The 115,343-nt window shown below is 65.0% G+C and carries 91 protein-coding genes, 2 tRNA genes and 7 pseudogenes (2 of these 100 cut by a window edge); 46 read left to right on the top strand and 54 right to left on the bottom strand.

What is annotated here, in order from left to right; genetic code table 11:
* The 5 genes from M5C96_RS17315 to M5C96_RS17295 form a co-directional block, all read left to right on the top strand.
* Positions 1-930, top strand: the 3' portion of a protein-coding gene (locus tag M5C96_RS17315) for an efflux RND transporter periplasmic adaptor subunit (RefSeq protein WP_272564360.1). The gene continues 510 nt to the left of window position 1, outside the view; only the last 930 of its 1,440 coding nucleotides appear in the window; its start codon lies beyond the left edge, outside the window; it ends in the stop codon at positions 928-930.
* 19 nt (positions 931-949) lie between these two features.
* Positions 950-4,072 (top strand): efflux RND transporter permease subunit, encoded by a 3,123-nt coding sequence (locus tag M5C96_RS17310; protein WP_272564358.1) that lies wholly within the window; start codon positions 950-952, stop codon positions 4,070-4,072.
* Positions 4,069-7,272 (top strand): efflux RND transporter permease subunit, encoded by a 3,204-nt coding sequence (locus tag M5C96_RS17305; protein ID WP_272564356.1) that lies wholly within the window; start codon positions 4,069-4,071, stop codon positions 7,270-7,272. The genes M5C96_RS17310 and M5C96_RS17305 overlap by 4 nt, the downstream gene beginning before the upstream one ends.
* On the top strand, positions 7,269-8,711 hold the full coding sequence (locus M5C96_RS17300; RefSeq protein ID WP_272564355.1) for an efflux transporter outer membrane subunit: 1,443 nt from the start codon (positions 7,269-7,271) through the stop codon (positions 8,709-8,711). The genes M5C96_RS17305 and M5C96_RS17300 overlap by 4 nt, the downstream gene beginning before the upstream one ends.
* A 202-nt stretch (positions 8,712-8,913) precedes the next feature.
* Positions 8,914-9,915: a hydrogen peroxide-inducible genes activator gene (locus M5C96_RS17295; protein ID WP_272564353.1), complete on the top strand. Its 1,002-nt coding sequence runs from the start codon at positions 8,914-8,916 to the stop codon at positions 9,913-9,915.
* 18 nt (positions 9,916-9,933) lie between these two features.
* Here the strand turns inward: M5C96_RS17295 and map are convergent, their stop codons facing one another.
* Both map and M5C96_RS17285 read right to left on the bottom strand, forming a co-directional pair.
* Complete coding sequence (gene map / locus M5C96_RS17290) at positions 9,934-10,746, bottom strand: type I methionyl aminopeptidase (RefSeq protein ID WP_272564351.1); 813 nt, start codon at positions 10,744-10,746, stop codon at positions 9,934-9,936.
* Positions 10,746-11,000: a ParD-like family protein gene (locus M5C96_RS17285; RefSeq protein WP_272564350.1), complete on the bottom strand. Its 255-nt coding sequence runs from the start codon at positions 10,998-11,000 to the stop codon at positions 10,746-10,748. The genes map and M5C96_RS17285 overlap by 1 nt, the downstream gene beginning before the upstream one ends.
* Positions 11,001-11,528: 528 nt before the next feature.
* Here M5C96_RS17285 and M5C96_RS17280 point away from each other — a divergent pair.
* Positions 11,529-12,716 (top strand): GGDEF domain-containing protein, encoded by a 1,188-nt coding sequence (locus tag M5C96_RS17280; protein WP_272564349.1) that lies wholly within the window; start codon positions 11,529-11,531, stop codon positions 12,714-12,716.
* Between the two features lie 86 nt (positions 12,717-12,802).
* Positions 12,803-13,741 carry a LysR family transcriptional regulator gene (locus tag M5C96_RS17275; RefSeq protein WP_272564348.1) on the top strand — a complete coding sequence of 313 codons (939 nt, stop codon included), beginning with the start codon at positions 12,803-12,805 and terminating at the stop codon, positions 13,739-13,741.
* A 35-nt stretch (positions 13,742-13,776) separates the two neighbouring features.
* On the opposite strand, the gene M5C96_RS17270 is transcribed toward M5C96_RS17275, so the two are convergent.
* From M5C96_RS17270 to M5C96_RS17260, 3 genes and pseudogenes are all read right to left on the bottom strand, one after another.
* Positions 13,777-14,160: a nuclear transport factor 2 family protein gene (locus tag M5C96_RS17270; protein ID WP_272564347.1), complete on the bottom strand. Its 384-nt coding sequence runs from the start codon at positions 14,158-14,160 to the stop codon at positions 13,777-13,779.
* Between the two features lie 15 nt (positions 14,161-14,175).
* The gene (locus tag M5C96_RS17265; RefSeq protein WP_272564346.1) at positions 14,176-15,075 is read right to left on the bottom strand and encodes an amino acid ABC transporter substrate-binding protein; all 900 of its coding nucleotides are present in this window, start codon (positions 15,073-15,075) and stop codon (positions 14,176-14,178) included.
* A gap of 7 nt (positions 15,076-15,082) precedes the next feature.
* Positions 15,083-15,514: pseudogene (locus M5C96_RS17260) on the bottom strand (VOC family protein).
* Positions 15,515-15,718: 204 nt separating this feature from the next.
* Between M5C96_RS17260 and M5C96_RS17255 the strand changes: the two are divergent.
* A complete protein-coding gene (locus M5C96_RS17255) occupies positions 15,719-16,543 on the top strand; it encodes an undecaprenyl-diphosphate phosphatase (protein WP_272564344.1) in 825 nt (274 codons plus the stop codon).
* 187 nt (positions 16,544-16,730) lie between these two features.
* Positions 16,731-18,071, top strand: a complete 1,341-nt coding sequence (locus M5C96_RS17250; protein ID WP_272564342.1) for a diguanylate cyclase domain-containing protein — start codon at positions 16,731-16,733, stop codon at positions 18,069-18,071.
* A gap of 72 nt (positions 18,072-18,143) precedes the next feature.
* Here the strand turns inward: M5C96_RS17250 and M5C96_RS17245 are convergent, their stop codons facing one another.
* From M5C96_RS17245 to M5C96_RS17230, 4 genes are all read right to left on the bottom strand, one after another.
* Positions 18,144-19,628 carry an FAD-binding oxidoreductase gene (locus tag M5C96_RS17245; RefSeq protein WP_272564340.1) on the bottom strand — a complete coding sequence of 495 codons (1,485 nt, stop codon included), beginning with the start codon at positions 19,626-19,628 and terminating at the stop codon, positions 18,144-18,146.
* An 87-nt stretch (positions 19,629-19,715) separates the two neighbouring features.
* Complete coding sequence (locus tag M5C96_RS17240) at positions 19,716-21,512, bottom strand: diguanylate cyclase (RefSeq protein ID WP_272564339.1); 1,797 nt, start codon at positions 21,510-21,512, stop codon at positions 19,716-19,718.
* 449 nt (positions 21,513-21,961) lie between these two features.
* The gene (locus tag M5C96_RS17235; protein ID WP_272564338.1) at positions 21,962-22,777 is read right to left on the bottom strand and encodes an alpha/beta fold hydrolase; all 816 of its coding nucleotides are present in this window, start codon (positions 22,775-22,777) and stop codon (positions 21,962-21,964) included.
* 43 nt (positions 22,778-22,820) lie between these two features.
* A complete protein-coding gene (locus tag M5C96_RS17230; protein WP_272564337.1) occupies positions 22,821-23,648 on the bottom strand; it encodes a proteasome-type protease in 828 nt (275 codons plus the stop codon).
* A 592-nt stretch (positions 23,649-24,240) separates the two neighbouring features.
* On the opposite strand from M5C96_RS17230, the gene M5C96_RS17225 reads away from it, so the two are divergent.
* Positions 24,241-24,945: a cysteine dioxygenase gene (locus M5C96_RS17225; protein ID WP_336297864.1), complete on the top strand. Its 705-nt coding sequence runs from the start codon at positions 24,241-24,243 to the stop codon at positions 24,943-24,945.
* A 33-nt stretch (positions 24,946-24,978) separates the two neighbouring features.
* On the opposite strand, the gene mutS is transcribed toward M5C96_RS17225, so the two are convergent.
* Positions 24,979-27,561 (bottom strand): DNA mismatch repair protein MutS, encoded by a 2,583-nt coding sequence (gene mutS / locus M5C96_RS17220; RefSeq protein ID WP_272569762.1) that lies wholly within the window; start codon positions 27,559-27,561, stop codon positions 24,979-24,981.
* A gap of 450 nt (positions 27,562-28,011) precedes the next feature.
* On the opposite strand from mutS, the gene M5C96_RS17215 reads away from it, so the two are divergent.
* Complete coding sequence (locus tag M5C96_RS17215) at positions 28,012-30,261, top strand: aminotransferase class V-fold PLP-dependent enzyme (RefSeq protein ID WP_272564335.1); 2,250 nt, start codon at positions 28,012-28,014, stop codon at positions 30,259-30,261.
* A 151-nt stretch (positions 30,262-30,412) separates the two neighbouring features.
* Here the strand turns inward: M5C96_RS17215 and M5C96_RS17210 are convergent, their stop codons facing one another.
* From M5C96_RS17210 to M5C96_RS17190, 5 genes and pseudogenes are all read right to left on the bottom strand, one after another.
* Positions 30,413-30,880, bottom strand: a complete 468-nt coding sequence (locus M5C96_RS17210) for an Lrp/AsnC family transcriptional regulator (RefSeq protein ID WP_272564333.1) — start codon at positions 30,878-30,880, stop codon at positions 30,413-30,415.
* A 197-nt stretch (positions 30,881-31,077) separates the two neighbouring features.
* Positions 31,078-31,566, bottom strand: a complete 489-nt coding sequence (locus tag M5C96_RS17205; RefSeq protein WP_272564332.1) for a dihydrofolate reductase — start codon at positions 31,564-31,566, stop codon at positions 31,078-31,080.
* 41 nt (positions 31,567-31,607) lie between these two features.
* Positions 31,608-32,213 (bottom strand): DUF4337 domain-containing protein, encoded by a 606-nt coding sequence (locus M5C96_RS17200; protein WP_272564330.1) that lies wholly within the window; start codon positions 32,211-32,213, stop codon positions 31,608-31,610.
* A 176-nt stretch (positions 32,214-32,389) separates the two neighbouring features.
* Positions 32,390-32,911 (bottom strand): annotated as a pseudogene (locus M5C96_RS17195) (phosphonate degradation HD-domain oxygenase); the annotation flags it as partial.
* Positions 32,912-32,913: 2 nt separating this feature from the next.
* Positions 32,914-33,660 carry a phosphonate utilization associated transcriptional regulator gene (locus M5C96_RS17190; protein ID WP_272564328.1) on the bottom strand — a complete coding sequence of 249 codons (747 nt, stop codon included), beginning with the start codon at positions 33,658-33,660 and terminating at the stop codon, positions 32,914-32,916.
* 157 nt (positions 33,661-33,817) lie between these two features.
* On the opposite strand from M5C96_RS17190, the gene M5C96_RS17185 reads away from it, so the two are divergent.
* The 7 genes and pseudogenes from M5C96_RS17185 to M5C96_RS17155 all read left to right on the top strand — a co-directional run bounded on the left by M5C96_RS17185 (position 33,818) and on the right by M5C96_RS17155 (position 41,399).
* Positions 33,818-34,864 carry a putative 2-aminoethylphosphonate ABC transporter substrate-binding protein gene (locus M5C96_RS17185; protein ID WP_272564327.1) on the top strand — a complete coding sequence of 349 codons (1,047 nt, stop codon included), beginning with the start codon at positions 33,818-33,820 and terminating at the stop codon, positions 34,862-34,864.
* A gap of 4 nt (positions 34,865-34,868) precedes the next feature.
* Positions 34,869-35,957, top strand: a pseudogene (locus tag M5C96_RS17180) (putative 2-aminoethylphosphonate ABC transporter ATP-binding protein).
* The gene (locus tag M5C96_RS17175; protein WP_272564326.1) at positions 35,954-37,675 is read left to right on the top strand and encodes a putative 2-aminoethylphosphonate ABC transporter permease subunit; all 1,722 of its coding nucleotides are present in this window, start codon (positions 35,954-35,956) and stop codon (positions 37,673-37,675) included. Before M5C96_RS17180 ends, M5C96_RS17175 begins: the two are co-directional and overlap by 4 nt.
* Positions 37,676-37,742: 67 nt before the next feature.
* Positions 37,743-38,867, top strand: a complete 1,125-nt coding sequence (locus tag M5C96_RS17170; RefSeq protein ID WP_272564325.1) for a TIGR03364 family FAD-dependent oxidoreductase — start codon at positions 37,743-37,745, stop codon at positions 38,865-38,867.
* Positions 38,868-38,917: 50 nt separating this feature from the next.
* Positions 38,918-39,739 (top strand): phosphonoacetaldehyde hydrolase, encoded by an 822-nt coding sequence (gene phnX, locus M5C96_RS17165; RefSeq protein WP_272564324.1) that lies wholly within the window; start codon positions 38,918-38,920, stop codon positions 39,737-39,739.
* Positions 39,740-39,797: 58 nt separating this feature from the next.
* Positions 39,798-40,784, top strand: coding sequence for a thymidylate synthase (locus M5C96_RS17160; protein WP_272564322.1), 987 nt, complete (start codon positions 39,798-39,800; stop codon positions 40,782-40,784).
* 111 nt (positions 40,785-40,895) lie between these two features.
* Complete coding sequence (locus M5C96_RS17155) at positions 40,896-41,399, top strand: hypothetical protein (protein WP_272564321.1); 504 nt, start codon at positions 40,896-40,898, stop codon at positions 41,397-41,399.
* Between the two features lie 30 nt (positions 41,400-41,429).
* On the opposite strand, the gene M5C96_RS17150 is transcribed toward M5C96_RS17155, so the two are convergent.
* A complete protein-coding gene (locus M5C96_RS17150; protein WP_272564320.1) occupies positions 41,430-42,857 on the bottom strand; it encodes an FAD-binding oxidoreductase in 1,428 nt (475 codons plus the stop codon).
* 67 nt (positions 42,858-42,924) lie between these two features.
* Entirely contained in the window at positions 42,925-43,377 is a 453-nt protein-coding gene (locus M5C96_RS17145) for a DUF2069 domain-containing protein (RefSeq protein WP_272564319.1), read from the bottom strand.
* A gap of 21 nt (positions 43,378-43,398) precedes the next feature.
* On the opposite strand from M5C96_RS17145, the gene M5C96_RS17140 reads away from it, so the two are divergent.
* Positions 43,399-44,649: a YihY family inner membrane protein gene (locus M5C96_RS17140; RefSeq protein WP_272564318.1), complete on the top strand. Its 1,251-nt coding sequence runs from the start codon at positions 43,399-43,401 to the stop codon at positions 44,647-44,649.
* Between the two features lie 63 nt (positions 44,650-44,712).
* Here the strand turns inward: M5C96_RS17140 and hpnE are convergent, their stop codons facing one another.
* From hpnE to M5C96_RS17125, 3 genes are all read right to left on the bottom strand, one after another.
* Complete coding sequence (hpnE, locus tag M5C96_RS17135) at positions 44,713-46,056, bottom strand: hydroxysqualene dehydroxylase HpnE (RefSeq protein ID WP_272564317.1); 1,344 nt, start codon at positions 46,054-46,056, stop codon at positions 44,713-44,715.
* 14 nt (positions 46,057-46,070) lie between these two features.
* Entirely contained in the window at positions 46,071-46,910 is an 840-nt protein-coding gene (hpnD, locus tag M5C96_RS17130) for a presqualene diphosphate synthase HpnD (protein ID WP_272564316.1), read from the bottom strand.
* A 509-nt stretch (positions 46,911-47,419) separates the two neighbouring features.
* Entirely contained in the window at positions 47,420-47,752 is a 333-nt protein-coding gene (locus M5C96_RS17125; RefSeq protein WP_272564315.1) for a hypothetical protein, read from the bottom strand.
* A 94-nt stretch (positions 47,753-47,846) separates the two neighbouring features.
* On the opposite strand from M5C96_RS17125, the gene M5C96_RS17120 reads away from it, so the two are divergent.
* On the top strand, positions 47,847-48,593 hold the full coding sequence (locus tag M5C96_RS17120) for a hypothetical protein (RefSeq protein ID WP_272564314.1): 747 nt from the start codon (positions 47,847-47,849) through the stop codon (positions 48,591-48,593).
* A gap of 65 nt (positions 48,594-48,658) precedes the next feature.
* Here M5C96_RS17120 and M5C96_RS17115 read toward each other — a convergent pair whose 3' ends face one another.
* From M5C96_RS17115 to hpnC, 3 genes are all read right to left on the bottom strand, one after another.
* On the bottom strand, positions 48,659-49,582 hold the full coding sequence (locus M5C96_RS17115) for an amino acid ABC transporter substrate-binding protein (RefSeq protein WP_272564313.1): 924 nt from the start codon (positions 49,580-49,582) through the stop codon (positions 48,659-48,661).
* A 181-nt stretch (positions 49,583-49,763) separates the two neighbouring features.
* Positions 49,764-51,164, bottom strand: a complete 1,401-nt coding sequence (locus M5C96_RS17110) for an L-serine ammonia-lyase (protein WP_272564312.1) — start codon at positions 51,162-51,164, stop codon at positions 49,764-49,766.
* A 241-nt stretch (positions 51,165-51,405) separates the two neighbouring features.
* A complete protein-coding gene (gene hpnC / locus M5C96_RS17105; RefSeq protein ID WP_442867320.1) occupies positions 51,406-52,335 on the bottom strand; it encodes a squalene synthase HpnC in 930 nt (309 codons plus the stop codon).
* Positions 52,336-52,469: 134 nt separating this feature from the next.
* On the opposite strand from hpnC, the gene M5C96_RS17100 reads away from it, so the two are divergent.
* From M5C96_RS17100 to M5C96_RS17050, 11 genes and pseudogenes are all read left to right on the top strand, one after another.
* Positions 52,470-53,645, top strand: coding sequence for an efflux RND transporter periplasmic adaptor subunit (locus M5C96_RS17100; protein WP_272569761.1), 1,176 nt, complete (start codon positions 52,470-52,472; stop codon positions 53,643-53,645).
* A gap of 10 nt (positions 53,646-53,655) precedes the next feature.
* A complete protein-coding gene (locus tag M5C96_RS17095) occupies positions 53,656-56,823 on the top strand; it encodes an efflux RND transporter permease subunit (RefSeq protein ID WP_272564310.1) in 3,168 nt (1,055 codons plus the stop codon).
* Between the two features lie 93 nt (positions 56,824-56,916).
* Positions 56,917-57,003: transfer RNA gene (locus tag M5C96_RS17090), tRNA-Leu, on the top strand.
* A gap of 54 nt (positions 57,004-57,057) precedes the next feature.
* Positions 57,058-58,368 carry a trigger factor gene (tig, locus tag M5C96_RS17085; RefSeq protein WP_272564309.1) on the top strand — a complete coding sequence of 437 codons (1,311 nt, stop codon included), beginning with the start codon at positions 57,058-57,060 and terminating at the stop codon, positions 58,366-58,368.
* Positions 58,369-58,492: 124 nt separating this feature from the next.
* The gene (gene clpP, locus M5C96_RS17080) at positions 58,493-59,101 is read left to right on the top strand and encodes an ATP-dependent Clp endopeptidase proteolytic subunit ClpP (protein WP_092740460.1); all 609 of its coding nucleotides are present in this window, start codon (positions 58,493-58,495) and stop codon (positions 59,099-59,101) included.
* Between the two features lie 100 nt (positions 59,102-59,201).
* Entirely contained in the window at positions 59,202-60,467 is a 1,266-nt protein-coding gene (clpX, locus tag M5C96_RS17075; protein WP_092740458.1) for an ATP-dependent Clp protease ATP-binding subunit ClpX, read from the top strand.
* 139 nt (positions 60,468-60,606) lie between these two features.
* Entirely contained in the window at positions 60,607-63,030 is a 2,424-nt protein-coding gene (gene lon, locus M5C96_RS17070) for an endopeptidase La (protein WP_272564307.1), read from the top strand.
* 85 nt (positions 63,031-63,115) lie between these two features.
* Positions 63,116-63,191 (top strand) — tRNA-Gly (locus tag M5C96_RS17065).
* A gap of 224 nt (positions 63,192-63,415) precedes the next feature.
* Positions 63,416-65,256 (top strand): annotated as a pseudogene (locus M5C96_RS17060) (tyrosine-type recombinase/integrase).
* Positions 65,257-65,575: 319 nt separating this feature from the next.
* Complete coding sequence (locus M5C96_RS17055) at positions 65,576-66,289, top strand: DUF3944 domain-containing protein (RefSeq protein ID WP_272564306.1); 714 nt, start codon at positions 65,576-65,578, stop codon at positions 66,287-66,289.
* 148 nt (positions 66,290-66,437) lie between these two features.
* Positions 66,438-67,526 carry an IS630 family transposase gene (locus M5C96_RS17050; protein ID WP_272564207.1) on the top strand — a complete coding sequence of 363 codons (1,089 nt, stop codon included), beginning with the start codon at positions 66,438-66,440 and terminating at the stop codon, positions 67,524-67,526.
* Positions 67,527-67,532: 6 nt separating this feature from the next.
* On the opposite strand, the gene M5C96_RS17045 is transcribed toward M5C96_RS17050, so the two are convergent.
* From M5C96_RS17045 to M5C96_RS17025, 5 genes are all read right to left on the bottom strand, one after another.
* On the bottom strand, positions 67,533-68,345 hold the full coding sequence (locus tag M5C96_RS17045; protein WP_272563729.1) for an IS5 family transposase: 813 nt from the start codon (positions 68,343-68,345) through the stop codon (positions 67,533-67,535).
* Between the two features lie 162 nt (positions 68,346-68,507).
* A complete protein-coding gene (gene mobH, locus M5C96_RS17040; protein WP_272564305.1) occupies positions 68,508-70,391 on the bottom strand; it encodes a MobH family relaxase in 1,884 nt (627 codons plus the stop codon).
* Positions 70,392-70,668: 277 nt separating this feature from the next.
* Positions 70,669-71,040 (bottom strand): LysR substrate-binding domain-containing protein, encoded by a 372-nt coding sequence (locus M5C96_RS17035; protein ID WP_272564303.1) that lies wholly within the window; start codon positions 71,038-71,040, stop codon positions 70,669-70,671.
* 55 nt (positions 71,041-71,095) lie between these two features.
* Positions 71,096-72,046 (bottom strand): IS5 family transposase, encoded by a 951-nt coding sequence (locus M5C96_RS17030; RefSeq protein ID WP_272563652.1) that lies wholly within the window; start codon positions 72,044-72,046, stop codon positions 71,096-71,098.
* Positions 72,043-72,669, bottom strand: a complete 627-nt coding sequence (locus tag M5C96_RS17025) for a LysR substrate-binding domain-containing protein (protein ID WP_272564302.1) — start codon at positions 72,667-72,669, stop codon at positions 72,043-72,045. The genes M5C96_RS17030 and M5C96_RS17025 overlap by 4 nt, the downstream gene beginning before the upstream one ends.
* A 110-nt stretch (positions 72,670-72,779) precedes the next feature.
* On the opposite strand from M5C96_RS17025, the gene M5C96_RS17020 reads away from it, so the two are divergent.
* From M5C96_RS17020 to M5C96_RS16990, 7 genes are all read left to right on the top strand, one after another.
* The gene (locus M5C96_RS17020; protein ID WP_272564301.1) at positions 72,780-73,844 is read left to right on the top strand and encodes an ABC transporter substrate-binding protein; all 1,065 of its coding nucleotides are present in this window, start codon (positions 72,780-72,782) and stop codon (positions 73,842-73,844) included.
* 53 nt (positions 73,845-73,897) lie between these two features.
* Positions 73,898-74,965: an ABC transporter ATP-binding protein gene (locus tag M5C96_RS17015; RefSeq protein ID WP_272564300.1), complete on the top strand. Its 1,068-nt coding sequence runs from the start codon at positions 73,898-73,900 to the stop codon at positions 74,963-74,965.
* A gap of 83 nt (positions 74,966-75,048) precedes the next feature.
* Positions 75,049-75,903, top strand: a complete 855-nt coding sequence (locus M5C96_RS17010; protein WP_272569760.1) for an ABC transporter permease — start codon at positions 75,049-75,051, stop codon at positions 75,901-75,903.
* The gene (locus tag M5C96_RS17005; protein ID WP_272564298.1) at positions 75,900-76,694 is read left to right on the top strand and encodes an ABC transporter permease; all 795 of its coding nucleotides are present in this window, start codon (positions 75,900-75,902) and stop codon (positions 76,692-76,694) included. Before M5C96_RS17010 ends, M5C96_RS17005 begins: the two co-directional genes overlap by 4 nt.
* An 8-nt stretch (positions 76,695-76,702) precedes the next feature.
* Positions 76,703-76,981: a 2Fe-2S iron-sulfur cluster-binding protein gene (locus M5C96_RS17000; RefSeq protein ID WP_272564297.1), complete on the top strand. Its 279-nt coding sequence runs from the start codon at positions 76,703-76,705 to the stop codon at positions 76,979-76,981.
* Positions 76,978-78,375, top strand: a complete 1,398-nt coding sequence (locus M5C96_RS16995) for an NAD(P)/FAD-dependent oxidoreductase (protein ID WP_272564296.1) — start codon at positions 76,978-76,980, stop codon at positions 78,373-78,375. Before M5C96_RS17000 ends, M5C96_RS16995 begins: the two co-directional genes overlap by 4 nt.
* Entirely contained in the window at positions 78,335-79,507 is a 1,173-nt protein-coding gene (locus M5C96_RS16990) for an NAD(P)/FAD-dependent oxidoreductase (protein ID WP_272564295.1), read from the top strand. Before M5C96_RS16995 ends, M5C96_RS16990 begins: the two co-directional genes overlap by 41 nt.
* 29 nt (positions 79,508-79,536) lie before the next feature.
* On the opposite strand, the gene M5C96_RS16985 is transcribed toward M5C96_RS16990, so the two are convergent.
* Positions 79,537-80,661 (bottom strand): ornithine cyclodeaminase, encoded by a 1,125-nt coding sequence (locus M5C96_RS16985; RefSeq protein WP_272564294.1) that lies wholly within the window; start codon positions 80,659-80,661, stop codon positions 79,537-79,539.
* Between the two features lie 289 nt (positions 80,662-80,950).
* On the opposite strand from M5C96_RS16985, the gene M5C96_RS16980 reads away from it, so the two are divergent.
* From M5C96_RS16980 to M5C96_RS16965, 4 genes and pseudogenes are all read left to right on the top strand, one after another.
* Positions 80,951-81,193, top strand: a complete 243-nt coding sequence (locus M5C96_RS16980; RefSeq protein WP_272564293.1) for a DUF3742 family protein — start codon at positions 80,951-80,953, stop codon at positions 81,191-81,193.
* A 4-nt stretch (positions 81,194-81,197) separates the two neighbouring features.
* Positions 81,198-81,299: pseudogene (locus M5C96_RS16975) on the top strand (IS5/IS1182 family transposase); the annotation flags it as partial.
* Between the two features lie 67 nt (positions 81,300-81,366).
* Positions 81,367-82,461, top strand: coding sequence for an IS630 family transposase (locus M5C96_RS16970; RefSeq protein WP_272563777.1), 1,095 nt, complete (start codon positions 81,367-81,369; stop codon positions 82,459-82,461).
* Positions 82,458-83,309 (top strand): annotated as a pseudogene (locus tag M5C96_RS16965) (IS5 family transposase); the annotation flags it as partial. The gene M5C96_RS16970 and the pseudogene M5C96_RS16965, both read left to right, overlap by 4 nt.
* A gap of 238 nt (positions 83,310-83,547) precedes the next feature.
* On the opposite strand, the gene M5C96_RS16960 reads toward M5C96_RS16965, so the two are convergent.
* From M5C96_RS16960 to M5C96_RS16905, 12 genes and pseudogenes are all read right to left on the bottom strand, one after another.
* Positions 83,548-85,065 (bottom strand): conjugal transfer protein TraG N-terminal domain-containing protein, encoded by a 1,518-nt coding sequence (locus M5C96_RS16960; protein WP_272564292.1) that lies wholly within the window; start codon positions 85,063-85,065, stop codon positions 83,548-83,550.
* A gap of 18 nt (positions 85,066-85,083) precedes the next feature.
* Positions 85,084-85,434 carry a hypothetical protein gene (locus tag M5C96_RS16955; RefSeq protein WP_272564290.1) on the bottom strand — a complete coding sequence of 117 codons (351 nt, stop codon included), beginning with the start codon at positions 85,432-85,434 and terminating at the stop codon, positions 85,084-85,086.
* Positions 85,431-86,720, bottom strand: a pseudogene (locus M5C96_RS16950) (integrating conjugative element protein); the annotation flags it as partial. The gene M5C96_RS16955 and the pseudogene M5C96_RS16950, both read right to left, overlap by 4 nt.
* 128 nt (positions 86,721-86,848) lie before the next feature.
* Positions 86,849-87,751, bottom strand: coding sequence for a TIGR03756 family integrating conjugative element protein (locus M5C96_RS16945; protein WP_442867397.1), 903 nt, complete (start codon positions 87,749-87,751; stop codon positions 86,849-86,851).
* A 47-nt stretch (positions 87,752-87,798) separates the two neighbouring features.
* Positions 87,799-88,251 carry a TIGR03757 family integrating conjugative element protein gene (locus tag M5C96_RS16940; protein WP_272564286.1) on the bottom strand — a complete coding sequence of 151 codons (453 nt, stop codon included), beginning with the start codon at positions 88,249-88,251 and terminating at the stop codon, positions 87,799-87,801.
* Positions 88,252-88,295: 44 nt separating this feature from the next.
* Complete coding sequence (locus M5C96_RS16935) at positions 88,296-89,030, bottom strand: DsbA family protein (RefSeq protein WP_272564285.1); 735 nt, start codon at positions 89,028-89,030, stop codon at positions 88,296-88,298.
* 118 nt (positions 89,031-89,148) lie between these two features.
* Positions 89,149-89,916 (bottom strand): AP2/ERF family transcription factor, encoded by a 768-nt coding sequence (locus M5C96_RS16930; protein WP_272564284.1) that lies wholly within the window; start codon positions 89,914-89,916, stop codon positions 89,149-89,151.
* A 126-nt stretch (positions 89,917-90,042) separates the two neighbouring features.
* On the bottom strand, positions 90,043-90,852 hold the full coding sequence (locus M5C96_RS16925) for a Bug family tripartite tricarboxylate transporter substrate binding protein (protein WP_272564283.1): 810 nt from the start codon (positions 90,850-90,852) through the stop codon (positions 90,043-90,045).
* Between the two features lie 712 nt (positions 90,853-91,564).
* Positions 91,565-92,242, bottom strand: a complete 678-nt coding sequence (locus M5C96_RS16920; RefSeq protein WP_272564282.1) for a hypothetical protein — start codon at positions 92,240-92,242, stop codon at positions 91,565-91,567.
* Positions 92,243-97,105 carry a DUF6531 domain-containing protein gene (locus M5C96_RS16915; protein ID WP_272564281.1) on the bottom strand — a complete coding sequence of 1,621 codons (4,863 nt, stop codon included), beginning with the start codon at positions 97,103-97,105 and terminating at the stop codon, positions 92,243-92,245.
* A gap of 3 nt (positions 97,106-97,108) precedes the next feature.
* On the bottom strand, positions 97,109-98,224 hold the full coding sequence (locus tag M5C96_RS16910; RefSeq protein WP_272564280.1) for a 3-oxoacyl-ACP synthase: 1,116 nt from the start codon (positions 98,222-98,224) through the stop codon (positions 97,109-97,111).
* Positions 98,221-99,498 (bottom strand): hypothetical protein, encoded by a 1,278-nt coding sequence (locus M5C96_RS16905; RefSeq protein WP_272564279.1) that lies wholly within the window; start codon positions 99,496-99,498, stop codon positions 98,221-98,223. The genes M5C96_RS16910 and M5C96_RS16905 overlap by 4 nt, the downstream gene beginning before the upstream one ends.
* A 56-nt stretch (positions 99,499-99,554) precedes the next feature.
* On the opposite strand from M5C96_RS16905, the gene M5C96_RS16900 reads away from it, so the two are divergent.
* Entirely contained in the window at positions 99,555-100,544 is a 990-nt protein-coding gene (locus M5C96_RS16900; protein ID WP_272564278.1) for a DUF2169 family type VI secretion system accessory protein, read from the top strand.
* 12 nt (positions 100,545-100,556) lie between these two features.
* On the opposite strand, the gene M5C96_RS16895 is transcribed toward M5C96_RS16900, so the two are convergent.
* The 11 genes from M5C96_RS16895 to M5C96_RS16845 all read right to left on the bottom strand — a co-directional run bounded on the left by M5C96_RS16895 (position 100,557) and on the right by M5C96_RS16845 (position 111,296).
* A complete protein-coding gene (locus M5C96_RS16895; protein ID WP_272564276.1) occupies positions 100,557-101,000 on the bottom strand; it encodes a hypothetical protein in 444 nt (147 codons plus the stop codon).
* Between the two features lie 13 nt (positions 101,001-101,013).
* Positions 101,014-103,326, bottom strand: coding sequence for a type VI secretion system Vgr family protein (locus M5C96_RS16890; RefSeq protein WP_272564275.1), 2,313 nt, complete (start codon positions 103,324-103,326; stop codon positions 101,014-101,016).
* A 244-nt stretch (positions 103,327-103,570) separates the two neighbouring features.
* Positions 103,571-106,450, bottom strand: a complete 2,880-nt coding sequence (locus M5C96_RS16885; RefSeq protein ID WP_272564274.1) for a conjugative transfer ATPase — start codon at positions 106,448-106,450, stop codon at positions 103,571-103,573.
* Complete coding sequence (locus M5C96_RS16880) at positions 106,450-106,884, bottom strand: TIGR03751 family conjugal transfer lipoprotein (RefSeq protein ID WP_272564273.1); 435 nt, start codon at positions 106,882-106,884, stop codon at positions 106,450-106,452. Before M5C96_RS16880 ends, M5C96_RS16885 begins: the two co-directional genes overlap by 1 nt.
* Positions 106,865-108,322 carry a TIGR03752 family integrating conjugative element protein gene (locus tag M5C96_RS16875; RefSeq protein ID WP_272564271.1) on the bottom strand — a complete coding sequence of 486 codons (1,458 nt, stop codon included), beginning with the start codon at positions 108,320-108,322 and terminating at the stop codon, positions 106,865-106,867. Before M5C96_RS16875 ends, M5C96_RS16880 begins: the two co-directional genes overlap by 20 nt.
* A complete protein-coding gene (locus M5C96_RS16870) occupies positions 108,312-109,220 on the bottom strand; it encodes a TIGR03749 family integrating conjugative element protein (protein ID WP_272564270.1) in 909 nt (302 codons plus the stop codon). Before M5C96_RS16870 ends, M5C96_RS16875 begins: the two co-directional genes overlap by 11 nt.
* Complete coding sequence (locus M5C96_RS16865) at positions 109,217-109,909, bottom strand: PFL_4703 family integrating conjugative element protein (RefSeq protein WP_272564269.1); 693 nt, start codon at positions 109,907-109,909, stop codon at positions 109,217-109,219. The genes M5C96_RS16870 and M5C96_RS16865 overlap by 4 nt, the downstream gene beginning before the upstream one ends.
* The gene (locus M5C96_RS16860) at positions 109,906-110,301 is read right to left on the bottom strand and encodes a TIGR03750 family conjugal transfer protein (protein ID WP_272564268.1); all 396 of its coding nucleotides are present in this window, start codon (positions 110,299-110,301) and stop codon (positions 109,906-109,908) included. The genes M5C96_RS16865 and M5C96_RS16860 overlap by 4 nt, the downstream gene beginning before the upstream one ends.
* 10 nt (positions 110,302-110,311) lie before the next feature.
* The gene (locus M5C96_RS16855; RefSeq protein WP_272564267.1) at positions 110,312-110,686 is read right to left on the bottom strand and encodes a TIGR03745 family integrating conjugative element membrane protein; all 375 of its coding nucleotides are present in this window, start codon (positions 110,684-110,686) and stop codon (positions 110,312-110,314) included.
* A 17-nt stretch (positions 110,687-110,703) separates the two neighbouring features.
* Positions 110,704-110,937, bottom strand: a complete 234-nt coding sequence (locus tag M5C96_RS16850) for a TIGR03758 family integrating conjugative element protein (protein WP_272548406.1) — start codon at positions 110,935-110,937, stop codon at positions 110,704-110,706.
* The gene (locus M5C96_RS16845) at positions 110,934-111,296 is read right to left on the bottom strand and encodes an integrative conjugative element protein, RAQPRD family (protein WP_272564266.1); all 363 of its coding nucleotides are present in this window, start codon (positions 111,294-111,296) and stop codon (positions 110,934-110,936) included. Before M5C96_RS16845 ends, M5C96_RS16850 begins: the two co-directional genes overlap by 4 nt.
* 306 nt (positions 111,297-111,602) lie before the next feature.
* On the opposite strand from M5C96_RS16845, the gene M5C96_RS16840 reads away from it, so the two are divergent.
* From M5C96_RS16840 to M5C96_RS16830, 3 genes are read left to right on the top strand one after another with little or no spacing between them, the layout of a single operon-like run.
* Positions 111,603-112,112, top strand: coding sequence for a TIR domain-containing protein (locus M5C96_RS16840; protein ID WP_272564265.1), 510 nt, complete (start codon positions 111,603-111,605; stop codon positions 112,110-112,112).
* The gene (locus M5C96_RS16835; RefSeq protein WP_272564263.1) at positions 112,113-112,967 is read left to right on the top strand and encodes a macro domain-containing protein; all 855 of its coding nucleotides are present in this window, start codon (positions 112,113-112,115) and stop codon (positions 112,965-112,967) included.
* Positions 112,964-113,407 (top strand): HIT family protein, encoded by a 444-nt coding sequence (locus tag M5C96_RS16830; protein ID WP_272564262.1) that lies wholly within the window; start codon positions 112,964-112,966, stop codon positions 113,405-113,407. The genes M5C96_RS16835 and M5C96_RS16830 overlap by 4 nt, the downstream gene beginning before the upstream one ends.
* Positions 113,408-113,455: 48 nt before the next feature.
* Here M5C96_RS16830 and M5C96_RS16825 read toward each other — a convergent pair whose 3' ends face one another.
* Both M5C96_RS16825 and traD read right to left on the bottom strand, forming a co-directional pair.
* On the bottom strand, positions 113,456-114,205 hold the full coding sequence (locus tag M5C96_RS16825) for a TIGR03747 family integrating conjugative element membrane protein (protein WP_272564261.1): 750 nt from the start codon (positions 114,203-114,205) through the stop codon (positions 113,456-113,458).
* Positions 114,202-115,343, bottom strand: partial view of a type IV conjugative transfer system coupling protein TraD gene (traD, locus tag M5C96_RS16820; protein ID WP_272564260.1) — the 3' portion only. It continues 1,030 nt past the right edge of the window; the window shows 1,142 of its 2,172 coding nt (coding positions 1,031-2,172); its start codon lies off the right edge, out of view; it ends in the stop codon at positions 114,202-114,204. The genes M5C96_RS16825 and traD overlap by 4 nt, the downstream gene beginning before the upstream one ends.

Raw genomic sequence — 115,343 nt, 5'->3', positions numbered from 1 at the left:
CTGGAGCGCTACCGCACGCTGCTGTCGCAGGACTCGATCGCGCGCCAGGATGTGGACACGCAGGCCGCGCTGGTCAAGCAGCTGCAGGGCACGGTGATGACCGACCTCGCCCAGGAGAAGACCGCGCGCCTGAACCTCGACTACACCCGCGTCACCTCGCCCGCCACGGGCCGCATCGGCCTGCGCACGGTGGACGCCGGCAACTACGTGAGTGCCGGCGAGGCCACGGGCATCGCCACCATCACGCAGATGGCGCCGATCGATGTGCAGTTCTCGGTGCCCCAGGACCGCGTGACCGACGTGCAGGCGTCGCAGCAGGGCGCGCAGCCGCTGGCCGTGACGGCGTTCGACCGCACCCGCACCACCGAGGTGGGCAAGGGGCAGTTTTCCACGCTGGACAATCTGGTGGACACCACCACGGGCACGGTCAAGGCCAAGGCCCGGTTCGAGAACGCCAACGGTGCGCTGTTTCCCAACCAGTTCGTGAACGTGCAGCTCCTGCTGCGCGAGGTGCCGGCCGTGGTGGTGCCGGTGACGGCGGTGCGCACGGGCGCCAATGGCGACTTCGTCTATGTCATCAACGAAGACCGCACGGTGTCGCTGCGCAAGGTCAAGCGTGGCCAGGCGACGGTGGGGCTGATGGCCGTCACCGAGGGCCTGAAGGCCGGCGAGCGCGTGGTGACCGAAGGCGGCGACCGTTTGAAGGACGGTGCCACCGTGCAGCTGCAGGGCGCGCGCGGCCCGGCCTCCGCAGCCAGCGGCGCCGCCGGTGCCCAGCCGCGCCGCGCACGGGCCTCGGGCCCGCGCGGGGAGGGCGAGGCCCGGGGCTTCGGCCCCCGTGGCGAGGGCCGTGGACCGGAGGGCGAGCGCCGCCAGCGCCCGCCGCAGGAGGGCGCCCAGCCCGGGGCCTCCGCCCCGCAGACCCCTTGACGACCGTCCGGCCCCACCCATGAGTCCGTCGCGTCCGTTCATCGAAAGACCCGTCGCCACTGCGCTGCTGATGGTGGCCATCGTGCTGGCCGGCCTGGTCGGCTTCAAGCTGCTGCCCCTGTCGGCGCTGCCGGAGGTGGACTACCCCACCATCCAGGTGCAGACCCTCTACCCCGGGGCCAGCCCCGAGGTCATGAGCCGCACCGTGAGTGCGCCGCTGGAGCGCCAGTTCGGGCAGATGCCGGGGCTGGCGCGCATGTCGTCCACCAGCGCCTCGGGCGTGTCCATCGTCACGCTGCAGTTCGGCCTGGGGCTGGCGCTCGACGTGGCCGAGCAGGAGGTGCAGGCCGCCATCAACGCCGGATCGTCGCTGCTGCCCACCGACCTGCCCGCGCCGCCGGTGTATGCCAAGGTGAACCCGGCCGATGCGCCGGTGCTCACGCTGGCCGTCAGCTCCGACACACTGCCGCTCACCGAAGTGCAGAACCTCGTGAACACGCGCCTGGCGCAGAAGATGAGCCAGGTGCCCGGCGTGGGCCTGGTCAGCCTGGCCGGCGGGCAGCGGCCGGCCGTGCGCATCCAGGCCGACACCAAGGCGCTGGCCTCGTACGGCATCGGGCTCGACACCTTGCGCACGGCCATCACCTCGGCCAACGCCAACAGCGCCAAGGGCAGCTTCGACGGGCCGCAGCGCTCCTACAGCATCAACGCCAACGACCAACTGGTGACGGTGGCCGACTACAAGAACCTCATCGTCACCTGGAAGAACGGCGCGCCCGTGCGCATGACCGACGTGGCCCGCGTGGTGGACAGCGCCGAGAACAACCGCCTGGGCGCCTGGGCCAACGAGACCCCGGCCATCATCCTGAACGTGCAGCGCCAGCCGGGCGCCAACGTGATCGCCACGGTGGACAACATCAAGAAGCAGCTGCCCGAGCTGCAGGCCGGGCTGCCCGCCTCGCTGAAGGTGGAGGTGCTGTCGGACCGCACCACCGGCATCCGCGCATCGGTGCACCACGTGGAGATGGAACTGGTGCTGGCCGTGCTGATGGTGGTGCTGGTGATCTTCTTTTTCCTGCACAGCCTGCGCGCCACGGTGATCGCCAGCCTGGCGGTACCGATCTCGCTCATCGGCACCTGCGGTGTGATGTACCTGCTGGGCTACAGCCTGAACAACCTGAGCCTGATGGCGCTCACCATCGCCACCGGGTTCGTGGTGGACGACGCCATCGTGATGATCGAGAACATCGCCCGCTACATCGAGGAGGGCGAGCCGCCGTTCCAGGCCGCGCTCAAGGGCGCCACGCAGATCGGCTTCACCATCATCTCGCTCACGGTGTCCCTGATCGCGGTGCTGATTCCGCTGCTGTTCATGAGCGATGTGGTGGGGCGGCTGTTCCGCGAGTTCGCGGTGACCCTGGCGCTCACCATCCTGATCTCGGCCGTGGTGTCGCTCACTCTCGTGCCCATGATGTCGGCGCGCTGGCTGAAACCCGAGCCGCCGCACGGCGAGCGGCGCGGCTTTGGCGGCGCGGTGCAGCGCGGCTTCGACCGCGTGATCGCGCGCTATGACATCTGGCTGCAGTGGGTGCTGCGCCGCCAAGGCGCCACGCTGGTGGTGGCGCTGCTCACGATGGCGCTCACGGCGCTGCTGTACGTGGTGATTCCCAAGGGGCTCTTTCCCACGCAGGACACGGGCCAGTTGCAGGCGCGCGTGGAGGCCTCGCAGGACGTGTCGTACGCCCGCATGAGCGAGTTGCAGCAGGCCGCGGCCCGCGCCATCCTGGCCGACCCGGACGTGCAGTCGCTCAGCTCCTTCATCGGGGTGGACGCGGCCAACAACACCATGCTGAACGCCGGGCGCATGCTGATCAACCTGAAGGCCGACCGCGACGGGCAGGAGGCCGTCATGCAGCGCCTGCGCGACCGCGTGCGCGCCGTGGCCGGCGTGACGCTGTACCTGCAGCCCACGCAGGACCTGACCATCGACGCCGAGACCGGGCCCACCGAGTACCGCCTGTCGATCGGCGGGGTGGATTCGGCGCAGGTCAACGAATGGACGAACAAGCTGGTGGATCGCCTGCGCACGGTGCCCCAGGTGCGCAACGCCACGTCGGATGCGGGCGCGCAGGGCCTGTCGGCCTACGTGGACATCGACCGCAACACGGCCTCGCGCCTGTCGGTCACGGCCAGTTCGGTGGACGACACGCTCTACAGCGCGTTCGGCCAACGCATCGTCTCCACCATCTTCACCGAGACCAACCAGTACCGCGTGATCCTGGAGGCGCAGCAGGAGCATCTGGACAGTCCCGAGGCGCTGGGCACCCTGCAACTGCGCACGGGCGGCGGCACGCCCACGCCGCTGTCCGCCGTGGCCACCATCCGCGAGCAGCTCGCGCCGCTGCAGGTCACCCGCGTGGCGCAGTACCCGGCCGCCACGCTGGGCTTCGACCGGGCCGAGGGCGTGTCGCTGGGCAACGCGGTCGATGCCATCCGCGCGGCGGCGCAGGAGATCGGCGTGCCGGCGGGGCTGTCGATGCAGTTCCTCGGGGCAGCGGGCGCCTATGAAAAATCGCTGTCCAGCCAACTCTGGCTGATTCTCGCGGCCATGGTGTGCGTGTACATCGTGCTGGGCGTGCTGTATGAGAGCTACATCCACCCGCTGACCATCCTGTCCACGCTGCCCTCGGCCGGCGTGGGGGCCTTGCTGATGCTCATGGTGACGGGCAACGACCTGGGAGTGATCGGCATCATCGGCATCATCCTGCTGATCGGCATCGTCAAGAAGAACGCGATCATGATGATCGACTTCGCCATCGACGCCGAGCGCCAGCAGGGCATGGCCCCGCAAGAGGCCATCCACCAGGCGGCGCTGCTGCGCTTTCGCCCGATCCTGATGACCACGCTGGCCGCGCTGTTCGCCGCGTTGCCGCTCATGCTGGGCTGGGGCGATGGGGCCGAGCTGCGCCGGCCTCTGGGCCTGGCCATCTTCGGCGGCCTGGTGCTGAGCCAGATGCTCACGTTGTTCACCACGCCGGTGATCTACCTGGCTTTCGACCGGCTGGGCCGCCGCTGGACGGGCCGGGGCACGGCCGCCGCGCCCGCGCAGTCCGGCGCGGCACCCTCCGGGCCCACGCCATGAACCTGTCGCGCCCCTTCGTCGAGCGCCCGGTCGCCACCGTGCTGCTGACCATCGGCATGGCGCTGGCGGGCATCGCCGCGTTCTTCGTGCTGCCGGTGGCGCCACTGCCGCAGGTGGATTACCCGGCCATCTCGGTGTCGGCCAGCCTAGCGGGCGCCAGCCCCGAGACCATGGCCACCAGCGTGGCCACGCCGCTGGAGCGCCGGCTGGGCGTGATCGCGGGCGTGAACGAGATGACATCCAGCAGCTCGACCGGCTCGGCCCGCGTGAGCCTGCAGTTCGACCTGAGCCGCAACATCGACAGCGCCGCGCGCGAGGTGCAGGCGGCCATCAACGCATCGCGCGTGGACCTGCCGGCCACGCTGCGCAGCAACCCCACCTACCGCAAGCGCAATCCGGCGGATGCGCCCGTCATCATCCTCACGCTGACCTCCAAGACGCGCACGCCGGGCGAGATCTACGACGCGGTCTCCAACGTGGTGAGTCAGCGCATCTCGCAGGTGGCGGGCGTGGGCGAGGTCGAGATCGGCGGTGGCTCGCTGCCCGCGGTGCGCGTGGAACTGCTGCCGTTCGCGCTCAACCGCTACGGCATCAGCACCGAAGACGTGCGCGCAGCCATCCAGGCCTCCAACGCCAACCGACCCAAGGGCGCCATCGAAGGCGACGGCAAGCGCCTGCAGATCTACACGCCTTCGCCCTCGCGCAAGGCGTCCGACTACGCCTCGCTGGTGATCGCCTGGCGCAACAACGCCCCAGTGCGCCTGGGCGACGTGGCGCGCGTGGTCAATGGCGTGGAGAACACGCGCACGCTGGGCCTGTTCAACGGCGACCCGGCCATCATCGTACTCATCACGCGCCAGCCGGGCGCCAACATCATCGACACGGTGGACGGCGTGCGTGCGCTGCTGCCCGACCTGCAGGCGCAGCTGCCGCAGGACATCCAGGTATCGGTGGCGTCGGACAGCACCAATTCCATCCGCTCGTCGCTGCGCGAGATCGAGTTCACGCTCATGGTCTCCATCGCGCTGGTGGTGCTGGTGGTGGGCCTGTTCCTGCGCAAGGCGCGCGCCACGGTCATTCCGGCGGTGGCCACGGTGGTGTCGCTGCTGGGCACCTTCGGCATCATGTATTTTCTGGGCTTCAGCCTGAACAACCTCAGCCTGATGGCCCTCACGGTGGCCACCGGCTTCGTGGTGGACGATGCCATCGTGGTGCTGGAGAACACCAGCCGCCACATCGAGGCCGGCATGGACCGCATGGCCGCGGCGCTGCTGGGCGCGCGCGAGGTGGGCTTCACGGTGCTGTCGATCAGCCTGTCGCTGGTGGCGGTGTTCATCCCGCTGCTGTTCATGGACGGGCAGGTGGGGCGCCTCTTCCGCGAATTCGCGGTCACGCTGTCGGTGGCGGTGGCGATCTCGCTGGTGATCTCGCTCACCACCACGCCGATGATGTGCGCGTGGCTGCTGCGCTCGGAAGACCCCGCCCAGGCCAAGCCCTCCGGCCGCTTCGCGCGCTGGGCCGAGCGGGGCTACGACGGCATGCTGCGCGGCTACGCCCACAGCCTGGACTGGGCGCTGGCGAGCAAGGCGCTGGTCATGCTGGTGCTGCTGGCGGTGATCGGGCTCAACGTGTACCTGTTCACCAAGATTCCCAAGGGCTACTTTCCGCAGCAGGACAACGGCCAGCTCAACGGCGGGCTGCGGGCCGACCAGAGCATCTCCTCCGACGCCCTGGCGCGCAAGCTGCGCCAGGCGGTGGGCATCATCCGCAACGATCCGGCGGTGGACACGGTGGTGGGCTTTTCCGGTGGTGGGCGGGCGGGCGGGGGCTTTCTGTTCGTGAACCTGAAGCCCGTGGGCGAACGCGCCGACAGCAGCAACGCCGTGATCGGGCGCCTGCGGCCGCAGCTGGCGCAGATCACCGGCCTGCAGGTGTTCCTGAGCCCGGTGCAGGACCTGCGCATGGGCGGGCGCTCCAGCAATTCGACCTACCAGTACACCCTCAAGAGCGACAACCTGGCCGACATGCGGCTGTGGGCCACGCGCCTGGCCGAGCGCCTGAAGCAGGAAGAACTGCTGACCGACGTGGACACCGACCAGGCCGACAACGGCGTGGAGACCTATGTGGAGGTGGACCGCGCCAGCGCCTCGCGCCTGGGCGTGAGCGCCTCGGCCATCGACAGCGCGCTCTACAACGCCTTCGGCCAGCGCTCGGTGGCGACCATCTACGGCGAGCTGAACCAGTACTCGGTCATCATGGAGTGGGCGCCGGAATACACCAAGGGCCCGCCGGCGCTGGCCGACATCTTCGTGGCGTCCAACCCGACCGGGGCCACCGGCACGGCCGCCAATCCGGGCCAGCGCGGTGCCTCCACGGGGCAGGTGCTGAGCAACACGGCATCGACCATGGTCCCGCTGAGTGCCATCGCCAAGGTGGTGGAGCGGGCCTCGCCCACCTCCATCAACCACCAGGACGGCGAACTGGCCACGACGATCTCGTTCAACCTGGACGGGAACACATCGCTGAGCCAGGCGAGACAGGTCATCGAGCAGGCAGAGGCCGACATCGCCATGCCCACCAACGTGCGCGGCAGCTTCCAGGGCACGGCCCTCGGGTTCCAGCAATCGCAGTCGCAGCAGTTCTTCCTGATCCTGGCGGCCATCGTAGTGATCTACATTGTGCTGGGCGTGCTGTACGAAAGCCTGATCCATCCCATCACCGTGCTGACCACCTTGCCTTCGGCCGGCGTGGGGGCGGTGCTGGCGCTGCTGCTGTTCAACATGCAGTTCACCATCATTGCGCTCATCGGCGTGTTCTTGCTGATCGGCATCGTGAAGAAGAACGCCATCCTCATCATCGACTTCGCGCTGGAGGCCGAGCGCGCCCGGGGCCTGTCGGCGCTGGAGGCGGTGCGCGAGGCCTGCATGCTGCGCTTTCGTCCCATCCTGATGACCACGCTGGCGGCCGCGCTGGGCGCCTTGCCGCTGGCCATCGGCTTCGGGCAGGGCTCCGAGTTGCGCCAGCCGCTGGGCGTGGCCATCATCGGCGGCCTGATCGCCAGCCAGCTGCTGACCTTGCTCACCACCCCGGTGGTCTACGTGCTGCTGGACAAGCTGCGCCGGCGCTCCGCCAACGAACACCAACTGAGCCGCGCGGCCCCGCCTGCGGGTGCCGCTGCGTCTCCACTGCAACAACCATGACATCCGCTTTTCCCTCCCTTGCCTGGGCACCCCGCGCCGTGCGCGTGGCCTGCCTGGGCGCGCTGCTGCCCCTGGCCGCCTGCTCCGTGGCGCCCGTGTACCAGCGTCCCGAACTGCCCCTGCCCACCGCCTTCAAGGAAGCGGGGGCGGTGTGGCAGCCCGCCGCGCCCGCCGATGCGATCGACCGCGGCGACTGGTGGACGCTGTTCCAGGACGACGACCTGAACCGCCTCGCCTCGCAGGTGCAACTGTCCAACCAGAACATCGCTGCCGCCGTGGCGGCCTACGCCCAGGCGCAGGCGCTGGTGCGCGAGCAGCGCGCCGGCCTGTTGCCCTCGGTCAGCCTGTCGGGCAGCGGCTCGCGCGCGGGCGGCGAAGGCTCCACCCGCCGCGGTACCACCACCCAGGCGGCACTGGGTGCGGACTGGGCACCCGATCTGTGGGGGCGCCTGGGCGGTGCAGTGGACAACGCCAGCGCCAATGCCCAGGCCAGCGAAGCCGATCTGGCTTCTGCCCGGCTGTCTGCCGTGGGCTCGCTGGTGTCGGCCTATTTCCAGCTGCGCGAAGCCGATGCCGAAATCGACCTGCTGCAGGCCACCGTGCAGGGCTACGAGCGCAGCCTGCAGATCGCCCAGAACCGCTACGCCGCTGGCGTGGTGGCCAACTCCGACGTGCTGCAGGCCCGCACCCAGCTGGCCAACGCGCGCGCGGATCTCGCCACCATGCAGCAAAACCGCGCCCGCTACGAACACGCCATCGCCGTGTTGACGGGGGTGGCACCGGCCTCGTTCACGCTGCCGCCCGCGCCCTGGAACATGCGGGCCCCCGAGGTGCCCGCAGGCATTCCGTCGACCCTGCTGCAGCGCCGCCCCGACATCGCTGCGGCCGAACGTGCGGTGGCCGCGGCCAATGCGCAGATCGGCGTGCAGCGCTCGGCCTATTACCCCAGCCTGAGCCTCACGGCCTCGCTGGGCCGCAGCGGCACCAGCGTGGGCGATCTGTTCAGCGCCTCCGGCGCGCTGTGGTCGCTGGGGCTGTCGGTGGCGCAGACGGTGTTCGACGGCGGCGCCATCGCCGCCCGGGTGGAAGGGGCCGAGGCCGCCCGCGACGCCCGCGCGGCCACCTACCGCCAGACGGTGCTGACTGCCTTCCAAGACGTGGAGGACCAGCTCACCGTGCTGCGCACGCTGCAGGCGCAGGAGCCTTTGCGCCAGGAAGCCGTGTCGGCCGCCAACCTCACCGAGCAGCAACTGCTGAACCGCTACCGCGAGGGCCAGGTGAGCTACACCGAGGTGGTGACGGCCCAGGTCACCGCGCTGTCGGCACGGCGCGCGCTGCTGCAGCTGCAGGTGAACCGACAGCTGGCGGCCGCCACGCTGGTGCAGGCGCTGGGTGGGGGATGGCAGGCGCGGTGGGAAGGCGGGGCAGGGGCGCAGTGAGCGTCTGGTGAAGCGGTTGGAAACCAGCGGTGGCCAGGAGGGTGCTACCGTGCCCCCGGTGCACCCCCGGTCCTGGCGCAGGCAATGACGCGATGCCCGCATCGGCGTATTCAGTCGGCGCAATGAAATCAGCGTAATACTTGCTTCATGGATTGGTGTTAAACCGAGTCACCCCAGCTGCCGTCCCTTTTCGCCCCAGACAATGACGCTCACCGAACTCAAGTACATCGTCGCCCTTGCGCAGGAAAAGCGTTTCAGCCGCGCAGCCCACCTTTGCAATGTCTCCCAGCCCTCGCTGTCGATGGCCATCAAGAAGCTGGAAGAGGAACTGGAACTCAAGCTGTTCGAGCGCACGGCGGGGCAGGTGTCGGTCACGCCGGTGGGCGAGGAGATCGTCTACGAAGCCCGTCGTATCCTCGAGCATGCGGCCGCCATCCAGAAAATCGCCCAGCGCGGCAAGGACCCGCTGGCCGGCACGATCAAGATCGGCGTGTCCTATACCGTCGGTCCGTATCTGCTGCCCGAGCTGGTGCACCACTCCAAGGCCCGCACGCCGCAGATGGAGCTCATTCTCAAGGGCAGCTTCACGGAGCGGCTGATCGAAATGCTGGGCACTGGGGAGATCGATTGCGCCATCATGGCCGAGCCCTTTCGCTCCACCGGCCTGGCCAAGGCGGCCCTGTACGACGAACCCCTGATCGCCGCGGTGCCTGCCTCGCACATCCTGGCCCAGCGTGAAAGCGTCTCCACGACCGAGTTGCAGGGCGAGACCCTGCTGCTGCTGGAGGCCGACGAGGGTTTGCGGGAACATCTGGAGGCTTTGAGCCCCGAGGCCGCGCCAGCGCTGGGCGACGCAGAAGGGGTGAGCCACACCTTCGAAGGCTACTCGCTGGAAACCATCAAGCACATGGTCTCGCGGGGCATGGGCATCACCCTCGTGCCGCGGCTGTCGGTGCCGCAGGACCAGATGCATTCGGGCTACAAACGGCGCAAGGACGACGAGCATCCCGCCGAAAAACGCCGCCGCAACGACGACAGCCAGATCCGCTACCTGCCCATCCAGCAGGAGACCGGTCAGCCGCCACCCGTGCGCCGGATCGTGCTGGCCTGGCGCAGGAGCTTTCCACGCTACGAGGTCATCGCCGCCCTGCGCAATGCGATCTACGCGTGCGAGTTGCCCGGCGTCACGCCCATCCTGAGGTAAGCCGCTGCAGGCCTGGGATCAAGGGGCTCGTTCGCCGGCCACCAGCGGCGGGTAGGTGCCCGTCCCGTCGGGCCAGGCGGTGAGCACCTCGTACCCCTCGGGCGTGACCGCCACCATGTGCTCCCACTGGGCGGACAGGGATCGGTCCTTCGTCACCACGGTCCACCCGTCGGACAGTTGCCGGGTCTCCCTCTGGCCGGCGTTGAGCATCGGCTCGATGGTGAACACCATGCCAGGCTCCAGCCGCAGCCCCTCTCCGCACCGGCCGTAGTGCAGCACTTGCAGGTCTTCGTGATAGACCTGACCGATGCCGTGTCCGCAGTATTCGCGCACCACGCTGAAATGCTCGCGGTGGGCGACCGACTGGATGGAATGGCCGATATCGCCCAGCGTCGCTCCGGGCCGGACTTGCTGGATGCCTGCCCGCAGGGCTTCGTAGGTCGTGTCCACCAGGCGCCGCGCCAAGGTGCTGGGGGCACCGACGAAATACATGCGGCTGGTGTCGCCGAACCAGCCATCCTTGATGACGGCGACATCGATGTTAATGATGTCGCCCCGCTTCAGGATCTTGTCCGCCGAGGGAATGCCATGGCAAACCACCTGGTTGACGGAGGTCAGGATGGTCTTGGGGTACCCCTGGTAGCCCACATTGGCTGGAATGGCGCCCTGGACATTCACGATGTGGTCATGGCAGATGCGGTCGAGCGCTTCAGTGCTTACGCCGGGCACGACGTGGGGTGCCACCATGCTGAGGACCTCCGCGGCCAGTTGCCCGGCCTGCCGGGCCATCGCGATCTGCTCGGCCGACTTGATGCGAATGTCGCTGGCCATCAGTGCTGCCCGGGCGAGGAGGGGGCGGGCTTGCCCGAGGAGGCCGTGGCAGCCACCGAGATGTCCAGTCCCCCGGCGAGCTCGGCGCGGATCAGCAGCTGGCAGATTTCCCGGTGGTTCAACTCCGGATACAGCTCGGTGAGCATGCCGACGCGCATCCAGTGCTCGGCCTGCGCATTGATCGATCGGCTGAGTGCGTTGCCTGCCACGCGCAGGTTTTCATGCATCAGATCCGAAATTTTGACGATTCCCATCAGTCACCTCTATGCGAAAAGTATGTGAAGTATATATGTTTCATATGGTATTTGACCGCTTCTCACTGGTTGGAACCGTTGACGGGGGAAACCAAGCAACCTCCATTGGCCTTTAAGCTGCCGTTCTTTCCAAGCGCCAACGGGTGTTTACCGCGCAATTCGGTTCGCATTCGCTGAAATGAGAACGCGCGACCCGGTTAGGCTCGGAGCCCGCGCCGGGGGCGCGTTGCCGTGCGACGGGCTGCTGTCTTACTGCCTTATTGGGTAAAGGCTTGTATGCAAGGTCCGTTTAAACCGCCCACTCTCTCGATTTCCTGAATGGGACATCAAGAAAGCCTATCTATTGCGCTTCGACTATTGTCCTGAATGAACCAATATGTAATATTGGCAATGAAATTTTGCTTATCACTGGTCAAGGCGCGAGCATCGGTTCGATCGTAAGGAAACACTTCCATGGGTTTTAGGGATTTATGGGACACGTTACGTGCCCGCCGGCGCATGCGCTTTGAAAATACGGATGCGTTTCCAATGAGCGAAGAGTTGCACGAGCTCGAGCCCTCCACGCATTCACCCCAATCGGAGCTGGGGGTGGCCTTGATGCTGCGACGGCGGATGGACCGCCCTCGCACGCGGATGGTGCCGGTCCTGCTGTGCTTGCTGTATCTGGCTTGCGTGCTGGTTTACTTTGCCTTGGGCGTGGTGGGTTTTTCCACGGTGCTGATGGTCGCGGCCCTCATCGCATTGCTGGTGGTCGCTTTCATGGGCCTTTTCTATTTGGGTGTGCACGAGCATTTCGCCGACCGCCAAATGCGGTTGCCCATCGTGATCGGCTCGGCGGGCGCATTGCTTCTGGTTTTTTATCTGGAGCCCGTCACGCAGATTGCCTTGGCGCCGTTTTTGTTCGTGGTCATGGCCTATGGCCTGTTCACCCTGTCGCGCAACATGGCACTGGCGGTGTGCGTCGGTATCCTCGCGGTCTACGGCGCGATCAGCGGTCTGCACTATGCCCAGAACGAAAATACCGCCTTGCTGCGCCTGGAAGTGCTGCATATCGTGTCCCTGGCACTGGCATTACCCGCCTATGTGCTGTTGATGGGGCGTGTGCGCATGTTGCACCGGTTGCTGCAAAAGAAAAGCAGCGAAGTGCGCTCCATTACCGAAAGCGCGCGCCGCGACGCTCTGGCGGGATGCCTGAACCGACGGTCTGTCCTGGCCGCCCTCGAAGAGCAAAAGCAGTTGGCGGACGAAAGCGGCATTCCGCTTTGCATGGCCGTGGTGGATCTGGATCACTTCAAGCGGATCAACGACGAAATGGGCCACCTGGAAGGGGACGAAGTGCTTCGCACCTTTGCCAAGCTGGGGCAGGGCGCTGTGCGGGCCGACGATTACTTCGGCCGGTACGGTGGCGAAGAATTCCTGGTGATCTTTCCTGCGACGCCCTTGCTGCCCGCGCTGAACACCTGCGAGCGCATCCGCGTGCAGGTGGAGTCGCACGCTTGGGAAAACCCCCGTCTGCGGGGCCGGGTGACGGTGTCGATCGGTGTCACCCAGTACGTGCTGGGCGAAACCGCCCTCGAGTTCTTCGCCCGCGCCGATGCTGCGATGTACATGGCCAAGCAAGGCGGGCGAAACCAGGTGGTGGTGCAGGAACCCGTGGGGGCCGGCAGTGCGGCGAACGACGAAGAGGTGCAGGTGCCATCGCACGGCTACTTCTAGGAGAGCCTTTCCGCGGCCCTCTATCTGAGCCACAAAAAAATCATCGGATTCTTTGAATTTCCATCGATTTCTAGGATGCTTCGTCGATGATCCCTGAACTCAAGACCCTCATCGCGGTCTGCAAGTACGGAACCTTCGCCTCAGCGGGGGAGCAGATCGGACTGACCCAGTCGGCCGTCAGCAGCCAGATCAAGCGGCTCGAAGACGCGTTGGGATTTCCCCTGTTCGATAGGACCGGCCGCTCTGCAACGCTGAACGCGGCCGGACAAACGACTGTCGAGCGTGCGGAGGTCATCTGCGCGCTCTTTTCAAAGCTCGGTGATCCCTCCGATGAAAGCGCTACGCAGGGGGTTCTGCGCATCGGCTCCATTGCCTCGGCGCAGCCGACGCTCGTGGCACGTGCGCTGGAGGGCCTGAGGCGCTTGTTTCCGCTGGTCCGCGTGCACGTCTCGCCCGGTGTTTCCATGCGTTTGATGGATGATCTCGATGCGGGAAAAATCGATGCGGCGGTGATGATCCGCCCTCCCTTCGGCATGCCCTCCGACATGGCGTGGCAAGCGCTGGTCCACGAGCCCTTCGTGCTGGTCGGTCCGAAGGAGGGGACGGCCCGCAAGGATTGGCGCACCCTGATCCAGGAGCGGCCATTTCTTCGCTATGATCGGGTCTCGTTCGGTGGCCGCATGGTCGAAGGTTTCCTGCGGCGCCAGGGCTTGGCGGTCAATGAGGCCATCGAACTGGATGAGATTCCCGGACTCATTCATCTCGCATCGAAAGGGGTGGGCGTTGCGGTGGTTCCGCTGGTGGAAGCCCATCTGCCGTTGCCCGATGGCGTGCGTGTGATCTCGCTGCAAGAACACACCTTCTATCGGGAGATCGGGTTGCTCCAGCGTCGGGCCCAGACCGGTTCGCCGGTCGTGGCCCACTTCTCGCGGAGCCTGGCAGAGGCTTCGCAGATCGGCCGCGTGAAGGCGCCGGCCGGGACCAAGGCGCACGTCCAGGCCTCCCGTCGCCCTAAAACGCCATAGCGTGAATGCCGCGGTGGCGCGGCATCCGTTGAGCCTCAGCCGAACTGGTGGTAAACCTTTGCGATGACTTTCCAATCGCCCCCGATCTTGATGAGCGTGAGATAGTCGTTGTGGTCGGCACCGATGGCATCCTTTTCCATGTCGACCCCGATCACGGCCGTGGTGGGCGTGATGGCCAGAACGTCCAGCCGGGCCGCGATCTCCGGGGCTTTTCCGTTCTTCTGCACGAAGTCGAACAGGTTGGCCACCGGGCCTCCGAGCAGTTCACCATGGGTGAAGCCGTACATCACCGCGTCTTGGTGGAAAGCCTGGGCAATCGCCTCGATGCTGCCGATCCGCAGGCCATCGACGTATTTCTGTGCGACCGCCACCACGGTGTGATAGTCGCTGGTCGGAACCGATTTGCTGTTTTGTGTCATAGGGTGCTCACGCATTCAGCGTGCCTCGTACTCTTCCATGGGTTTGTCGTTGGGGTCGGCCCAGGCGGCTCGGGTCATTTCGGTCGCTGGCAGCCCGACAGTTGCGTTCTGCGGCGGGATCGGTTTCATGAACCATTTGTCATAGAGGCGCGCCACTTCCCCGCTCCTGGCGAGTGACACGATGCTCTGATCGACCACCTGCTTGAATGCCGGATCCCCCTTGGGCAACATGATGGCGATGGGTTCGGTGCTCAGGACCTGGTCCAGCAGCTTGTATTGCCCGGGGGTTTTGCTCTTGGAGATCAGCGTTGCAAGAATCTGCCCGTCCGCCGCGAAACCGTCGGCGCGACCAGTCTCCAGCAGCAGGAATCCTTCGCTGTTGTCCTTGGCCAGGAGTTCCGAGGCGTCGCTCTTGAGCTTTCGCAGCACCTGAACCGAGGTGCTGCCCGAGGTGGCCGCGATCGTCTTGCCGGCCAACTGTGCCGTCGACTGGATGGTGGAGCCCGACCTGACCGCGATGCGAACCCCTTCCACATAGAGCGTTGGGGCAAATGCCACGTCTTTTTGGCGTGCGAGGTTGTTCGTCGTGGTGCCGCATTCAAGGTCCACCGTGCCGTTTTGAACGAGCGCAATGCGGTTCTGTGGTGTCACCAGCTGGTACTTCACCTCCAGCCGGTCGAGTTGCGCGGCCTTCTTGACGTCGGCAATGACGCGTTCGCAGATCTCCACATGGAAGCCGGTGTATTTGCCCGGCCCCGTCGTGAACGACATGGCGCCGGATGCATCGCGAACGCCCATCGTGACCGTCGCCGACTCCCTGATCTTTTTCAAGGTATCGGTTTGCGCAGAGGCCGAAGCTGCAAGCGCCATGAGCACCGCGGCCATGCCAGCGCGGGTGGTGAGGAAAGGGTTCATCGCGTTCTCACTTGGCGAAGAGCGAACCCAGGTCTGCGAAGGCCTTCATCTCGATGGCATTGCCCGAGGGGTCCAGGAAGAACATGGTCGCCTGCTCGCCAGGTTCGCCTTTGAAGCGGATGTACGGCTCGATGACGAATTTTGTTTGTACGGCAGCCAGCTTGTCTGCCAGGGCCTGCCATGTGTCCATGGGCAAGATGGCACCGAAATGCCGAACGGGTACGTCATGCCCGTCGACGGCGCTGCTCGCCCTGTGGCCGCATTCTTCGGGGGCCAGGTGGGCGACGATCTGATGGCCGTAGAAGTCGAAATCGACCCACTCCGGAGCGCTTCGGCCTTCAGGACAGCCCAGAAGCTGCCCGTAGAAAGCGCGGGCTTACGCGATGTCGCGGACGGGAAAAGCAAGATGGAAAGGAATGCGTGCAGGGGTGTTTGTCATGGCGTCGTCGTGGTGTGGAAATTCGACATGACCCAGACTTTAGAAAACAACACGCATAACCGAAAACGATATATCTTCTTGCTGACCACCAATTGAATTGATGCTCGCGCCGAGGTGAAACGGCCTTCGTGCGATCGTCCCCCGGAACCGGCCGCCGCTGTTGCGGCGCGCCGATAATCCCGGCTGTCATTTCAAGGAGCGCCAGTGGACGTCGTATTGTTGGTCAAGGCCGCCATCATGGGGGTGGTCGAGGGCCTGACCGAGTTTCTTCCCATCTCTTCCACCGGGCATCTGATCCTGGCGGGTTCATTGCTCGGGTTCGACGATGCCAAGGCCAAGGTCTTCGACATCGCCATCCAGACCGGGGCGATCTTCGCGGTGATTCTGGTCTATTGGCAGAAGATCCGGGCCACTGTGGTGGCGCTGCCCACGCAGCGGCAGGCGCGGCGCTTCGCACTCAACGTGATCATCGGATTCCTGCCCGCCGTGGTGCTGGCGCTGATCTTCGGCAAGCTCATCAAGGAGCACCTGTTCACGCCCGTGGTGGTGGCCAGCACGTTCATCCTGGGCGGCTTCGTCATCCTGTGGGCCGAGCGCCGTTCGCCCCGCGCGGTGCGCGTTCACGAGGTGGACGACATGACGCCGCTCGATGCCCTCAAGGTGGGGCTGGCGCAGTGTCTGGCGATGGTGCCGGGCACGAGCCGCAGCGGCGCCACCATCATCGGCGGCATGCTGCTGGGGCTGTCTCGCAAGGCCGCCACCGACTTCTCGTTTTTCCTGGCCATCCCGACGCTGATCGGTGCGGGGGTCTACAGCCTGTACAAGGAGCGGCACCTGCTGACGGTGGGCGACGTGCCCCTGTTCGCGGTCGGGCTGGTGTTCTCGTTCATCAGCGCGTGGCTCTGCGTGCGCTGGCTGCTGCGCTACATCAGCACGCACAGCTTCGTGCCGTTCGCGTACTACCGCATCGGCTTCGGCATCGTGGTGCTGGTGACTGCCTGGACCGGGTGGGTGACCTGGGCGGATTGACGGGGCGCCGGCCACTCGCGCCAGTGGCGGCCTGCCAGCCCATCCGCTGAGGCATTGGTAACAGAAAGTGATAAGCTGCCCCGTGCAAGCCGGAATGCCGGGGGATGGCGGCGGCAGGCTGCCGCAGTGCCCCTTTTAGCCCCGGTTGCCCACGCCGCCAACGACAACAGTCAAAGGTTCCCGCCGTATGACGCCAAACGAGCTGCCGGGATTTCGCACGCTGCCCGCGTCGAGGGCGGCCGCCGAGTTTTCAGCCGAAGAGATGCTGGGGTTGCTCACTCGCAGCGTGGGCGCCACCGTGGCGGCGGTGAACCGGCAGCAGCGCGTCGTGTACGTGAACGACGAATACGCCCGCTGGTTCGGCGCGCCCGCCTCGGAGCTGGTCGGCAAGACGCTGCTGGAACTGTACGGCGATTACAACCATTCGCGCTTCATGCCGTTCGTGGAGCGGGTGTTGCGCGGCGAGCGGCTGAACTACCAGCGCCTGGTGCACAACCCCGAAGGCTTCGAGGAATGGCGCACCATCTGCCTTGCGCCCTGGCGCAACGCCCAGGGCGAGATCGACGGATTCGTCACCACGGCCCTGGATGTGCATGAACTGCAGGTGACCATGAACGCCTTGCGCGCGGCCAACCAGCGGTTGTCTTCGCACATGGACAACAGCCCCCTGGCCGTGCTGGAGATGGACCACGAATTGCGGCTGCTGCACTGCTCGCGCCGCGCCATCCAGCTGATGGGCTGGGAAGATGTGGTGCAGGTCGAGGCGCGGTCGCTGCTGGCGCTGCCGGGCACGGCGGCCATGGACGAGAACCTCACCCAGGCCCTGGCCAGCCTGCAATCGGGCCGCGAATCCCAGAACCGCGTGGAAACCTGCTTCCTGCGCGGCGACGGCACCGAGATGCACTGCGAGTGGTTCAACTCCGCGCTCACCGACGCCGAAGGCCGGGTGACCTCGATCATGTCGCTGGTGCAGGACGTTTCTTCCAAGATCGAGATCTCGCGCCAGCAGCAGTACCTGGCCAATCACGACTCGCTCACCGGCCTGTACAACCGATCGGCCTTCCACCGCCGTTGCGAACGGTCGCTGGAGGCCGCGCGCCACCAGGCCGGCACGGTGGCGCTGCTGTTCATCGACCTGGACGGCTTCAAGAAGATCAACGACGAGCAGGGCCACAAGGTGGGCGACGAGGTGCTGCGGCTCGTGGCCAAGCGCCTGGGCAACGTGGTGCGGGCGCAGGACACCGTGGCCCGGCTGGGAGGCGACGAGTTCCTGGTGATGCTGGACACCGACGTGGACCATGGCGCCCCCAACAGCCTGGGCCATCGCATCATCGATGCGCTGGGCCAGCCGATGCGGGTGGAGGGGCGCGACGTGCGCGTGGGCGCCAGCATCGGCGTGGCGACGTATCCGCCCATCGAGGGCGATATCGAGGTGCTCATGGTTCGGGCGGACCAGGCCATGTATGCCGCCAAACGCGCGGGCTCGGGCTGCGTGCGCTACGCCGAGCCGCCTGCCGAGCGGCCTTGACCGGGCCGGCGGCCTGGCCGGCATGCCGCCCGCCCTTGCGTGCGAGTGGCATGCGCGGCTTCATGCGCCGGGTCAGTCTTTCGGAGGCGGCGGCAGCGCGATGCTCTGCGCGTAATGGAAGAAGTTCGTCGGGTCGTACTGCAGCTTGACCTGCTGCAGCTTGGCGTACGTGGGGGCATCCCAGTAGGCGTCGGCGAAGTTCTCCAGCGTGGCGTCGGGGTAGTTCTGGTACACGGCACCGCACAGCCACGGCTTGACCAGTTCCATCAGGCCCGCCAGCCACAGCTCCATGTGGGCGCGCTCTTCTTCGTCGCGCCAGAACACGTCCACCACCAGGTCGCAGTCCATGTGGCGATGGATGAAGGCGCTGTCGGCCGCGGGGTAGCGGTTGATTGCGCCGCCATAGGGCTCCAGGTACGCGAGCGACCAGGTGTTGGGCGAGGTGCTGAAATAGTCCACCAGCTGCTGCCACTGCGCCTGGGTGACCGGCTGCGCGATGTACGCGCTGGCCTTGGATTCGCAGATGTGGGGGGGCAGGTTGTCGGGCAACGTGTAGGGCTCGTCCTCCAGGTAGCTGTTCATGTCCGGGTAGGTGCCCGTCTTGTCCACCAGCAGCTTCGCGCTCGGCACGGCCAGCAGGGAGGCGATGGCGTGCATGCCGTCCTCGCGCGAACCGCAGAACATGCCCTGCACCATGTACACGGGCTTGCCGTTCAGGTAGCCCAGATTCATCATGTAGCCGAGCGTGTCGGGCGCGCCCACCTTCATGTAGCTGGTCTGGAACAGCTCCAGCACCTGCGCGGCGTGCGCCGCATCCCAGCTGATGGACCAGGCCCACACCTGGTCGAGCGGCACCATGCGGTAGGTCACCTGCAGCACCACGCCGAAGTTGCCCCCCGTGCCGCCGCGCAGCGCCCAGAAGAGGTCCGGGTTCTCCGTTTTGCTGGCCGTCACGGTGGTGCCGTCGGCCAGCATCACGCGCATCGAATCCACCAGGTCGCTCTGGATGCCGAAGGCGCGCGAGGTGTAGCCGTAGCCGCCCCCCTGCACGAAGCCCCCCACGCACACGTTGCCGCAGGCGCCGGTGGGAACGTGCCAGCCGGTGTTGTTCATCGCGGCATTGAACTGTTCGAATTGGGTGCCGGGCAGCACATGCACGAGCGCCTGGGCGCGATCCAGCACCACGCCGCTCATCAGGCTGAGGTCGATCACCATGCCGCTGTTGACCGAGTAGCCGGCGGTGCTGTGGCCGCCCGAGCGCACGGCCACCCAGGCGTTGAAGGTGCGGGCGTAGGCCAGGCACAGCGCCACGTCGGTCTCGCAAGCGCAGTACACGATGACCCACGGGTAGGATTGGAAGGCCGGGTTGGACTCCTGGCGGTCGTTTTCGTATCTCGGATCGCCGGGCACGATGATGCGCCCGAGCAGGCCGTCTTCCAGCGCGGCCAGCGCCTGCCATGGCGTGGGATCGTCTGCGGGCTGGTTGGCGGCCAGTGCGTTCAGGTGGGCGACGCGGGCGTCCTTGGCAATGCGGGCGGGACTCTTGCGGTGGGCCATGGGGTGAAGCTCCTTGGGTGGTTGGACGATGGAAGGAAAAAAAAGGGGCTTGGGGCGGATGGGCTGTGGGGGCCGGGTGGCGAGGCATCAGGAGGACAACAGCGCCAGGTCCCCGGTGTTGCGCCGCACGCAGAACTTGCCGCTCTGCTTGCCGGTGTACATCGCGGCATCGGCCAGCTTGATCAACAGGGCCGGCTCGGTGGAGTCCAGCGGCGCCAGGGCGTAGCCGATGGTCAGGCCCACCTGCAGTTCGAGATTGCCCAGCACGATGGGGGTGCGAAACGCATCGAGCAACTGGTTGCCGAGCGCATGCGCCTGCTCGGGGCTGGCCAGGTCGTTGGCCAGCACCACGAATTCGTCGCCGCCGATGCGGGCGACCGTGTCGGTGTGGCGCAGGTGTTCGTGCAGGCGCGCCGTCACCGCCACCAGCAGCTGGTCGCCCACGTCGTGCCCGTGGCTGTCGTTCACCGGCTTGAAGCCGTCCAGGTCGAGCATGTACACGGCCGCTAGATGCTCTGGCGTGCACCGGGCCATCGCGGCCGCTAGCGCCAGGTCGAGCCCGCGCCGGTTCGCCAGGCCGGTGAGCGGGTCGGTGTGCGCGAGCGAGCGCATGGCGTCGCGCTCGCGGCGGGCATCGCGCGCGGCCCGGCCCAGCGCCGCCGTGCGCAGCCCCAGCACACGCATGAACAGCAGCATGTCCACCACCGTGCCGATCTGCAGGGCATGCAGCGTCCAGCCGTTGGCCGGCAGCAGGCCTTGCGACAGGCCGGCCATGGTGGCCGCCGCGACGAAGAACGCGGCGGCGGCCAGCAGCAGCGTGGCACCCAGCGGATCGCGCCGCCGCGCGCGGGCCCAGGCCACCGGCACGCTCATCAGCCAGGGCAGGGGGCCCAGGGCGGTGAGCAGCACCATGGCCGTGCGCGTGTCGATCCCGTCCACCAGAAAGGCGGCGCCCAGCACCGCGCTGACCGCGGCGGCGCCCTGCATGGCGCGAAAGAAACCGCCACGCGCCTTGCCCTCCAGCAGGGCCTGCCCGAGAAACAGGAACGTGGTCGCCAGCGCCGCGAAGCCGCACAGGGTGGCGATGTGCAGCTCGACCCAGAGCTGGTCGCGCCAGAGGTACTGCGCCCCGATCCCGAAGAGCTGCAGGCAAAAGCCCGCGCTGGCAGCGACCAGCAGCGCGTAGTGCAGGAAGAGCCGCTCGCCTCCTCCGATCCATTGCCCCAGGCTGTAGATCAGCAGGCAAAGGGCCAGCCCGGCGAACAGGCCCTGCAGCATCTGCTCGGCGAGCGCGCCCGAGAGAAATTGCGGCGCCTGCGCCACGGTGGCGGGCAGGACCATGCTGCCGCCCGTGCGCACACGCACCAGCAGTTCGTAGGGCACGCTGGCGGTCATCTTGAGGCCCGTCGCCGGGGTGCGTGATTGCCAGGGGCGCTGGCTGAAGGGACGCATGTTGCCCATGGTGGCCTGCTGCACGATGCGGCCGCCTTGCGCCAGGTAGAGGTCCACCTGGTGCAGGGCAGAGTAGTCGATGTTCACGACCCACTCCGTGTTTGCCCCCGCCTGGTTGACCAGCGTGGCGCGCAGCCACAGGGCGCCCGCATGCACTCCGAGCGATCCGCCCGTGTGGGCCGGCGCGGCAAATGCGCCAGGGCTTGCCAGGGCTTCTTCGGCTGTCAGCGCGGCGGTGCGGTCGGCCAGCACCGTGAAGGCTTGCCACAGGTTCGCGGGCGGCATGCCATCGTGCAGCACCAGCGGTGGGGCCGCCTGGGCCGCGGGGGCGAGCAATCCGGACACCACCACCATCCACCCCGGCAGAAGGCGGCGCAGCCAGCACCGCAGGAAGGCTGTAGACCACGGATGCAAGCGGGAGAACAGGCGCATGGCAGCAGTGGCAATGGGGGCGACGCGGTGGCTTGTGCGTCAGCGCACCGTGCGCGAATGGCGGGCGCACCGCCCGCCGGGAGGTGTCGGGCGACGTGTCATGTGCGCAAGCCGCCGCAGGGCGGGCAGGGGGCCTGGCTGGACTCGAGAGCAGCGCAGCGGGGGCGGGTTGTGTCGGGATAAGGCATGCTGTATCACGTTGTAACGCTGCCGCAGTGTATGAGAACTTTCTCCGCAGATTCCATTTTTTTGATGGATGCGGTACGTTGGCCACACGAAAAGCGGCTGCCATGCTGCAGTGGGTGGTCATGGCGCGGCGAGTGGCCATGGAGCCCCTTCGGGCGCGGAATGCGCGTTGCAGCCTTTAACGTCGGCGCTCGCTCAGCGGCACTTTGGACCTGCGCGGAATGGAAGCCGTGCGGGCGCAGCGCGACCAGGGGGGAAGAGGCTCAGGCGGTCCGGACCGCCATGAGATTCAGCAGCGCGGCCTCGATGGCGGCGGCCGTGGTCTTGGGCTGTTCCATCGGGAAGAGGTGGCTTCCGTCGAGCACCGTCACCCGCCCCTGGGTGATGCTCAGCGTCATCGCCATGCCCACCTGCCGCACCTCGGCCGACGAGCGCCCGCCGATGAACGCCGCAGGGCAGCGCAGCGGGTGCGCTCGCAGCAGCTGCGACAGGTTGTGCGGCAGGGTGTTGTAGATGGCGGTCTCCACGGCCCGGTCGAAATGCAGCATGTGCCGGCCCTCGTGCTCGCGCAGGCCGTGCTGGATGTAGTCGCGCAGGACCTCGCCGTCCCACTGCGCGAAGGCCTTCTTCTTGCGGAAATGCTCCAGCGCCTCGTCGGGGCTGGCCCACGCGTTGCGCCGGGCCCGGCTGACCTTGCCGGGCGACACGGCACCCACCAGTTGCGTCTGCTTGGCCATGCCCAGCGCACTGGCGCGCCAGCCGCTGATGAGGGGCGAGTCGATCATCAGCACACCGCGCGCCAGTTCGGGGTGGCGCGCAGCGGTCATCACGCTCAGGAAGCCGCCGAGCGAATGGCCCACGAAGAACACCGGCCCGCCCGCGCGCTGCACCTGCTCCTGCGCGAAGTCGGCCAGCTGCTGCACCAGGTGCGGCCAGTTGTTGGTGACGGGGTACTCGGGCGCATGCCCGTAGCGGTCCAGCGCGCTGACATCGAAACCCCGGTCCTTCAGGTGGCGAAACAGCACCGAGTAAGTGCCTGCCGGAAAGCTGTTGGCGTGCGAGAAGACGATGGGGAGCATGGGGCTTCGGCGGCTGCTGCCGTGGCGGCGTGCCGCCAGGGCGTCAGACGAGCTTGTCGCGCGGGTTGGTGATCTTCTTGATCGGGCGGCTGCGCGATGGCTCGACCTTGATCGGCACCTTGGTCAGGCCGCCGTGCCATGCGGGGTCTTCGATGCTGTCGAACACCTCGCGCAGCTTCTCGCCCCAGCTGTTGTGCAGCATGCGGAAGTAGGGGTTGTGCTCGTCGATGCAGACGATCTTGTCGGTGGCGAACTGGCCCACCTCGTACACCACCAGGTCCAGCGGCAGGCCTACCGAGAGGTTGGACTTGAGCGTGCTGTCCATGGACACCAGCGCGCACTTGGCGGCCTCGTCCAGCGGCGTGTCGGGCGTCAGCACGCGGTCGAGCACGGGCTTGCCGTATTTGGATTCGCCCACCTGGAAGTACGGCGTCTCGGACGTGGCTTCGATGAAGTTGCCCGCCGAGTACACCTGAAAGAGCCGCATGCCCTCGCCCTGGATCTGCCCGCCGAACACCAGCGAGACATTGAAGTCCACACCCGAGCGCTTGAGCGCAGCGCCGTCGCGTTCATGCACGTGGCGCACGGCGGCGCCCAGCACGCGGGCGGCATCGAACATGCTCTTGGCATTCCAGATCGTCATCGGCTCGCCGCCCTCGCGGTCGGTGAGCTGCTCGGACTGCAGGATCTCGCGCACCGACTGGGAGATGCTCAGGTTGCCGGCGGACAGCAGCACCATGAATCGGTCGCCCGCCTTCTCGTAGATCATCATCTTGCGAAAGGAGCTGATCTGGTCCAGGCCCGCATTGGTGCGGGAATCGGACAGGAAAACCAGTCCGGCGTTGAGCTTGATGGCGACGCAATACGTCATGGAGGGCAATTGGGGGACAAAGGGTCGAGTGTAGGCGTTGTCGCCGTTGCGCTGCGGACTTGCCCCAAGACGGTGCGTCAGAAACAGGGGACAAACGGTGCGGCGTGTCGCCAATGTTTCAGATGATTTCGCAATATGAAAAGACATTCGCATTTCCGGACATCGGCTTCGCGTGTCGGGCGGGATTCCGCCTTGTGGTTCGAAGAATGGCGGGTGGGTTAAGCGACGGATCAAGTAGTCGCCGTTCTCGCTTTCTTTACCGCTTCGAAAGGTGTTTTTTCCATGACCAATGCATCCAGGCTCGTCTCCACGGGCAGCCGCCTCCTCAAACAGATGGCATCGCAACAACCGACCGCCCATGCGGCCAAAAAGGCCGCGTCGGGCGCCACCACCGCCGGCCAATCGCGGCCGGGTTTCGCGCCGCCGGGCTTGAATGCCCGTGCGGGAGGGGGCAAGGCCCATTCGGGCAGCGCATCGCCGCAAGCCCGGGGCAGCCTCGCATCGTTCCAGTCCGGCGCTGCGTTTCAGTCGCCGCAGGGCGCATTCCCTCTGCGCCCCGGCCGGGCTTCAGCACCTGCAAAGTGTGCGCCCCTTGACCACTGTGGCCGCTGCGGAATCCACGATCACCGCCCGCGAAGCGGCGCTGCCGGGTGTCTATACCGCCATCCCTGCAGACAACCTGCCCGAGCACGCGGGCAACCAAAAGCGCCTGGAGGCCGGCGTGCAGAAGTTTTTGCAGCAAGCCTCCGTGCAAGCCGAGATCGCGGCCGGCAAGGACGTGCGCGATTGCGTGGCGGACGCCCTCCCGGGCCTGCTGGAGCAAGCCCAGCTGTCCACCGATATCTATCAGCCCAAGGACGCCACCCAGTTGGCGGGTTACGGCCGCTATCTGCTGCACAGCCACGCAAAGGAAGGAGAGTCGTTCTGCCTGCAACTGTTCGTGTTCGATGCCAAGCAAAAGACCCCCATCCACGACCATCCCAACGAGTGCGCTTCTTTCATCCTGAAGGGCAATTTGTCGGAGCGGATCTACCGACCGACCGGCGAAACGAAAGACAAAACGCCGCTGGCCGACAAGACCGACAAAAATGCGCGGCCGCAGGGGTCGTGGGCTGGCTTCGGGCCTGACGAGCTGGGCGTGCCCCACAGCCTCAAGAACAAGTCCGGCGACATCGCTCTGTCGGTGCACCTGTACCGCGACATGGACGGCCTGTCCGAAGGCCAGCAGATCGCGGCCAAGACCAAGTTCGAGCGCACGCCCAAGGCACCCAAGCCCGCCGTGGCTCCGGCCGAGTAGGCTCTCCCGGGGTCGGCCGCCTGCGCGGCCTGGCTAACCCTGCACCAGCCGCTTGAGCTGGTAGAGCGCGTCCAGCGCCTCGCGCGGGCTCAGGGTGTCGGGCTGCAGTTCGGCCAGTGCCGCTTCCGCCGGGCTTACCAGCGGCCCCTCGGCCTCGGGCGGTTCGGCGAACAGGTCCACCTGCGTTTCGCCCTCGCCGGCCCGCTGCTCCAGAGCGGCCAGCGTGTGGCGCGCATGGTTCAGCACCGGGGCCGGCACGCCCGCCAGGCGGGCCACGTGGATGCCGTAGCTGCGGCTGGCCGGCCCCGGCTGTATCTCGTGCAAAAAGACGATGTTCGAGCCCGATTCGGTCGCGCCCACGTGCACGTTCACCGCGTGCTGGTGGCGCGCCGACAGTTCGGTCAGTTCGAAGTAGTGGGTGGCGAACAACGTGAACGCCTTGGTGCGGTCGTGCAGGTGCGTGGCGATGCCGCTGGCCAGCGCCAAGCCGTCGAAGGTGCTCGTGCCACGCCCGATCTCGTCCATCAGCACCAGGCTGTGCGGCGTGGCCGAATGCAGGATCTGCGCGGCCTCGGTCATCTCCAGCATGAAGGTCGATTGCGCGTTGGCCAGGTCGTCGGCCGCGCCGATGCGCGTGTGGATCGCATCGATGGGCCCCAGGCGGCACGACGTGGCCGGCACGTGGCTGCCCATGCTGGCCAGCAGCACGATCAGCGCCACCTGCCGCATATAGGTCGATTTACCGCCCATGTTGGGCCCGGTGATGACCTGCATGCGGGTGTTGGCGTTCAGCCGCGTGTGGTTGGCGATGAAGCTGCCGGACGAGGTCTCGGCCAGCCGCGCCTCCACCACCGGGTGGCGCCCGCCCTCGATCTCGATGCAGGGCTCGGGCGCGAACTGCGGCGCGCACCAGTTCAGCGTGAGCGATCGCTCGGCCAGCGCGCACAGCACATCGAGCGTGGCCAGCGCATGCGCCAGCCGGGTGAGGGCGGGCACGTGCGGCTGCAGCCGGTCCAGCAACTGCTCGTACAGCCACTTCTCGCGCGCCAGGCCGCGCTCCTGCGCCGACAGCGCCTTGTCCTCGAAGGTCTTGAGTTCCGGCGTGATGAAGCGCTCGGCGTTCTTGAGCGTCTGGCGGCGGCGGTAGTCGTGCGGCACGCGGTCCAGGTGGCTGCTGGTCACCTCGATGTAGAAGCCGTGCACCTTGTTGAACTGCACGCGCAGGTTGGCGATGCCGGTGCGGGCCCGCTCGCGCGTCTCCAGGTCGAGCAGGAAGGTGTCGCAGTGCGTCTGGATGCCGCGCAGCTCGTCCAGCTCGGCGTCAAAGCCCGAGGCGATCACGCCGCCGTCGCGCACCAGCGCGGCCGGCTCTTCATGGATGGCCGCGCGCAGCAGTTCGCCGCAATCGACCGGCGGACGCAGGTGGTCGAAGATCTGGGCCAAAAACGGCTCCGAAGCATGGAATGCCCCGGCAAGCTGCTCTGCTTTTTGTAGCGTCTTGCACAGGCCCAGCAGCTCGCGCGGGCGCACCTGCCGCAGCGCGATGCGGGCCGTGATACGCTCCACATCGCTCACGCCGCGCAGCTCGCCGCGCAGCGCCTGCCATGCGCCGGTGCCCGAGGCCGTGCCGCGCAGCGCTGCGGTGGCCGACAGGCGCTGGCGGGCCTCGGTGCGGTCGCGCCGCGGCTCCAGCAGCCAGGTCTTGAGCAGGCGGCTGCCCATGCCGGTCATGCAGGTGTCCAGCAGCGAAAAGAGAGTGGGCGCGTCCTCGCCGCGCAGCGTGCGCGTCAGTTCCAGGTTGCGGCGCGTGGCCAGGGGCAGGGCGATCAGCTCGTCGCTCTGCTGCACGCGCACGCCGTGCATGTGGGTGAGCGATCGGCCCTGCGTGTGCTCGGCATAGGCCAGCAGCGCGGCGGCGGCGGCGTGGGCCTGGGCCAGGTCCTGCGCGCTCCAGGCGGCGAGGCTGGCCGCGCCCAGTTGCTCCAGCAGCTTGCGCTCGCCCAACGCGGCATCGAACTGCCAGTCCGGCCGCAGGCTCAAGGGGCAGGCGAACGTGCCGTTCTGGCGCAGCGCCTTCAGCTGCTGCTCGAAGCGCTCGGTCACGCCCGCGCTGTAGATCACCTCGCTCGGGGCTATGCGCGCGATCCAGGCGCCGACCTCGTCGTGCGTGCATTCGGCCAGGTGCACCAGCCCCTGCGTCACGCTGAGCCACGCCAGGCCGCAACGCGCGCGCGGGCCCTGGTGCACCGACAGCAGCAGCGATTCGGCCTTGTCGGACAGCAGTTCGCTGTCGGTGAGCGTGCCCGGCGTGACCACGCGCACCACCTTGCGCTCCACCGGCCCCTTGCTCGCGCCCACTTCGCCCACCTGCTCGCAGATGGCCACCGACTCGCCCATCTTGATGAGCCGGCCCAGGTAGTTCTCCAGCGCGTGGAAGGGCACGCCGGCCATCACCACCGGCTGCCCACCGGACTGCCCGCGCTGCGTGAGCGTGATGTCCAGCAGCCGCGCGGCCTTCTCGGCATCGGCGAAGAACACCTCGTAGAAATCGCCCATGCGGTAGAAGACCAGCGTGTCGGGGTACGCGGCTTTCAGGGCCAGGTACTGCTGCATCATCGGCGTGTGGTGCGAGAAGTCGCTGCCCAGATGCGGCGCGGCGGGCGCGGGCGTGCCAGGGGCGGAGGGCGCTGCGGATGGCGATGCGGTGATGGGGGTGTTTTCTGCCGGCTGCTGCATGTTCTGGGTTCTCTCGACTTCACCGGGATCGCGGAGCGCGCGACGACCGCTCGCTGCTGCAATCCCACGCGGGGTGGCATCGCGGCACCCGCTCGGTCAGCGGCCGGCCGCGGCGAACCCGCTATTGTGGACGAGCGCCCTGGCGCCAGCGGGCCGACCCATCGGATCGGCAGTGCCTTGGCCGGCAGCCGCCGCCGTGCCCCGGGCCTTGCCAAAGCATGGGTGGATGGATGCTGATTTCAAATAAAGCCAAAAAATAAGAAAAATATTCTCAATATGGCCCACTAACATGGTTGTTGTTACCCGTATCAACGGAAATCAAGCAACGCCATGGAAATCTACCTCGACGCCAACGCCACCACGCCCGTCCTGCCCGCCGCCCGCGATGCCGCCCTGGCCGCGATGGCGGACGACTATGGCAACCCCAGCAGCACGCACAGCACCGGCCTCAAGGCCCGCGCGCTGATGGATGCGGTGCGGGCCCGGGCCCGCCGGGTGGTCGGTGCGCCTTCGGGCCAGCTGATGTTCGTGAGCGGCGCGACCGAGGGCATCCAGACCGCCGTGCTGTCGGCCCTGGACCATGTGCGCAGGCAGGGCACCGCAGGCGGCGACGGCGCCGCAGGGCCGCAGCTGCTGCTGTACGGCGCGACCGAGCACAAGGCGGTGCCCGAGGCGCTCCGGCACTGGAACACGCTGCTGCAGCTCGGCCTGCAGGTGCTGCCCATTCCCGTGGCGCACGATGGCCGGCACGACCTCGACTGGCTGCGCGCCCATGCGCCGCGCGCCGCGCTGGTGTGCACCATGGCCGCCAACAACGAGACCGGCGTGGTCAGCGATCTGGCGGGCATCGCGCAGGCGATGGCGGGCAGCGGCGCGCTGTGGCTGGTGGACAGCGTGCAGGCCCTGGGCAAGATGGCGCTGCAGCTGGCCGACCACCCCATCGACTACGCCACGTTCTCCGGCCACAAGCTCTATGCGCCCAAGGGCATCGGCCTGCTGTACGTGCGCGAGGGCGCGCCGTTCACGCCCATGATGGCCGGCGGCGGGCAGGAGGGCGCCCTGCGCTCGGGCACCGAGAACATGGCAGGCATCGCCGCCCTGGGCGCGGTGCTGGCGGCGCTGGAGGGCGGCACCACGTTCCAGCCCCCGCAGGTGCTGGCGGGCTACCGGGCGCAGTTGGGCGCGGCGCTGGAGGCGGCCTTCCCCGGCCTCGTCTTCAACGCGCCGCCTGGGCTCTGCCTGCCCACCACGCTCAACTTCTCGGTGCCGGGCGTGGGCTCCCGGTTGTTGCTGGACCTGTTCGACGCCGCGGGTGTGCGCGTCAGCGGCGGCTCGGCCTGCAGCGCGGCCAAGGCCCAGCCCAGCCACGTGCTGCAGGCCATGCAGTTGCCGGCCTGGCAGGCAGACTCGGCCGTGCGGCTGTCGTTCGGCCCGGCCGCGGACGCCGCCTTCATCGGCGAGGCCTGCGCCCGCATCCGCGCGTGCGGCGAATCGCTGCGTGCCAGCTGCCTGGGCCCGGCGCAACCGGCCGCGCTGCCCGTCGAAGGCGTGACCCGCTTCGTGGTCGATGGCGCGTGCTGCTATCTGGTGGCCGATGCCGCCAGCCGCCGCTGCGCCGTGATCGATCCGCTGCCCGCGCTGACCGAGCGGCTGGCCCAGCTGGTGCGTTGCCAGGGCTACACGCTGGCGGCGGTGCTGGACACCCACAGCCACGGCGACCACGCCTCATCCGCCGCTGCGCTGCGTGCCGCCCTGGCCGGCCACCCGGCCGCGGACGAGGCCGTGGACACCCTGGGCTGGCCGCAGCCCGCCGAACGGATCGACCTGGGCGCGCTGCACCTCACCCGCCTGGCCACGCCGGGCCACACCGAAGATGCCACGGCCTATCTGCTGCACGGCGCGCAGGGCCTGCGCCTGGCGTTCGTGGGAGACACCGTCATGCCGGGCGCGCTGGGGCGCAGCGATTTCGCGCAGAGCGCGCCGCTCGCCTTCGGGCCGTCGCTGCATCGCATGGCGCAACACCTGGGCACCCGTACGCTGCTGCTGCCCGCGCACGATGAAGACCACCGCTTCGCCACCACGCTCGCCACGGAATGCGCCGCCCAGCCGCTGCTGGCGCAGGTGCTCGACGGGCGCCTGGACGCCGCGGGTTTCGCGCAGGCCAAGGCGCGGCTGGAGCAGGGCATGGCACTGCAGGGGGCCAGCGGCCAGCCCATGCTGTGCGGCGTGCGTGTGGACTCGCCGTGCACGTCCGCCGCGGGCAGCGACATGGCGCTGGCCGCACTGCAAGCGATGCTGCAGGCCCCGCAGCCCGCCCTGCTGCTGGTGGACGTGCGGGAGCCCTACGAGCAGCGCCTGGGCCGGGCGCCCGACCTGGGGGCACCCGTGCAGCGCCAGGCCGTGCCGCTGTCGGCCCTGGTGAACGCGCTGCCCGAATGGCTGGCTCTGTCGCCCGACACGCCCGTCCTGTTCTTTTGCCGCAGCGGCAACCGCAGCGCGCAGGCGGCCAAGGCGCTGCGCCGGCTGGGCCACGCCCGGGCCTGGAGCCTGGCGGGCGGCATGGCGCTGTGGCGCAGTTGACGGGCGGTGCGCCTGGCCGGTGCGCAGGCATGCGGCCAAAAATGCCTCCAGCACAATCAGTACTAGGGCATATCGCTATTAAAAATATAGCAACCGTCTGGTGCGGCCAGATGGCGAGCGGGTGTGCCTACGGCCCAACGGCCGCAGATGCCTACCGCGCGTAATTGAGCGGCAGCGCCGTGGTGAACTTGATCTCTTCCATCGCGAAGCTGGAGCTGATGTCGCACAGGTGGTTGCTGGCGATCAGCTTCTTGTAGACCCGGTCGTAGGCCGCGATGTCGGGCACCACCACGCGCAGCAGGTAGTCGATCTCGCCGCTCATGCGATAGAACTCGACGACCTCAGGCATGACCTGGATGGTGGCCTTGAACTTGTCGAACCACTCCTGCGTGTGGGTGCTGGTGCGCACCGAAACGAACACCGTCACGCCGACGTTGACCTTCTGCGCATCGACCAACGCCACGCTCTTCTTGATGACGCCGCTCTCCTTGAGCCGCTGCACCCGGCGCCAGCACGGCGTGGTCGAGAGCCCCACCTTGGCGGCGATCTCGGCCCCTTGCTGGTCGGCGTCTTCCTGCAACAGATCCAGGATCTTTTGGTCAATGGCGTCTAGTTTCACAGTGGGCTCGGCTGGAGGTTCGTAGGAAGGAGGGGGCTCGCCTGGGGCGGCGAGCGGCGGCATCGGGGCCTGACAAGGCGCCTTCGATTCCGCCACGCGGATTCTGCATCGGCTGAACGGTCACCGCGTGCCTTAAGGGCCCGGACGCACCCCTCGAACCCCGGCCTTACTCGGCCCTTTCAGAGGGGCGGGGTTTTTCAGCGCCGCTCAAGCGTCAGGAAAGTGTAAGGCAGGCCGTCGGCACTCCGATGGCTTTCGCGCGCCGTTTCCACCCATTCGGGGCCAGGCTCGGGCGCGTAGGCGTCGCCCTCGAACGCCTGCCCGATCTCGGTGGCCTCGATGCGCGTGGCCAGCGGCAGGGCCTGCGCGTACAGCTGCGCGCCGCCGATCACCCAGGTGGTGGGGCCCTCGGCCTCGGCCATCCGCAGGGCCTCGGGCAGGCCCGCGGCGCGGCGGGCGCCTTCGGCCTGCCAATCCGGCTGGCGCGTCACCACGATGTTGGCGCGTCCCGGCAGCGGCCGAAAGCGCGGTGGCAGCGAATCCCAGGTCTTGCGGCCCATCACCACGGGGCAGCCGTTCGTCAGCCGGCGAAAGTGCGCCAGGTCTTCGGGCAGGTGCCAGGGCATGGTGCCGTCCTTGCCGATCACGCCGTTGGCGGCGCGCGCATAAATCAGGTGCAGGGCCATGGAAGGGGCTTTCGCAAAGACGGGAAGAGGGGGAGCCGCGCTCAGAAATGCAGGAACGCCATGGTGCCGACGCCCAGGCCGATGGCGGCCACGCCGTACATGCCGTATTCCAGCCACTTCTTGCGCGTGAGCAGCGCGATGGCCGCCAGGGCGATGGCCACCTGCAGCGCGGTGGTGGCCTGGGCCCAGCGGTGGTGCTGGTGCATCTGGGCCTCGCTCTGGTGGTCGAAGTCGAGCGACTCGCGCTCCAGCTTCTCGGCCTGCGTCTTGATCTCGTTCTTCTCGGCCTCGTAGCGGTCCAGCTTGGTCTGGTAGCTGCCCTTGCGGTCCTCGGGCGCCAGGTCGCGGGCCATTTCGGTCAGCGACTGCTTGGTGCTCTTGGACTGGAAGTAATTCCACTGGTTGGAGGCCTCCGTCTTGCGGATGGCCGCGTCGTTCTTCAGCAGCCCGGCATTGGCCTGCGTGGCCCCGCCCATGTAGGAAAAGATGGCGCCCACCGTCGCCACGATCGCGGTGAACATGGCGATCTTGCTGGTGGACGATCCGCCGCCCTCGTGCGCGTGGGCCTCGTGGGGGCCGTGGCCCTGGCTGGCATGTTCGACCGCATGGTCGTGGGGGCCGTGTACGTGAAATCCGCCGGAAGACATAGGGAGTGGATGGTGGAAGGCGTCGGGTGGGACGGGACAGACGGGGCGGAGCCCGAAGGCGCCGTCCCATCCAAGGGTTCGCAACGGGGCGGTATCTTAGAGGGTGTCGGTGACCTCCCGGGGCCGCAGCACTCAGGCCGGTCCCGCAGGCTGCGGCAGGCGGCACCGCGCCGCGATGCCAGGAAGTGCGCCAGCCCCGGCGTGGCCAGGCCCTCGACCTTGGCCTGGTCGTCCCACAGCCGCAGGCGCACGGCCTCTTCGGCGTGCGGGCGGCCGATGAAGGCCTGGGCCTCCTGCGCGCCGAACACGCCGCCCTGCAGCACCAAGCTGCGCTGCGAGTCGGCCGACAGCGCCGACCGGTAATGCGGCCGGGTGGCGCACAGATAGCGCTTGGCGTCCACATGCCAGCGGATGGCGTCGAGCACACGGTCCCCGAACAGCCCGCGCAGAAAGGGCAGGGCGCTGAACTGGTGCAGGTCGTCGATGCCGTGCGCGGTGGGGGTGTCGCCATGGTCCTGCAGCAGGTGGCCCAGGTCGTGCAGCAGCGCCGCGGTGACGAGCTCGTCGTCCGCGCCCGCCTGTTCCGCCAGCCAGGCGGTCTGCAGCGCGTGCGCGGTCTGCGTGACCGGCTCGCCGCTGTACTGCGTGCCGCCATGGCGCTTGAACAGCGGTGCGATGTCGTCGAAGGCCAGCGGCATGGTCAGGCCTCGGCGGTGGCGCGCGTGGTGCGCCGGCGCACTGGGGCCGGCGTGGCGAGGGAGGCTTCTGGCGCGGGGCGGTAGTTCTGCAGTGTGCGTTCGCGGCTGTTCATCACGTGGTCGAACATCGCCTGGCCCGCGGCCTCGGCATTGCGCGCCGCGATCGCCTTGACGATCTGCCGGTGCTCGCGGGTGTACACCGCCATGGATTCGACGGTGAGGTTGCGGCGCCGGATCAGCGATAGCTCCTTGATGAGGCGCCGGTAATGGGCGGTGAACTTGGCGTTGCCGGCCAGCTGCAGCAGGGCGTCGTGGAACTCCAGGTTGAAGCGGTGGAAGTCCTGCGCGTTGCCGGCCTTGGTGGCCGCGTCCATGGCATCGACCCATCGGCGCAGCGCCTTCGTCTGGGCGGCGGTGCAGGTTTCGGCGAGCTTGCGGCCGATGTACATCTCCATCACCGCGCGCAGCTCGAAGATCTCCAGGGCCTCGTCCAGCGCGATGTCGCGCACGAAGACGCCGCGGTTTTTCTCGGTGCGCACCAGGCCGGCCTCGTCGAGCATGCGGAACGCCTCGCGCACCGGGCCACGCGACACGCCCAGGCGGGTGGCCAGGGTGGATTCGGTCAGCTTCTCCCCGGGCTGGAGCTCGGAGGCCAGGATCATGCGCTCGATCTCGTTTTGCACGAGGCCGGCGAGCGAGTTGCCCTGAAGCTGTGCGATGGCGGCGTTCGCGGGGCTCTGGACGGCCATGGATCAGGTTCTCCCAAAAAAGACGATTTTGCAGATTGTCTACGATCTACAAAAAACAATCGGCTCAACATGGCCCTCATTTTGCTTGGCAAGAATGTCATGAGGATGACACGGGCGGGCACCAAAGTTCCACCCGTTCAACCCCTGGAGCATTTCCATGCAACGCACCCCACGGCCGCTTTCCGCGGCAATTCTCGGACTGGTCCTGGCCGTTGCGGCCGGCTCGGCCTTCGCGCAAAAGCAGCAACTGATCGTCTATACCGCCCTGGAGACCGACCAGCTCAAGGCCTACCAGGAAGCGTTCAATGCGGTGAACCCGGACATCGAGATCAAGTGGGTGCGCGACTCCACGGGCGTCATCACCGCCAAGCTGCTGGCCGAGAAAGCCAACCCGCAGGCGGACGTCGTCATGGGTGTGGCGGCCACCAGCCTTGCGCTGTTCGACCGCAACGGCATGCTGGAGCCCTACGCGCCGCTGAACATCGACGCGATCATGCCGGCCTACCGCGACAAGAAGAACCCGCCCGCATGGTTCGGCATGGACGTGTTCGGCGCCACCGTGTGCTTCAACACCGTGGAAGCCAAGAAGCGCAACATTCCCCTGCCCACGACCTGGAAGGACCTGACCCGGCCCGAGTTCAAGGGCCAGGTGGTGATGCCCAATCCGGCGTCCTCCGGCACCGGCTACCTGGACGTGGTGTCCTGGCTGCAGATGTGGGGCGACGAGGGCGGCAAGGGCGGCGGCTGGAAGTACATGGACGCGCTGCACGAGAACATCGGCCAGTACACGCACTCCGGCTCCAAGCCCTGCAACATGGCGGCTTCCGGCGAGTACGTCGCGGGCATCTCCTTCGAGTACCGCGGCCACACCAACAAGGCCAAGGGCGCGCCGATCGAGCTGGTGTTCCCCAAGGAAGGCCTGGGCTGGGACCTGGAAGGCTTCGCCATCTACAAGGGCACCAAGAAGCTGGACGCGGCCAAGAAGCTGGCCGACTGGGCGTCGTCGAAAGATGCCATGAAGCTCTACGGCAAGAACTTCGCCATCACCGCCCAGCCGGGCATCGCGCCCAAGCTGGCCGGCATTCCTGACGACTATGAAGCGCGCCTGATCCGGCTCGACTTCGACCAGGCCGCCGCCAGCCGCGAGGCCACGCTGGCCGAATGGTCCCGGCGCTACGACAGCAAGAGCGAAGCGAAGAAGTAAACCGATGGACAACGACGACGGCAGCTTCCTTGCGCTTCGCGGGATTCACAAGCGATTCGGTGCTTTCACCGCGCTCGGCAGCATCGACCTGTCGATCCGCCAGGGGGAGTTCGTCTGTTTTCTCGGGCCGTCGGGCTGCGGCAAGACCACCTTGCTGCGCATCGTGGCGGGGCTGGAAACCCAAACCGCCGGCCGCATCGTGCAGGCGGGCCGGGACATCTCGGTGGCGCCGCCGGCCGAGCGCGACTACGGGATCATGTTCCAGTCGTATGCGCTGTTTCCCAACCTGACGGTGGCGCAGAACGTGGCCTACGGGCTGGTCAACCGGCGCGAGGGGCGCGCGCGGGTCGCGGCGCGCGTGGAGGAACTGCTGCACCTCGTCGGGCTGCCGGGCAGCGGGCCGAAGTTTCCCGCGCAGATGTCGGGCGGCCAGCAGCAGCGCATCGCGCTGGCCACCTCGCCGGGCCTGCTGCTGCTGGACGAGCCGCTGTCGGCGCTGGACGCCACGGTGCGCGTGCACCTGCGCAACGAGATCCGGTCGCTGCAGCGCAGCCTGGGCGTGACCACCATCATGGTCACGCACGACCAGGAGGAGGCCCTGTCGGTGGCCGACCGCATCGTGGTCATGAACCACGGCGTGATCGAGCAGGTCGGCACGCCCATGCAGGTCTACTGAGAACCCGCATCGCCCTTCGTGGCGGACTTCGTCGGCAAGGTCAACCGCCTGGACGCGGTGGCCGAGGGCGGCCACTGGTTCCGCTGCGGCGACAAGCGCCTGCAGTGCGTGCCCGGCGCGGGCACGGAGTTCCGGCCGGGCAGCGCGGTGTCGCTGTACCTGCGGCCCGAGGACCGCGTGGTCGGTGCCGCCGTGCAGGACGACCCGCTGCAGTGCGCCGGCACCGTGCGCCACATCGAGTTCCTGGGCGGCAACTGCCTGGCCGAGATCGACGTCGATGGCCTGGGCGGACAGCCGCTGCAGCTGCAGTATTCGCTCAACCAGATGGACGAGTTCGGCGTGCGCGAAGGCACCCGAGTGCGCTTCGCCCTGCGCGCCGACCGGCTGCGCGTGTTCGCCGCCGGCGCTGCCGCATGAGCGCGGTGGCGGCGGCCGTTCGCGCGGCGCCCCTGCGCCAGCGGGTGCATTGGAGCGACCGGCTGGCCCACCTCGGCCTGCTGGGTGTGGTGGCGCTGCTGGGCGTCGGACTGGTGGCGCCGCTGCTGCTCATCCTGTCGAAGGCGCTGGATGCACCGCAGGGCGGGGCGGTGTCGGGGCTGGGGGCCTTCGCTGCCTACCTGGCCTCGCCCGCCTTGCTCACCAGCCTGTGGAACAGCGTGTGGGTGTCGCTGCTGGTGACCGCCATCGTGTTGCCGCTGGCCTTCGCCTTCGCCTACGCGCTGACCCGCAGCTGCATGCCGGCCAAGGCGCTGCTGCGCACGGTGATGCTGCTGCCGCTGCTGGCGCCTTCGCTGCTGTCGGCCATCTCGCTGATCTACTGGTTCGGCAACCAGGGCGTGGCCCGGGACTTCTGGACGGCGCTGGGGTTCACCGGCATCTACGGCGCATCGGGCATCGTGCTGGCCGAGTGCTTCGCGGTGTTTCCGCACGTGCTGATGATCCTGGTCACGGCGCTTTCGCTGGCCGATGCGCGCCTGTACGAGGCGGCCGATGCGCTCGGCACCGGCACGCTGCGCAAATTCTTCACCATCACCCTGCCGGGCGCCAAGTACGGGCTGATCTCGGCCGCGTTGGTGTGCTTCACCCTGGTCATCACCGACTTCGGCATTCCCAAGGTCGTGGGCGGCAACTTCAACGTGCTGGCCACCGACGTCTTCAAGCTGGTCATCGGCCAGCACGACTTCCAGCGCGGCGCGGTGGTGGCGCTGCTGCTGTTGCTGCCGGCGGTGCTCACCTTCGCCATCGACGGGCTGGTGCAGCGCCGGCAGACCGCCACCCTCACGGCACGGGCCGTGGCGCTGGTGCCCCGCCGCGCGCGCGGATTCGATGCGGCCATGGCGCTCTATTGCCTGTGCATCGCCGCCCTGGTGCTGGCCATGTTCGGCATGGCGGTGTTCGCCTCCTTCGCCAAGCTGTGGCCGTACAACCTGTCGCCCAGCCTGGACCATTACGTCGCGGGCCTGATCGATGCCGACCTGGCCGATGCCCTGGCCAACAGCCTGAAGCTCGCCTGCGGCACGGCGGTGGTGGGGACGGCCGTGGTGTTCGTCGGCGCCTACCTGCTGGAAAAGACCCGGGGCCTGCAAGCCCTGCGGCCCGTGGTGCGGCTGGCGGCCATGCTGCCCATGGCCGTTCCCGGCCTGGTGCTGGGCCTGGGCTACATCTTCTTTTTCAACGCGCCGGCCAACCCGCTGCACGGCTTGTACCAGACGCTGCCGCTGATGGTGCTGTGCACGCTGGTGCACTTCTACACGACCGGCCACCTCACCGTGGTGACGGCGCTCAAGGCGCTGGATGCCGAGTTCGAAGCGGTGTCCGCCTCGCTCAAGGTGCCGCTCTACAAGACCTTCTGGCGCGTGACGCTGCCCATCTGCCTGCCGGTGCTGCTGGACGTGTCGCGCTATTTCTTCATCAGCGCCATGACGACGATCTCGGCCGTGGTGTTCCTCTACTCGCCCGACACCCGGCTGGCCTCGGTCGCCATCCTGAACCTGGACGAGGCCGGCGACACCGGCCCGGCCGCGGCCATGGCGGTGCTGATCGCCGCTACCTCGGCGGTGGTGACGCTGCTGTACCTGGCCGCCGGCCATTGGGTCGAGCGGCGCACCCAGGCCTGGCGTGCACCGGCCCGATGAAGGCGATGACTACCTGAAAACACAGCGCGCAGCGACGAAGACCGCCCTGCCGCCTGGAAAAAGCACCATGGAAACCCACCCCACTTTCGACGTGATCGTCGTCGGCGCCGGCATCGTCGGCCTGGCCCATGCCTACACCGCCGCCCGGCGCGGCCTGAAGGTCTGCGTGGTCGAGCGCGATGCGGCCTGCGTCGGCGCCTCGATCCGCAACTTCGGCTTCATCACCGTCACCGGCCAGGGCGCGGGCGACACCTGGCGCCGCGCCCGCCGGGCCCGCGAGGTGTGGGGCGAGGTCGCGCCCCAGGCCGGCATCGAGGCCGTGCACCATGGCCTGTACCTGACGGCATTCCGGCCCCAGGCCCTGGCCGTGCTCGAAGAGTTCATGGGCACCGAGATGGGCGAGGCCTGCGAACTGCTCGGCGTGGCCGAGGCCGCCCGCCGCGCTCCCGCGCTGCAGCTGGAGGGCGCCCAGGGCGTGCTCTACAGCCCGCACGAGATGCGGGTGGAATCGCGCACCGCCATCGGTTTGCTGACCCAATGGCTGGCCGAGGCGCATGGCGTGGTGTTCCGCTTCGGCGAGGCGGTGCTGGAGGTCGCCACGCCGCGGGTGCGCACCGCGCGCGCTGTGCTGCACGCCGAGCGCGTGGTGGTCTGCACCCATTCGGACATCCACGGCCTGTTCGCCGAGCGACTGGCGCCGCACAGCCTGCGCCTGTGTCTGCTGCACATGCTGCGCGTCATGCCCGAGCCCGGCCTGCGGTTGCCCGGCTCTGTCATGGCCGACCTGAGCCTGGTGCGCTACCGGGGCTACAGCGACCTGCCCGCCGCCGCCGCGCTGCGCGAGCAACTCCAGCGCGAAGAGGCCGAATCGCTGGCCAACGGCATCCACCTCATCGTGGTGCAAAGCGCCGACGGCTCCCTGGTGGTGGGCGACTCGCACCAGTACAGCGCCGCGCCCCAGCCCTTCGCCGACGAGCGGGTGGACGACCTCATCCTGCGCCACCTGCGCGACACGGTGAAGCTGCAGGCCTGCCGGGTGACCGAGCGCTGGGTGGGCATCTACCCCTCGTCGGCCACGACCGACTGCCTGATCGACCGGCCCGACGACGCCACCCGGTTGGTGATCGTCACCAGCGGCACCGGCGCCAGCACCGCCTTCGGCATTGCCGAGGACACCTTCGGCGCCTGGTGAGCCGTCTTTCACCCAACCCTTTCCCCACCGCGCCACGATCAGGACACGACATGGGCATGCCTCCTTCCACCACCACGCTGAGCGCCGTCGTCTTCGACTGGGCCGGCACCATCCTCGACTTCGGCTCCTGCGCGCCGATGGGCGCCTTCGTGCGGCTGTTCGAACAATTCGGCATCCGGATCAACATCGAGCAGGCCCGCGGCCCGATGGGCGTCGCCAAGTGGGACCACATCCAGGCCCTGAGCCTGCTGCCCGAGGTCGCCCTGCAATGGGAGCACCTGCACGGCCGGCCCTTCGCCGATGCCGACATCGACCACCTCTACGAAGTCTTCACCCCGATGAATGCGGCGGTGGTGGCCGATTTCGCCGACTTCATTCCCGGCGCGCTGGACACCGTGGCCGCGCTGCGGGCCCGGGGGCTGAAGATCGGCTCCACCACCGGCTACAACCGGCCGATCATGGACATCCTGTCGCCCATCGCCGCGGCCGGCGGCTATGCGCCGGACAACCTCGTCTGCGCGGGCGACCTCGTAGCGGGCCGCCCTTCGCCGCTGATGATGTTCCGCTGCTTCGCCGACCTGGGGGTGTGGTGGCCCGCCACGGTGGTCAAGGTGGACGACACCGAGGTCGGCATCCAGGAGGGCCTGCACGCCGGCACCTGGACGGTGGGCGTCGCCGTCAGCGGCAACGCGATGGGGCTGCCGCTCGCCGAGTGGAACGCCCTGCCGCCGGCCGCGCAGCAGGCCCGCCGCGAAGCGGCCGCTGGCAAGCTGCAGGGCGCGGGTGCGCATTACGTGATCGATTCGGTGGCCGACCTCCTGCCGGTGATCGACGATATCGCCGCCCTGCTGGCCAAGGGCATCCGGCCCTGAGGCGCGCTGTCCGACCCCCTTGCGCTACGATTCCGCCCTTGGCTCGTCCCTTCGGCACATGAAACAGTACCTCGACCTCGTTCAGAACATCTTCGACAACGGCAGTTGGCAAGACAACCGCACGGGCGTTCGCACCCTGAGCCTGCCGGGCGCGATGCTCCGGTTCGACCTGCAGGAGGGCTTTCCCGCCGTCACGACCAAGAAGCTCGCCTTCAAGTCGGTGGTGGGCGAACTGGTGGGCTTTTTGCGCGCACGCCGCAGCGCGGCCGATTTCCGGGCGCTGGGCTGCAAGGTCTGGGACCAGAACGCGAACGAGAACGCGCAGTGGCTGGCCAACCCCTACCGCCTTGTCGAGGACGACCTGGGTTCGGTGTACGGAGTCCAGTGGCGCCAGTGGCCGGCCTACAAGCTCATCGACCCGGCGCTGCCGCAGGGCCCGGCGCAGATCGCGGACGCGCTGGGCCGGGGATACGAGGCCATCGGCACGCTCGGCGGCGAGGACGGCAAGCCGTCCGGCGTGCTCCTCTACAAGGCCGTCGACCAGCTCCGGCAGTGCCTGGACACGCTCATCAAGGACCCGGGCAGCCGCCGCATCCTGTTCCACGGATGGAACTGGGCACAACTGGACGAAATGGCCCTGCCGCCGTGCCACCTGCTGTATCAGTTCCTGGCCAATCCGGGCAGGAAGGAAATCTCGCTGTGCCTGTACATCCGGAGCAACGATGTCGGGCTCGGCACGCCGTTCAACCTGGCGGAAGGGGCGGCGCTGCTGCACCTGGTGGGCCGGCTCACGGGCTACACGCCGCGCTGGTTCACGTACTTCATCGGGGATGCGCATATTTACGAGAACCACGTGGACATGCTTCGCGAGCAACTCACGCGCGAACCCCACCCGCTGCCCAAGCTGCTGCTGTCCGACCGCATCCCGGACTACGCCGCCACCGGCAAGTACGAGCCGGAGTGGCTGGAGACGGTCGAACCGTCGGACTTCTCGCTCGAAGGCTACCAGCACCACGCCCACATCACGGCCCCCATGGCCGTCTGATATCGCGGGGTGGGCGTGCGAAACGCCCGCGGACGGCGTGGGGTGCGCCAGATGGGGGGGCATCAGCGGATAAGCTCGCCGGTTGCCCCCGATTCCAAGGAAATCCGTCCCATGCGCCTTTCGCCCTCTTTGCCATTGTTCGCCGCAGCGCTGCTGGCCGCCGGCTGCGGCACCCACGTGCCGCTCACGCCCACGTCCTCTCCCGCCAAGCCGGCCGCGCCCGCTGCGACTGCTGCGGCACCGGCCGCCGCCAACCGCTGGGCCAGCGTGCAGGCGCAGGTGGGCCGCAAGCCTTCGGAGGGCACGGACTTTCTGCGCACCGGCCCCATGGGGGTGCGGGTCAAGGAACTGCTAGGCCCAGTCAACCATCCGGAGTTCCTGCAGAACATGGCCGTCAGCACGCCGCTGCGGCAGGAAGGCGGCCTGCTCTACATCACCGGCCGTCGGTCGACCCAGCCGGACGCCCAGGCGGCGGCTGTGGTGGTGGACCCGTCGCGCGACGCGATGCGCGTGTGGCTGCAGACGGGCGACGAGGAATGGGACGTGCAGGACGCCGGCGCGCCGGTGCCCCTGCCCGCCGACGTGCGCAAAGTGCTGGAAGACGCGCGGCGCTGATCCCGTCGGGCCGCCCCGGTGGCCCGGCCGTCAGGCGCCGTGCACCGGCAGCATGCAGTGCGGGTTCATCAGCCCCTGCGGGTCCAGCGCGCCCTTGATGGCGCGCATCATGGACAGCGCCACGGGCGACTGGTACTTCTCCAGCTTGTCCACCTTGAGCGCGCCCACGCCGTGCTCAGCCGAGAACGATCCGCCGAACTGCGCCACGGCTTCGTAGACCAGGTGGTTCACGCGGGCTTCCTCGTCGCGCAGGAAGGCCTTGGCATCGCCCTCGGCCGGCGCCTGCACGTTGTAGTGCAGGTTGCCGTCGCCCAGGTGCCCGAAGTTGACCAGCCGCACGCCGGGAATCTCGCGCTGCAGCAGCGCGTCGGCGTATTCGACGAAGGCGGGGATGCGTGGGATCTGCACCGAGATGTCGTGCTTGATGTTCAGTCCTTCCTCGGCCTGGGCCAGCGGAATGTTTTCGCGGATGTGCCAGAGCTGGTGCGCCTGCGCCAGGTTCTCGGCCACGACCGCATCGGTCACGCAGCCGGCCTCGAAGGCGGTTTCCAGCAGCGATTCGAAGCGCGTGCGGGCGTGCGCCTCCGACTCGCTGTCGCTGTTTTCCAGCAGCACGCCGTAGGGCACGTCTTCCTGGTCGATGAAGGGCACGCGCAGCTGCGGCATGTGCCTGGCTACCAGGCTCAGGGCGAAGCGGCCCATCACCTCGAAGCCCGTCAGGCCCGCGCCCAGGTGCTTGTGCGCCAGGGCCAGCAATTGCACGGCGTGTTCCATCGACGGCACCGCGGCCCAGGCCGTCAGGCTGGCAGCGGGCTGCGGGTAGAGCTTCATCGTCGCGGCGGTGATGATGCCCAGCGTGCCTTCGCTGCCGATGAACAGGTCGCGCAGGTCGTAGCCGGTGTTGTCCTTGCGCAGGCCTTTGAGCCCGTCCCACACCTCGCCCTGCGGCGTGACGACTTCCAGGCCCAGGCACAGGTCGCGCGTGTTGCCGTAGCGCACGACCTGCGTGCCGCCGGCGTTGGTGGCCAGGTTGCCGCCGATGGTGCAGCTGCCCTCGGCCGCGAGACTCAAGGGGAACAGCAGCCCCGCCTTCTCGGCCGCGTCCTGCACGTTCTGCAGGATGGCGCCGGCCTCCACGGTGAGCGTGAGGTTGTCGGCGTCCACCGCGCGGATGGCGTTCAGGCGCGCCAAGCTCAGCAGCACCTGCGTGCCGGTCTCGTCGGGAATGGAGCCCACCGCCAGCCCCGTGTTGCCGCCCTGCGGCACGATCGCGGTGCCGGCGGCGGCGCAGGCGCGCACCACGGCGGCCACCTCCTGCGTGCTGCCGGGTCGCACCACGGCCAGCGCCTTGCCGCGCGCGCGGCGGCGCCAGTCCTGCTCCCAGGCGGTGAGGTCGCCTTCGGTGAGTACATGGGCGGCGCCGACGGTCTGGCGCAGGGTGTCGATCAGGGTGGACATGGTGTTCTCGAATGCTCGCGAAAAACGGGGAATGGAAGGGGCGTGGGGCGGGGCCGTTTTTGGGTGTTCAGGGCGTGGACGGGGCCGGTGCCGCCGCGGCTGCGGCCGCACGCGCGTGCTTCTGGCGCAGGCGCACATGCAGCGCGCAGGCGGCGAACAGCGCCAGGCACAGCGCCACTTCGACCAGCGCGAGCCACCGGCCGGGTGCCGGATCGCTCCAGGCGCGCACCACGCCTTCGGTGAAATACAGCCACACCACCAGGCTCACCCAGCGGTAGGTGTACATGCGGTGCTTGAGCAGCCCGGCCAGCGGGAACGCCAGCGGCACCGCCTTGAGCGCCAGCCACGAGCCGCCGGGACGCAGCGGGCTGAGCCACAGCTCCCAGGCCAGGCTGAGCACGATCAGGCCGAGCAGGCTGCCCACGGCCAGCCACCGGGTGGCCGCCACGTCGGGGGCCGCTGGAGCGCCGGTGCCGGATGCGGCGCGGGGCGCGCCGGGAGAGAGGGGGGAAGAGGCCATCGGGGTGGCATCATATCGGCCATGCCTTTAGCCCCACTCGCGCAGCGCTTCGAAGCCGTCCTGGCCGATCTGTCGCACTTTCCCTGGCGCACCACGGCGCACACCCTGCGCGAGCGCTTTCGCGAGGACCGCCTGGGCCTCACGGCCAGCAGCCTGACCTTCACCACGCTGCTGGCGCTGGTGCCTTTCTTCACCGTGGCGCTGGCCGTGTTCACCGCCTTTCCCATCTTCGGCACCCTGCAGACAGGGCTGCAGCGCTGGCTGGTGGACAGCCTGGTGCCGGACAGCATCTCGCGCCAGGTGCTGGGCTACCTCACGCAATTCGCGGCCAAGGCCAGCGGCCTGGGCGTGGCGGGGTTTTCGATTTTGCTGGGCACGGCGCTGGCGCTGGTCCTGACCATCGACCGCACCCTCAACAACATCTGGCGCGTGCGCCGGCTGCGGCCGCTGGGCCAGCGCGTGCTGATCTACTGGGCGGTCATCACGCTGGGGCCGCTGGTGCTGGCGGCCAGCCTGGCGCTCACCACGTCGGTGGCGTCCTCGGCCTCGCGCGGCCTGCACAACGCGCTGCCCGACAGCGCGCGGCTGCTGTTCGACTCCATCGAATTCCTGCTGCTGGCCGGCGGCACCGCGGCGCTGTACCGCTACGTGCCCAACACGCAGGTCAAATGGCGCCATGCGTGGTCGGGCGGGGTGTTCGTCTCGGTGGGGATCGAGGTGGCCAAGAAGGTGCTCGGCCTGTACCTGGCCTCGGTGCCCACGTATTCGGTGCTGTACGGCGCCTTCGCGACGCTGCCGATCCTGCTGGTCTGGATCTACGTGGCCTGGGTGATCGTGCTGCTGGGCGCGGTGGTGGCGGCCTACCTGCCCAGCCTGCTCAACGGGGTGGCGCGCCGGGCGAGCGGCCAGGGCTGGACCTTCCAGCTGGCCGTGGAGGCGCTGCAGGCCCTGCACCGGGCGCACGAGACGCCGGCCCGCGGGCTGCGCATGAGCGCGCTGTGTCAGTCGCTGCGCGTGGATGCGCTGCAGCTGGAGCCCGTGCTGGAGGCGCTCACCGCCCTGGACTGGGTGGTGCAGGTCAACGAAACCGCCGCCGGCGTGCCCGAGACCGTGGAGCCGCGCTACCTGCTGGTCGCCGATCCCGCCGCCACGTCGCTGGAGCCGCTGGTGCAGCGGCTGCTGATCGAGCGGGCCGACAGCCTGGAGCGTTTCTGGGGCAACACGGGCGTGTCCGTGCTCAAGATGGCGGACGTGCTGCCCCGCCCGGCGTGAGTCATGGTGGGCGTTTGCTATTGTTTTTGTAGCTATATGCCCTAGTGGAATATGCGCTAGGGCCTATTTTTTGCCCAATTGCTGCCCGACCGCCGTGCCCGCCAGCACCGCGCCTTCCAGCGTGGCGGGGTAGGGCCCGCGCACATAGTCGCCGCAGGCCCACAGCCCCGGCGCGATCGCGTTGGACGGGCGCTGCAGCGCGGGCGTGCAGGCAAAGGTGGCGCGCTTTTCCACCACCGTCTGCACCAGTTCCAGCGCCGGCAGGCCCAGTTGGCGCATGGCCTGGCGCAGCACCTGCTGCTCGCGTTCGGCACGGTCGCCCTCGAAGGCGCTCACCACCAGGGCCAGCAGGCCCGGCGGGCCGCCCAGCACGCCGCGGTCGAAGGCGAACTGGGCCGGTTCCTGCGCCGAAGAGCGCAGGGCCAGCATGGGGCTCTCCAGCACGGGCCCTTGGGCGCCCGGCACCTGCGCATAGACGGTGGCGATGGCGGTGAAACGCATCGCCTGCGCCACGGCCGCCCAGTCGTACAGCGCGGAGCACAGTTCCTTGCGTGGCGCGGCCTGCTCGGAGCCCGCGCAGGCGGCCACCAGCCTGGCCGCATCGCTGCTGGGCAGGGCCAGCACGGCGGTGTCGAAGGCCTCGCCATCGACCGTCCAGCCGCTCGACGGCGGTGACTGGGGCGCGATGGCCTGCACCCGGCGCGCCCGGTGCACGGTGTGGCCCTGGGCCTGCAGCCATTGCGCGGCGGGTTCGGGAAACAGCGCGCCCAGGTCGGTGCGCGGCAGCAGAAGATTGGAGCCGCCGCGCCCGCTGAAGAGCGCATCGCGCAGCACGCGCAGGAACACCGTGGCGCTGGCTTCGGCGGCGGGGGTGTTGAGCGCCGAGACGCACAGCGGCTCGACGAACTCGGCCATCAGCTGCGGCGGCAGGCCCTGGCTGATGGTCAGCACCGTATCGCCGGGCTCGCAGCGGAATCCGCCCAGGCCCCACATCCAGCGGGCGGTGGTGGTCATCAGCGCCAGCCGCTGGCGCAGGCCCCAGCCCCGGGCGTTGGCAATGCCCCACACGGCGTCCCAGGGGGGCGCGATGTCAGGCAGGCGGATGCCCTTGCCGTCGGCGAAGCGCAGCGACAGCGGCAGGCGCAGCAGGGCCGCGTCCGGGTCCACGCCCACCTGCGCCATGAGGTGCAGGCACTCCGTGTAGGCGCCGATCAGGATGTGCTGGCCGTTGTCCAGGGGCGGCGGGGCGCCCGGTGCGCCGGGCGCCTCGGTGGCGGGCAGGGCGCGCGCGCGGCCGCCCAGCACGCGGGTGGCCTCGAACACGGTCACGCTGTGCCCCGCCTGCGCGGCGGCCACCGCCGCCGCCATGCCGGCCCAGCCGCCCCCGATGATGGCAACACGTTGCATGGAAGAAAGCCGGCTCAGAGGCGTCCGAGGGCCTGCACCTTCCAGGCCAGCCACAGCTTGCGCAGCGGCGTCAGGCTCACCCGCTGGTGCAGCACCTGGAAGCCGTCGTGCTCGATCTCGCGCAGCAGGGTGCGGTAGATGCTGGCCATCATCAGCCCGGGCTTCTGGGCGCGCCGGTCGCCCGTGGGCAGCAGGGCGATCGCCTCGTCGTAGAGCCGGTGCGCGCGCTCGGCCTGAAAGCGCATCAGCGCCGTGAACCGCTCGGAATACTGGCGCTTGAGGATCTCGTGCGCCTTCACGTCGAACTGCTGGAGCTCGGCCACGGGCAGGTAGATGCGGCCCATCATCGCGTCCTCACCCACGTCGCGGATGATGTTGGTGAGCTGAAACGCCAGGCCCAGGGTGTGCGCGTATTCGGTGGTGCGGTCGTCGGTCTGCCCGAAGATGCGCGCGGCCACCTCGCCCACCACGCCCGCCACCAGCTGGCAGTAGCGCGACAGGCCGGGAAAGTCGAGGTAGCGCGTCTGCTCCAGGTCCATCTGGCAGCCGTCGATCACGGCCTGCAGGTGGCGCTCCTCGATGCCGTAGGCCGCCACGTGCGGCATCAGCGCCTGCATCACCGGGTGCGTGGCACGACCGGCGAAGGACTGGGCCACCTCGGCCTGCCACCAGGCCAGCTTGGTGCGGGCCACGCCGGCATCCGAGACTTCGTCCACCACATCGTCGACCTCGCGGCAAAAACCATAGAAGGCCGTGATGGCGGCGCGCCGTGGCGCGGGCAGGAACAGAAAGGCGTAATAGAAGCTGCTGCCCGAGGCGGCGGCTTTTTGCTGGACGTACTGTTCCGGTGTCATGGGGCGCGATTCTCCCATGGGCGCCCGGGCTCGGCGGCGAACCGGGCTGGCTCGGGGCAGGGGCCGCCCTGCGGCCAGGCCAGGGGAGGGTGCCTTCGCATTCCTGCTCGCGCTTTCGGGTGGCAGTGCCGTGCTCGAACAGAGCCTGCCTACAGTGCATTTCAAGCGGCGATTTCCCGATGCGAGGCACGGCGAGCGACCGCCTCGAAAGGTTTTTCCATGTCCCTCAGTTCCAAGTTCGCTTCCAAGGTCTTATCGGCGGGCAACCGCTTCGTCAAGGAGGTAGCGTCGAAAACGACGGGTCAGGCCAAGACCCCATCGGGTGCCGCGCAGTCCCGGCCGCAGCAGGACACCGTGTTCTCCAAATTGAGTTCGCGTACCAATGGAGCCGCAGCCCGTCCACAAGGCCCGCAGTCTCAACAGCCCCGGGCCAACCTGCAGTCGTTCCGACCGGCCAACCAGCAGGCCGGCCTCGCTGGCCAACAGCAGCAGCGCGTGCAGACCCCGAATTACCAGCACGCCACGGCGGCCGCGCCTTCTCCGCGGAAACAGCAGCCCGAGCCCGCGGGCTTGAAGATGTTCGGCGATGGGCGCAGCAATGCACCTGCATCCCAGCCGGGAGTGCACCGCACGTCGATGCGCCCCACCGGTTCATCGAGTTCGCTCAGCTCCATGAGCTCCTGGGGTTCCACGAATTCTTCGAGCTCCCTCAGTTCCTGGAGCTCCACCAGTTCCTCGGGCTCTTCGAGCCCCTCACGCCCCACGAGTCCGTCGCGCCCCTCGACCCCGACGAGCCCGTCGCGTCCCACGACCCATGCAAGCCCGACGGGTCCGACGAGCACGGTCCAGGCTGCAAGGCCTCAGCAGGCCGCGTCGTCCGCGAGTTTCGGGCGGACCAGGCCCCAGTCCTCGGAAGCCGATACGGCCCCGCCCAAATTGCAGTTCATCCGCGGAACCCGACAGGTCAAGGCGCAATACCTGGAGGCCAAGGCCCGCATGGACGCCGTGATCAAAGAGCATCACCAGGTGGACACGGCGTTGGACAACGCGACCGACGCCATGTCCGACAAGGAGTACGACGCGCTGAGCGCCCGATATGACACCCTCACCGCGCAGAAGAAAACAGCGATCCGTGAACACAATGCCCTTCGCAACGAAATGGCGAGGATGAACATTCCTGTGGTGCACCATGTGAGCCAGGCACTGACGGCCAACCTTCCGATGCTGGAGAAACTGGCGGACCTGTCCGGCAAGTTCGCCAAGGTCGATCAGACGGGCATGGCCTTCGACCTGGAGGGCACGATGCGCCGAAGCGGCGCGAAGATGGTGAGTACCTTCAGGGCCGCCCAGGAGTTCGACGAACTGTCGGGCCAGCGCGATGCGATCATCAAGAGCCAAGCTCAGCTCAAGCAATTGCTCGCCAGCGACGAGATGGACGGCCTGCGCTATGCCGATCCCAAGCTGCATGCCTCACTCAGCCAGATGGCGAAGATGGACCTCGGCCAGTCTTTCCGCAAGCTGGATGCCCTGCAAAGCGTGGCCAAGGACATCGAAGAAGCGTTTGACAGCCAGGGGCTGTCGTCAATGCTGTACTCGACTCCCAGCACGCCAGAAGAAATTCGGGAGCGCAAGGAAAAAGAGTTGCGAGAACACCAGGAGGCGATCGACCAAGGCTACATGTAAGCCGGAGGCCCGGGGGCCATCGGTTCCGGGCCCCCACTGCCTGCCGCCATGGTGGCGGGCGGGCCTCAGAAGGCGATCTGCTCCACACCCATGTCGCTCGGCCGGCGCAGCGCCTCTTTCATGAACAGGCTCATTGGGAGCATGCCTTGCTGCTCCACGCTGAACCACTTCTTGTACAGCGCGGCCATCTCGCCGCCCTGGATCATGCGGCGCGTCACGCGGTCCACCAGTTCCTTGAACTTGGGATCATCCTTGCGCAGCCCGATGCTGTAGGGCTCCAGCGACAGGCGCTTTTCCAGGAACTGGTAGTCGTCCACGTTCTTGCCCAGGCGGGTGAGCGGAATCCAGATGCCCGCATCGTCGGCGAAGGCGGCATCGGCCTCACCCTTGACCAGCGCGCCCACCACGTCGATCGTGCTGTCGGCCAGCACGTAGTTGAAGTGGCGGTTGTAGGTGCGCTCGTTGGCGCGCAGCAACCCTTCGTTGGTGGTCTTGCCCTGCACGGCGATCTTCTTGCCCTGCACGGCGATCTTCTTGCCCTGCAGGTCGTCCAGCGTCTTGATGCCCGAGCTTTTGCGCACGAGGAACGAAGAGGTCGCCACGAAGATGTGGTGGCTGAACGCGATCTCCTTTTGCCGCGCGGCCGTGTTGGCGGTGCCGCCGCACTCCAGGTCCACCACGCCGTCCTTCACGTCGCTGATGCGGTTCTTGCCGTCCACCAGCAGGTAGTGCACGCGCAGGTCGGGACGCTTGAGCTCCTTCTTGATCTCGTCGAAGATCTGCAGGCACACGTCCACCGTGTAGCCCTTCACCGCGCCGTTGGCGTCCTTGAACGAAAACGGCAGGGACTTTTCGCGGTGGCCCAGCTTCAGTTCGCCCGAGCTGGCGATGCGCGCCAGGGTGTCTTCCGCCCAGGCGGGGGCTGCGCTGCCGAACGCGGCCAGGGCCGCCATGAGCGCCCAGGGGCGCAGTCGAAAAAGGAAATGCATGGGTGGAGGCGAAAAAGGCGGATGAAGGAGGACGGCGGATGCGCCGGCGCCCGCACGGGCGAAAACCGCAAAGTGTATGTGCGTGTAACGAAAAAAGGCAGGGCCTGCCCGCGCCCCCGCGTGCAGGTGCGTCTTATTCACCACACCGGTGATGGCGCAGCCCCGGGTTGGGCGCCCTCACTCAGCACTCGACCACGTTCACCGCCAGCCCGCCGCGCGAGGTCTCCTTGTATTTGCTCTTCATGTCGGCACCGGTCTGCATCATGGTCTTGATGACCTGATCGAGCGAGACCATGTGCGTGCCGTTGCCGCGCAGGGCCATGCGCGCGGCGTTGATGGCCTTGATCGCGCCCATCGCGTTGCGCTCGATGCAGGGGATCTGCACCAGCCCGCCCACAGGGTCGCACGTCATGCCCAGGTTGTGCTCCATGCCGATCTCGGCCGCGTTCTCGACCTGCGCGGGCGTGCCGCCCATCACCGCCGCCAGCGCGCCGGCCGCCATCGAGCAGGCCACGCCCACTTCGCCCTGGCAGCCCACCTCGGCACCCGAGAGCGAGGCGTTTTCCTTGTAGATGATGCCGATGGCGCCGGCCGTGAGCAGGAAGTCGGCGATGCCGTCCTCGTCGGCGCCGGGCACGAACTTCACGTAGTAGTGCAGCACCGCCGGGATCACGCCGGCCGCGCCGTTGGTGGGCGCGGTGACGACGCGCCCGCCCGCCGCGTTCTCCTCGTTGACGGCCATGGCGTAGAGGTTGATCCAGTCCAGCATCGACAGCGGATCGCGCAGCGCCTCTTCGGCGCGGCCGGACAGCGTCTGGTGCAGCTGGCCCGCGCGGCGCTGCAGCCGCATGGGGCCGGGCAGGCTGCCGTGGCTGGCGCAGCCGCGCTGCACGGCGCCGGCCATGGTCTGCCAGATATGCAGCAGGCGGTGGCGCACGTGCGCGCGGCTGTGCCAGTGCCCTTCGTTGGCCAGCGTGACGGCGGCGATGCCCTGTCCGGTGGCGGCGCATTGGGCCAGCAGTTCGGCGGCGGTGCGGTAGGGGTGGGGCAGTCCCGTGCCCGAGCCTGCCGCGCCTGGGTCCAGGGCCTCGACGCTGTTGAGCACCCGCTGGCCGCCTTCGTCCACCACGAAGCCGCCGCCCACCGAGTAATAGGTGCGCGTGAGCAGAAGTTCGCCCTGCGCGCCATGGGCATGAAAGCTCAGGCCGTTGGGGTGGGACGGCAGGTTCTTTCGCCGGAACAGCAGGTGCTCCTTTTCCATGAACGCGATGCGGTGCTCGCCCAGCAGGTCGATGTGGCCGCCCGTGCGGATCGCCTCGACCGTGGGGCCGATCCGGTCCGGGTCGATGCGGTCGGGCTCGTGCCCGGCCAGGCCCAGCAGCACGGCGCGGTCGGTGCCGTGGCCAATGCCGGTGGCGGCCAGCGAGCCGAACAGCTCCACCACCACGCGGTGCACGGGCGCCAGACCCATGGAATCGCGCAGGGCGACGGCGAACTGCCGCGCCGCGATCATGGGGCCCACGGTATGGGAGCTGGAGGGGCCGATACCGATCTTGAACAGGTCGAAAACGCTGACGGACATGGCGGGCAATGCGAGGGCTGTGCGGCGCGCAGGCTAACCGGCTGGTGGGGGCCGGGCATGCTCGCTATCCCGGGGCGGCCTTGCGCGAGGCCCGTTCCTTACCGGCTCAATCAAAATCGATTGCTACAAAAAATATAGCGTCATGCCTTAGTACCCATTGTGCTGGAGGCCGATTCGATGCCCTGCATTGTCGGCCTCCAGGGCCGCGACTGAAGCCGCGCTTGCCGGGCATGAATTCGCCTTACATCGCCACGGCCCGGCCCAGCATGCGGGCCCAGTCCAGCAGGCGCAGGCGCGGGCGGGTGTGCAGGCTGCCGCCGTCGAGCGCCTCCACCTTGTCCAGGATGCGCAGTCCGCCCTGCACGACCAGGCGCAGCTCCCAGCCGGCGCGCCCGGGCAGGCGGTGCACCAGGGGCGCGCCTTGGTCCATCAGCCCGCGCGCCCAGGCCGCGCAGTCGTTGACCAGCGCGCGCGTGGCGGGTGTGGTGCGCAGCGTGGACAGGGCCGCGCGGTCCACCCGGTGCGCCCCGCAGTCGGCGTCGGTGAGGTAGTGGCGCCCGCGCGGAATGTCCACGCTCAGGTCCTGCCAGAAGTTGATGAGCTGCAACGCCGAGCAGATGGCGTCGCTGCGCGCGAGCGATTCGGCATCGTGCACGCCGTAGAGGTGCAGCAGCAGCCGGCCGACGGGATCGGCCGAGCGCCGGCAGTAATCCAGCAGTTCGGCCCGGTCGGCGTACACGGCGCCGTCCCGCGTGCGGGCGATGTCCTGCGTGAACGCACTCAGCAGGTCGGCCAGCAGCGGCACGGGCAGGGCATGGCTGCGCAGCACGGCCTGCAGCGGGCCGAAGATGGCGGCCCAGCGCGCGCCGGGCGGGTGGCCGGCTGCGATGGACTGTAGCTCGGCCCCATAGGCCGCCAGGTCCGCCAGGCGTTCCTCCGGGCCGGCGTCCCCTTCGTCGGCCAGGTCGTCCGCGGCGCGCGCGAAGGCGTAGATGGCCGCGATGGGCTGGCGCAGGTGCGGCGGGCACAGCAGCGAGGCCACGGGAAAGTTTTCGTAGTGCGTCACGGCCGGCGCTTGGGGTGTGCCGGGCGGTGCGGTGCGGGGGCGGGGTTCGGAGGAGGGAAGCGTCACGGCGCGATTGTCGCTTGACAAGGTGACGTGGCTTCTCATAGATTACTAACCAGTCAGTCATTAAAACGAACCGCTTTCCCGGAACCAGCATGAACACCTCTGTCGCGCCGCGGCTTTCCCGGCCGTTCCCCTCGCAGCCCCTTCTCGGGGCATTTTCTTGGGTGCAGCGCGCGATGGGGGGGCTGGCCGTCGGCGCGGCCGTCCTCGCTGGCGTAGGCTGCTCCAAGCCCGAGCCCGCCCCGGAGCCGGTGCGCTCGGTCAAGCTGCTCACCGTGGGCGCCGCCCCGCTGAACACCCAGCTCGAATATGCCGGCGAAGTGCGGGCGCGCATCGAATCGCGCCTGGGCTTTCGGGTGGCGGGCAAGATCGTGCAGCGCCAGGCCGAACTGGGCCAGCGCGTGCAGGCGGGCCAGATGCTGGCCCAGCTCGACCCGCGCGACTACCAGCTGGCCGCCGAAGCGTCGCGCGCGCAGGTCGCCTCCGCTGCCACGCAGCGGGACTTGGCCGCTGCCGACTACCAGCGCTACGCCGCGCTCAAGGCGCAGAACTTCATCAGCGGCGCCGAGCTGGAGCGCCGCGCCTCCACCCTCAAGGCCGCCGACGCCTCGCTCGACCAGGCGCGTGCGCAACTGGCCTCGCAAGGCAACCAGACCGGCTACACGCGGCTGGTGGCCGACGTGTCTGGCGTGGTCACCAGCATCGATGCCGAGCCGGGCCAAGTGGTGTCCGCCGGCACGCCGGTGGTGCGCATTGCCCAGGACGGCCCGCGCGACGTCGTCTTCGTCGTGCCGGAGGACAAGGTCGCCCGCGTGAAGGCCGGCCAGCCGGTGGCCGTGCGGTCGTGGTCGGGCGGCGCGCCTTTGACCGGCCGGGTGCGCGAGGTGGCGGCCAGCGCCGATGCCGTCACCCGCACCTTCCAGATCAAGGTGGCCATCGAAGGCGCCGAGGCGCCGCCGCTCGGCGCCACCGTGTACGTCACGCCCGAGGCCCTGGGCCATGCCGGCCAGCAGGCCATCAAGCTGCCCACCAGCGCGCTGCGCCAGGACGGCCAGCAGACGGCCGTGTGGGTCTTCGACGCCGCCAGCGGCACCGTGCGGTCGCAAGCCGTGCAGATCGCCACGGCGGACGGCAACGAGGCGGTGGTGGCTTCGGGGCTGGCCCCGGGCATGCAGGTGGTGGCGACGGGCGTGCACGTGCTGTCGCCCGGCCAGAAGGTCGTGCCCTACCAGCCCAAGACGCCTGCAGCGCAATCCAATCCAGCGCAGACGGCTGCCAATGGCGTGGCAAGCCCCGCCAGTGCCACGGCCTCCGGCCCGGCGCCCGCCGCGACCGCATCGTCCGCCCGCTGAAGGCCGCTCCATGACGCAGATCCAGCCGAAAGAGGGCTTCAATCTCTCCAAATGGGCGCTCGACCATCCGGCGCTCACCCGCTACCTGATGATCGTGCTGATGCTGATGGGCTTTGGCGCCTACTTCCAGCTCGGGCAGGACGAGGACCCGCCGTTCACCTTCCGCGCGATGGTGGTGCGCACCTACTGGCCCGGCGCCACGGCGCAGCAGGTGGCCGAGCAGGTCACCGACAAGCTCGAACGCACCCTGCAGGAGGTGCCCTACGCCGACAGGATCCGAAGCTACTCCAAGCCCGGCGAGTCGCAGATCATCTTCAACATCAAGGACTCTTCCAGGTCCGCGGACGTGCCCAATGTCTGGTACACGGTGCGCAAGAAGATCGGTGACATGCGAGCCACCCTGCCGCAGGGCGTGCAGGGGCCGTTCTTCAACGACGATTTCGGCGACGTCTATGGCGTGATCTACGCGCTGGAGTCCGAAGGCTTCAGCTATGCCGAGATGAAGACCTTCGCCGACGATGTGCGCCAGCAGCTGCTGCGCGTGCCCGACGTGGCCAAGGTCGAGCAGTTCGGCGTGCAGGACGAAAAGCTCTACATTGAAATCTCGCAAAAGCGCCTGGCGCAACTGGGCCTGGACATGAACCAGGTGCTGTCGCAACTGGGCCAGCAGAACGCGGTGGAAAGCGGCGGCATCATCCAGACGCCGCAGGACCAGGTCCAGGTGCGCGTGGCCGGTCAATTCGGTGCGGTCGAAGACCTGCGCGCCATGCCGATCCGCGGCGCCTCGGGCGCGCAGCTGCGCCTGGGCGACATCGCCGACATTCACCGCGGCTACGTGGAGCCGCCGGCCGTGAAGGTGCGCCACCAGGGCCAGGAAGTGATCGCGCTCGGCGTGTCGATGGCCAAGGGCGGAGACATCATCCGCCTGGGCGAAGCCCTGAAGACCGCCACGCAGAAGATCGAAAAGACCCTGCCGGCCGGCGTGCGGTTCGTGAACGTGCAGGACCAGCCAAAGTCGGTTTCTTCTTCGGTCAACGAGTTCGTGAAGGTGCTGATCGAAGCCGTGGTGATCGTGCTGGCCGTGAGCTTCCTGGCGCTGGGGCTGCACAAGCGCCCGGGCCGCCATCCGCTGTGGAAGCGCTGGACGCTGGACATCCGCCCGGGCCTGGTGGTGGGCATCACCATTCCGCTGGTGCTGGCCGTCACGTTCCTGGCCATGTGGTACTGGAACATCGGGCTGCACAAGATCTCGCTGGGCTCGCTCATCATCGCGCTGGGCCTGCTGGTGGACGACGCCATCATTGCCGTCGAGATGATGGTGCGCAAGATGGAGGAGGGCTACGACAAGGTGCGCGCGGCCACCTTCGCCTACGAGATCACCGCCATGCCGATGCTGACCGGCACGCTGATCACGGCAGCGGGCTTCCTGCCGATCGGCATCGCCAAGTCGGTGACGGGGGAATACACCTTTGCCATCTTCGCGGTCACGGTGATCGCGCTGGTGCTGTCGTGGCTGGTCTCGGTGTACTTCGTGCCGTACCTGGGCACGCTGCTGCTCAAGAAGCCGCCGCACGTGCACACCGGCCCGGACGGCCAGCCGCACGAGGCGTTCGACAGCGGGTTCTACAACGTCTTTCGCCGCTGCGTGGACTGGTGCGTGCGCTACCGCTGGATCACCATCGGGCTCACGGTGGCCACCTTCGCGCTCGGCATCGTCGGCATGGGACGCGTGCAGCAGCAGTTCTTCCCGGATTCGAGCCGCCCTGAAATCCTGATGGACATCTGGTTCCCGGAAGGCACCTCGTTCGAAGCCAACGAAGAGGCCACGCGCCGCGTCGAGCAGCGTCTGCGGGCCGAGGCGGGCGTGTCCACCGTCAGCGTGTGGGTGGGCTCGGGCGTGCCGCGCTTTTATCTGCCGCTGGACCAGGTCTTCCCGCAGACCAACGTGTCGCAGTTCATCGTGATCCCGCAGGACCTGCACGTGCGCGAGTCGTTGCGCGTCGGGTTGCCCGAGATCATGGCGCGCGAGTTCCCCGAGGTGCGGGCGCGCGTGAAGCTGCTGCCCAACGGGCCGCCCGTGCCTTACCCGGTGCAGTTCCGCGTGGTGGGCACCGATCCCGCCGTGCTGCGCGCCCGGGCCGATGAGGTCAAGGCCATCCTGCGCGACCACCCGCAGATGCGCGGCGTGAACGACAACTGGAACGAATCCGTCAAGGTCATGCGCCTGGAAGTGGACCAGGACAAGGCCCGCGCCCTGGGCGTGACCAGCCAGTCCATCGCCCAGGCCGCGCGCACCGTCTTCACCGGCACGACCGTGGGCCAGTACCGCGAGGGCGACAAGCTCATCGACATCGTGTTCCGCCAGCCGCCGGACGAACGCAAGGCCATCACCGACGTGGCCAATGCCTACCTGCCAACCGCTTCGGGCAAGTCGATTCCGCTCACGCAGATCGCGCGCCCGGTCTTCACCTGGGAGCCGGGGGTGATGTGGCGCGAGAACCGCGACTACGCCATCACCGTGCAGGGCGACGTCATCGAAGGCCTGCAGGGCGCAACCGTCACCGAAGCGCTGGTGCCCGGCCTGCGGCAGCTGGAGGCGAAGTGGCATGCGGCCGGCCAGGGCGGCTACCGCATCGAGGTCGCGGGTGCCGTGGAGGAAAGCTCCAAGGGCTCGGCCTCCATCGCCGCGGGCGTGCCGATCATGCTGTTCATCACGTTCACCCTGCTCATGCTCCAACTGCACAGCTTCAGCCGCGCGGTGCTGGTGTTCCTCACCGGACCGCTGGGCATCGCCGGGGTGGCGGGGGCGTTGCTGCTGCTGGGACGGCCGTTCGGGTTCGTGGCGCTGCTGGGGGTGATCGCGCTCATGGGCATGATCCAGCGCAACTCCGTCATCCTGATCGACCAGATCGAGCAGGACCGCGCGCGGGGCGTGCCCGCGTGGGACGCCATCGTGGAGTCGGCCGTGCGCCGGCTGCGTCCCATCGTGCTCACGGCCGCCGCGGCGGTGCTGGCCATGATCCCGCTGTCGCGCAGCGTGTTCTGGGGCCCGATGGCCGTGGCCATCATGGGCGGCCTGATCGTGGCGACGGTGCTCACGCTGCTGGCGCTGCCGGCCATGTACGCGGCCTGGCTCCGCGTGAAAGAGCCCGATCCGCATGCGCCGAAGCCGGCCTGATCGGAGACGGTCCGCCGACAAGGTAAAATCGAAGGTTGACCAATTTCACACAGGTGGCCGGCCCTGCCGGTCGCCTGTTTTGTCTGTAAGTTTGCGCGGGTGGCGAAATTGGTAGACGCACCAGGTTTAGGTCCTGACGCCAGCAATGGTGTGGGGGTTCGAGTCCCCCCCCGCGCACCACGGTGCGGCTGCAAAAGCAGCCGTCACGGTCCCCATATTCATAGAGGAAGAGCCATGGCCGTTACTGTTGAAACCCTTGAAAAGCTCGAGCGCAAGATCACGCTGAGCTTGCCCCTCACCGCGATCCAGTCCGAGGTCGACTCGCGCCTCAAGCGCCTGGCCCGCACCGTGAAGATGGACGGCTTCCGTCCCGGCAAGGTGCCGATGAACGTCGTGGCCCAGCGCTATGGCTACTCGGTCCAGTACGAAGTGCTGAACGACAAGGTCGGCGAGGCGTTCGCCCAGGCCGCCAACGAAGCCAACCTGCGCGTGGCCGGCCAGCCCCGCATCACCGAAAAAGACGGCGCGCCGGAAGGCCAGGTCACCTTCGACGCCATTTTCGAGGTGTTCCCTGAAGTCAAGATCGCCGATCTGGCCGGCGCCGAAGTCGAAAAGCTGTCCGCTGAAGTGACCGACGCCGCCATCGACAAGACCATTGACATCCTGCGCAAGCAGCGCCGCAGCTTCGCCCAGCGCGCGCAAGCCGCCGCCGCTGAAGACGGCGACCGCGTGACGGTCGACTTCGAAGGCAAGATCGACGGCGAAACCTTCTCCGGCGGCAAGGCCGAAGACTTCCAGTTCCTGGTCGGCGAAGGCCAGATGCTCAAGGAATTCGAAGACGCCGTGCGTGGCATGAAGTCCGGCGAAAGCAAGACCTTCCCGTTGGCCTTCCCCGAGGACTACCACGGCAAGGACGTGGCCGGCAAGACGGCTGACTTCATGGTCACCGTGAAGAAGATCGAAGCCGCCCACCTGCCCGAAGTGAACGAGCAGCTCGCCAAGTCCCTCGGCATCGCCGACGGCACGGTCGACGGCCTGCGCGCCGACATCAAGAAAAACCTGGAACGCGAAGTCAAGTTCCGCCTGCTGGCCCGCAACAAGCAGGCCGTGATGGACGCCCTGGTGTCCAAGGCCGAGCTGGACCTGCCCAATGCCAGCGTGCAGGCCGAGATCGCCCGCCTGCTGGAAGGTGCCCGTGCCGACCTGAAGCAACGCGGCATCAAGGACGCCGACAAGGCCGAAATCCCGGAAGACGTGTTCCGCCCCCAGGCCGAGCGCCGCGTGCGCCTGGGCCTCGTGGTGGCCGAACTGGTGCGTGCCAATGAACTGCACGCCAAGCCCGAGCAACTGAAGGCCCACGTGGACGAACTGGCCGCCAGCTACGAAAAGCCGGAAGACGTCGTGCGCTGGTACTTTGGCGACCGTCAGCGTCTGGCCGAAGTCGAGGCCGTCGTCATCGAAAACAACGTGACCGACTTCGTGATGGGCAAGGCCAAGGTGACGGACAAGTCCGTTTCCTTCGACGAACTGATGGGCCAGGGCTGATGCGCTGCTGCCGCCGGACCGCCCGATTGCGGTTTCTGGCGGCTGGATGACATCGGGGGCTTGTGCTTGCGTGCACAAGCCCCAATTCATTTCTGGGTACAGTATCCGCATGACAGGAGAAAACATGAGTGCACTGGAAACACAAGCCTTGGGCATGGTCCCCATGGTCATCGAGCAGTCGGGGCGCGGCGAACGCTCCTACGACATCTATTCGCGGCTGCTGAAAGAGCGCATTATTTTTTTGGTGGGCGAGGTCAATGACCAGACCGCCAACCTCGTGGTGGCCCAGTTGCTGTTCCTCGAAAGCGAGAACCCCGACAAGGACATCTCGTTCTATATAAACTCCCCGGGCGGCAGCGTCACGGCCGGCATGGCGATCTACGACACCATGCAGTTCATCAAGCCCGATGTGTCGACCATGTGCGTGGGCTTTGCCGCCAGCATGGGCGCCTTCCTGCTGGCCGCCGGTGCCAAGGGCAAGCGGTTTTCCCTGCCGAACTCCAAGATCATGATCCACCAGGTGCTGGGCGGGGCCCGTGGCCAGGCGACGGACATCGAAATCCACGCACGCGACATTCTGCGTACCAAGGACCAGATGAACCGCATCCTGGCGGAACGCACCGGACAGCCCCTGGACAAGGTCAAGAACGACACCGAGCGCGACTACTTCCTCACGGCCGATGAGGCCAAGGAATACGGTCTGGTCGATCAGGTGATCGCCAAGCGCCCCTGATCGCTCCGCAAGGGAATACGCGGCGTTTTCCCCAGGGAAGACGCCGTTTTTTATTTCGTTATCATCCCGACAACGTTCCGCAACACGAGGCATTGCCCCCATGGCCGAGAAAAAAGGCTCTTCCAGCGAAAAAACCCTTTACTGCTCCTTCTGCGGCAAAAGCCAGCACGAGGTAAAGAAGCTGATCGCCGGTCCGTCGGTTTTTATCTGCGACGAGTGCATCGACCTGTGCAATGAAATCATTCGGGACGAGCTTCCAGCAGCCGACGGCACGCGCGAATCGCGCGGCGACCTTCCCACCCCCGCGGAGATCAAGGCGAACCTGGACAGCTACGTCATCGGCCAGGACTTCGCCAAGCGCACGCTGGCCGTGGCCGTGTACAACCACTACAAGCGGTTGCGCCACAAGGACAAGGCCGGCAAGGACGAGGTGGAACTGTCCAAGAGCAACATCCTGCTGATCGGGCCCACCGGCTCGGGCAAGACGCTGCTGGCCCAGACGCTGGCCCGCATGCTGGACGTGCCTTTCGTGATGGCGGACGCCACCACCTTGACCGAGGCCGGCTACGTGGGTGAAGACGTCGAGAACATCGTGCAAAAGCTCCTGCAAAGCTGCAACTACGAAGTGGAGCGGGCCCAGCGCGGCATCGTCTACATCGACGAGATCGACAAGATTTCCCGCAAGTCGGACAACCCGTCCATCACGCGGGACGTGTCGGGCGAAGGGGTTCAGCAGGCGCTGCTCAAGCTCATCGAAGGCACCATGGCCAGCGTGCCCCCGCAGGGTGGCCGCAAGCATCCCAACCAGGACTTCCTGCAGATCGACACGACGAACATCCTGTTCATCTGCGGCGGCGCATTCGCGGGCCTGGAGAAGGTGATCGAGAACCGCACGGAGGCCTCGGGCATCGGTTTTGGGGCGTCGGTCAAGAGCAAGAAGCAACGGTCCCTGACCGAGGTGTTCACCGAGATCGAGCCCGAAGATCTGATCAAGTTCGGTCTCATTCCCGAACTGGTGGGCCGCATGCCCGTCGTGACGGCCCTGGCCGAGCTCAGCGAGGATGCGCTGGTCCAGATCCTGACCGAGCCCAAGAACGCACTGGTCAAGCAGTACAACAAGCTGCTGTCCATGGAGGGCGTGGACCTGGAGATCCGCCCTGCGGCGCTCAAGGCCATTGCCCGCAAGGCGCTCGCCCGCAAGACCGGCGCGCGCGGCCTGCGGTCGATTCTGGAGCAATCGCTGATCAGCACCATGTTCGACCTGCCCAATGCCACCAATGTGGAAAAAGTGGTGGTGGACGAGTCCACCATCGAGGAAAACAAGGCGCCCCTGCTCGTGTACCGAGAGGCCGCCAAGAAAGCCTGAGGCGCGGCCCGCCGGTAACGCAGCAGCCGCCTGCAGTCCTCTCCGCCTGCAACCCATCGCCTTCGCTTCATCGGCGATAGTGGTGGGTTGAAAAATCTCGCTGTTGGACCATATTCCAAGCAGCTTCATGAGGATTTCCATGTCCGGACACACCCCACTGCCTGCCACCCCCATCGACCTGCCGTTGCTACCGTTGCGCGACGTCGTGGTCTTCCCCCACATGGTGATCCCGCTGTTCGTAGGACGCCCCAAGAGCATCAAGGCGCTGGAACTGGCCATGGACGCCGACCGGCGGATCATGCTGGTCGCCCAGAAAACCGCCGCCAAGGACGAGCCCCTCGTCTCGGACATGTTCGACGTGGGTTGCGTTTCCACGATCCTGCAGATGCTGAAATTGCCTGATGGCACCGTCAAGGTGCTGGTCGAGGGGCAGCAGCGGGCACTCGTGTCTGCCATCCAGGACAATGAAACCCATTTCACCGCGACCGTGGCTCCTGTCGAAGCGCAGGAGGACGAGAGCAAGCCCAGCGAGATCGAGGCCTTGCGTCGGGCCGTGATGCAGCAGTTCGACCAATACGTCAAGCTGAACAAGAAGATTCCACCGGAAATCCTCACCTCGATCTCTGCCATCGATGATCCAGGGCGTTTGGCGGACACCATTGCCGCCCACCTGCCGCTCAAGCTGGAAAACAAGCAGGTCGTGCTCGACCTGTCGGATGTGAAGCTGCGCCTCGAAAACCTCTTCGAGCAGCTGGATCGCGAAGTGGACATCCTCAATGTCGACAAGAAGATCCGTGGCCGCGTGAAGCGCCAGATGGAGAAGAACCAGCGCGATTTCTATCTGAACGAGCAGGTCAAGGCCATTCAGAAGGAACTGGGCGAGGGCGAGGAAGGCGCGGACATCGAGGAGATCGAAAAGAAGATCAAGCTCGCCAAGATGCCCGCTGACGCGCGCAAGAAGGCGAACAGCGAGCTCAAGAAGCTCAAGCTCATGTCGCCCATGTCGGCCGAAGCCACGGTGGTGCGCAACTACATTGAAGTGCTCACCGGGTTGCCGTGGAGCAAAAAGACCAAGATCAAGCACGACCTTGCCAATGCCGAGGGCGTGCTCAATGAAGACCATTACGGTCTCGACAAGGTCAAGGACCGCATCCTGGAATACCTCGCGGTCCAGCAGCGCGTGGACAAGGTTAAGGCCCCCATTCTGTGTCTGGTGGGGCCACCCGGTGTTGGCAAGACCTCGCTCGGGCAGTCGATTGCCAAGGCGACCGGGCGTAAATACGTGCGCATGGCGTTGGGCGGTATGCGTGACGAAGCGGAGATCCGCGGTCACCGCCGGACCTACATCGGCGCCATGCCCGGCAAGGTGCTGCAGAGCCTGAACAAGGTCGGTACGCGCAATCCGCTGTTCCTGCTGGACGAAATCGACAAGCTGGGTACGGATTTCCGGGGCGATCCTTCGAGCGCCCTGCTGGAAGTGCTCGATCCTGAGCAGAACCACAAGTTCGGCGACCACTACGTCGAAGTCGATTTCGATTTGAGCGACGTGATGTTTGTCGCCACCTCCAATTCGATGAACATCCCGCCGGCGCTGCTGGACCGGATGGAAGTGATCCGCCTGTCGGGCTACACCGAAGACGAGAAAACCAACATCGCCATGAAGTACCTGCTGCCCAAGCAGATGGGCAACAACGGCGTCAAAGACGAGGAACTGCAAGTCACCGAGTCGGCGGTGCGGGACGTGGTTCGCTACTACACGCGCGAAGCAGGGGTGCGTTCGCTGGAGCGCGAGTTGTCCAAGATCTGCCGCAAGGTCGTCAAGGGACTGCAGCTTAAGCAGCTGACGCCGCAAGTCGTGGTGACCGCGGACAACCTCCCCGACTATCTTGGCGTGCGCAAGTACACCTATGGCCGTGCGGAGCAGCAGAACCAGGTGGGGCAGGTGGTGGGCCTGGCATGGACCGAAGTGGGGGGCGATTTGCTCACCATCGAAGCGGCCACCATGCCCGGCAAGGGCGTGATCACGCGCACCGGCTCGCTGGGCGATGTCATGAAGGAATCGGTGGAAGCGGCACGAACCGTGGTGCGCAGCCGCTCCCGCATGCTCGGCATCAAGGACGAGGCCTTCGAAAAGCGCGACATCCACATCCACGTGCCCGACGGTGCGACGCCCAAGGACGGGCCCAGCGCCGGCGCGGCCATGACGACCGCTTTCGTTTCGGCGCTGACCGGCATCCCCGTGCGAGGCGATGTGGCGATGACCGGAGAAATCACCTTGCGAGGCGAGGTAACGGCCATCGGTGGGCTGAAGGAAAAATTGCTGGCTGCATTGCGCGGTGGCATCAAGACCGTCTTGATCCCCGAAGAGAACGTCAAGGACCTGCAGGAGATTCCCGAGAACGTGAAGAGCGGGCTGGAAATCGTGCCGGTGAAGTGGATCGACAAGGTGCTGGAAGTGGCGCTCGAGCGCAAACCGATCGCGCTCACCGATGAGGAAATCGCTGCGGCAGTGCCTGCGCCAGAAGAAAAAACTTCCACTACTGCAGGCTCTGTGAAGCATTGATGGAAATTTGTCGAAAGCCTCCAAAAATTGCGCTACAATTCATCCCATCGATGCAAACGTTGTACAATGTGAGGCTTCGGTAAATGCGGGAATAGCTCAGTTGGTAGAGCGCAACCTTGCCAAGGTTGAGGTCGAGAGTTCGAGACTCTTTTCCCGCTCCAATTTATGATCTACAGACTTCCACTGACGTCTGTAAGTCGTTGAAAACAGGGGCTTTTGCCCCTTTTTTCATTCCAGTGACGTCTATTGAAATCCGCCTGCATCCAGGACTTTTAAGTCCATTCTTAAGTCCATCAATACGGACGCGGCGCAGACCGGATTGTTGCTGGAGGAGCGAGGCCAAAGAGACAAGCATGTAGCCCTGACGCGAAGCTCAGGAGATAGCATGGCACTCTCGGATATGGCCGTCCGCAACGCAAAGCCGAACGGCAAACCCTACACACTCAGCGATATCGACGGGCTTTGCCTCGCAGTCTCTCCGACCGGGGGCAAGGCATGGCACTACCGTTACTACTGGGTCGGCAAGCAAAAACGCATGTCGCTCGGAACCTACCCGGAAGTGGGGCTGCGAGAAGCCCGTGCATTGCGCGACGGAGCCCGTGCTCTGCTGGCCAAGGGGATCAATCCCCGCTCGGATCGAAAGCAAAAGCGGCAGGCCGTGCGCCTGGCGGACGAGAACACCTTCAAGGCTGTCTTTGACAAGTGGGTCATCCACCGTTCTCTGAGCCTCAAGGAAGGCCGTCAAACGACGCTCTCGCAGATCAAACGGGTTTTCGACAACGATGTTCTGCCCACCCTCGGAAAAACGCCCATCTACGAAATCCAGCGGCCTGACCTGTTGGAGGTCGTTGCCAGGATCGAGCGGCGCAAGGCCCTGAGCGTTGCCGAGAAAGTGCGCACATGGCTGCGCCAGTTGTTTCGTTACGCCCTGATCGTCGTCCCCGGGCTGCAACAGAACCCGGCGTTCGATCTGGATGTCGTGGCCATGCCTCAGCCTCCGGTTCGCCATAACCCGTTCCTGCGCATGGCCGAGTTGCCCGCGATGCTGCAGCGTTTGCGCAGATACCACGGCAAACTGCAAACCCAGCTCGGACTGCGATTGCTGATGCTGACCGGGGTGCGGACGGGGGAATTGCGCTTGGCGACCCCGGACCAGTTCCACCTCGATCAGGGGCTGTGGATCATCCCGCCCGAGGTCGTGAAGCAATTGCAGTTGGAGATGCGCAAGGAGGGCAAGCGTCCCGCCGACATTCCCCCTTACATCGTGCCGTTATCCGTGCAGGCCATGGAGATCGTCCGACACATGCTGGCGAAATTCAAGCCCGCGCAAAAGTACCTGTTCTGCCACTACAGCGACCTGAAAAAACGCATCAGCGAAAACACGCTGAATGCCGCACTCAAGCGCATGGGCTACACCGATCAACTGACCGGCCACGGTATCCGGGGAACCATGTCCACCGCACTGCATGAAATCGGGTACCCGAAGGTCTGGATCGATGCCCAGCTTTCCCACACCGACCCGGATCAGGTGAGCGCCGCCTACAACCATGCGGAATATGGGAGCAACGCCGGCACATGATGCAGGACTGGGCGGACCGGCTCGATCTGTTCGAGCAGCATCAGGTCGAAGCGGGCAGCATGCGCCTGACCCTGCATCTGGAGGGCGTCCCGGAAGTTGTGCATGAACGCTCGCACCACGATGCGCGCGGGGCGATCGCACCAACGCCGGTACGGCTGGTGAGCAGCACACCTCAGACTGCGCCAACCGTGCCGGACACGGCGCGCCGCTTGTCGGCCATCGCGGGCCCGAGGGAGCAGTCCGTGTTGTCCGACGCCCAGCGCCAGCGCAACGAGATGGTGGACATCTTCAATGCGCCGCATGTTCTGTCCGCTGCGGAGTTCGCCAAAATGGCGGGCAAGTCCCGCCGCTGGATCAGCTACGAAATCAGCAACAAGAAGATCCTCGCGTTGAGCATGGGCAACCTGGGCCAGCGGGTTCCCGACTGGCATTTCGACCCGCTCAAACACAGGCTCATCCAGGCGGTTCTCAAGCATGCCGGTGATGCCGACCCCTGGGAGATTTACCGGGTGCTTTCACAGCCGCACGACCTGTTGGATGGGCTGGCCCCCGTTCAGGCCGTGACACCGCAAAACTTCCATGAAGCAGTCATGGCCGTGTGCTTCACTTTGAAGGAGAAAGCGCCCAATGCGCAATGGTCGGCTTAAAGAAACCTTGTAGTACTAGCGGTTCTCTTCCTGACAAAGAAGCCTGACCCAAGCATCCAGATAATTAGCCTCGGTAGCGATGAAATTCGACGTGGTTGCCGAGCCTTGTGCCAGCGGAGGAGCAATGACGCAGGGCGCTGCTACAGGTGATCGCTCAGCAGATCAAGCAACTGGTTCTAAGCCTCAGCAATTGCCCAGCCGAGTTGTTCCCTATGCTGAACTGATAACATGTGGATGCGAGTTAGTCTGAGATTTATCAACTTATAGGGGGAAGGCTATGGGATATCGTAGTGACAGTGATTTGGAGTTCTTGGGCGAAATGAAATCCGAAGAACTCGATGACCTTGTTTATTGCCTTACTCACGATAAGGACGGCGATGTTCGGTGGACAGAAGAACTGACTCAGAATTCTCATTACAAGACCCACTATCCCGATCACCATCAGTATTGGAAACTTGTGGCCGCAGAAATTCAGTGCTTTGGTGCCAACTCGTTTGCTACACTTTTTCGGGGCGGGGAGGGGGTAAGATACAAAGAAGTGCTCATGGATGTTTGTGATAAAATGAATGTTAATTACAATAAACGCTCCAGCGCTGAAATAATTGAAGGCAATCTTCTTATGAAGATCCTCACCGATGCTCTTGAGAAAATGAGCCCTGAAGAACTCAATGAATTGGCGAAGGCAACCGGAATTAAAAATGCTGGCGGAATTACGCCAGAAACGATGGTTGGAGTATTTCAGGCTGTATTCCGTGCTGGCGGTTTTAAATCTTACCAGCTGACCCTCATCATTGTTAACGCAGTATTGAAGGCTCTGATTGGTCGTGGCCTCTCTTTTGCTGGCAATGCTGCATTAACAAGAACGATGGCATTGCTTACTGGTCCGATTGGTTGGGTTATTACTGGTCTGTGGACCGCTGTTGACATTGCAGGCGCTGCGTATCGAGTGACGATTCCCGCAGTTATTCAAGTGGCAGCGCTTCGCCAGAAACATCTGAATGGAAAGCAATCGGAGAAAGTTTCTTTTAGTTGAGTGACGCGAAACTGGTTCTCAAAGGCATGCAAGTGCCCGCGACCTTTATAAGCTAGGGCTGCTGGCGGCTAGTGGTGTGCACCAGAGATTCGCATGAACTTCTATGATGTGTTTCTGGCGGCTGTTTTTTGCAGCCCGGGAGCACATCATGGCCCGACCGCATGCCGTTGCTATCGAGTTGAGCGAAGCCGACCGAGCTGTGTTGCTCGGTTGGTCACGCCGTCGCAAGACCGCCCAGGCCTTGGCGCTGCGAGCACGCATCGTGCTGGCCTGTGCCGATTCAGCAGCGACCAACACGGCGATTGCCGAAGCCATGGGTTTGAGCCTGATGACGGTGTCGAAGTGGCGTCGGCGCTTTGCCCAGCATGGCATTGCCGGCCTCGACGATGCACCCCGCTCAGGCGCTCCGCGCACGATCCTGGACGAGCAGGTCGAGGCCGTGATCACCACGACGCTGGAGACCGTGCCAGAGAATGCCACCCATTGGTCCACCCGTACGCTCGCCGCTCATCTGGGACTGAGCCAGACCACCATCTCGCGCATCTGGCGTGCCTTTGCATTGGCGCCGCATCGCACCGAAGGCTTCAAGCTCTCCACCGACCCGTACTTCGTCGACAAGGTGCGTGACATCGTGGGGTTGTACTTGCATCCACCCGAGCGCGCTCTGGTGCTGTGCGTGGACGAGAAGCCCTCCATCCAGGCCCACAGTGATACCGCTCCGGCCATACCCATGCAACCGGGCCAGCCGGAGCGCCACACGCATGACTACCTGAGACACGGCACGACAGACCTCTTTGCCGCCCTCGATGTCAAGGCCGGCACGGTCATCGCCGAGGTCCACCGACGTCATCGCAGCGTGGAGTTCCGTCACTTCCTGCAGACCGTCGAACGTGCCACGCCCGCGGAGTTCGAACTGCATCTCGTGCTCGACAATGCCAGCACCCACAAGAGCCCGATCATCCAGCGCTGGCTGCTCAGGCATACGCGTGTGCACCTGCACTTTACGCCCACCTCGGCCTCTTGGATCAACCTGGTGGAATGCTGGTTCTCGATCCTCACGGCGCGTCGGCTCAAGCGCGGGAGATTCCCCTCGACCCGCGCCCTGGAGAACGCCATCCGCGCCTACGTGGCTACCAACAACGTCAATCCCAAGCCCTTCGTCTGGACCAAGACGGCCGATCAAATCCTTCAGTCCGTTGCAGAGTTCTGCATACGAACTTCCGGTTCACACCATTAGAGCGTGTTATGAACTTCCCGCCGCAGCTAGCCCCCGTGCAGCGGCGGGCAACATGAGCACTGCAAACACCAGAAAATGCAGCCCGCCGAGCACTTGCGGCAACCGCTCATAGTCCCGGGAGAGCCTGCGGAACCTCGCCAGCCAACCAAAGCTTCGCTCCACCACCCAGCGCCGCGGCAGCAGTACAAAGCCTTTCTTCGCCTCGGGCAGCTTCACGATCTGCAGATCGATGCCGTTGTCCTGCGCCGCCTTGGATGCCGCCTTACCCGTGTAGCCTTGGTCTGCCCAGGCCCGTTGCACCGTATGGCCAGTGGCCTGCTGCACGTCCTCGCACAACTGGTGCACCTGAGCGCGCTCTTGCTCGTCGGCCGGCGTGACATGTACCGCCAGGAGATGGCCCAGCGTGTCCACGGCCATGTGCACCTTGCTGCCTCGCTTGCGTTTGTAGCCGTCATAGCCTGCACGTGGGCCACTCTCGCAACTCGATTGCAGCGTTCGCCCGTCCATCACCACGGCGCTGGGCTGGCCCTGGCGCCCTTGGGCCACGCGGATGATGGAGCGCAGATCAGAGACCATGGCCTCGAAGCAGCCCGCATCCAGCCACCGCCGGCTCTGCTGGTAAACCGCTTCCCAGGGCGGCAGATCGTTGGGCAGCATCCGCCAGGGCGCTCCCGCGCGCACCAGCCAGCGCAGCGCGTTGAAGACTTCTCGCAGATCATGCTCGCGCTGGGGCGCGTGCTGGTCCATCAGGGTCAGGTAAGGCGCAGCGAAGCTCCATTCTTCATCGCTGACGTCTGTTGGGTAGGGCTTGCGGGGCATCTGCAAACTCTACCCTTGGCTTCGCTCTCACGGAGCAAAGTTCATAACACGCTCTAAGCGACTTCAAAGTAAACGACGGATGATTATGCGACGTCATCGGTCGCCTGATACCCGAGGCTGCCCGTGGAGCTCATGAGCGGAATGAAAGGTTAAGGACATCATTTACATGACGGACTTTCCCTCCAGTCCAATGTGGGCGGTGCCATCCGGCACCGCTTCGCTCACAGGATTGGACAGATAGGGGTTGTCGGGCGGCATGTCCTCGAACAACCGCTTCGGGTCCGTCAGCAGGTAGCCATGCAAGCGCCGGGACTTGCGTGGCCCCGTGACCTCGCAAGTCCAGATGTTCAGGCCGCTGTCCTGCTTGCGATGGAGCTGCAGTTTCTCGAAGCGTTTTTGCACCCACAGCCAATCGGCCACCTGGTCCTGCTTGGCCAGGACTGCGACGTGCGGGTGCTCCTGCGCATAGCGCTGAAAAACGCCCGGGCTGACCAGGTAAGCGGTGCCAGCGACCGTGTGCACCAGGGCCTTGGCATCGTTGATGATGAGCGTGCGTCGCTCGATGTGCCGACGCAGCCAACCCATGAAGTCCTCGCCCGATGGTGCCTGTACGGCTGTTCCTATGCTGCGTGACGGCTCGGGGCTGCTGTCCGTGGGCGGGTTCCTTGGGATCGGTTGCGACAGTGCTTTCGCCGCCTCGGTTGCAACGGGTTCGACTGCCGGGGTTTCCATCAAGGCCAGGAGCGCATCCACGCCGTCGCCTGGGGTTGGCAGCACAGGCGAGTTTTTCGTCAGGGATGACTCTGCAGCAATTGATGGCGATGGACCGGAGACGGGAACGGCGTGCGAGTTTTCCGGTTCTGCGGTTGGCGTTTCCTGGCACGATGCCGGTTCGTCCAGCACCACCTCTACCGAACCCGCGAACGGCTCGGGTCGTTCGTGACCCTCCCAGATCAGCGCCGGCGCAAGCCGCAGGAGCGTGAAGGCATGAGACCACCCCGCGTCGCTGGTCACCGTCGCTTTCCAGATGGCTTTGCCATCCGCGGTGGGCTGCAGCATGCCGTGGTCCTGGAGGACGTTGAAGACGGCGGTGTTGTTGGCCGGAATGCCATCGATGCCCTGAGACAGCAAATGCGCGCGCAGCTTGTCCGACACGGTTTTGCTGACGAGCCATAACGCCTCCTGCGTCAGCCACCCGTCCGAAGCCTGGGGCTGGTTCAGCCGGAGTTCCTCCTTGAGCAGGTAACGCAGGCCATCCAGGAGCTTGCGCTGCAGGGCGTGTTTGGGTGCGGCCATCGCCTTGCCGGGATCACCGCCAAGCTCTTGGGCGACCGAAGCGCGATCGGCCTGCGTCACGATTTCCCCCAGCACGCCGGCATGCTCGTACTGGCCTGCCAGCACATACAGCAGCGCGGCCCAGAGGGTCGGATATCCGCTGAGCCAGTCAAGGATTTCGAGATCCAGCAGCTGGCGATAGAGCAGGCCCGCCGCGGCGGTGTGCAGTCGGTATTCCCGGTCCTTGCGATACCGGAAGCGGTAGGGTTTGCGCAACGGACCATGCCAGGGATGCCAGGCGCTGCCGTCCGCATGCTCGACGTCCAGATCGACGGCGATCTTGCCGATGTCATGCAGCAGGGCCGCGTAGGCGGTGGCGGCCGTCCAGGCTTCGGCTTGTGCTGCCTGGTCCTCGGGTGTCGCACCCGCTGGCATCAGGTGCGATTGCCGTAGCTTAAGGGCGTAGGCGACGATCTCCAGGCCATGATCGAGCATGCCGCCGGGGTAAGCGTGGTGATGGCTTTCCGACGCGGGAAACTGCTGGACCAGCTCGGCATAGCGCTCCAGGGGCCCCTGGTACAGCGTGGTGAACTGCTTGCGTGAGAGCGAAGTGCGCTGCCAGATGTGTTCCAGCAGCTTTTGCCGGCGCGGGGTGGCGAGCAGCGACGCGGGGGGCTCGGGGCGGGTCAGCCCTTTTCCTTTTGGCGCAGCGTCTTGGTGCGGGGCCTGCGCGGGTGAAGGAGGGCGTTTTCGTTGGAACAGCGCGAACATGCGATCCCTGGAGTTGGTGGCGGATGGGCCTTTTTCCTTTTGCAGGTAGGGCCATTCCCCTTCGGCCCCATTCCCTTGCCTTTTGCCCTTTCTGGTGCATTTGGGTATACGCCAGAAGATGCCGTTCCTCTCCCAGGAATACGGTGCGGAACATACTCTGTTTGTCCGTGGCTATTCCTCTCAGGCCCATCGTTCGACCGCTATCTTTGGGTGAGCGGTCAGAGGGAAAGTGGATCAGGTGTTTTAGTTTCTCTTCGCCTTGGCAAGATAATCTGATTCAGTGATTTTTGGCGATCTGAAATTCAACGCCTTGGGGCACACCAGCCTTATCCAATTCCTGCGCGCAAGAGAGAACGCTGGTTCTCAGACTCTGAATGAAATTCAGGAGAAGATTCGAGCGCGGCGTATCAGAAGGATAAAGGATATTCAGCTTGAATGGGACTTCCGGTTTGAATGGTCTCAGTGTGATCATGCCTTTCCTCCATCCATCAAGTGCGGAAAACGGGTCGAGAATCGCAACGCCCGTGCCGGCTTGTACCAGCGCCGAAGCCACAGACGAATATCCTGTTTCAACCACAATATGCCGGTTGATATCCGCATCCTGGAAGGTCCGGTCGATTAAATGCCGGAATGCCGTTTCTGGTCCCAAGGGCGCTGTTGCACAAATCGAATTGCAGACGGCATGACCCCAACCCCAGACGGACCTATGCCACAGCAGTCACCGACACGGTGTGAGGACGGCCGATCTGACTGAACCGATTGAGCAAGGCCACGCGGACATGCAGCTCCACAACCTGGCGGTCGAACGTGCGCGCGATCACCCGTTCGCCCAGTCGCTTGAAGCAGTGCATCTTCGTCTCCACAAGGCTGCGCCGGTGGTAGCCGCTCCACTTCTTCCAAATGCCGCGACCCAGGCGCTGGCACGCCCGAATGGCCTCATTACGATGCGCCGAGCCCGGACTCGACTTCTTCCAATGGCTGGCGTTCTTGCGGGGCGGGATCACCGCCATCGCGTGCCGCTCGGCAATGGCGTCCAGGCAGGCGCGCGTGTCGTAGGCGCCATCGGCACTGACGCTTTCGATGGATTCGTCAGTGGGAATCTGAGCCAGCAACCCGGGCAACATCGGCGCATCCCCAATGGCGTTGCTGGTCACCTCGATGGCGCGTATTTCCAGCGTCTGCGCGTCGATGCCCAGATGGACCTTGCGCCATTCGCGCCGGTATTCAGCACCATGCTTCTTGCGTTTCCACTCTCCTTCGCCCAGGAACTTGATGCCGGTGCTGTCCACCAGCAACTGCAGCGGCGAGTTGGTTCGCTGGTAGCTCAGTTCGACCTGCAAGGTCTTTTGGCGCCGGCAAACAGTGCTGAAGTCAGGTACCGGCCAGTCCAGCTTTGCCAGCCGCAGCAGGCTCTGCACCATGCCCAGCGCCTGTCGCAAGGGCTGGCCGAACAGGCACTTGATGCTCAGGCAGAACTGGATTGCTGCGTCCGAGAAGGTTCGGCTGCGTCCACGCCTGCCGGTCGGCGTGCCAAACCACTGCATGCCCTCATCTAGCCACATCGTCAACGAGCCTCGCGCTTTCAGCGCCGCGTTGTACGCCTTCCAGTTCGTCGTGCGGTACTTGCTCCGCTGCCTGTTCTTCGTCTCTGTCACGCAGTCAGTCTACGGGCATCAGCATCGCGATTTGTGCAACAAAGCCGCTCAGTGGCAAGGTCCTCTGGCTCAATGTGAGATTTGTGCGTGAGCGGGTGTGCATTGGGGAGTACGCAGACCGCTTTGAGAGACACGAATGGCTCAACGTCCACCCCGGCCCCTGCGGCGGTTGCGGTGGCGAAACCCGCATCGACCTGTTTGTTGGATACCCATTCCTCCACATAGCTCGATGAGCGGATATTGAACTCGATCATGGCATTTTCCCGCTCCTTGAGAAACATGGAAATGGCGTTCGGCAGGAACTCCAGCCCGCATGCGGGGATGGACACAAGCCGCAGATGCCCAGATGCACCATGGGCAATACGACGAGCACTGCGCGCCGTTTCTTCCAGAACAGCGAATGCCTTATCTACTTGTAGAAACAATCCCTTGGCCTCTGGCCGTGGGACGAGCCGCCCACGAAGGCGATCGAATAATCTCAAGCTGGTATTGGCTTCAAGCTGTGCGATCAGCTTGCTGACGCTTGGCTGGGTGACTCTGAGGAGTTCGCTTGCACCGGTCACCGAGCCGGAGAGCATGACAGCGCGAAATGCCTCAAGCTGGCGGATATTGAGATGGGACATCAGGGTAAATCCATGCCTTCAGGGAATGAAGTCGGTCATTTTTCGACTTTGACATAATGGAATTTACAACACAACCTGTGGCCATCAAACGATAACGAGGGGATATATTTATGAAGAAACCTATCCTTGATTGGTGGTCGAGAGTGCTGGGAGGTACGTTGTCCGGTGCATTAATTTTTGCAACTGGCTCGCCCGCGTTGGCGCAGGAAGTTTTATATGTGGCTGGATATGGCGGAAGCAGTGAAGCCGTAATCAAGCAGGATATTCTCGTCCCATTCGCTGCGACGCATAATGTGAAAATAGAATATGTTGCGGGTACTTCGGCCGCCAATCTGGCGCGACTTCAGGCCCAGCAAGGCAATCCAGAAATCGACGTTGCCATACTCGATGATGGCCCTATGCAGCAGGCCGTGAGCCTGGGCCTTTGTGCTCCGGTCGCGCCGTTCTCTGGGCTGGATGATCTCTACGACCTTGCGAAAACGAACGGCGATGGCCGATCGATTGGTGTGGGTATCGTGGCGACTGGACTTGCCTACAACACCGAAGAGTTCGCGCGAAGGGGCTGGCCTGCACCAACATCCTGGAGCGATCTGGCCACTCCAGCCTACAAGGGCAAGATCCTGCTGCCGTCGATTACGAACAGTTATGGCCTGCATGCCTTGCTTGCTTTGTCCAAGGCGCTCGGGGACGCAGGCACGATGGAGCCAGCCTTTGATTTCGTGCGCGAGAAGATCGGTCCGAATGTGCTCAGCTTCGAAAGTTCTTCGGGAAAGATTTCCGAACTCTTCCAGACGCGCGAGGTTCTGTTAGGTGTTTGGGGAAGTGGTCGGGCATTGGCACTTTCGAAGAGCGGATTTCCGGTGGCCTTCGTGACACCGAAAGAGGGCGCCGTCGCACTACAGACGACCATCTGCCCGGTCACCGGCAGCAACGCACCGCAGTTGTCGCAGGCATTGCTTCAGGCTTTTTTCACGCCGCAAGCCCAAGCCGCGCTCGCCCGCGAGGCGGGGTGGGGACCGACCAACCGCAAGACGGTGCTCACGCCTGAGATTGCAGCGACGGTGACCTATGGCCCGCAGGCAGTTTCCCAACTCATTCCCGTTGACTGGAAAGCGGTAAATGCAGAACGGGCGAACTGGACGAAGCGCTGGACCCGCGAAGTCGAGGGCGGTTGACCTCCTTCGGTCGCCTCCATCGCCAATCTCTCCAGCATTTTGAGGTTCAGACAATGACCTATCTAGAACTCGCCGGTCTGCGCAAACAATATGCCGGCTTCGTCGCCGTCGATGCGCTGACGCTCGGCGTCAAGCGCGGTGAATTTCTTTCGCTGCTCGGTCCTTCCGGCTGCGGCAAGACCACGACATTGCAAATGATCGCGGGCTTCGTACATCCAACCGCGGGCGCCATTCGCTTGGCCGACAATGATCTGCTTGCAACCAAGGCCAGCGAGCGTGGGCTTGGCGTGGTGTTCCAGTCCTACGCACTTTTTCCCCACATGACGGTGGAGGAAAACATCGGCTTCGGTCTTCAGATGCGCCGTATGGCGCCAGATGAATGCCGCCGTCGCGTCTCTGAGATTCTCGAACTGGTGCATCTCGGCGGCATGAGGCGTCGGCTACCGAGCCAGCTTTCCGGTGGCCAACGCCAACGGGTCGCGCTGGCGCGTGCTCTGGTGATCGAACCGCCGATCCTGCTTCTGGATGAGCCGCTCTCCAACCTTGACGCCAAGTTGCGTGAAGACATGCAAATCGAGCTTCGGCGCATCCAGCGGACGGTTGGCACCACGACCATCATGGTGACGCACGACCAGTCCGAAGCCATGGCGCTTTCAGACCGGATCGCGGTGATGAACCAGGGCCGGATTGAACAGGTCGGCCCGCCGCACGATGTCTATGAGCGACCCGTGACGGCTTTCGTCGCCACATTTCTCGGCAAGACGAATCTGTTGAACGGTCGTGTGAAGCGGGGGGGCGAGGGCGATGCCGCACTGGTGGTGCGGGACATCAATTTGCCGCTCCCCGCGGGTGTCTCTGCGACGGGCGACATTTCCGTGTCGCTGCGCCCCGAAAAGATAGCGATTGAACCATTGGCCGCCTCCACGTCGTCGTCTCATTCCCTGGAGGCGAAGGTATGCATGAGAGTGTTCTGTGGGGATCACTGGATCTATGAAGTGGACAGCCCGGTCGGGCGTCTTCTTCTACGGCGCCAAAACGAAGGCGTGCCGGTGGAAGAAGGCCAAACAGTCGGTTTGCGCTGGAATGCCGAAGACATGCAGATCGTGGGAGGGACCCCATGACCACTAAGGTAGCCCCCGCGACTTCACCACTCATCCGAAAGCCGCAAAGGACTGTCCGCTCGACCAGCGCACTTATCCCCTCAATGCTTCCGTACTTCCTGTCGCTTCCGGCGCTGGTGTTTTATGGATTGTTGTTGGCCGTTCCGCTCGTCGCGACCTTTCTGCTCAGTTTCCAGATGGCAGGAGGCTACAGCGGCGGAAATTATCTGGAAGTCATATCCGACAGCTATTTCCACACGGTGTTTCTGCGCACTTTCATTCTGTCGATCAGCGTCACAGTCATCTGCGTACTGATCGGTACACCGCAGGCGATCATCCTGTCGCGGATGGGAAATCCCTGGCGCAGCCTTTTTCTGGTGGCGATCCTCGGGCCCTTTCTCATATCTGTGGTGGTCCGCACGCTTGGCTGGGCAATCTTGCTTGGCAGCAATGGCCCGATCAGCCTTGCGCTGCAGGGGCTCGGTTTGGCACAAGAGCCGGTATCGCTGCTCTACTCGATGTCGGGAATGGTCATTGCACTGGTGCATGTATTGGTGCCATTCGTGGTCATTTCGGTCTGGGTCTCGCTGCAGCGTTGCGACCCGGATGTGGAAAGGGCTGGGGCATCGCTTGGGGCCAGCGAATTCACCATCCTTCGGCGCCTGCTTCTGCCGCAGATCATGCCCGGCGTCATATCGGGATCGGTGGTCGTCTTCTCGCTTGCTGCAACCGCCTTCGCCACACCGGCAATCATCGGTGGTCGGCGCCTGAAGGTTGCGGCCACCGCTGTCTATGACGAGTTCCTCAGCACACTCAACTGGCCCCTCGGTGCAGCGATTGCGATGACGCTCCTGTTTGCCAATCTGGCAATCCTCGCCGCCTATCGTCGCATGACTGAGCGTCAGCCACGCCATGGCGATGCATTGGTACAGAACCAGCCGAAGGAAATCCCCGCATGAGAACGAATGGTCCGCTCGCGCTTCTGTTTCACGCGCTCTTCATTTGCTTCATTGCCGCGCCATTGGTCACTGTCATCCTGGTGTCGTTCACCGACAAAGGGTATATGTCGATGCCGTTCAATGGTGCGTCGTTGCGCTGGTACCGGGCGCTTCTGGAGGCCCCGGAGTTCGCTCAATCACTGCGGACCAGCCTCGTCCTGGGGGTGGTGTCGGCAAGCGTATCGCTGCTTTTTGCACTGCCTGCGGCGCTGGCTTTGGCGCGTTTTCATTTCATCGGGCGCAATGCCATCAGTGCTGCCTTGATGTCGCCGTTGCTCATTCCCCATGTGGTACTCGGTGTCGCGTTCCTGCGTTTTTTCACCGATGCCGGGATCAGTGGAACCTTTCTCGGGATGGTGTCCGCGCACATCATCATCATCACGCCTTATGCGCTGCGTTTGTGCCTGTCTTCTGCCGATGGCATGGATGCGGCACTTGAGCAGGCGGCGGCCTCGCTGGGGGCAGGCCCGTGGACGGTGTTCCGGCGGATCACTCTGCGCCTGATGCTGCCGGGCGTTGTCAGCGGGTGGGTGCTTGCATTCATTCACAGCTTCGATGAAGTGACGATGAGCGCCTTCATCGCATCACCCTCGCTGACAACTCTCCCTGTTGCTATCTATCACCGTATCGAAGATTCGATCGACCCTATGGTTGCTTCGATTTCGTCGCTTTTGATTTTCGCCGCCGTTGCCCTGATGCTGGTCATCGACCGGATCTATGGGCTCGACCGCATCTTTGTCGGCAAGCGATAGGACCTGTCATGTTTGTGTGTCTTGATCGAGAAGCAGAAATGGTCGAGGTCTTCATAGACGACAGGCCCGTTGCGGTGCCTTTGGGTGCCACGGCAGCCGTGGCGCTGCTTCTTGCAAATGACGGTATTGCGCGCATCCATCCCGTCACTGGGGAGGTACGCTCTCCGCATTGCCTGATGGGGGCGTGCTTTGAATGCCTGGCGGACATCGACGGCCGCCCCGGTACACGGGCGTGCATGCGCCCGGTCGCGGCCGGGATGGTGATCCATACGGGCATCGTGCGATGACGATCTGGGATGTTGTCGTCATCGGGGCAGGGCCAGCCGGCATGAGTGCCGCTCTGGAAGCACGGACCCACGGCTTATCGGTGCTTGTCCTTGATGAGCAAACCCACGCCGGTGGACAGATTTTTCGGGGGATCGAGCAGTCAAACCCATCGGTCATGCAGGCGCTTGGAAAGTCCTATCAAAAGGGTCAGCCGCTGGTCGCCAAGTTTGCCCATTGTGGGGCCGTCCACCAGACTGGCGCAGATGCCTGGTTCATCGATCCGGCAGGGCTGGTGGTGTGGTCAAAAGATGAAGTTCCGCATCGTTCGCTGGCCCGCCGTGTGATCCTGGCAACGGGTGCCATGGAGCGCCCCATTCCATTTCCCGGCTGGACGCTGCCGGGTGTTATGGGTGCAGGGGCAGCGCAGATTGCGCTGAAGGCAAGCGCAACTGTTGCGCCACACGCCGTCTTTGCCGGGAGCGGCCCACTTCTTTTTCTCGCGGCGGCACAGTACCTGCGTCTGGGAGTGCCCGTGAGGGCAGTCATCGATATGACGCCAAAGGCCAACTACCGGACTGCCTGCCGTCATATCAGCGGCGCACTCATGGGGACAAAGCTGCTCATGACAGGCGTCGGCCTGATCCGAAGCATCCATCAGGCCCGCGTCCCACTTTTCTTCGGCGCATCGTCGTTGGAGGCGCGTGGACAGGAGCAGATCGAAGAGATCATGTTTCGCCACCGCGATCGATCGCAATGCATCACGGGCGTGAAAACACTCTTTGTGCATCAAGGCGTCGTACCCAACACCGCACTGGCGGCTGCTGCGGGGTGCAAACGCGAGTGGGACGCCGGGCAGATGTGCTGGCGCATCGCTACCGACAGTGAAGGTCGCACTTCCGAGCCGCGGATCGTGATGGCCGGGGATGCAGGACGTATTGTGGGAGCCGACTGCTCTGCACTGACGGGACGGCGGGCGGCGCTGGCGATTGCCCGAGACCTCGGCGCATTGTCTGAGCGCGACCACCGGGTGGCCGTTCGTCCGTTGGATGCAGCAATGAAGCGCAACCGTCGAATCAGGGGTTTCCTTGATGCCCTCTATCGTCCGGCGCAGCAAGCGATCGCGCCGTTGACCGATGCGACGATCATCTGCCGGTGCGAAAACGTGAGCGCTGGCGCGCTCAGCGGCTTTGTTTCTTCTGGTGGATTCGACCTCAATCAGTTCAAGAGCGAAACACGATGCGGCATGGGGCCATGTCAAGGACGAATGTGTGGACAGACTCTGGCCATCGCAATGTCTGCGGCTTCGGGTGAAGACCCATCAAGCGCTACTGCGCCGCCGCGTTCTCGACCCCCCGTCCGTCCGGTGAGGCTCGATGAACTGGCGCCACTTGCCGGCCAGATGGAGAAAAACTGACATGGAGCGGGGCAGCGATGTGCTGATCGTCGGGGGCGGTATTCAGGGAATGTCCGCTGCGCTTCAACTCGCGCGAAGGGGGATCGGGGTTTGCGTTTTGGAGAAGGATTACGTTGGCCGCCATGCGTCCGGCGTGAATGCCGGTGGGGTGCGCACGTTGGGGCGCCACTTGTCGGAGCTTCCTCTATCGATAAAAGCCAAGAGCCTGTGGCTGACGGCGCAGGACTGGCTTGACGATGACTGCGGATTTCGACCCGTAGGCCAGATCCGCGTTGCCGAGACGCAGGCGGCATTTGCGCAGTTGCAGACCCGCTCCAGCTTGGTCTCGTCATTGGGATTGGAATACCGAGAACATGTGATCGATGCATCAGAGTTGTACGACCGACTGCCGGCGCTTACGCCACATTGTGTTGGCGGGTTGTTTGTTGCAGATGATGGCTATGCCAACCCATACCGAACGGTGCTGGCGATGAAACATGCCGCTGTACGTGCCGGAGCAGTCGTGGAGGAGCGGTCCGCGGTTGCTCACCTGGGCTATAAGGATGGCGGCTGGTCCGCCAAGCTTCAAGACGGTCGGACGTTCAGGGCGGACGTGCTCTTGAACTGCGCTGGGGCATGGGGACAGCGCATTGCGGCAATGCTGGGAGACGAAGTGGCATTGAAGCCGAACGGCTCCATGCTGATGATTACCGCTCGCCTGCCGCCGATGGTGGGCCCGGTTGTCGGGGCGGCCGGGCGATCGCTGTCGTTCAAGCAGTTTCCGAATGGAACGGTGTTGATCGGCGGGGGCCATCGTGCCCCTGTCGATCTCGACACCAATCAGGCCAACGTCCTTCTTCCGGGTATCGCCAAAGCTGCAGAGACGGCAATCACCTTGTTTCCCTTCATGGCCTCCGCTCATGCAGTCAGGTTCTGGTCCGGAATTGAAGGGTTCATGGACGATGGGTTGCCAGTGATCGGTCCCAGCCTCGGTAGTCCCAAGGCGTTCCACGCCTTTGGATTCTCTGCGCATGGTTTCCAGCTTGCGCCCGCCGTTGGGGAGGTGATGGCTGATCTGGTTTCTCAGGTTGAGCCAGCCACCCCGATTGAGGCGTTCTCCGTCGGCAGACAACCTCGCTCTCCTTCTGCATGATCTGATGGTGTCCGCCTGCTTGAGATGGTCTATCTCGCCGCCTTGTATACATGGCGACGATTTCGCATTGGATGTTCATATATCCACTGGGCAACATAAAGATCCAGCACTGGTAGCCCCACGCACGTTACAAAGACGGGTTTCCGAAGAAGGGACGAAGGACTGGTGAGAAGTTGGCTGAAATTGAGAATTCGATAGGTGGATGCGCTTTCCTCCAGCCGCAGGTTTTGCCGAGAGAAGTACAGGGAAAGACTCTGGGAGTTGCGGTGACACACGGTCTTGATATCGTCGCAAATGACGGTCCCCGCTTCCAGGGAATGTCGAATGAATTCCGCAGGTGTCTCGTCGCCTCCGAGATTCAATACGACAATATCGTCGGAAAGAGAACCTGCGTTGAACAGAGGATTACGTGCATTGGATGCCGTTATGACCAGATCCGCATTGGCGAGCTGATCGTCCGAAACGACTGCTTCAATCGGGAGCCGGGTACGTTGTTCTGCACACTTCGCAAATGATGCTGCCGTCTCGATGCTGCGGCTCTTGACGAATATCTTGTCGATGCGATGCCCATGATGGGCATGAAGGTCATCGATTATGGTCGCTGCAATAGGGCCTGTGCCGTAAAGAAAGACCGTGAGACGATCCTTATGCTGCAACGTGATATCCACCACGACCGAGGCATAGGCACCTGTTCGCCGTGCTGAGATTTGGGTGCCATCCATGATGGACAAAGGCTGCATCGTCAGCTTGTCATAGAGCAAGATGGTGGAACGCGACCGCGGCAGTCCCAGCGTTCGGTTGTAGGCGTTGGAACCGACGATCTTGACCGCGCCGTAGGCTGCATTCGTGCTGATCAATGCGTTCAATTTCCAGTTCAGCCGTTCGTCCCTGAAGCGCGCATCAAGCGTTTCGTGGCCAATGAGCGAGATGATTTCGGAGTCATCCGGCTGCAATACGGCCTTGGCACCTTTGGCAGTGCCTTCAGCCAGTGCAAGAAGGGCACGTCGCACGACAGTGCCAACGGCGCGGAAATCAATTAGCTCCTGCATGACTCTGTCTCGGTCACTGATCACCAAATCTGACAGGTCGCGGCCTCTTTCGCCACGTGAGCTCCGAATTGGTGACGCCTTCTCCTGTAATGAGGAAAACTCCATATCAGCACCTCCGCTATAATTTTTTGGGTGAACTTTGGTCGGGAAGTGATTTTCTATTTGAAGAGCGATCTGTGTCGCAGTTCTTCTCGTTTAGAGAATCTGCCGCAAAATTCGCGTGTGAATATAGCGGAGAAAGTGCAGAAGAGGTGTTATTCCAGGCGATGATTGGATGCTCAAAGGGATGACGCGCGCCAGAGAATTGCGGTAGGATGTTTCACTTACATGGAAAAATCCCTGTCTGTACAATCAGTACAAATTGTTAAAATATTTACGATTATGGGGAGGTCGGATGCCCAATGAGCAAAGTGCCTACCGTCTGGGGCGCGGAATGTCGCGTGTCTGGAGTGGCTGGGCGCGCGCTGAGAAATGGTTGGGTTACTGGTTGGTTTCAATCATCAACGTATCTCCGATCACTGCGAAAAGATTGATTTGGTTTATGAGGGTCACACTACTTGTGGGACTTGGTTACACGTCGATATGGCTTGCACTGGGCTTTGTTGCACAAATCGCGATGCTGATGCCCGTAGACTGACTGCGTGACAGAGACGAAGAACAGGCAGCGGAGCAAGTACCGCACGACGAACTGGAAGGCGTACAACGCGGCGCTGAAAGCGCGAGGCTCGTTGACGATGTGGCTAGTGTCCTGTCCCGTTAATTCGCAGGCACGATAGCTGCATGGTTTCGGGCCATCCTTGAGGTGCCGCCATGCCCAATGCAACGACCCGAACAGAAATTGCGCTTAGTGAAGTGGAGCGCGCGGAACTGACGTCCATGGCGCGATCACGTTCGCTGCCAGCGGCGTTGTCGCTCAGGGCGCGCATCGTGCTGACTTGCGAAGGCACAGATAAAGCCAGCACCGCGGTTGCGCAGGCTCTGGGGATCAGTCGTAGCACTGTCACCAAGTGGCGCGGGCGCTATGCGCGCCATCGCATTGCAGGGCTTTACGACGAGTTGCGCCCGGGTCGCCCCCGCACGGTAGATGACGAGCGTGTTGCTGAGTTGATTACCAAGACGTTGCACACCAAGCCTGCTGATGGGGGTACCCACTGGAGCACCCGCACGCTGGCCGCCGATACGGGCATCAGCAAGAGCACGGTGGCGCGCTATCTGCAGACCTTCAACCTCAAGCCGCACCGGGCCGACAGCTTCAAGCTGTCGACCGATCCGCTGTTCATCGAGAAGCTGCGCGACGTTGTGGGGCTGTACCTGAACCCACCTGACAACGCGCTGGTGCTGTGCGTGGACGAGAAGAGCCAATGCCAAGCTTTGGAGCGTACGCAGCCGATGCTGCCAATGGGGTTTGGCTATGTCGAAGGTGTCACGCACGACTACGTGCGCCACGGCACCACCACCTTGTTCGCGGCCCTGAACGTGATGAATGGCCAAGTGATCGCGCAGTGCCGGCCCCGGCATCGTCATCAAGAGTTCCTTGCCTTCCTGCGCGCCATCGACAAGGCAGTGCCCGACGAACTGGATGTGCACTGCATAGCTGATAACTACGCCAGCCACAAGCATCCAAAGGTGCGCGCTTGGTTGGCCGAGCGGCCTCGCTGGCACATGCACTTCGTTCCGACCTATTCAAGCTGGCTCAATCAGGTCGAGCGCTTCTTCTCGATCATCACCACGCGGGCAATCCGCCGTGGCTCGTTCACCAGCGTGAAGGATCTGATCAACAAGATCGACACATTCATCGCGAATTACAACCAGTCCTGCCAGCCGTTTACTTGGACAGCTACAGCAGACTCCATCCTCGAAAAACTCGCCAGACTATGCGGGCGAATTAACGGGACAGGACACTAGATGAGGGCATGCAGTGGTTTGGCACGCCGACCGGCAGGCGTGGACGCAGCCGAACCTTCTCGGACGCAGCAATCCAGTTCTGCCTGAGCATCAAGTGCCTGTTCGGCCAGCCCTTGCGACAGGCGCTGGGCATGGTGCAGAGCCTGCTGCGGCTGGCAAAGCTGGACTGGCCGGTACCTGACTTCAGCACTGTTTGCCGGCGCCAAAAGACCTTGCAGGTCGAACTGAGCTACCAGCGAACCAACTCGCCGCTGCAGTTGCTGGTGGACAGCACCGGCATCAAGTTCCTGGGCGAAGGAGAGTGGAAACGCAAGAAGCATGGTGCTGAATACCGGCGCGAATGGCGCAAGGTCCATCTGGGCATCGACGCGCAGACGCTGGAAATACGCGCCATCGAGGTGACCAGCAACGCCATTGGGGATGCGCCGATGTTGCCCGGGTTGCTGGCTCAGATTCCCACTGACGAATCCATCGAAAGCGTCAGTGCCGATGGCGCCTACGACACGCGCGCCTGCCTGGACGCCATTGCCGAGCGGCACGCGATGGCGGTGATCCCGCCCCGCAAGAACGCCAGCCATTGGAAGAAGTCGAGTCCGGGCTCGGCGCATCGTAATGAGGCCATTCGGGCGTGCCAGCGCCTGGGTCGCGGCATTTGGAAGAAGTGGAGCGGCTACCACCGGCGCAGCCTTGTGGAGACGAAGATGCACTGCTTCAAGCGACTGGGCGAACGGGTGATCGCGCGCACGTTCGACCGCCAGGTTGTGGAGCTGCATGTCCGCGTGGCCTTGCTCAATCGGTTCAGTCAGATCGGCCGTCCTCACACCGTGTCGGTGACTGCTGTGGCATAGGTCCGTCTGGGGTTGGGGTCATGCCGTCTGCAATTCGATTTGTGCAACAGCGCCCTTGCACTGCTCATCGTTTCGGTTGGGGCTACCGCTTGGACGATGCACGACAGCGACTCAACTAACGACGACTGGCCGTTCATGAGTGAGAGCGAGTTGAGAAACAGCATGTTCTACGACCCCGTTGTTCACAACGATGCCTCTCACGAGATGTTCGAAGATGAGTGAGGTTGTACGTTTTCGGTCATCTCAGGTTGCTTGAGACGGCACCCATTCCTTTTGACGCAGCATTCCCCGCGCCCTTGGTGCCTTCGGAAAATGCCTGTGCAACACTTCCGATGCGGACACCTGCCCAAGTCAAAGCGGTGATCCAAACCCCTGGCAGGACGACGAACATCGTCGCCATCACGAAGTTCAGCAGCATGTCGCCGAACGCATTGTCCAGGCCCATCGCGAGATTGAAATTCGTCATCGGGCGGTTCCACCCCCAGCCCCAGCCATAGAGCGCATCCAGGATCGTGCTGTCGATCCACCGTGCCAGCTGGAACCAGAAATCCACGAAGTACAGCGCGAAGAACACGCAACTGCTCGTCATCAGCACCTTGAGATCGTAGGTGCCGATCACCAGCACCATCGGGATGCAGATCACCAGCGCCATCTTGAGCAGCGACAACACCATGGGCAGGGCCTGGCGCAGCACATCCATCGCCGGGAAGAAGCCCGGCGTACCCAGGGCGAGCCCCACGTTGCCCGCCCCGCGCGCCAGATCGTTGAAGAACGTCTTGTCGATCTGCCCGCCATAGTCCGTGTATACCTCCCCCTGGTTCAGCTTCTGCTGGCGGGGTGCCGCAATCGCCCGGATCACCGAATCGTCCAGCTCGCTGCGGGACACGAACCCCGCATAATTGGCCAGCCGCGTGAGCAGGCTCGGGCTCACCTGGGCCAGGAGCCGCGCCCGCAGACCCGTCTGGCCATCCGACCACCACTGGCGGCACGTCGGGTAGCCCCCGCCGCTGGCGACTTCGGCCAGGCCCGCATCCCGCTCGGCCTCATAGGGCCATCCCTCGCGCGGCGTGCGTGAACGGTAGCGGTCGTAATACCCCGCCGTGTCCACGAAGAACCGCGAACCGATCCAGGTCACCTCGTTGCCCTGCGCCTCGTCCAGATCGGGCCGCTGCATGAACAACCGCGCCCGCGCCGGCCCGTAGCAGTCCTTCGAGAAATCCGCCACCTCCTGGGCCAGCACCGGATCGTCGATGCGCGTGGCATCCACTTCCATCCGCATCTGCCGCAAGTCCGTGCCGCAGGGAATCGCCGCCACCGCCGCGCCTGTCACTGCCTTGCTCATCGAATGCAGGAAGAACCACCACACCGGCACCTTCGCCGACTGCTCGTTCAGCGTCGTGAACGACTGGCTCCAGCCCGTCTGCGCGGGCGTGGGCACCCTTGTCTGGCACTGGGTGGAGCGCGACGCGTCGAAGCGGATCGTGGACAGATCCACATCAATGAACGGGATGCCCCCGAACAGCACCACCACGATCGCCACGAACACCCGGTTCTCGATCCGCAGGGCGCTCAACACCCCCTTGTTGCCCTCGTCGGCCCCTTCGGAGCGTGCCTTGAGCCACTCCTGGATCACGATGGTCAGGAACGGGATCGCGAACACGCCGCTGGCGACCAGCACGTTCCAGATTCCGTTGTGGACCAGCCAGCCCACCAGGGTCAGGTAATACTCCAGATAGTCCGTCGTGTAGAGCGTCATCGGCCGATCCCTCCGGTGTCAGCGTGCCTGCAGCAGCAGGCTGCATTCCAGTGCCACCAGCGCCATGGCCGCGGCGACTTCGGCGCGCAGGAACCGCTGGTGCGCCTTGCCGTCCGGCTCGCGGGCGCACTGACGCCTGCGCATCCACACCCACCCCCAGCCGGTCCCCGCATACAGCGAAAGCCGCCATGCGAAAAACCACGCCGCCTGCTCCTGGAGCCAGCGGTCCCACTGGGTGATGCTGCCGAGCATCCGGATGCCCACCAGATTGGCGACAACGGCGACCGCGATCACTGCCGCCGCCCACAGCAGCGCCACTGCGGCCCGCCGACCCGGCAGCCAGCGCAGTCGCAGCCACGCGGGCATCATGGCGTGCCCCCACGCGTGGGGGGCTGTTGCAGTTGATCGAGCCGGTTGCGCGTCGGGTCGCCCTGATAGATGCCGCGCGATCCCGCCGCACGCGTGCCGTGCCGCTGGATGATGGCCATGGGCGCGTTGTTGGCGAGCTCGCGGCGCAACTCCAGTTCCGTCTTGAGATTGCGGATCTCGCGGTCCAGGAGGTCGCTGTCCTGGCCTACCGCCTGCTGGGCCAGTTCGTTGGCGGCCACGTTGGGCTCCATCCGCCCGGTCAGCAGCGTGCGCTGGAGCAGCAACGCCTTCTCCAGCACGCTCGCCAAGGCCACTTCGGAGGCCAGTCGCCGGGCCAGAACGTCCTGGTCCGGTTCGTCGCGCAGCGCCTCGATCACCCCCCGCGTCACGGGCAGCGAGCCGCTACTCGCGGCTTGCAGGTTCTCGAAGCTCGTCGGCTGGCGACCGGCAACCAAGTCCTGCAGCACCTGCAGCTTGGTGTCGTATTCCTCCTGAATGAGGGGCGTCAGGCCGACGCCGGGCACGGTCTGGGTCTTGGTGCAACTGTCGCAAGTGCGCTGTTCCTCCTCGCCCAGCACCCGCGTGGCCCATTCGACCGCCGCTTGCGGGGACGACCAGGTCTCGCAGGCCAGCCGGTTGCCACACCCGGCGGCATCGATGGGCGACGTGTCCTCGACCCCGCGCCCGTTCACCAGGTTGTAGCCCGCGCGCGTCACGTCCGCGACCACCCGGATGGGTGCCTGGCCGGCACCGCCGGCATTGCGCCCGCCCACCCAGGGCACGCCGTCCTTGCCCCGATGGCGTTCCGCCTCGTCGATGGCCGAAACCGCATCGGTGCTGGCCACGGCCTTCTTGAGGGCCATGCCTTCGGCCAACTGGCCCCAGCCCAACTGGCCGCCCGCCATGTCCGCCATCCGGTTCGCGATCCCGCGGCAGGTCGCCTTCGAGCGGTCGAAATCCAGCCGCGCCTGCAGCACCCCGTTGGTCAGCAGGTTGTACAGGCCCGGATCGGCGCGCTGGATGATCAGCGCCGGCAGCGACGCCACCGCGCTGCTGGCGTTCTGGATCACCGACGACATGATGGTCTGGAACCCGTTGGTGACCCCATTGAGCTGGTTCTGGATCGTGGTCGCGATGTTCATGTCGCCGCAAATGAGATTGCTGTTCCAGCCGACCCCTACCCCGATCGAGCGCATCTGGGCGGCACTGGTCATGGACACTGCGCGCCCCCCGCCGATGCTGTAGAGCACATCGTCCCCGATCACGCTGCCCTGGCGCTGCAAGCCGTAATCGCTGGCCTTGTCGCCAGCCTTCTCGCCGGTCTGATCGGCGCTCTGGGCCACCGCGCCGACATGCAGAGATACCACCGCCATCGCCGTGACCAGGGCGAACGTGCGCGTCGAATGAGAAACCGTCATGGCCGCAAGCCTCCACCGTTGAAATCCATGCTGCCCAGGAACACCTGGCCCCGCCGCTGGCAGCAGCTGTAGGGGCGCCACAGCGCCCAGGCGTAATCGCCACGCGGGGCCTGCACCCGGGTATTCGAGTGAGGGAACACCGCACAGGTGGGCGACAGGGCAGGGGTCAGTTCCTGCCACTTCCCCGTGAAGGCATTGCCTTCGATGAGCTCACCGGCAGGCCAGTAGCCGGCGCGCGGCTTGGAGAGCATCGGCTGATAGACATGCGGCTGTCCGCGCCGCGTGACGACATCGCCGGCCCGCTGGGCCACCACGGCTCCGCTCTTGTGGTCGTCCGTCTGGTGCAGGAAGCCGCCCCGCGGATAGACCGCACCCCATAGATTGAGGGTGGTGCGAGCGCCGATCTCCCGCATGCCGGGGATCAGTGCTTCGGGATAGACCGCTTCGGGCACGTTGTAGCGCCAGGCCACGGTATCGAGCGTGCTGATCAGATAGGGCATGAAGGCCGTGCCCGCGCCCTCGCAGCTATACCCGGAGGCGCTGGCAAAACGGCCGAACAGCGATCCGCCCGGATGGCCGATCACATCGGCGTTCTTGAATCTGGAGAGATTGTTCTCGTTGCTCTGGTTGGTCGTGCCGTCGCCGCCCGCGACTGCGGTGGGATTGGGCATGCCCATCGCACGCACCTCGACCCACGGGTTCTCGCCCGTGTTGGCATAGCTCGACACGACGGCATCCGGCACGTAGTGACGGACCTTCACCGAGGTGCGCACCGAGCAGCCCGACTTCGAGCAGCGCAGCCAGTAGCAGATGCCCACCACCCGATACTCCAGGCAATCCGGTGACAGTGCGGACGAGGCGATGGTGGCGGTGTCCAGTGCCAAGGCGGTCGAAGCCATGCCCAGGAGGGCGGCAGCGATCCCGCCGCGCCATGCAGGTCGGTGTTTCATCGGTGGGCCCTTCGGTAGGCCGCGATGCGGGCGGACGCCTTCGCCACATCGGGCTCGCCATAGACGACGTAGCGCCGGTCCACGACCACCGCAGGCAGGGTGGTGATCCCCAGGCTCCAGGCATCGGCCACGCCCTGATAGGCCGCTGCCAGTTCCCGCTGCATCGTCGCGCCACCTCGGCTCAGGCGTTCTCGCGCAATGGCCTGCGCGTGTGCTGGATCGGCCGGCAGTTGGGTGCCGATGCGGGATTCGATCTGGCTGGCCGCATCGAGGTGGACAACGGCCACCTCCGGGGAAACGCCGATCAAAGGGATCGATTGCAGCGTGAAGACCCTCACCTCTGCGGCCTGGGCGAAGGTCGATGCGAAGGCGCTGGCCAGAGCGATGGCCGCCGTGAGCAACGGACCTCCCCGCGGGGTTGAACTTGGCCGAACAAAAACACTGGTCATGGTGAACTCCCGCACAACGGACGCCTCGGATGGCACCGTGCAGTTCACTGCGAATCGGCGGCGGGGTCAGCCAACAATCGGGAGTCCGAGGCAACCGGATTGCCGCTGCCCATCAAATCCAGGGCCGACAGCAGCGCGTCGCCCTCGACCTGTCCCTGCAGCAGCAAAGACTGCCCGCTGAGGGTGTCGGTCACCCGCACGGTCGGGGTGGCGACCACGCCCTCGCGCGCCCCTGCCGCCGCTTGCGCCTGAACGGCGGCGCGGCCCCAGCCGCTGTCCAGGCATTCCTGAACGTCCGGCGTGGTGCCGGGATAGCGCTGGCCGTCCTCCAGACCCTGGCCGCCGCCACGGGTGTTGCGGTAAATCCACGCCACGGCGTCCCAATAGCCGCTGTGGCCATGGGCCTGTCCCACGCATTCGACCAACGCGGCCAGGTTCGATGCCGCCGGTTCGTGTGTCGGCAAGGGAAGGTGGTGCCATTGCAGGCGGGTGTCGTTATGCCGGTCGATCCAGTCCTTCAGCGCCGGATAGTAGGTCTTGCAAAACGGGCATTCGAGATCCGCATAAAGGGTGAGCGCGAACCGCGCCTGCATGGGCCCATGCACCCAGGGGCCGCCGCTGGCCTCCATCGGGTCGTCATTGCGCGCGTCTTCCGCAACCCGGTGCTCGTCAGAGCCGCCACGGTGAAGCCCGATGTAGAGCGTCAAGGAGGCCAGCAGCGTTCCGGCCAGAAGGGTGAGGGCAGGGCGCCGATAGCGAGCAAGGCGGGGGTGCGGCATGGTGCGTTCCGATCTTCCCGGCGCGGATATCGCGCCCGAAAACCCAGTCAAACACACGGTCCCGCCACCATGGACCAACAAAGCGAACTGGCGGATCTCCCGATTGGCGAGCCTTGCGCTATCGGGTCCGGTTCTGTGGCGGGGGCGGGTTCAGCACCCATTCCCGGCGTTGCTCCAGCGCAAGCCGCATGGCCTCCTCCTCGCCATGGCGCCCCACAGAAAAGCACTTGCGCCGAACCTTGCCGTCGGACGTCGAATACTCCGCGACCCAGTATTCGCCGGTCCACACCCCGCCGCGGCGCATGGTCCGGGTCCACCGATAGCGGTACACGCGGCGCTCCAGCGACAGCCGTGTCGGCGATCGCTCACCCCGGTCCTTGCGAAGACGAGGCATGGCAGAGCGATCCATGTCGGGGAGTGCCTGGCCTTGGGGTTCACCGTCAGGGTGGCGAACCATCCACCCTTCCACGGTTTGGAGCATCTGGTGCCGTGCCTCGATTGCCAGCTCCCTGGCGCGCTCCTCGCCGAATTTCTTCACTGCAAAGGATCGGCGCTGTGATTTGCCGTTGGCCAGATACACCGTGGCCGACCAGCGACCCCCTCCCGGATCAACATTCCGAGAGACGCCCGGCACCCCGGAGGTGTTGTTCTTGCGGACGATGGCGCTGAACTCCCGCAGGCTCAACGGACGGATGGTCCGCAGCAATTCGTCGCGGTAGACAAGTGCTGCGGCCCTGGCGTCTTCTACGCCGCCGTGATCTGTGACCGCGAACTCGCGTTGATAGCGCTGGCCCTGCCGCACCAGCATGACTGACCAGCGCACCAGGACCCCTTTATAAAACCGTGGCGTGAGGGCGTAAATCTTTGGGTAGGCAGCTTGCGTCATGGATAAAAAATTGCAGGAGCTACACGCGCTGCTCCCCATGCGTTTCCTGGAACGGGCGCTCTGTTCATAACGCTGAGCGGGACAGGATCGTGACGTGACCCATGCCCACCGCATGAACGCGGCACCTCACTCGCTGGCGATCCGCAGCGACTGGATGGTGCGTGACCAGAGGTCGTGATCGGCCTGCAGCACGTCGCGCACTTGCAGCGGCGACAGGGAGGCATGCACCATGCCCAGTCCCTTGAGCCGCTCGGCTACTTCTGGCAGCGCGATGACGCGATGGATCTCCTGGTTGAGCAGGGCGCGGCGGCTGGCCTCCAGCCCGCGCGGTGCGAACGCGCCATACCAGTTGGTCACCTCGAACCCCTTGAGCGTTTCCGAAACGCTGGGGAGGTCCGGCAGCAATTCCGAACGGGACTTCTCGGTCACGGCTACGAGTCGCACCTTGCCCGCCTGGGCGTGGGGCAGCAGCAGCGAGGCCCCGCCTGCATACAGCTGGCATTCGTCCTGAACCAATGCCGCCACGGCAGGGCCACCGCCTTTGTAGGGCACATGAACGATGTCCAGACCGGCGGTCTTCGCCAGCAGCGCGACCGTGAGGTGGTTGTGCGTACCGATGCCCCCGGTCGAATAGTTGACCTTGCCCGGATTGGCGCGGATGTAGGCCAGCAGTTCCGGGAAGGTGCGCGCTGGAACGCTGGCCGAGACGGCCACCACATTGATCGCATAGGCCAGCAAGGCCACCGTGTCGAAATCGTTCATGGGATCGAACGACAGGTTCTTGTAGATGCTGCCGTTCATCGCATGCGTGGACATGGCACCGATTTCGAGGGTGTAGCCATCGGCGGGTGAGCGGGCGACCAGGGCCGCTCCCACATTACCGCCAGCGCCGGGCACATTCTCGACGACCAAGGCCTGCCCGCTGGCGGGAAACATGTGTTTGGAAAGCAGGCGCGCCAGAATATCGGTGGAGCCACCGGCCGGAAACGGGGAAATCAAACGAACCGGCTTGTTCGGGAAATCTTCCTTCGCGGTGGCTGCGAAGGGTAATCCTGTATTTGCGAGACAGAGCGCCAGCGCAGCGCGGCGCGAAATGGCATGTGGTCTCGGAAAATTTCTCTCCATATCACCTCCCTGATTTTATTTGGGAAAATCCCAATGAAATTTTAAAGGAGTGTGTTTTTGGAGAGTGTCAAAGATTCCGAAAAATTGTTGCAGCTTGTTGTTTTGTGCGTGACTGCTCCTTTACTGCCTAGTTCTTGGTTGGAAGCGTCCCTAGTAGAGCGCGCCTTGTTATCTAACGGGAACCTCTCAAAACCCCGATTTCTGCCAATCGATGCCCTTATAAATCAACGAGTTACGACGCTAAAACTTGCGAATTCGGAGGTTTTGAGAGGTTCCCTAACGTCTCGTTAGCGAAATCAACTTGCTCGGGACGGTTCGTAAACGAATCGGTCAATACTGCAACTAGGTTACCCAGGATGTTTTGCATTGGCCGCAGCCATCATCTGTTCTCATTTCGTGGACCGGTCGTGTTAACCGGCCATTGGTTGGTAACGGCGAGTGGACGATCACCCTGCCGGCCCTAAGGTACGTGGCTACGGCAGTCCAGTGGCTAAAAATTAGAGTTTTCCTTTCGATTAGATCTTTATTTATCTCTTTTCCAGATCACAACGTCAAAATTGCCAGATTTCCCTGGGGCTCTAACCTCTAACAGCTGATTTTGTTCGTCATGGATATATTTGTAAATATCATTAGTATCCCATTCTTTGGTGTATATATACTCTTCAAATATATTTTGTTTTTCGTCTTTCCTGAGTAGGTTAACTAAGAAGTTTCCATCTCTTGCGTAATTAACGTTGATAATTTTATCATCACGCGTAAATGTTTTTCCAATGCTTTTGAGAGAGTCTTCTTTTTGTCTGGAATTTCTGCGAAAACCTCTTAAATTTAAATGTAAAATCTCATTAATATTATATTCAAATAATGAAATATCAATAACAGTATCTAATTCGATGGGATGGCGGGTAACTATATGCTTGCCTTCTAGAAATCCTGATGAGTGAATCCCTTTATTGCTTGCTTCATCTGTGCTTTGATATTGTCTTTTTATAATTTTTGCAGGTTGATAACCCATGATTTCATTGCGATATGGCAACGGATAAAAGTAATCTCCGCGCGAGTAACGCCAACTGCTTGGCAATGCAAGCGAGGATTCAACTCTATTTTCTTTTGAAATGGTTATCTTTTTTTCGTGAAAGAGGTTTTTGCATTCGGAGATAATGTCTCGGAATTCGGGAATTTCGATTAGAGGTGTAACAATCATTTATCTGCAGCAACAAGAAAAAGTGTACTTCCAGCTGCCGTTTTCCAGCCGGCGACCAATATCTCTAAGAGCATTTTCTACATCTCCTCCTCTTTTCTCAACTCCTTTGAGGATCTGATATATGAGTTTATCGTTCATGTCACTGTGCACATGAGGGCCAGCATGATAGGTACCCTGTGTTCTGGCAGCGGCAGCTCCTGGGTGATTAGCGGTTGCCGTTTGTGCAGGATTTGTTCCCCAAAGCCTAGCACCGTTCGAGGCATCGTCAATGCCAATATTATTTCTCCCTAAAATCTCTCTAGAGTTCTGAACGTGTTTATTCTTCTTGCAATTCTCCTGAACAATATGGTGGGGGGTCTGGCCTTGCCGTAAACCTCGACCCGCTTGTCCCATATTTCTACCCAGCTTATCAGCAGTTAAGCCCAACAAATCTGCCCAGACCGTAGGCGATGCTGCGTAGATAAATGAATTAGTCCCTCCCAATAAGCCAATCGGGTCCTGATGCACGAATCTGCCTGTCACCGGATCGTAATACCGGAAGCGGTTGTAATGCAGCCCCGTTTCCCCATCGAAATACTGCCCCTGGAATCGCAGCGGCTGCTCCACAAGGTTGAGGCTCTGGACCTCTCCGCTCACCGCCAACGCCAGCGGTCTTTCATTGGCCGTGAACACCGCCGCTTCCCCATCAGTGCCCGTGCTGCGAAGCATCTGCAGCGCCTGCGCCTGCCCCCATACCTTGTAGCTCGCTGCCCACACGATCCGCCCCGCCTCGTCCGTCAACTCCTGCGGCGCCCCGATCTGGTCGCACTGGTAGTAGTAGATGGCGAAGTCTTTGTCTTCGGCTTTCTCATTTGCTACATCTTTTGTAGCAATATGCCCTAGTACTTCTTGCACTGGAGCCTGTTTCGCCTCCGACTCCAGCTTGGCCAGCGGCACGAAGCTGTCCGGCTCGTACAGGTATTCGCTGACTTTGCTGCCCCGTATTTCTCCCGCGAGCAGGTCGCCGTCATAGACGAACCGGGTCTTGCCGAAGGCGTCCGTCTTGTCGATACGCCGCCCCAGCGCGTCGTAGCGGTAGCGCGTGGTCTGCACGGTGGCGGCAGGCTCGGTTTGGCCATGGCCGGCAGCCGGCACCGATTGCAGCGCGGGCCGGTCCCGGTAGCGCGTGACGGTGGCCTCCACGATCTGGTGCTCCGCGCTGTAGCGATAGTTCTGCACCGTGTGCCAGCCCACCAGCCGTTGCACGACGTTGCCATGCAGGTCGTAGGTGAACCGCAGATCCTGGTATACGGTGAGACGGTTGGTGGGCACCTTCTCCCGCTCGTGGCTCACGCCGCCGGCGCTTTGCTCGCCGCCCCGGTTGGGGTTGAGCAGGTTGCCGGCCGGATCGAACGTGAATTGCTCGCGGTCTTCTCCCTGCTGCGTACCCTGCGTCGTGCTCCGCGTGCCTTTGTGCGCCGACAGGATGCGGCCCAGCGCGTCGTAGCGGTATTCGCTGGCGCCCCGCAGGCTGTCCTGCGTGGCCGTGAGGTTGCCGCCCCGGTCGTACTGGTAGTGCCGCGCAATCCGATGGCCTGAAGGAAGGTGTGGCAGACGGGCCAGCAGGTCGGACAGGCCCGGTGGGCCGGGCATTCCGGGTGGTGGGTCCCGGTCCCGCAACGACGCCTCCGTGGCCGCACCGGGCAGCGTTTGCAAGGCGGCTTCCCGGCTCACTTTGTGGGCCACCAGCCGGCCCATGGGGTCCAGGCCGTAGCGGCTGGTCAACGCCCCTTGCGTGCGCGAGATCTCCTGGTGCAGCGCATCGCGCTCCATGTCGCTGACGGTGTGGCCATCCACCCGGATCTGGTGCAGGTGCCCGGAGCCGTAGTACAGCCATTGCACGTTCTTGCCGCTGGGCAACACGCTGGCGATTCGGTTGCCCAGGGCGTCGTAGGCGTGGCGGAAGGTGAAGTGCCGATCCGCCTGGGCCTGCGCGCTGTCTGCCTGGGCATCGCCCAGATGGACCTGCGTTTCCTCGACCAGTTGCGACAGTGGGTCGTAGGCGAATCGAACCTGGGCCTGCGCGTTGGCGCAGCCGACCATGCGGCCCAGCAGGTCGTAGGCGTAGCTGGCCGCCTCTCCATTGCTGTGGACCTTGGCCAGCAGCCGGCCCAGCCGATCGCGCTGGAAGTGCGTGCGCTTCGGTAACGGCGCATCGGGCGCCATGTCGTACGGCGTGTCCGGCGGCTCGGCCGCATCGCGTTCGTGCAACTCGGTCAGCTCGCCCGCCGCGTTGTACCGGTAGCGCTGGATTCGGCCATCGAAGCCGATCTCCTGCACCAGGTTGTCAGCCGCGTCGTAGTGAAACTGGTACCAGGCGCCGTTCTCGTTTTGCAGCGCCACGAGCCGCCCCACCGCGTCGTAGCGGTAGCGCAGGCTTTGGCCCTGCGGGTCCTGGCGCTCCACGGGCTGGTCCAGGCCGTTGTACGCGTAGCGGGTGATGGCGCCCTTGGGGTCGGTGTAGGCCACCAAGTTGCCCTGGGCGTCGTGGTCGTAGCGGTGCTCGGCCCCGTCGGCTTGCGTTGCGATGCGCAACTGGCCCAGCGCGTCGTGCTGGTAGCGCGTGGCCTGGCCCAGGGCATCGACGCTGGCGGCCAGGTTGCCCAGGATGTCGTACTGGTAGCGGGTGGTGCGGCCCGAGCAGTCGGTGTAGGCCACCAGTTGGCCGGCCGCATCCCATTGCAGATGCCGGGTCTTGCCGTGGGCGTCCTCGATGGCAACGGGCAGGCCGCGCGGGTCGTATTGGTAGCGGGTGGCGTGGCCCAGCGCGTCGGTGTGCTCGCGCAGGTCGCCACGCGCGTCGTAGTCGTTCTTCCAGACGTGGCCCAGGGCGTCGATGATCTCGGTGGGCAGGCTCAAAGCGTTGTAGCGCAGCCGCGTGGTGGCGCCGGCCGCGTCGGTCGCAGCGCGCAGATTACCTAAGTGATCGAACTCATAGCGTGTGGTGCGACCCAGTGCGTCCGTAGTGGCGATGGGGTTGCCCGCCCGATCCATCTGGGTTTCTGTGCGCACGGGCTGGCCGTCCGGTCCGGGTTCCGTGACGGCAACGACTTCGTTGTGCGCGTTGTAGTGGTAGCTGGTGCGCCGGCCTAGGGCATCGGTGACGTGGGTGGTGCGCGACCCCAGGTCGTATTCGAAGCGGGTGTCCCGCAGGCCGGGAGTATCGGTCCAAGTGCGCACCACGCGCCCCCCTGCGTCCAGCCGGCTCCACTGTTGGTGGTGGGTGAAACCGTTCTTGTTGGTGTAGGCCACCAGGAGGTGATTTTCATAGCGGTACGCCTTGGTGCCGCCCTGCGCATCGGTGGCACTGCAGAGATTGGCGTGCGTATCGCCCTGCAGGTTGCCCGCGCTGTCGTAGGCATAACGCACTAGCACCCCGCCCTGGTGTTCCACGCCATCGAGGGTGCGGGGTTCCAGGCGCACCTCGGCCAGCAGGCCGGCGTCGGTCCAGCCGAAGTGCAACTCGCGCCCGGCGCTGTCGGTGAGGCCGGCGGGGCGGGGCGCAATGCCGTCCACGCCGGTTTCTTCATAGGCCGGGTAGTGCAGCGTGATGGCATTGCCGTGGCGGTCGCGCAGCCGCGCCAGGGGCAGACGCCACTGGCCGGGCACGGGCTTGGCGAACTCGTGCCGCAGTCCGTCGGTGGCCTCGACGCTGTAGTGCCCGTCTTCGTGGTGGATGAGAGTGATTTTTTCCCGCTCGGCGAAGTGGCGCTGTCCGGGTTGCAAGGGCGGGAACTCCATCCGGCGCCCGCGCGCATCGTAGTAATGCACATGGCCGTGGACCAGGGCCAGCTCGATGCTCAAGGGCGTGCTCCACCCCCAGCCCAGCCAGCCGGGGCGCCGGTCGGCCGAGCGGTAAAAGCGCCGCCATTCCAGCGGCAGCAGGCCAGGCAAGGCAAAGTCGGTTTCCGACAATATCTTGACGCCGGTGGCGAAGATGACAGGTTCGCAACTGCCCATTTCGCAGCCCGGAATGCCCGGTTTGGGCTTGTTTGCGTCATCGATAATTTTGGCCTGTGTGTTGGGATTGACCTGGTTGTCCCCGCGGCTCCCGACCGAGTCCGGCTTGGCCTTGGCGCGCTTGGCAATCTTGCCGATGACGAAGCCAACCACGATTCGCGCCAATTCGTCTGCGATGAATTGGGCGATCTGATCGAGCTTCTCGTCCGTCATCGGCGGCGCAAGCATTTCTTGAACCTGCTTGGCGACCTCTTCCATTTGGACGCCGGCCTCTGCGGCCGCCGCACCGCCGACGAGGACGTTCAGGCCAGGAATCGCCTTCCCCAGCAGCTTGAACGCAGGCCCCACCAGCGACCACGGATCCGTGAGGCTATCGCCCACCGCAATGAGCTCGTCCCCCAACGCGCCAGGAAGTTTGTCGAGGACCTTGACGGCCAGTTGGTCGTAGGGGCCCGGCAGGGCCTTCATGGCCGCCCATTCGAACCAGCCAGGCTCAACGACTTTGGCGTTGCTTTTGGTGGTATCGAACGAGCGGACGCTGCCCCGGCCCTCGAATTTGGTGTCGCTGCTGTAGCTGGTGGGTTCGGCCGCGCCTCCCACCACCTGGGAGCGCACGCCGGCAATGCCGCCCAGCCGGTCGGGCGTGGCAGGAATGGATTCGAACCGGCTGCCGGCCACCGAGACCGGCTGGCCGTCGATCTTGAGCGTGGCGGTGCCGTTCTTGAGTCCCGGCCCGTGGGCCATGTTCAGGATCGGAACTGGTGGCCCGTTGGGCTTGGGGAACACCGGATTGATCGGCCCCGGAATCATGGCCGGGCTGCGCCCCTCGTGGATCGCCCTGCGGTCGTTGACGTACGTGGCCATGGGTCAAGCAGCTTCGCGGTTGCGGGTGGATGGGGATGGCATCGGTGCGTGGGTGTGGTTCCAGGTGGCGACCCAGGCGGCCGTTCGCGTGGACAGGCCGGTCACGCTTTGCAGGCCGGCGTGGCCGCTCAGTGCCACGGGCATGTGCGGGTGATGCAAGTCCTGGCGCATTTCATGCAGCAGGCACAGAAGCAGCGGCGCCCAGGCGGCGCCCATCTCGCCCAGGAAGGCGGCGGGTTCCTGCATCGCAGGATGGCCGTGTTGCGCGGCGAGGGCCGCACTCAGGTTAGTGAGTTCGCTACCGCGCCAAGGGCTGCCGTCCGTGTCGCTCCAGTACGAATGCAGTGCCTCCGCCGGCAGGGTCGCGGCCTTCAGGGCCTGGATGGCAGCGTCGATGAGGCCCGCGCCGCCCAGGATGGCTTCACTGCCCACGCGCGGCGCGGCTTCCTGCCCGAAGCCCGGCGGAAACACGGTGACGTAGTTCGCCGCACAAGGCTTGCGCGCCAGCCGCACGAAAGCGGCCCCTTCCGAAGCGATGAAGCCCTCGGTGTGGCCGTTGACCTTGAGCCAGCGCCGTTCATAGAGGCAGTCCACGACGGCCGGGTCGACCAGGCTGTCCACGCCACCGAATACGACCTCGGGCACGGCGGGATGTTCGTGCAGGAAGCGGTATGCCGCAGCCAGCGCATCTGCCCCGCCCACCGACCCGCCCGTGTACAGCATCAACGGCAGGAATTCGGGGGCCACGTCGAGCGCACGCGGCAACTCCAACGCGAACCGCTGGGCATCGATGAGGCCACGCAGTTCGGGCAGTGGCTCGGGAAGCGCGATGAAGACCGGGATCGGCCGGACCAGCGGCCATGCCGCGGTGGATGCGGTGGTGGGCCCTTGCAGCGCTTCATGCAACGCGGGTGCTGCCAGCCGGACCAATCGATCGACGCCGGTGCAGTCGGGCGCGATGGCCTGCACGCGCGACACCGTGGCCTGGTGATCGATGTGGCCCTTGATGGGCTGGCGGGTGAAGGCCGCGAAGCGGCTGGCCACGGCGCTGCCGGTCTGCCAGGCACGCGTGCCGATGGGCGTGCACGCCCCCGCAGCGGCGATGGTCAAGGGGGTCATGGCGCGGTCCCGGTGATGACGGCCCGCTCGAAGACGGACGCGGTGGTGAGCGCGAGCGCCTGCACACTGGCGAGGTCGTCGGCCTCGATCCAGAGCACGCCGCCCATGCGCGATGCTTGTTCGACGTACAGCAGTTGCCGCAACGGTGCCCCCACTCGGGTAGCGGCGTCCCCCAGGACAACCGCCTGGCGTGGCAGGCCGAGCCGCAACGCGGGGCCCGTGGCAGGCAGGGCCGCCAGGGTGCTGTCCACCCATTGGGCGCGTTCACCGGCAGGGCGCGTGCGGTCGAACAGACCATCGGAGGGGACGCTGGTCAGCAACGCCACGCTGTCGGCCAATGCCCGGCATGCCAACTCGTCGTCCCACGGCGTGTGCGTCGCCAGGTGCCGCAGCAGGGGGCCGTCGCCGACCAGGGCGGCGGCATAGATCTGCTGGCTCCAGGCCATCGCGGGAAAGCGCCCCGCCCGCAAGGCAACGGCGAGGTCGTGGCCTGCGCCTGCCGCGCACAGCCCCAGGGCGATGCTGGAATCGGGCGCGCGTGCCAGCAGGGCCTTGGCGCTGGCGATCTGCTGGGAACTGCCCATGAGGGCCAGTGCCACAAGGGCGGCGTCTGCATCGCTCGATGTCTCCAGCGCTTGCAGTGCCTTGGCTTCGTCGCCCTGGCCCAGGCAGCGCCACTGGCACAGGGCAGGCATCCCGCCTGGCATCGGTCCCGCCATGGCATGCAGGGCCTGTGCGTAGGCGTCACAGACGCCTGGCCGCGCGATGGCCAGGCGCATGAGCAGCCGCACCAACGATGGGTGGTTTTGCGCCACTGCTTGTGCTGCGCGCGGAGCAAGGTAGGCGCCCACGGCTTCATCGAAGCAAAAGCGCAGCGCGTTGAACACGGCGGACGGGTGGGTCTGCAGGTGGTCGTTCCAGAGGGCGGGCGCCACGTCGCCGGGCCGGCCCAATTGGAGCTTGAGGACTTCGATGCATGCGTGGGCGAAAACGGCGGGACCTTCCTGCTGCAATTCGTGCCCTGCGGCGGCGATTTCTGCATGAAAATCCGCCTCCATCGCCGGGGCGTTCGCCAGGTGCAGCTTGAGGGAGGCCAGGCTCTGGACGATGCCTTCATCGAAGACCGCCAGGGCCTGCAGCCGATGCGCCGGCACGGTGAGCATGTGGGCGCGGCGCCAATACTGCGTCACCAGCGAACGCGCCATGCGCAGGGGCAGCGTGCGCAGGACGGGGATGTCGATGGCACGGGCGAGGGGAAGTGGGACGACACTCATGGACGGCCTTCGCACGCAAGGTTGGGATCAGGCCAAAAACAGTAGGGAGGCATACGATGCTGGAGAATTTGACGCCTTTTGCCGCAGAAATCCTGCCCGGTTATGGGGTGGATGGCGGGTTGCAGAGGATCGTGGTGGTCAAGGCCACGCTGGATTTCCGGTCGCGGTTGGTGACGCAGAGCAAGGGGTTGCCGATCCTGCGGGGCGATCAATTCTTTGATGCGCCGGGCATGGAAAGCGTGGTGCGCTTCGAGAGCGATTTGGTGCCGTTCAAGCCCCGGGTGGATGTCATCGTCAACGCCGTGGCCTACGCGCCCGGCGGCAAGCCCGTGGCGTCGTTCGATGCCGGTCTCCAGATCGGCCGCGAGTCGCGCACGGTGCGCGTCTTTGGCGAGCGCGTGTGGCGCAAGCGGCTGGGGTTGTTCCCGGTGGCGGTCGAACAGGCACCCGCGCTGCGCGTGCCCGTGGCCTATCACCTGGCCTACGGCGGTCAGGACCCGGCCGATGCGCAGGCCTTCGCACCGGGCAATCCGACAGGCCTGGGCTTCAGTGCAGGCCTGCCGCCCGATGGTTGGCCGCTGCCACGGCTCGAATGGCCGGATCAGTTGATCCGCGCTTCCGGCGACACGCCGGTGCCGGCCGGGTTCGGCTGCTTCGGCCGCACCTGGCTCCCGCGGCGCAAGCTGCTGGGCAGCTATGGACCGGCGGAGTGGCAGGTGCCGGGCATCGTGGGGCGGATGCCGCAATCGTTCGACCCGGCGGCCTGGAACTGCGCGCATCCTAGGATGCAGTTTTCTTTCGAGCAGGTGAAACCCGGCACATCGATCCAGTGGGTCCACTTGAGTGCCCAGGGGCCGTCGCAGATCACCCTGCCCGACATCCGGCCTTGCGTTTCCTGGACGGCGGGCGGCAAGAGCCATACCGCGTCCCCGCATTTCGACACCGTGACCATCGAGCCCGAGCATGGCCACTTCGCATTGACGTGGCGGCATGCGCTGCCGCAGGGAGAGCAGGGACGGGCGGACGGGGTGCAAATCCATCTTTGAGGAGCCAGCGGATCAGTTGATCCGGACTTCGGCGGCGTCGATGTCCACGAGATCGCGCGCGTCGTGCTCGATGGTGAGGGCGACGATGCGGGTCAGGCCCTCGGCGGTGAGACGCAGTGTCGCGGAGCCAGCAGCGAGCGTGATCGACTGGTGCGACTGCAGCCGGATGGGCCGGTCGTCCCAAGGCACCGCCGCTGAGGGGCTGAGAACGGCAGTGATGACGGCACGGCCCTCGCCGGTGCGCGTCAGCAGCACTTCGTCGCCGGGCACCAGCAGCGGCAGCATGACCCCCACGCGCGCCTCCAGGGTTTCGGTCCCCAGCACCACGGTGTAGGTGTCCTGCTGCGCAGTGGCGGATGACACGGTGGCTTGCCACAGGTGCACGGTGCCCGCAGGATCGGGGGAATCGCCCGGGGATGGCGTGGTGGGAGGCGCAATGGGTTGCACGATGGCCATGGCGTGGCTCCGGTTACGTGGGGTTGACGTTGGTGTTCGGCGACGCGACGGTGACGCTGGAGCTACCGGCCACGTTGATGGTCTGCCCGTTGATCTGCACGGTGCCGTCGCTGGTCATGCGCAGCACGGCCTTGCCGCATTTGATCTCGATGGCGTCGCCCACGGTCACGGACATTTCCTTGCCGACCGATAGCGTGCGCACCTCGCCGACCGTGGTTTCTGAATTCTTGCCCACGGTTTCGGTGTAGTTTTCCGTGGTGCTGTCGGTGCGGTCTTTACCAACCTTGCTGGTTTCGCTCTGCCCCACGGTCACGGAACGGCTCAGCAGCACGTTGGTACTCTGCGTCAGGCCCACGTTGACGATCATGGCCGCGCCCACGTTCACGTTGTAGGCTGCGCCGATGTTCATCATCTTGGCCAGCCCGACGTTTTGCAGGTAGGCAAGGCCCACGGTCTCGGTCTTGAACTTGCCGACCTTGATCGACCAGTTGTTGCCGATCTTGTCCTTCTCATTGCGACCGATGGTTTTTGTCCGGTTCTTGCCGATGCTCACCGTCTCGTCGATACCGACGTCCTCGCGGCGGTTGTCCCCGATGCTGATCCGCTCGTCATGGTCCACCCGCTCCGTGCGGTTGTTGTGGACCGTGATGTCCTCATTCCGGTCCACCGTCTCGGTGCGGTCGCGGTGGATGACGTTGGTCTCGTCCCGGTCCACGGTCTTGCGGCGGTCGTTGCCGACCCACTTGTCCTCGTCGTTCTCGACCTCGGTGAGCTGGTCCTTCTGCGCATGCAGCCACAGCTGCTCGGCCCCGGCCTTGTCCTCGAAGCGGATGGCGTTGGCATCGCCCGCCCCATCTTTCATGCCCGCCCCGAAGGCTCCGCCCTTGCTGGATTTGGTCTTGATGCCCGATTGCGTGGCGTTGCCCGGCAGCGCCCACGGCGGCATGTTGTCGGCGTTATAGACGCAGCCGGTGATGATGGGATAGTCCGGATCACCATTCAAAAAATCTACGACGACTTCTTGGTTGATCCGCGGAATGAAGACGGCCCCGAAGCCCGAGCCTGCCCAGCTGCTCGATACCCGCACCCAGCAACTGGAGTTCTCGTTCATCGCCCCGATGCGGTCCCAGTGGAACTGCACCTTGACGCGTCCGTACTGGTCGGGCCAGATCTCCTCGCCGGGCGGGCCCACCACCACGGCGGTCTGCGGGCCGGTGGTGCGCGGCTTGCGCGTGGTGCGCTCAGGCGTGTAGGGCAAGCTGGTGGGCTGGGCTTGCAGGGTGAACTTCTGGAAGGACCCTTCTTCCTGCGGCGTGCCCTTGGGGCCGGGCGCGGCGGCGCTGACCCGGGGGTTTTCCTTGAAGTGGTATTCGATGCCGGTCAGCAGGTACTGCTGGTTCTGGTCTTCCCGCGGGTAGTTCTCCAGCGTGAAGGTGTAGCCGGGGGCGAGCGCCCGGTGGCGCGACTGGCCTTTGACGGTGCTTTGGCCGGTGAGGCTCGATTGCAGGCGCACGCGGGCATAGGCTTCGCCATCGCCGAACTGGGTGTAGCCGCCCGGCCATTCGTAGACTTCGTGGGCGTCGTGCGCGTGCCCCGGCGGGGTCTGGCGCATGTTGGACAGGTCGGCGCGCGGTTTCTGGAAGTCGTAGTCGTCGTTGTAGTGCCGCCCGGAGTGGATTGCTTGGTGCAGTTCCCAGGCGTGGATGTTCTCTTTGTCGGCAACGGCGGCTTTTTCTGGCGGGTAGAAGGGGATGACGGCGGCCCCTGGCAGCGGGCTGTGCGAGGCGACGATGTCGTCGGCCAGGATCAGGGTGTGCTGGCCGGCCGCATGCTCGAAGTAGTAGTACGCCCCTTCGTGCTCCAGCAGCCGGGACACGAAGTCGCAATCGCTCTCGCCGTATTGCACGCAATAGTCCCAGCTGCGGTAGCTGCGGGTGAGCTTCTTTTGCAGGGGGTAGCCGTATTTGCCCAAGACCTCTTCGACGATCTCCGGCGCGGTCTTGTTCTGGAATATTTTGAAATCGGTCTTGCGGGTGGCGAGCCACAGCCAGGGCTGCAGGCGCAGGCGGTAAGAGTAATACCGGTGGTCCTCGCCCTGCATGCCGAAGCGGGTGACGATGCCGTCCAGGTAGCGCCGGCCGCCGCCTTGCGTTTCCATCACGACCGTGGCGTTCTTGCCCAGCAGCGCCTTCGGGTCGATGCTTTTGCTGTCGCAGAGCAGGTCCAGGTCGAGGCAGAACAACTGGCTGATGGCTTCCTTGCCCTGCAACTGCCGGAACTGCAGTTGCTCTCCCAGGGGCGTTTGGATCGTGACGCGGCGGGTCATGTTTTGCAGGCCCTTGTATCGGGCCGTTACATTGAAATGGCCGCGATCATATCCCGACAGATGGAATATCGAGCCATTTCCCCCTTGCGCCAGACCTGTCTAAATGCGTCGAAGCGTAACTATTGCGCCAGTTTGATATGTATTGCCACAATTGACCCGATGTCGGTGGTCGATCGGGCGGGACGTTGAGTGCGGCGGTGCGCCTTGTCGGGGCGCTCTGCATGGGCTCTGCCATCCGCCAGTTTCAGTCCAGCGCATCGAACGCCAAAGGTTCGATTCCGCGCGCGCGGTCGATCTTCTCAGCCACTTTGAAGGCGGCCTCCAGCTCGCTGATACCGAACTCCTGCATCAGTTGGAAGCGTTCGGCTTTTTCCTCCGGCTCGGTCATCGCCAAGGCGAGGTACAGGCTGGGCGGCACGGCGCGGAACAGCAACTCCATCGATTTGGACAGCATCACGCCCTCGGTGAACTTGCCCGCCTCCTTGCGCGCCGACAGCATCAGGGCCTTCTGGGAGGCGTTCAACTCCCGAAACCGTGCAATCTTCTCCACCTCGTCGGGCGGCATGGACAGGCAGATCCACCACTCGATCATGTTGAGCATCGGTTCTGCCGCCTTGGGAAGATCGTCCAGGTTTTGCGTCGCCAGCCAGTACCAGGCGCCGAGCTTGCGCCACATCTTGGTGATCTTCACCACATAGGGTGCCAGCAGCGGGTTCTTGGTGATGACGTGTCCCTCGTCGGTCACGTTGATGATCGGCCGGCCCAGGAACTGGTCGCGCTCGGCGATGTTGTTGACGGTGTTGATGAGCGAGATGTAGGCGATCGACAGCTGTGCGTTGTAGCCTTCGCGGGCGAAGGTGGCGAGGTCCACGATGGTGATGTCGGCCTCGGGCCAGGGCGTGCCTGGGCGGTCGAACATTTCGCCATCCACGCCCTGGCAGAACATGTCCATGGCATCGGCCATCTCCAGCAATCGCGATCGTCGGCTTTCCGGCAAGGTGCTGTCACGGCTACGCTCTCGCAGCGCATCGCGCACGTCGCGCGTCAGCACGGTGCGCCGCTCACTGGTGCAGCGCTGCGCCGCATCCAGAATGCATTGGCGGATCAGGCTGCGGTCGGCGCGCGTCATGCGGGCCTCCTCCTTGTCTTCGCCCCCCGTGATCATCAGTCGGGCGGTGATCTCCAGTTCGCCCAGGACGTCACGTTGTTCTTCGTGATCGGCGGCATGGCCCCATTCTTCCCTGTCCTCGTCCAGTGCATCGGCGTCCAGGGTCTGCACCTGGCTGGGTGTATCGACCAGGCGCCAGGCATCGGCAAACGGAGCCAGGCTCACGCCCAAGCCCGGAGACAGCTTGACGCGATGCACCGTCAACCCGAGCCGCTTGGCGAAGTCGCCGAACAGGCCGAAGCTGTTGCCCGCTTCCACGATGAACAGCCGTGGCCGGTAGATCGCGGTGACCTGGTTGAGGATGTTGTTCAGCGTGGCGCTCTTGCCCGAGCCGGTCGGCCCGAACAGGAACAGGTGGGCGTTCATCTGCCGATCCAGGCGATTCAACGGATCGAACGTCACGGTCCCGCCGCCACGATTGAAGAAGGTGATGCCGGGGTGGCCCGTTCCATGGCTGCGGCCCCACACGGGTGCCAGGTTCGCCGCATGCTGTGCGAACATCAGCTGCGTGTACCACTGGCGCTGGTCCTTGGCGGGGTCATAGACGCACGGCAGCCAGCGCAGATAGCTGTTGAGCGGTGCCACCTCGTCCTCTTCGCGCACCGGCTGCAGGCCCGCGTTGAGCAGCACGTTGCCCAGGTGCACCCCGCGCGCGTCGAGTTCGGCCACATCGCGTCCCCGAAGGTAAAACGCCATGGAGGCCCGGTAGAGCTTGTGCGAGCTGCCGATCAGGCCGCGCGCCTGCCGCACGTCCTTGAGCGTCTGCTCCGACGCCAGCGTCTCGCCGACCGCCTTGCGGGCAATCTGGTTGAGATGGGATTCCAGAATGTCCTGCGGCGTCACGACCAGCGTCAGGCACATCACGGTGTCCTCAGGCATCTGGTCCATCAGCGCGTTGATGGCATCGCCGCCCTTGCGGGTCTCCCCGGTGACGTGGCCCGTCGCGGGCGGCAGGCGAAGCCGGTCCAGCACGATGGTCCGGTGCGGCATTGCGTCGAAATACCAAAGACCGTTGTCGGCATCCGATCGCGGCTGGCCGAAGAAGAGGCGTTGCGCGAAATCCGTGCCGCTCGCCATCTCGATCTCGCCGGGATCGGTGGATTCGGGATAGGCCGCCAAGCGGTAAAAGCGCTCGCGGTCCTCGGCGCTCGGCCCCAGCAGGGGCGGGCAAGGGTTGAACCAGCGCAGCAGCCATGCATGGATGTCCGCAGCGGCCAGGCGGCGCGATTGCACGCCGGCATTGGCCAGGCCACCGACCAATCGCTCGCAGATCACGTTCAGCGCCTGCTCCGGTGACTGGCCCCTGCGGGCCGCGGTCTGGTGGACACGCCGATAGGCGACGAGGCGCACGCGGCGGGTCTGCCCGCGCCAGGGCAGGCGCGTGACCGTGTGGTCCTCGAACAAGCCGCCCGGCTTGGCCACCGCCCGCAGATGATGGGCCAGGAACCGCAGGTAGAACGCGCTGAAGGCAGTCCCCTGCGCACGCGGCTGCACGTAGTTCTCCAAGGTCTGCAGGTAGTGGTTCCAGTCCGCCTCGTCCTGCACGTAGAACTGCACCACCCACGGCGATTCGTCGAGTTCATCGAAACTGTCCTGAAGCGCGTTTTCCACGGCATCGCGCGCCTGCATCAGCCAGTCGGCCTCGCGGCCTTCCGTGCCGATCGGCTGCAACTCGAAGAATGCGGCCACCGAGGTGCCATCCTCCAGCAGCATGCATCGGGAGTCGGGTAGGTACTCGGCCCAGGGCAGCATGTCGGCAAACGATGGGGTCACGTCGTAGAGCGCCTGCTCGTCGGCGACCGTCGCAGGGCGCGTTGCCCGGCCCCGTGGCTTGCCCGGTTCGGCGATGCCTTGCGCCGCCAACGCAGCGACGTGTCGCTCCCAGGCATCGGGCGGCGGCGCGTCCGCGCCAGCGTCGGGTGCGGCGTTGCGATGGCGCTGGAAGGGCCACCGCATCAGTAGTCCTCGGTCCGTTCTCCGGGCATCGCGTACTGCACCCGCTGGTACAGCGGGAACACGGTGGTGTAGCCCGGAATCGGCACGGGATCGGTGCCCGCCAGATGGGGGAACACGTACATCGCCAGGTCGGGATTGGGCAGGCGGTGGAACTGCCGGTCGATCTCGTTGCGCGCCGTGCGGGTGTAGCTCGCCTGGCCCGCGGGCGCTGCCTTCACGTCTGCCTCGGTGAGCGGGCGGCGCAGCGACTGCCGGGCGTCGAGCAGTTGCCCGGCCTGTCGGCCTGCGCCCGCGCTGCCGCCGGTTTCCGCGTTCCAGACGTCGAGCATGGTCTGGTCGTCGTGGGGAAGGAGTTTTTCCTTGCTGGTCGAGCAGCCCGCCAGCGCGAGGGCGGCGAACAGCGCCGCCATGCCGTTAATCCAGGTCCTGCGCATGCAAGGCTCCTCCGAGGCGATGATCGACCTTGCGGCCCTTCGGGTCGTAGTCGATGGTGAGGGGTTGTTCGAGGTGCACGGCCACCTTCGCGCCGGGCCGGACATAGACGGCGGCGAACGCCTGGCCGTAGAGCTTGTTCACCCACTGCGACATGTCCTGCACGCCGCCGGCGAGGATGCGGCCCATCGCCTCGTTGCCGGAGATGCCGACCGTGCCCAGCGAGCCGTTGTTGTTGGCGACGACCGCGACACTGCCCTTGTCGGATTTGATCAAGGAGGCGACACCGGCCCCCGCTGCGGTGATGAGCGATTGCGTCCCCAGATACTGCTGTGCATTGCTGCGCCGTTCGCCGCTGACGCAGGGGATGCCGTAGGGATCGCTGATCCAGCCCAGGCCTTCCCGCGCCCCATTGCTGTCGGCATTGCCATTCCCTTCACCCGTGCCGCTCTGCTGCCCATGGCCCGACCCGCGCCCGCGATCCTGCGGCACGGTGCGGATGGTGCCATCGGCGAAGACGAAGGTGACCGAGCGGATCTGGCCGCGCACGCATGAAAGGGTCCAATCGCCGGAGGCCGTGCCGCTCACCACGGCCCCTGCCACTTCGGGAATGTCGATGCCGTTGGCCGTCAGGTTGTCCGGCCCGATCAGCACCTTGAACGGATAGGGGTCGTTGACGGTGCCATCCACCGGCACACGCCCGATCAACGCGGTCATCGCGATGGAGCCCATCAGGGTGGCGTTGGTAGGCACGGTATAGACCGGCTTGGCGGTGGAGACTTCTCGCGTCTGCCCGGCAGGGTCCGTGGTGTGATCGGCGGACGCCCCGTTGGCCTTGTCCATCCCGAACCGGGTGGGGAAACTGAAATTTTGATCGGACACGCCGCTCTTTTTGTCGCGGCGCGCATCGTCGGGTTCGATCCAGCGCATGCCTTGCGCGCCGGGCGCACCCTTGGCATCGGGCTCCAGCCCGAGACCGACCGGCAGGTCGGCATCGCCGTTTTTTCCGGCCAGCCCCTCGATCTGGCGCTGCACCTCCTGCAGCAGGCCTTGCGCCTGCTGGCGCTCGCCTGCGACCTGATCGCGGTCGGTGCGCAACTGGTTGCGCTCGGCGTCCAGCGCGCTCTGGATGCGCCGGTCGATCGCGCCCTCGCGCTGGCGCAGCCGCTCGTTCTCGGCCTGCTGGGTCTTGTTGTCCGCCAGGGCACCCTGCAGTTCGGTGCGCAATTGCTTGACCTGGCCGACCAGGGTCGCCACGGTGTCGCGCGGGGTGTCGGCATCGATGCCCAGGGTCTTGGCCTCCTCGGCGGTCAGCCGGGTGCCGGGCGGGCGGGGCGACGACGCGCTGCCGCCGGAGAACAGCTGGATGCCCGCGAACACCAGCACCAGCGCCAGCGCCAGCGGGACCATCAACCACTTGAGCAGGCCATTACTTTTCATGGGAGGCTCCCTGCGGGCGCTGGGCCGGTTTCGGAAGGTTGACGGCGGCATCGATCCGGCCGATGGCGGGCAGCAGCGATTGCGCGAGGCCATGCCCCTTCGTCACCAGATAGACGACCGAGGTGTCGTCCGGCTGGCCGGCGGGCCCCAATGTCCCGTGCTGAAAGGTGGCCGTCACGAAGTCGCCCACCAAGTCCCGCGGGTCCAGGCTGAACGTGCCCGGGGAGCCATTGCTCAGTTGCACCGCCGTGACCCACAGGTCATCGAGCCGCCAGGCCGCCAGGGCCCGCGCCCGCGCCGGGACGGTCGGCAAGAGGGTCTCCAGCGCCAGGTGGCGCGGGAGGTTCACGCGCGTGATGCCGCTCAAGGGCTCGACGGTGCGCAAGGGGGCATAGAGGTTCTGCGCGGCGAACCGGGTCAGAACGACGGGGATCGGCGTCTCGCGCGGCGTGCGGGGCGATGATCCCGGCCCTTCGGCGGCATCCTCGATGGTTGCCGCGGGTTTTGCATCGCCGTAGCGCACGGCGGCGGCATCGGCCTCGACGATGCGGACCGGCTCCAAGGCCGGCTGGCCGGAACGGGCCGTTTCGGCGGCGACATCCAGCAGGATGAGCGCGCCGGTATCGGCGTCCTGCAATTGCAGCCGGGTGGGTTCGATCGGTTCGCTGGCACGCAGATAGATCGCGCCGCCCGCGCTTTGCACCCGCAACCGTCCTTCCAGCGATGCCGGCACGCCCACGCGGACATTGCGGTCGATGAAGACGACACGCTCCTGATCGACATGCAGCGGCACCGCCAGGGGAAGCCGCTCCCAGCGCAGGATTTCCAGCGCCTGCGCCGGGGTGGCCAGGTAGGCCGCGGTCAGCAGCAGGCCGATGGACCAACGGGTGTGTTTCATGGTGTCTCTCCCAAGGCGCCACCGAGCACCCCCGAGGGCCGGCCAGGGGCGGGCGCAGGTTCGGGCGTGGCGATGCGTTGTGGCGGTGTGCTGTAGCAATCCAGCGCCAGCCCGAACGGGTTGCGTTCGGGATCGATGTCCGAGCGCGCGACCTTGAGCGGGTAGCGCACCAGCGCGCGCTTGACCTGTTCCGCCCCGAAATACTCGTCGGCGGTCACATCCAGCGTGACGAGCCAGTCCCGTTCGGACACGGTTTTGACGCGCAGCGCGGGATCGCTGCCATAGCCACGCCCCGGAATCTCGTAGATGCCGCGCACGCGCTGGCGCAACTCGCCCGCCGCGCGGCGCAGTTCGTAGTCGTGCAAAAGGAAGTCCTGGCAGGCCGGCGTGAGGTAGGGCGACAGCGCACGGATGTTGCGCGCATAGTCCTCGTCGCCATTGGTCGGCCAGCGCTGGAGCTGCTGCCAGATGTAGAACGTGAACGCGTACACGCTCTCCGGGGGAACCTCCCACCATTTGCGGGTGCTGCCCGACCGGAGGTCCGGTGGCACATGGATGGTCAGGTTGCGCGGCGAGCTCCACCAGCCCGCGCCCATCACCAGAGCGATGAGCAGCAGCGCGAAAGCGCCCAGGCGCAGGGTCTGGATGTGCGCGCGCAACTGCGTGATTTCGTTCTTGAACCGGCTCACGTCGTGGTCCTCCGGGTGCACCACCAGCCCGAGCGGACCACCAGGCCATCTCCCCCGAACAGCCAGGCCAGCGCCGGCTGGTGGCGTGCGATCCACCACTGCATCTGCCGGTACAGCCAGGTATCGGGCCGACCGCGCTTGTGACGACGCAGGACACCGCCGCCGACGAACACGCCGACCGCGATGGCCAGCACGATGGCGGTGGGCACGACGGCGATCGAGGCGGCGAGGATGGCCAGCGGTACCCCCATCGCAAACCCCGCCGCCCCCGACAGTCCGGCGCAGACCCACAGCTCGTCCGCCGTGAGGCCCCGGACCACCACGGGATGGCGGTTGAGCCGGTGCGGGAGGAATGCGACCGTGCCATCGGGCCGGACATCGTACTCGGCCATGCCCATGCCCTCACAGAATCCCGGTGGCCTTGGTGAGCAGCCAGATGCCCACCACCAAAAGCACCGCTCCGACCGCCACGCTCAATCCGAACTGGCCCCAGGTCTTGCGGCCGTTGTGGATCTCGGCGTAGGTGCCGTAGGCGTGGTAGCAGACACCGATGAACATGGAGGCCACGACGAGCAGCGCCACCAGCATCACGATGTCGTAGGCGTAGTTGCGCAGCGTTTCCATGATGCCGCTACCCGCGCCGCGGGTGGGGTCCTCCAGCGTGGGCAACCCCTGGGCCTGCGCGAATGACGACAGCAGCAACGCGGGAATACTGGCCCGCGCCGAAAGTCGCACGGGCCAGCGGAGGAGGGAACGATGGGAGGGGACCGGATGCATGGTGTCCTGCCTTTGCGTCAAGAGAGAAGGAAGAAAGTCAGCACGAGGTACATCGCGACGAAACGCATCGCGACACCGAGGAACTGACGCTGGGAAATTCGTTGCTCCGACCAACCGACATAGGCCGTGCGCAATGCCCACACGCCCCACAGCAGCAGGATGGCGAACACGGCCCCGACCAGCAGGCCGAGGGATGCGGAGGCGTCGAAGCCGCCATTGGCCTGGAATGCGGACAGTTGCTGGGCCGTCATCGCTCGCGCTCCTGCCCGGCGTCCTGGCGGTAGTCGCCGGAGAGCGCGGCCGGGTCGCGCGGCTGGGCCCGCTGCGGGCTGAGGTAATCGCGGATGCCGGCGCGCACGCGCTGCAGATCGGCATTCAGGCGCGGGTAGTCGAAGTGGTATCGGGCAGGAACGTCGGGCGCGGCGGTGGCGGATTGACCGACGAGGCGATCGATCAGGTCCAACTGGCGAACGATGGCGGCGAGGCGCTCGCGTTCGATCTCCGCGTCATCGGTTGCGGCGGCTTGGTGTGCCGTGGGCACCAGGCTGGCGAACAGGACCGCCGCGAAAGCGGGTCGCCATGCCAGCGTCGATCTGTGGGTTCGATCCATCGTGCCATCCCGTCTGATGCGAATGGCTGGATGCTGCGGCGTGGTGGGGGAAAAGTCCGCGATCTATCGGGAATGTGTTGTCACCACTTTGTGGAGCGGCAACGTAGTCATGCTTCTGTTGTCGATTCTCATGGGCGTCGTTTCCTCTTTGCCGACGCTGCTGCCAAGTCAGAGTGACCTGCCCGCTGCGTCATGGCCCACAAAGCAGTTGCTGATGTTACAAGTAATGGCTTAATATCGACGTTGCTCGACTCGCGTAGGCTGCGAGTCTAATTCGATGTAACGACTAAATATTATGGGGGGTATATGAGTTATAGGAATAAAACTTACGTTGCTTTCGCTAGCGAGGATATCCATCTCTATCGATTGATGGAGGCTTGGCGGGAAAACGAGAAAATAGATTTTGATTTTTACGATGCCCATGATCTTTTTATTTCGCGCGACACCAGTTCGCGAGAAACGATCAAAAAAAATCTTCGTGAAAGACTGAAGAATGCCAAGCAAATTGTTTTGATCGGGAGCGCTGATGCCAAAAGAAAAGGCGGCGACGGGTACTCATTTTTGGCGCACGAAATTGAAGTAATCATGGAGTTCAATCTCCCGATCGTAGTTGCGAATAAAGACGGTGATCGAACGATAGATAGGGGATTTATTCCTGCGCCACTACTGGATGCCAGCTACTACACGTTGTCGGTGTCGTTGCAGCCTGCCATCATAAAATTTGCTTTGGATAACTATGCTGTCGCATTTGCTGCCTCTGCAAAAAAGGGGCCTCACTTTTACGAAAAAGAGATATACAGCAAGCTGGGGATTTAAGTGAATATAATTTCCGATCTTAAAACCCTACGCTTTTGGCGATATCTGCTTCTATACTCCCTGGCATTTGGTGGGTTCCTGTCGGCGGTAATGCAGTTTTTGTTGATAATCGATCCTTCTCTTGCTTCGGTTTTTCGGGGAAGAGGGCCTCTTGCCATCATTGCAGCCGTTTCTGTTATTTCTGGGGTGTTTAAGTCCTGGCCTCGTCCAATCGAAATGGAATTTAGTGCTCCAAAGACAAAAATAAAAATCATCAAAGGCGATATTCTCAAGCAGGACGGGCATCTTGTCGTGGGAGTTTGCGATACGTTCGATACGGAAACTCCAAAGATAATATCGCGAAACAGCCTGCTGGGTCAGACTATCAGCAGCTTGTACGGCGGCGATACGAAGCAGATCGACAGACTCCTTGACGAAGCCTTGATCGGCGAGACGCCGGTGGGAGAAATAGAAAAAGAAGGAAAAACCAAAAGGTACGAATTGGGTACGGTAGCGGTAGTTCGCCATGATCCACGCCTGGTATTTTTTGTGGCTTATTGCGAAATGAATAAACGCAATGAGGCGTTCGGAACGGTTGATGCCGTATGGAAAAGCTTGTCTTCGCTTTGGACTGCACAATCAGTCCATGGCAATCATTCTTCTATATCGGTGCCCGTTATTGGTGGTGGTCAAGCAAGAATGTCCTCCCTGTTGCCCGCTCAGGATGCAATACGAATAATCGCTTTGTCTTTCATGTTTGCGTCGCGCAAACATAAGGTGTCCGATGAGTTGCGAATTGTGGTGCAACCGGCCGACTATGATCGGCTCGACCGAATGGAACTGCAGTCTTTCCTGTCTTCGTTGAGGCCATCGTGAAAAAGCAAAATAGTATCGTTACGCCAGAGCAAAAATCTTGCGCGTTTTGCGACTATCTGAATGAAAAAAGACCTTTCACGTTTGTGTTTAGGGACGCAGACATCGCCATTATGGTCACAAGAGAACAACGGGGAGAGCCTCACCTCTTGGTGATTCCAACCCGGCATGTTGAGACTTTGTTGGATATTTCGGATCAGGAGGCGGCAAGGTTGTCCATTGGCGTGCGTGACGTCGCCAAGGCTATTGAAAAGGAATACAAGCCGTCCGGAATCTCCGTCTGGCAGAATAATGGCACCTCAGCCAGCCAATCCATCGGGCATGTGCATTTTCACGTAGCTGGTACCCTTGAAGAGGGTGGAACAGATTGGGGGAAGGTTCCTGAATTACCATTGACTGCGACAGAAGAAATAGCCGTTAGATTGCGTCCGTATTTTTCCTGACGGTGCGTATCGCTTAACAGATCGGTGCGGTTATAGCTACGCAGCTATCTATAGATATTTCTTGAAGCTGCCCACCGCGATGTTTACCGCCAATCCCAACAGCATCGCGCTGGGCAGCAGGATCAGCAGCGGGCTGACGCTCACGGGCAAGGCCAGATAGACCACCCATGGCCATACGGCGAGCGGCATCACCGCAGCCTTCGCCCGGTGATAGACAAAACCGGACTCCCGGCCTGCACCGAAGCGCCGGATATCGCGGCGCACCAAGCCATCCACCAGCCCGACGAAGGCCGCCATCAGAAAGAGCGGCAGGCTGAGCACCAGGACGAGCAGTCGAACGATGAACACCAGCAGCATGAAACCGCTGGCAATCAAATAGCGCTCCGTCCAGACATACACCTGGCTGATGTAGAAGCGGAAATCCCGATGGCTGCCGCGGCTGGGCGCGCTGGCCTGCGCCGACGCATCGCGCATCCAGTCCACCAGACCGCTTCGCACGAAGGTCCATTCGTAGCCCTGCTCGACCAGCCATCGGCCCGTGCGTCCCGGTTCCTCCACCAGCGCGCTGCGCGTGAAATGCCCCGACAACTGGGCCAGTTCGTCGTTCAGCATGTTCGATGCGTGCCGCCAGCCTTCTTCCGGCCAGAACAGGTGCATGCCGACGCATTCGATGGCGATGCACAGCAGCAGCGAGCCGCAGAGGACCCCGACGAAGCGAAACGGCAGCGTGATGATCTGGGCGACCAATCCTTGCTGCTGGTCCTGCTGGCGCCGGGCGGTCGCGGCCGGATCGCTCATGGTGCCGCCACGCTCTCTTGTGCCTCGTCCGCGGCCATGTGGCGAAAGCCGTCCAGCAGATCGGCGGGCAGGGGCGTGTCCTGCAATCCTGCAAATCCCTGGTGTTCCCACCAGTCGCCGGCCTCCACGTAGTGCTGGCGCATGTATCCGGCCAGTTGCTGGAGGTCCTTGGGCATCGCTTCGTCGGGATCGGGCGCTGGCAACGGCATGCGGATCTTCCAGAGATTGCCACCTTCCAGCAACGCAAAAGCCTGGCCCTTCGGGAGGCCGACCACATGCGCCGGCTCGATCAGCGGCACGCTGGAGGTGGTGATACGGTCCTGCGTGTTGCTGGTGAACGCCGTCTTGCCATGGATGTCTGAGCTGTCCGTGGCACCGCTCATGACGGACGTGGCGTAAACCTCCACCTTGGGCAACTGCTTCGTGAGCAGTTCGGCGGTGGCCGTCTCGCGCACCCGCAGCATGAACAGGTTGTTGAAGTTGCCCACCACCTGGCCGGCCTTGGCACTGTTGCCGATGCGTGCCTCGATGTCGGAGAGCGTCTGCGTGTAGGCGGTGACCTGGATGCCCGCACCACCACCCTTGTTGACCATCGGGATGAACTCGTCGCCCATGAGTTCGTTGAACTCGTCCGCATGCACGTTGATCGGAATCTTCGCGTTCGCGGATGCACCGGGCAGTCCATCGTCCACGCCGAACTTGTACAGATGCCCTGCGACCGACACCAGGTCGGAGAACATCGAATTGCCGACGGCGGCGGCGACCTCCGCATCGGACAGTGCATCCAGGCCCACATAGACCACGGCGCGCTTGCGGATGATCTGCATCCAGTCGAAGATCGGCCGCGGGTCGGCCAGGTCCGAATAGTCGGGTGCCAGCAACTGCGCGATCTTGCCGGTGGTGAGTTTTTCCAGCAGCGGCAGCAGGCTGGCCACGATCTTGTCGAAATACGTGCGGTCGTAGCGCACGGCGCTGCGCAGGCCGTCGAGTACCGGGTCGTAGGTCCGCACCTGGGACAGGTACTGCTCCAGCGCCACGACACGTTTTTCCCGACCGATCATGTTGCGCGGGATGTTCTTCTCGTTCAACTTCGCTTCGAGCTGGACGATGATTTCCCAGGCCTTCGGCTCGTTCCGGG

The organism is Acidovorax sp. GBBC 1281 (assembly GCF_028473645.1).
Classification (GTDB): Bacteria; Pseudomonadota; Gammaproteobacteria; order Burkholderiales; family Burkholderiaceae_C; genus Paracidovorax.
Note: the sequence above shows the minus strand (reverse complement) of the source record. Positions and strands in the feature narration are given on the sequence as shown.

What these genes read in the sequence shown, in the direction of transcription:
- M5C96_RS17310 (WP_272564358.1), top strand. Translation starts at nt 950, where the DNA reads ATGAGTCCGTCGCGTCCGTTCATCGAAAGACCCGTCGCCACTGCGCTG.
- M5C96_RS17305 (WP_272564356.1), top strand. Translation starts at nt 4,069, where the DNA reads ATGAACCTGTCGCGCCCCTTCGTCGAGCGCCCGGTCGCCACCGTGCTG.
- M5C96_RS17300 (WP_272564355.1), top strand. Translation starts at nt 7,269, where the DNA reads ATGACATCCGCTTTTCCCTCCCTTGCCTGGGCACCCCGCGCCGTGCGC.
- M5C96_RS17295 (WP_272564353.1), top strand. Translation starts at nt 8,914, where the DNA reads ATGACGCTCACCGAACTCAAGTACATCGTCGCCCTTGCGCAGGAAAAG.
- map (WP_272564351.1), bottom strand. Translation starts at nt 10,746, where the DNA reads ATGGCCAGCGACATTCGCATCAAGTCGGCCGAGCAGATCGCGATGGCC.
- M5C96_RS17285 (WP_272564350.1), bottom strand. Translation starts at nt 11,000, where the DNA reads ATGGGAATCGTCAAAATTTCGGATCTGATGCATGAAAACCTGCGCGTG.
- M5C96_RS17280 (WP_272564349.1), top strand. Translation starts at nt 11,529, where the DNA reads ATGAGCGAAGAGTTGCACGAGCTCGAGCCCTCCACGCATTCACCCCAA.
- M5C96_RS17275 (WP_272564348.1), top strand. Translation starts at nt 12,803, where the DNA reads ATGATCCCTGAACTCAAGACCCTCATCGCGGTCTGCAAGTACGGAACC.
- M5C96_RS17270 (WP_272564347.1), bottom strand. Translation starts at nt 14,160, where the DNA reads ATGACACAAAACAGCAAATCGGTTCCGACCAGCGACTATCACACCGTG.
- M5C96_RS17265 (WP_272564346.1), bottom strand. Translation starts at nt 15,075, where the DNA reads ATGAACCCTTTCCTCACCACCCGCGCTGGCATGGCCGCGGTGCTCATG.
- M5C96_RS17250 (WP_272564342.1), top strand. Translation starts at nt 16,731, where the DNA reads ATGACGCCAAACGAGCTGCCGGGATTTCGCACGCTGCCCGCGTCGAGG.
- M5C96_RS17245 (WP_272564340.1), bottom strand. Translation starts at nt 19,628, where the DNA reads ATGGCCCACCGCAAGAGTCCCGCCCGCATTGCCAAGGACGCCCGCGTC.
- M5C96_RS17240 (WP_272564339.1), bottom strand. Translation starts at nt 21,512, where the DNA reads ATGCGCCTGTTCTCCCGCTTGCATCCGTGGTCTACAGCCTTCCTGCGG.
- M5C96_RS17235 (WP_272564338.1), bottom strand. Translation starts at nt 22,777, where the DNA reads ATGCTCCCCATCGTCTTCTCGCACGCCAACAGCTTTCCGGCAGGCACT.
- M5C96_RS17230 (WP_272564337.1), bottom strand. Translation starts at nt 23,648, where the DNA reads ATGACGTATTGCGTCGCCATCAAGCTCAACGCCGGACTGGTTTTCCTG.
- mutS (WP_272569762.1), bottom strand. Translation starts at nt 27,561, where the DNA reads ATGATGCAGCAGTACCTGGCCCTGAAAGCCGCGTACCCCGACACGCTG.
- M5C96_RS17215 (WP_272564335.1), top strand. Translation starts at nt 28,012, where the DNA reads ATGGAAATCTACCTCGACGCCAACGCCACCACGCCCGTCCTGCCCGCC.
- M5C96_RS17205 (WP_272564332.1), bottom strand. Translation starts at nt 31,566, where the DNA reads ATGGCCCTGCACCTGATTTATGCGCGCGCCGCCAACGGCGTGATCGGC.
- M5C96_RS17200 (WP_272564330.1), bottom strand. Translation starts at nt 32,213, where the DNA reads ATGTCTTCCGGCGGATTTCACGTACACGGCCCCCACGACCATGCGGTC.
- M5C96_RS17190 (WP_272564328.1), bottom strand. Translation starts at nt 33,660, where the DNA reads ATGGCCGTCCAGAGCCCCGCGAACGCCGCCATCGCACAGCTTCAGGGC.
- M5C96_RS17185 (WP_272564327.1), top strand. Translation starts at nt 33,818, where the DNA reads ATGCAACGCACCCCACGGCCGCTTTCCGCGGCAATTCTCGGACTGGTC.
- M5C96_RS17175 (WP_272564326.1), top strand. Translation starts at nt 35,954, where the DNA reads ATGAGCGCGGTGGCGGCGGCCGTTCGCGCGGCGCCCCTGCGCCAGCGG.
- M5C96_RS17170 (WP_272564325.1), top strand. Translation starts at nt 37,743, where the DNA reads ATGGAAACCCACCCCACTTTCGACGTGATCGTCGTCGGCGCCGGCATC.
- phnX (WP_272564324.1), top strand. Translation starts at nt 38,918, where the DNA reads ATGGGCATGCCTCCTTCCACCACCACGCTGAGCGCCGTCGTCTTCGAC.
- M5C96_RS17160 (WP_272564322.1), top strand. Translation starts at nt 39,798, where the DNA reads ATGAAACAGTACCTCGACCTCGTTCAGAACATCTTCGACAACGGCAGT.
- M5C96_RS17155 (WP_272564321.1), top strand. Translation starts at nt 40,896, where the DNA reads ATGCGCCTTTCGCCCTCTTTGCCATTGTTCGCCGCAGCGCTGCTGGCC.
- M5C96_RS17150 (WP_272564320.1), bottom strand. Translation starts at nt 42,857, where the DNA reads ATGTCCACCCTGATCGACACCCTGCGCCAGACCGTCGGCGCCGCCCAT.
- M5C96_RS17145 (WP_272564319.1), bottom strand. Translation starts at nt 43,377, where the DNA reads ATGGCCTCTTCCCCCCTCTCTCCCGGCGCGCCCCGCGCCGCATCCGGC.
- M5C96_RS17140 (WP_272564318.1), top strand. Translation starts at nt 43,399, where the DNA reads ATGCCTTTAGCCCCACTCGCGCAGCGCTTCGAAGCCGTCCTGGCCGAT.
- hpnE (WP_272564317.1), bottom strand. Translation starts at nt 46,056, where the DNA reads ATGCAACGTGTTGCCATCATCGGGGGCGGCTGGGCCGGCATGGCGGCG.
- hpnD (WP_272564316.1), bottom strand. Translation starts at nt 46,910, where the DNA reads ATGACACCGGAACAGTACGTCCAGCAAAAAGCCGCCGCCTCGGGCAGC.
- M5C96_RS17115 (WP_272564313.1), bottom strand. Translation starts at nt 49,582, where the DNA reads ATGCATTTCCTTTTTCGACTGCGCCCCTGGGCGCTCATGGCGGCCCTG.
- M5C96_RS17110 (WP_272564312.1), bottom strand. Translation starts at nt 51,164, where the DNA reads ATGTCCGTCAGCGTTTTCGACCTGTTCAAGATCGGTATCGGCCCCTCC.
- hpnC (WP_442867320.1), bottom strand. Translation starts at nt 52,335, where the DNA reads ATGAGAAGCCACGTCACCTTGTCAAGCGACAATCGCGCCGTGACGCTT.
- M5C96_RS17100 (WP_272569761.1), top strand. Translation starts at nt 52,470, where the DNA reads ATGGGGGGGCTGGCCGTCGGCGCGGCCGTCCTCGCTGGCGTAGGCTGC.
- M5C96_RS17095 (WP_272564310.1), top strand. Translation starts at nt 53,656, where the DNA reads ATGACGCAGATCCAGCCGAAAGAGGGCTTCAATCTCTCCAAATGGGCG.
- tig (WP_272564309.1), top strand. Translation starts at nt 57,058, where the DNA reads ATGGCCGTTACTGTTGAAACCCTTGAAAAGCTCGAGCGCAAGATCACG.
- clpP (WP_092740460.1), top strand. Translation starts at nt 58,493, where the DNA reads ATGAGTGCACTGGAAACACAAGCCTTGGGCATGGTCCCCATGGTCATC.
- clpX (WP_092740458.1), top strand. Translation starts at nt 59,202, where the DNA reads ATGGCCGAGAAAAAAGGCTCTTCCAGCGAAAAAACCCTTTACTGCTCC.
- lon (WP_272564307.1), top strand. Translation starts at nt 60,607, where the DNA reads ATGTCCGGACACACCCCACTGCCTGCCACCCCCATCGACCTGCCGTTG.
- M5C96_RS17055 (WP_272564306.1), top strand. Translation starts at nt 65,576, where the DNA reads ATGAAATCCGAAGAACTCGATGACCTTGTTTATTGCCTTACTCACGAT.
- M5C96_RS17050 (WP_272564207.1), top strand. Translation starts at nt 66,438, where the DNA reads ATGGCCCGACCGCATGCCGTTGCTATCGAGTTGAGCGAAGCCGACCGA.
- M5C96_RS17045 (WP_272563729.1), bottom strand. Translation starts at nt 68,345, where the DNA reads ATGCCCCGCAAGCCCTACCCAACAGACGTCAGCGATGAAGAATGGAGC.
- mobH (WP_272564305.1), bottom strand. Translation starts at nt 70,391, where the DNA reads ATGTTCGCGCTGTTCCAACGAAAACGCCCTCCTTCACCCGCGCAGGCC.
- M5C96_RS17025 (WP_272564302.1), bottom strand. Translation starts at nt 72,669, where the DNA reads ATGTCCCATCTCAATATCCGCCAGCTTGAGGCATTTCGCGCTGTCATG.
- M5C96_RS17020 (WP_272564301.1), top strand. Translation starts at nt 72,780, where the DNA reads ATGAAGAAACCTATCCTTGATTGGTGGTCGAGAGTGCTGGGAGGTACG.
- M5C96_RS17015 (WP_272564300.1), top strand. Translation starts at nt 73,898, where the DNA reads ATGACCTATCTAGAACTCGCCGGTCTGCGCAAACAATATGCCGGCTTC.
- M5C96_RS17010 (WP_272569760.1), top strand. Translation starts at nt 75,049, where the DNA reads ATGCTTCCGTACTTCCTGTCGCTTCCGGCGCTGGTGTTTTATGGATTG.
- M5C96_RS17005 (WP_272564298.1), top strand. Translation starts at nt 75,900, where the DNA reads ATGAGAACGAATGGTCCGCTCGCGCTTCTGTTTCACGCGCTCTTCATT.
- M5C96_RS17000 (WP_272564297.1), top strand. Translation starts at nt 76,703, where the DNA reads ATGTTTGTGTGTCTTGATCGAGAAGCAGAAATGGTCGAGGTCTTCATA.
- M5C96_RS16995 (WP_272564296.1), top strand. Translation starts at nt 76,978, where the DNA reads ATGACGATCTGGGATGTTGTCGTCATCGGGGCAGGGCCAGCCGGCATG.
- M5C96_RS16990 (WP_272564295.1), top strand. Translation starts at nt 78,335, where the DNA reads ATGAACTGGCGCCACTTGCCGGCCAGATGGAGAAAAACTGACATGGAG.
- M5C96_RS16985 (WP_272564294.1), bottom strand. Translation starts at nt 80,661, where the DNA reads ATGGAGTTTTCCTCATTACAGGAGAAGGCGTCACCAATTCGGAGCTCA.
- M5C96_RS16980 (WP_272564293.1), top strand. Translation starts at nt 80,951, where the DNA reads ATGCCCAATGAGCAAAGTGCCTACCGTCTGGGGCGCGGAATGTCGCGT.
- M5C96_RS16970 (WP_272563777.1), top strand. Translation starts at nt 81,367, where the DNA reads ATGCCCAATGCAACGACCCGAACAGAAATTGCGCTTAGTGAAGTGGAG.
- M5C96_RS16960 (WP_272564292.1), bottom strand. Translation starts at nt 85,065, where the DNA reads ATGACGCTCTACACGACGGACTATCTGGAGTATTACCTGACCCTGGTG.
- M5C96_RS16955 (WP_272564290.1), bottom strand. Translation starts at nt 85,434, where the DNA reads ATGATGCCCGCGTGGCTGCGACTGCGCTGGCTGCCGGGTCGGCGGGCC.
- M5C96_RS16945 (WP_442867397.1), bottom strand. Translation starts at nt 87,751, where the DNA reads ATGGCTTCGACCGCCTTGGCACTGGACACCGCCACCATCGCCTCGTCC.
- M5C96_RS16940 (WP_272564286.1), bottom strand. Translation starts at nt 88,251, where the DNA reads ATGACCAGTGTTTTTGTTCGGCCAAGTTCAACCCCGCGGGGAGGTCCG.
- M5C96_RS16935 (WP_272564285.1), bottom strand. Translation starts at nt 89,030, where the DNA reads ATGCCGCACCCCCGCCTTGCTCGCTATCGGCGCCCTGCCCTCACCCTT.
- M5C96_RS16930 (WP_272564284.1), bottom strand. Translation starts at nt 89,916, where the DNA reads ATGACGCAAGCTGCCTACCCAAAGATTTACGCCCTCACGCCACGGTTT.
- M5C96_RS16925 (WP_272564283.1), bottom strand. Translation starts at nt 90,852, where the DNA reads ATGTTTCCCGCCAGCGGGCAGGCCTTGGTCGTCGAGAATGTGCCCGGC.
- M5C96_RS16920 (WP_272564282.1), bottom strand. Translation starts at nt 92,242, where the DNA reads ATGATTGTTACACCTCTAATCGAAATTCCCGAATTCCGAGACATTATC.
- M5C96_RS16915 (WP_272564281.1), bottom strand. Translation starts at nt 97,105, where the DNA reads ATGGCCACGTACGTCAACGACCGCAGGGCGATCCACGAGGGGCGCAGC.
- M5C96_RS16910 (WP_272564280.1), bottom strand. Translation starts at nt 98,224, where the DNA reads ATGACCCCCTTGACCATCGCCGCTGCGGGGGCGTGCACGCCCATCGGC.
- M5C96_RS16905 (WP_272564279.1), bottom strand. Translation starts at nt 99,498, where the DNA reads ATGAGTGTCGTCCCACTTCCCCTCGCCCGTGCCATCGACATCCCCGTC.
- M5C96_RS16900 (WP_272564278.1), top strand. Translation starts at nt 99,555, where the DNA reads ATGCTGGAGAATTTGACGCCTTTTGCCGCAGAAATCCTGCCCGGTTAT.
- M5C96_RS16895 (WP_272564276.1), bottom strand. Translation starts at nt 101,000, where the DNA reads ATGGCCATCGTGCAACCCATTGCGCCTCCCACCACGCCATCCCCGGGC.
- M5C96_RS16890 (WP_272564275.1), bottom strand. Translation starts at nt 103,326, where the DNA reads ATGACCCGCCGCGTCACGATCCAAACGCCCCTGGGAGAGCAACTGCAG.
- M5C96_RS16885 (WP_272564274.1), bottom strand. Translation starts at nt 106,450, where the DNA reads ATGCGGTGGCCCTTCCAGCGCCATCGCAACGCCGCACCCGACGCTGGC.
- M5C96_RS16880 (WP_272564273.1), bottom strand. Translation starts at nt 106,884, where the DNA reads ATGCGCAGGACCTGGATTAACGGCATGGCGGCGCTGTTCGCCGCCCTC.
- M5C96_RS16875 (WP_272564271.1), bottom strand. Translation starts at nt 108,322, where the DNA reads ATGAAAAGTAATGGCCTGCTCAAGTGGTTGATGGTCCCGCTGGCGCTG.
- M5C96_RS16870 (WP_272564270.1), bottom strand. Translation starts at nt 109,220, where the DNA reads ATGAAACACACCCGTTGGTCCATCGGCCTGCTGCTGACCGCGGCCTAC.
- M5C96_RS16860 (WP_272564268.1), bottom strand. Translation starts at nt 110,301, where the DNA reads ATGGCCGAGTACGATGTCCGGCCCGATGGCACGGTCGCATTCCTCCCG.
- M5C96_RS16855 (WP_272564267.1), bottom strand. Translation starts at nt 110,686, where the DNA reads ATGCATCCGGTCCCCTCCCATCGTTCCCTCCTCCGCTGGCCCGTGCGA.
- M5C96_RS16850 (WP_272548406.1), bottom strand. Translation starts at nt 110,937, where the DNA reads ATGACGGCCCAGCAACTGTCCGCATTCCAGGCCAATGGCGGCTTCGAC.
- M5C96_RS16845 (WP_272564266.1), bottom strand. Translation starts at nt 111,296, where the DNA reads ATGGATCGAACCCACAGATCGACGCTGGCATGGCGACCCGCTTTCGCG.
- M5C96_RS16840 (WP_272564265.1), top strand. Translation starts at nt 111,603, where the DNA reads ATGAGTTATAGGAATAAAACTTACGTTGCTTTCGCTAGCGAGGATATC.
- M5C96_RS16825 (WP_272564261.1), bottom strand. Translation starts at nt 114,205, where the DNA reads ATGAGCGATCCGGCCGCGACCGCCCGGCGCCAGCAGGACCAGCAGCAA.